The organism is Candidatus Methanoperedens sp. (assembly GCA_027460525.1).
Lineage (GTDB): Archaea > Halobacteriota > Methanosarcinia > Methanosarcinales > Methanoperedenaceae > Methanoperedens.
This window is the reverse complement of the sequence record JAPZAS010000015.1, coordinates 1-112,728: the sequence shown is the minus strand read 5'-3', so window position 1 is coordinate 112,728 and position 112,728 is coordinate 1. Positions and strand designations below refer to the sequence as shown.

122 protein-coding genes and 3 tRNA genes (1 of these 125 only partly in view) are annotated in these 112,728 nt (G+C 44.1%); 58 read left to right on the top strand and 67 right to left on the bottom strand.

The features are described from left to right. The 7 genes from argJ to O8C68_05050 all read left to right on the top strand — a co-directional run. A protein-coding gene (gene argJ / locus O8C68_05080) for a bifunctional ornithine acetyltransferase/N-acetylglutamate synthase (protein ID MCZ7395176.1) crosses the window boundary here: on the top strand, window positions 1–450 show its end. It extends 726 nt beyond the left edge of the window; the window shows 450 of its 1,176 coding nt (coding positions 727–1,176); its start codon lies beyond the left edge, outside the window; its stop codon occupies window positions 448–450. A 44-nt stretch (window positions 451–494) separates the two neighbouring features. After that, the gene (locus O8C68_05075) at window positions 495–1,679 is read left to right on the top strand and encodes a PLP-dependent aspartate aminotransferase family protein (protein ID MCZ7395175.1); all 1,185 of its coding nucleotides are present in this window, start codon (window positions 495–497) and stop codon (window positions 1,677–1,679) included. 173 nt (window positions 1,680–1,852) lie between these two features. After that, complete coding sequence (locus O8C68_05070; GenBank protein MCZ7395174.1) at window positions 1,853–2,290, top strand: helix-turn-helix transcriptional regulator; 438 nt, start codon at window positions 1,853–1,855, stop codon at window positions 2,288–2,290. Further along, the gene (gene ppsA, locus O8C68_05065) at window positions 2,287–4,560 is read left to right on the top strand and encodes a phosphoenolpyruvate synthase (protein MCZ7395173.1); all 2,274 of its coding nucleotides are present in this window, start codon (window positions 2,287–2,289) and stop codon (window positions 4,558–4,560) included. Before O8C68_05070 ends, ppsA begins: the two co-directional genes overlap by 4 nt. Window positions 4,561–4,594: 34 nt before the next feature. Beyond that, window positions 4,595–4,837 (top strand): DUF2281 domain-containing protein, encoded by a 243-nt coding sequence (locus tag O8C68_05060; protein MCZ7395172.1) that lies wholly within the window; start codon window positions 4,595–4,597, stop codon window positions 4,835–4,837. Further along, window positions 4,837–5,226, top strand: coding sequence for a PIN domain-containing protein (locus tag O8C68_05055; protein ID MCZ7395171.1), 390 nt, complete (start codon window positions 4,837–4,839; stop codon window positions 5,224–5,226). The genes O8C68_05060 and O8C68_05055 overlap by 1 nt, the downstream gene beginning before the upstream one ends. Before the next feature lie 17 nt (window positions 5,227–5,243). Beyond that, window positions 5,244–5,555 (top strand): hypothetical protein, encoded by a 312-nt coding sequence (locus O8C68_05050; GenBank protein ID MCZ7395170.1) that lies wholly within the window; start codon window positions 5,244–5,246, stop codon window positions 5,553–5,555. Between the two features lie 89 nt (window positions 5,556–5,644). On the opposite strand, the gene O8C68_05045 is transcribed toward O8C68_05050, so the two are convergent. The 7 genes from O8C68_05045 to O8C68_05015 all read right to left on the bottom strand — a co-directional run bounded on the left by O8C68_05045 (window position 5,645) and on the right by O8C68_05015 (window position 10,690). Continuing rightward, on the bottom strand, window positions 5,645–6,844 hold the full coding sequence (locus tag O8C68_05045) for a methionine adenosyltransferase (protein MCZ7395169.1): 1,200 nt from the start codon (window positions 6,842–6,844) through the stop codon (window positions 5,645–5,647). Window position 6,845: 1 nt separating this feature from the next. Then, on the bottom strand, window positions 6,846–7,358 hold the full coding sequence (locus O8C68_05040; GenBank protein ID MCZ7395168.1) for a gamma carbonic anhydrase family protein: 513 nt from the start codon (window positions 7,356–7,358) through the stop codon (window positions 6,846–6,848). A gap of 131 nt (window positions 7,359–7,489) precedes the next feature. Next, window positions 7,490–8,545, bottom strand: coding sequence for a signal recognition particle-docking protein FtsY (gene ftsY / locus O8C68_05035; GenBank protein ID MCZ7395167.1), 1,056 nt, complete (start codon window positions 8,543–8,545; stop codon window positions 7,490–7,492). A 2-nt stretch (window positions 8,546–8,547) separates the two neighbouring features. Next, window positions 8,548–9,006, bottom strand: a complete 459-nt coding sequence (gene pfdA / locus O8C68_05030) for a prefoldin subunit alpha (GenBank protein ID MCZ7395166.1) — start codon at window positions 9,004–9,006, stop codon at window positions 8,548–8,550. After that, window positions 9,003–9,248 (bottom strand): 50S ribosomal protein L18Ae, encoded by a 246-nt coding sequence (rpl18a, locus tag O8C68_05025; GenBank protein MCZ7395165.1) that lies wholly within the window; start codon window positions 9,246–9,248, stop codon window positions 9,003–9,005. Before rpl18a ends, pfdA begins: the two co-directional genes overlap by 4 nt. Continuing rightward, on the bottom strand, window positions 9,245–10,537 hold the full coding sequence (locus O8C68_05020; GenBank protein MCZ7395164.1) for an ArsB/NhaD family transporter: 1,293 nt from the start codon (window positions 10,535–10,537) through the stop codon (window positions 9,245–9,247). The genes rpl18a and O8C68_05020 overlap by 4 nt, the downstream gene beginning before the upstream one ends. 6 nt (window positions 10,538–10,543) lie before the next feature. Beyond that, complete coding sequence (locus tag O8C68_05015; GenBank protein MCZ7395163.1) at window positions 10,544–10,690, bottom strand: hypothetical protein; 147 nt, start codon at window positions 10,688–10,690, stop codon at window positions 10,544–10,546. Between the two features lie 204 nt (window positions 10,691–10,894). Between O8C68_05015 and O8C68_05010 the strand changes: the two genes are divergently transcribed. Beyond that, the gene (locus O8C68_05010; protein MCZ7395162.1) at window positions 10,895–13,417 is read left to right on the top strand and encodes a hypothetical protein; all 2,523 of its coding nucleotides are present in this window, start codon (window positions 10,895–10,897) and stop codon (window positions 13,415–13,417) included. 6 nt (window positions 13,418–13,423) lie between these two features. Here O8C68_05010 and O8C68_05005 read toward each other — a convergent pair whose 3' ends face one another. From O8C68_05005 to O8C68_04995, 3 genes are all read right to left on the bottom strand, one after another. After that, window positions 13,424–15,505 (bottom strand): thioredoxin domain-containing protein, encoded by a 2,082-nt coding sequence (locus tag O8C68_05005; GenBank protein ID MCZ7395161.1) that lies wholly within the window; start codon window positions 15,503–15,505, stop codon window positions 13,424–13,426. A 26-nt stretch (window positions 15,506–15,531) separates the two neighbouring features. After that, the gene (locus O8C68_05000) at window positions 15,532–15,831 is read right to left on the bottom strand and encodes a ribonuclease P (GenBank protein MCZ7395160.1); all 300 of its coding nucleotides are present in this window, start codon (window positions 15,829–15,831) and stop codon (window positions 15,532–15,534) included. Window positions 15,832–16,289: 458 nt separating this feature from the next. Next, on the bottom strand, window positions 16,290–17,075 hold the full coding sequence (locus tag O8C68_04995) for a C1 family peptidase (GenBank protein ID MCZ7395159.1): 786 nt from the start codon (window positions 17,073–17,075) through the stop codon (window positions 16,290–16,292). A 694-nt stretch (window positions 17,076–17,769) separates the two neighbouring features. Here O8C68_04995 and O8C68_04990 point away from each other — a divergent pair. Beyond that, window positions 17,770–18,459, top strand: coding sequence for a hypothetical protein (locus O8C68_04990; GenBank protein MCZ7395158.1), 690 nt, complete (start codon window positions 17,770–17,772; stop codon window positions 18,457–18,459). Window positions 18,460–18,498: 39 nt separating this feature from the next. Then, window positions 18,499–19,557, top strand: coding sequence for a radical SAM protein (locus O8C68_04985; GenBank protein ID MCZ7395157.1), 1,059 nt, complete (start codon window positions 18,499–18,501; stop codon window positions 19,555–19,557). Between the two features lie 119 nt (window positions 19,558–19,676). Here the strand turns inward: O8C68_04985 and O8C68_04980 are convergent, their stop codons facing one another. The 3 genes from O8C68_04980 to ubiA form a co-directional block, all read right to left on the bottom strand. After that, entirely contained in the window at window positions 19,677–20,105 is a 429-nt protein-coding gene (locus O8C68_04980; GenBank protein ID MCZ7395156.1) for a HEPN domain-containing protein, read from the bottom strand. After that, window positions 20,089–20,643, bottom strand: a complete 555-nt coding sequence (locus O8C68_04975; protein ID MCZ7395155.1) for a nucleotidyltransferase domain-containing protein — start codon at window positions 20,641–20,643, stop codon at window positions 20,089–20,091. Before O8C68_04975 ends, O8C68_04980 begins: the two co-directional genes overlap by 17 nt. Before the next feature lie 111 nt (window positions 20,644–20,754). Next, window positions 20,755–21,648, bottom strand: coding sequence for a putative 4-hydroxybenzoate polyprenyltransferase (gene ubiA, locus O8C68_04970; protein ID MCZ7395154.1), 894 nt, complete (start codon window positions 21,646–21,648; stop codon window positions 20,755–20,757). A gap of 44 nt (window positions 21,649–21,692) precedes the next feature. On the opposite strand from ubiA, the gene O8C68_04965 reads away from it, so the two are divergent. Both O8C68_04965 and O8C68_04960 read left to right on the top strand, forming a co-directional pair. After that, complete coding sequence (locus O8C68_04965; protein MCZ7395153.1) at window positions 21,693–22,457, top strand: ATP/GTP-binding protein; 765 nt, start codon at window positions 21,693–21,695, stop codon at window positions 22,455–22,457. 38 nt (window positions 22,458–22,495) lie between these two features. Further along, window positions 22,496–22,714, top strand: a complete 219-nt coding sequence (locus O8C68_04960) for a hypothetical protein (GenBank protein ID MCZ7395152.1) — start codon at window positions 22,496–22,498, stop codon at window positions 22,712–22,714. Here the strand turns inward: O8C68_04960 and O8C68_04955 are convergent. The 3 genes from O8C68_04955 to O8C68_04945 all read right to left on the bottom strand — a co-directional run bounded on the left by O8C68_04955 (window position 22,711) and on the right by O8C68_04945 (window position 24,854). Next, a complete protein-coding gene (locus O8C68_04955) occupies window positions 22,711–24,156 on the bottom strand; it encodes a menaquinone biosynthesis decarboxylase (protein MCZ7395151.1) in 1,446 nt (481 codons plus the stop codon). The genes O8C68_04960 and O8C68_04955 overlap by 4 nt on opposite strands. A gap of 6 nt (window positions 24,157–24,162) precedes the next feature. Then, entirely contained in the window at window positions 24,163–24,363 is a 201-nt protein-coding gene (locus O8C68_04950; GenBank protein ID MCZ7395150.1) for a hypothetical protein, read from the bottom strand. A gap of 227 nt (window positions 24,364–24,590) precedes the next feature. Then, entirely contained in the window at window positions 24,591–24,854 is a 264-nt protein-coding gene (locus O8C68_04945; GenBank protein MCZ7395149.1) for a hypothetical protein, read from the bottom strand. A gap of 229 nt (window positions 24,855–25,083) precedes the next feature. On the opposite strand from O8C68_04945, the gene O8C68_04940 reads away from it, so the two are divergent. Next, entirely contained in the window at window positions 25,084–25,284 is a 201-nt protein-coding gene (locus O8C68_04940; GenBank protein MCZ7395148.1) for a YwbE family protein, read from the top strand. A gap of 18 nt (window positions 25,285–25,302) precedes the next feature. On the opposite strand, the gene O8C68_04935 is transcribed toward O8C68_04940, so the two are convergent. The 3 genes from O8C68_04935 to O8C68_04925 form a co-directional block, all read right to left on the bottom strand. Next, window positions 25,303–26,067: a 50S ribosome-binding GTPase gene (locus O8C68_04935; GenBank protein MCZ7395147.1), complete on the bottom strand. Its 765-nt coding sequence runs from the start codon at window positions 26,065–26,067 to the stop codon at window positions 25,303–25,305. Window positions 26,068–26,244: 177 nt separating this feature from the next. Continuing rightward, window positions 26,245–27,081, bottom strand: a complete 837-nt coding sequence (locus O8C68_04930; GenBank protein ID MCZ7395146.1) for a tyrosine-type recombinase/integrase — start codon at window positions 27,079–27,081, stop codon at window positions 26,245–26,247. Window positions 27,082–27,394: 313 nt separating this feature from the next. Then, complete coding sequence (locus tag O8C68_04925; GenBank protein MCZ7395145.1) at window positions 27,395–27,733, bottom strand: DUF3147 family protein; 339 nt, start codon at window positions 27,731–27,733, stop codon at window positions 27,395–27,397. A gap of 174 nt (window positions 27,734–27,907) precedes the next feature. On the opposite strand from O8C68_04925, the gene O8C68_04920 reads away from it, so the two are divergent. Then, a complete protein-coding gene (locus tag O8C68_04920) occupies window positions 27,908–28,420 on the top strand; it encodes a deoxyuridine 5'-triphosphate nucleotidohydrolase (protein ID MCZ7395144.1) in 513 nt (170 codons plus the stop codon). 8 nt (window positions 28,421–28,428) lie between these two features. Here the strand turns inward: O8C68_04920 and O8C68_04915 are convergent. From O8C68_04915 to kdpA, 8 genes are all read right to left on the bottom strand, one after another. Continuing rightward, window positions 28,429–28,513 (bottom strand) — tRNA-Leu (locus O8C68_04915). Between the two features lie 84 nt (window positions 28,514–28,597). Beyond that, complete coding sequence (locus O8C68_04910) at window positions 28,598–29,383, bottom strand: DNA-directed RNA polymerase subunit D (GenBank protein MCZ7395143.1); 786 nt, start codon at window positions 29,381–29,383, stop codon at window positions 28,598–28,600. A 1-nt stretch (window position 29,384) separates the two neighbouring features. Further along, the gene (locus tag O8C68_04905) at window positions 29,385–29,765 is read right to left on the bottom strand and encodes a 30S ribosomal protein S11 (GenBank protein MCZ7395142.1); all 381 of its coding nucleotides are present in this window, start codon (window positions 29,763–29,765) and stop codon (window positions 29,385–29,387) included. A 2-nt stretch (window positions 29,766–29,767) separates the two neighbouring features. Next, window positions 29,768–30,370, bottom strand: a complete 603-nt coding sequence (locus tag O8C68_04900) for a 30S ribosomal protein S4 (GenBank protein ID MCZ7395141.1) — start codon at window positions 30,368–30,370, stop codon at window positions 29,768–29,770. Continuing rightward, window positions 30,370–30,885, bottom strand: coding sequence for a 30S ribosomal protein S13 (locus O8C68_04895; protein ID MCZ7395140.1), 516 nt, complete (start codon window positions 30,883–30,885; stop codon window positions 30,370–30,372). The genes O8C68_04900 and O8C68_04895 overlap by 1 nt, the downstream gene beginning before the upstream one ends. Window positions 30,886–31,281: 396 nt before the next feature. After that, entirely contained in the window at window positions 31,282–31,848 is a 567-nt protein-coding gene (kdpC, locus tag O8C68_04890) for a potassium-transporting ATPase subunit KdpC (protein ID MCZ7395139.1), read from the bottom strand. Between the two features lie 12 nt (window positions 31,849–31,860). After that, window positions 31,861–33,924, bottom strand: coding sequence for a potassium-transporting ATPase subunit KdpB (gene kdpB / locus O8C68_04885; GenBank protein ID MCZ7395138.1), 2,064 nt, complete (start codon window positions 33,922–33,924; stop codon window positions 31,861–31,863). Window position 33,925: 1 nt separating this feature from the next. After that, the gene (gene kdpA, locus O8C68_04880) at window positions 33,926–35,659 is read right to left on the bottom strand and encodes a potassium-transporting ATPase subunit KdpA (GenBank protein ID MCZ7395137.1); all 1,734 of its coding nucleotides are present in this window, start codon (window positions 35,657–35,659) and stop codon (window positions 33,926–33,928) included. A 247-nt stretch (window positions 35,660–35,906) separates the two neighbouring features. On the opposite strand from kdpA, the gene O8C68_04875 reads away from it, so the two are divergent. Then, window positions 35,907–36,386, top strand: a complete 480-nt coding sequence (locus O8C68_04875; protein MCZ7395136.1) for a serine protease — start codon at window positions 35,907–35,909, stop codon at window positions 36,384–36,386. 72 nt (window positions 36,387–36,458) lie between these two features. On the opposite strand, the gene gltA is transcribed toward O8C68_04875, so the two are convergent. The 4 genes from gltA to O8C68_04855 all read right to left on the bottom strand — a co-directional run bounded on the left by gltA (window position 36,459) and on the right by O8C68_04855 (window position 39,448). Further along, window positions 36,459–37,832 carry an NADPH-dependent glutamate synthase gene (gene gltA, locus O8C68_04870; protein ID MCZ7395135.1) on the bottom strand — a complete coding sequence of 458 codons (1,374 nt, stop codon included), beginning with the start codon at window positions 37,830–37,832 and terminating at the stop codon, window positions 36,459–36,461. After that, complete coding sequence (locus tag O8C68_04865; GenBank protein ID MCZ7395134.1) at window positions 37,826–38,671, bottom strand: sulfide/dihydroorotate dehydrogenase-like FAD/NAD-binding protein; 846 nt, start codon at window positions 38,669–38,671, stop codon at window positions 37,826–37,828. Before O8C68_04865 ends, gltA begins: the two co-directional genes overlap by 7 nt. A 139-nt stretch (window positions 38,672–38,810) precedes the next feature. Next, window positions 38,811–39,290, bottom strand: a complete 480-nt coding sequence (locus O8C68_04860; GenBank protein MCZ7395133.1) for a pyridoxamine 5'-phosphate oxidase family protein — start codon at window positions 39,288–39,290, stop codon at window positions 38,811–38,813. 52 nt (window positions 39,291–39,342) lie between these two features. Then, window positions 39,343–39,448, bottom strand: a tRNA-Glu gene (locus tag O8C68_04855). A gap of 181 nt (window positions 39,449–39,629) precedes the next feature. On the opposite strand from O8C68_04855, the gene O8C68_04850 reads away from it, so the two are divergent. The 4 genes from O8C68_04850 (at window position 39,630) to O8C68_04835 (ending at window position 43,250) form a co-directional block, all read left to right on the top strand. Next, window positions 39,630–40,073 (top strand): 30S ribosomal protein S6e, encoded by a 444-nt coding sequence (locus O8C68_04850; protein MCZ7395132.1) that lies wholly within the window; start codon window positions 39,630–39,632, stop codon window positions 40,071–40,073. Between the two features lie 146 nt (window positions 40,074–40,219). After that, complete coding sequence (locus tag O8C68_04845; GenBank protein MCZ7395131.1) at window positions 40,220–41,677, top strand: phenylalanine--tRNA ligase subunit alpha; 1,458 nt, start codon at window positions 40,220–40,222, stop codon at window positions 41,675–41,677. A 248-nt stretch (window positions 41,678–41,925) separates the two neighbouring features. Continuing rightward, the gene (locus O8C68_04840; protein ID MCZ7395130.1) at window positions 41,926–42,732 is read left to right on the top strand and encodes a hypothetical protein; all 807 of its coding nucleotides are present in this window, start codon (window positions 41,926–41,928) and stop codon (window positions 42,730–42,732) included. 152 nt (window positions 42,733–42,884) lie between these two features. Next, window positions 42,885–43,250 (top strand): hypothetical protein, encoded by a 366-nt coding sequence (locus O8C68_04835; protein MCZ7395129.1) that lies wholly within the window; start codon window positions 42,885–42,887, stop codon window positions 43,248–43,250. 132 nt (window positions 43,251–43,382) lie between these two features. On the opposite strand, the gene O8C68_04830 is transcribed toward O8C68_04835, so the two are convergent. The 4 genes from O8C68_04830 to hdrC form a co-directional block, all read right to left on the bottom strand. Further along, entirely contained in the window at window positions 43,383–45,092 is a 1,710-nt protein-coding gene (locus O8C68_04830; protein MCZ7395128.1) for an aldehyde ferredoxin oxidoreductase family protein, read from the bottom strand. Window positions 45,093–45,118: 26 nt separating this feature from the next. Beyond that, window positions 45,119–46,087, bottom strand: a complete 969-nt coding sequence (locus O8C68_04825; protein ID MCZ7395127.1) for a tRNA-dihydrouridine synthase family protein — start codon at window positions 46,085–46,087, stop codon at window positions 45,119–45,121. A 156-nt stretch (window positions 46,088–46,243) separates the two neighbouring features. After that, on the bottom strand, window positions 46,244–47,149 hold the full coding sequence (hdrB, locus tag O8C68_04820) for a CoB--CoM heterodisulfide reductase subunit B (protein ID MCZ7395126.1): 906 nt from the start codon (window positions 47,147–47,149) through the stop codon (window positions 46,244–46,246). Continuing rightward, the gene (gene hdrC / locus O8C68_04815; protein MCZ7395125.1) at window positions 47,146–47,589 is read right to left on the bottom strand and encodes a CoB--CoM heterodisulfide reductase subunit C; all 444 of its coding nucleotides are present in this window, start codon (window positions 47,587–47,589) and stop codon (window positions 47,146–47,148) included. Before hdrC ends, hdrB begins: the two co-directional genes overlap by 4 nt. 67 nt (window positions 47,590–47,656) lie before the next feature. Between hdrC and O8C68_04810 the strand changes: the two genes are divergently transcribed. Further along, a complete protein-coding gene (locus O8C68_04810; protein MCZ7395124.1) occupies window positions 47,657–48,163 on the top strand; it encodes a DUF367 family protein in 507 nt (168 codons plus the stop codon). A 24-nt stretch (window positions 48,164–48,187) separates the two neighbouring features. On the opposite strand, the gene O8C68_04805 is transcribed toward O8C68_04810, so the two are convergent. Beyond that, window positions 48,188–48,481 (bottom strand): Dabb family protein, encoded by a 294-nt coding sequence (locus tag O8C68_04805; protein MCZ7395123.1) that lies wholly within the window; start codon window positions 48,479–48,481, stop codon window positions 48,188–48,190. Then, the gene (locus O8C68_04800) at window positions 48,478–49,437 is read right to left on the bottom strand and encodes a tyrosine--tRNA ligase (protein ID MCZ7395122.1); all 960 of its coding nucleotides are present in this window, start codon (window positions 49,435–49,437) and stop codon (window positions 48,478–48,480) included. Before O8C68_04800 ends, O8C68_04805 begins: the two co-directional genes overlap by 4 nt. A 251-nt stretch (window positions 49,438–49,688) precedes the next feature. Here O8C68_04800 and O8C68_04795 point away from each other — a divergent pair, with 251 nt between their 5' ends. From O8C68_04795 to O8C68_04780, 4 genes are all read left to right on the top strand, one after another. Next, window positions 49,689–50,816 carry a hypothetical protein gene (locus O8C68_04795; GenBank protein ID MCZ7395121.1) on the top strand — a complete coding sequence of 376 codons (1,128 nt, stop codon included), beginning with the start codon at window positions 49,689–49,691 and terminating at the stop codon, window positions 50,814–50,816. A gap of 166 nt (window positions 50,817–50,982) precedes the next feature. Then, on the top strand, window positions 50,983–51,285 hold the full coding sequence (locus O8C68_04790) for a hypothetical protein (protein MCZ7395120.1): 303 nt from the start codon (window positions 50,983–50,985) through the stop codon (window positions 51,283–51,285). 223 nt (window positions 51,286–51,508) lie between these two features. Further along, entirely contained in the window at window positions 51,509–52,966 is a 1,458-nt protein-coding gene (locus O8C68_04785) for a saccharopine dehydrogenase NADP-binding domain-containing protein (protein ID MCZ7395119.1), read from the top strand. Window positions 52,967–52,999: 33 nt separating this feature from the next. After that, on the top strand, window positions 53,000–54,178 hold the full coding sequence (locus tag O8C68_04780) for a type III PLP-dependent enzyme (GenBank protein MCZ7395118.1): 1,179 nt from the start codon (window positions 53,000–53,002) through the stop codon (window positions 54,176–54,178). A gap of 214 nt (window positions 54,179–54,392) precedes the next feature. Here the strand turns inward: O8C68_04780 and O8C68_04775 are convergent, their stop codons facing one another. Together O8C68_04775 and O8C68_04770 are read right to left on the bottom strand one after the other, a co-directional pair. Beyond that, entirely contained in the window at window positions 54,393–55,580 is a 1,188-nt protein-coding gene (locus O8C68_04775) for an ABC transporter permease (protein ID MCZ7395117.1), read from the bottom strand. Continuing rightward, window positions 55,577–56,458 (bottom strand): ATP-binding cassette domain-containing protein, encoded by an 882-nt coding sequence (locus tag O8C68_04770; protein MCZ7395116.1) that lies wholly within the window; start codon window positions 56,456–56,458, stop codon window positions 55,577–55,579. The genes O8C68_04775 and O8C68_04770 overlap by 4 nt, the downstream gene beginning before the upstream one ends. 241 nt (window positions 56,459–56,699) lie before the next feature. Here O8C68_04770 and O8C68_04765 point away from each other — a divergent pair, with 241 nt between their 5' ends. Further along, a complete protein-coding gene (locus O8C68_04765) occupies window positions 56,700–59,150 on the top strand; it encodes a DEAD/DEAH box helicase (protein MCZ7395115.1) in 2,451 nt (816 codons plus the stop codon). 71 nt (window positions 59,151–59,221) lie between these two features. Here O8C68_04765 and O8C68_04760 read toward each other — a convergent pair whose 3' ends face one another. Together O8C68_04760 and O8C68_04755 are read right to left on the bottom strand one after the other, a co-directional pair. Then, window positions 59,222–60,490, bottom strand: coding sequence for a TraB/GumN family protein (locus O8C68_04760; protein ID MCZ7395114.1), 1,269 nt, complete (start codon window positions 60,488–60,490; stop codon window positions 59,222–59,224). Then, window positions 60,483–61,619: a CBS domain-containing protein gene (locus tag O8C68_04755; protein MCZ7395113.1), complete on the bottom strand. Its 1,137-nt coding sequence runs from the start codon at window positions 61,617–61,619 to the stop codon at window positions 60,483–60,485. The genes O8C68_04760 and O8C68_04755 overlap by 8 nt, the downstream gene beginning before the upstream one ends. Window positions 61,620–61,789: 170 nt before the next feature. Between O8C68_04755 and lonB the strand changes: the two genes are divergently transcribed. From lonB to O8C68_04730, 5 genes are all read left to right on the top strand, one after another. Further along, on the top strand, window positions 61,790–63,703 hold the full coding sequence (gene lonB / locus O8C68_04750; protein ID MCZ7395112.1) for an ATP-dependent protease LonB: 1,914 nt from the start codon (window positions 61,790–61,792) through the stop codon (window positions 63,701–63,703). Between the two features lie 7 nt (window positions 63,704–63,710). Beyond that, on the top strand, window positions 63,711–65,036 hold the full coding sequence (locus tag O8C68_04745) for a TldD/PmbA family protein (GenBank protein ID MCZ7395111.1): 1,326 nt from the start codon (window positions 63,711–63,713) through the stop codon (window positions 65,034–65,036). A gap of 60 nt (window positions 65,037–65,096) precedes the next feature. After that, complete coding sequence (locus O8C68_04740; protein ID MCZ7395110.1) at window positions 65,097–65,369, top strand: AbrB/MazE/SpoVT family DNA-binding domain-containing protein; 273 nt, start codon at window positions 65,097–65,099, stop codon at window positions 65,367–65,369. A gap of 2 nt (window positions 65,370–65,371) precedes the next feature. Beyond that, window positions 65,372–65,776, top strand: coding sequence for a putative toxin-antitoxin system toxin component, PIN family (locus tag O8C68_04735; protein ID MCZ7395109.1), 405 nt, complete (start codon window positions 65,372–65,374; stop codon window positions 65,774–65,776). A 193-nt stretch (window positions 65,777–65,969) separates the two neighbouring features. Next, entirely contained in the window at window positions 65,970–66,161 is a 192-nt protein-coding gene (locus tag O8C68_04730) for a hypothetical protein (protein ID MCZ7395108.1), read from the top strand. Here O8C68_04730 and O8C68_04725 read toward each other — a convergent pair. The 3 genes from O8C68_04725 to O8C68_04715 all read right to left on the bottom strand — a co-directional run bounded on the left by O8C68_04725 (window position 66,158) and on the right by O8C68_04715 (window position 68,975). Continuing rightward, on the bottom strand, window positions 66,158–66,412 hold the full coding sequence (locus tag O8C68_04725) for a type II toxin-antitoxin system RelE/ParE family toxin (protein ID MCZ7395107.1): 255 nt from the start codon (window positions 66,410–66,412) through the stop codon (window positions 66,158–66,160). The two genes, O8C68_04730 and O8C68_04725, sit on opposite strands and share 4 nt — an antisense overlap. Window positions 66,413–66,607: 195 nt before the next feature. Next, complete coding sequence (locus tag O8C68_04720; GenBank protein MCZ7395106.1) at window positions 66,608–68,392, bottom strand: AIPR family protein; 1,785 nt, start codon at window positions 68,390–68,392, stop codon at window positions 66,608–66,610. 94 nt (window positions 68,393–68,486) lie between these two features. Continuing rightward, window positions 68,487–68,975: a nucleotidyltransferase domain-containing protein gene (locus tag O8C68_04715; GenBank protein ID MCZ7395105.1), complete on the bottom strand. Its 489-nt coding sequence runs from the start codon at window positions 68,973–68,975 to the stop codon at window positions 68,487–68,489. An 87-nt stretch (window positions 68,976–69,062) separates the two neighbouring features. On the opposite strand from O8C68_04715, the gene O8C68_04710 reads away from it, so the two are divergent. Together O8C68_04710 and O8C68_04705 are read left to right on the top strand one after the other, a co-directional pair. Further along, window positions 69,063–69,254, top strand: coding sequence for a hypothetical protein (locus tag O8C68_04710; protein ID MCZ7395104.1), 192 nt, complete (start codon window positions 69,063–69,065; stop codon window positions 69,252–69,254). Between the two features lie 34 nt (window positions 69,255–69,288). Further along, entirely contained in the window at window positions 69,289–69,648 is a 360-nt protein-coding gene (locus O8C68_04705; GenBank protein ID MCZ7395103.1) for a hypothetical protein, read from the top strand. Between the two features lie 417 nt (window positions 69,649–70,065). Here the strand turns inward: O8C68_04705 and O8C68_04700 are convergent, their stop codons facing one another. Together O8C68_04700 and O8C68_04695 are read right to left on the bottom strand one after the other, a co-directional pair. Further along, complete coding sequence (locus O8C68_04700) at window positions 70,066–70,455, bottom strand: DUF473 domain-containing protein (GenBank protein MCZ7395102.1); 390 nt, start codon at window positions 70,453–70,455, stop codon at window positions 70,066–70,068. 4 nt (window positions 70,456–70,459) lie between these two features. Next, a complete protein-coding gene (locus tag O8C68_04695) occupies window positions 70,460–71,203 on the bottom strand; it encodes a proteasome assembly chaperone family protein (protein MCZ7395101.1) in 744 nt (247 codons plus the stop codon). Window positions 71,204–71,215: 12 nt separating this feature from the next. Here O8C68_04695 and O8C68_04690 point away from each other — a divergent pair, with 12 nt between their 5' ends. Next, the gene (locus O8C68_04690; protein MCZ7395100.1) at window positions 71,216–72,766 is read left to right on the top strand and encodes a DNA-directed DNA polymerase II small subunit; all 1,551 of its coding nucleotides are present in this window, start codon (window positions 71,216–71,218) and stop codon (window positions 72,764–72,766) included. After that, window positions 72,756–73,508, top strand: coding sequence for a ribonuclease H-like domain-containing protein (locus O8C68_04685; GenBank protein ID MCZ7395099.1), 753 nt, complete (start codon window positions 72,756–72,758; stop codon window positions 73,506–73,508). Before O8C68_04690 ends, O8C68_04685 begins: the two co-directional genes overlap by 11 nt. Before the next feature lie 24 nt (window positions 73,509–73,532). Here the strand turns inward: O8C68_04685 and O8C68_04680 are convergent, their stop codons facing one another. Then, window positions 73,533–75,299 (bottom strand): hypothetical protein, encoded by a 1,767-nt coding sequence (locus O8C68_04680; GenBank protein ID MCZ7395098.1) that lies wholly within the window; start codon window positions 75,297–75,299, stop codon window positions 73,533–73,535. A gap of 354 nt (window positions 75,300–75,653) precedes the next feature. Further along, a complete protein-coding gene (locus O8C68_04675; GenBank protein MCZ7395097.1) occupies window positions 75,654–76,400 on the bottom strand; it encodes a sulfite exporter TauE/SafE family protein in 747 nt (248 codons plus the stop codon). Window positions 76,401–76,487: 87 nt separating this feature from the next. Between O8C68_04675 and O8C68_04670 the strand changes: the two genes are divergently transcribed. The 4 genes from O8C68_04670 (at window position 76,488) to O8C68_04655 (ending at window position 81,652) form a co-directional block, all read left to right on the top strand. Beyond that, entirely contained in the window at window positions 76,488–76,919 is a 432-nt protein-coding gene (locus tag O8C68_04670) for a cytochrome c maturation protein CcmE (protein ID MCZ7395096.1), read from the top strand. Window positions 76,920–77,122: 203 nt separating this feature from the next. Then, entirely contained in the window at window positions 77,123–78,406 is a 1,284-nt protein-coding gene (locus tag O8C68_04665; GenBank protein ID MCZ7395095.1) for an amino acid permease, read from the top strand. A 172-nt stretch (window positions 78,407–78,578) separates the two neighbouring features. After that, window positions 78,579–81,188 carry a DNA mismatch repair protein MutS gene (gene mutS, locus O8C68_04660; protein ID MCZ7395094.1) on the top strand — a complete coding sequence of 870 codons (2,610 nt, stop codon included), beginning with the start codon at window positions 78,579–78,581 and terminating at the stop codon, window positions 81,186–81,188. After that, window positions 81,185–81,652 carry a hypothetical protein gene (locus O8C68_04655; GenBank protein MCZ7395093.1) on the top strand — a complete coding sequence of 156 codons (468 nt, stop codon included), beginning with the start codon at window positions 81,185–81,187 and terminating at the stop codon, window positions 81,650–81,652. The genes mutS and O8C68_04655 overlap by 4 nt, the downstream gene beginning before the upstream one ends. A gap of 34 nt (window positions 81,653–81,686) precedes the next feature. On the opposite strand, the gene O8C68_04650 is transcribed toward O8C68_04655, so the two are convergent. From O8C68_04650 to O8C68_04635, 4 genes are all read right to left on the bottom strand, one after another. Continuing rightward, window positions 81,687–82,109 (bottom strand): type II toxin-antitoxin system VapC family toxin, encoded by a 423-nt coding sequence (locus O8C68_04650; protein MCZ7395092.1) that lies wholly within the window; start codon window positions 82,107–82,109, stop codon window positions 81,687–81,689. Continuing rightward, window positions 82,090–82,326, bottom strand: a complete 237-nt coding sequence (locus tag O8C68_04645) for a hypothetical protein (GenBank protein ID MCZ7395091.1) — start codon at window positions 82,324–82,326, stop codon at window positions 82,090–82,092. Before O8C68_04645 ends, O8C68_04650 begins: the two co-directional genes overlap by 20 nt. A gap of 104 nt (window positions 82,327–82,430) precedes the next feature. Then, window positions 82,431–82,832 (bottom strand): cbb3-type cytochrome c oxidase subunit I, encoded by a 402-nt coding sequence (locus O8C68_04640; protein ID MCZ7395090.1) that lies wholly within the window; start codon window positions 82,830–82,832, stop codon window positions 82,431–82,433. Window positions 82,833–82,856: 24 nt separating this feature from the next. Further along, window positions 82,857–83,060, bottom strand: coding sequence for a DUF1858 domain-containing protein (locus tag O8C68_04635; protein ID MCZ7395089.1), 204 nt, complete (start codon window positions 83,058–83,060; stop codon window positions 82,857–82,859). Between the two features lie 86 nt (window positions 83,061–83,146). Here O8C68_04635 and O8C68_04630 point away from each other — a divergent pair, with 86 nt between their 5' ends. The 5 genes from O8C68_04630 to O8C68_04610 all read left to right on the top strand — a co-directional run bounded on the left by O8C68_04630 (window position 83,147) and on the right by O8C68_04610 (window position 87,556). Next, window positions 83,147–83,665, top strand: coding sequence for a helix-turn-helix domain-containing protein (locus O8C68_04630; protein ID MCZ7395088.1), 519 nt, complete (start codon window positions 83,147–83,149; stop codon window positions 83,663–83,665). Window positions 83,666–83,802: 137 nt separating this feature from the next. Then, window positions 83,803–85,068, top strand: coding sequence for a glutamate-1-semialdehyde 2,1-aminomutase (gene hemL / locus O8C68_04625; protein ID MCZ7395087.1), 1,266 nt, complete (start codon window positions 83,803–83,805; stop codon window positions 85,066–85,068). Beyond that, the gene (gene hemC / locus O8C68_04620; GenBank protein MCZ7395086.1) at window positions 85,065–86,021 is read left to right on the top strand and encodes a hydroxymethylbilane synthase; all 957 of its coding nucleotides are present in this window, start codon (window positions 85,065–85,067) and stop codon (window positions 86,019–86,021) included. The genes hemL and hemC overlap by 4 nt, the downstream gene beginning before the upstream one ends. Next, window positions 86,014–86,775, top strand: a complete 762-nt coding sequence (gene cobA, locus O8C68_04615; protein MCZ7395085.1) for a uroporphyrinogen-III C-methyltransferase — start codon at window positions 86,014–86,016, stop codon at window positions 86,773–86,775. Before hemC ends, cobA begins: the two co-directional genes overlap by 8 nt. Before the next feature lie 10 nt (window positions 86,776–86,785). After that, window positions 86,786–87,556 carry a uroporphyrinogen-III synthase gene (locus O8C68_04610; GenBank protein ID MCZ7395084.1) on the top strand — a complete coding sequence of 257 codons (771 nt, stop codon included), beginning with the start codon at window positions 86,786–86,788 and terminating at the stop codon, window positions 87,554–87,556. 57 nt (window positions 87,557–87,613) lie between these two features. Here O8C68_04610 and O8C68_04605 read toward each other — a convergent pair whose 3' ends face one another. Beyond that, on the bottom strand, window positions 87,614–88,099 hold the full coding sequence (locus O8C68_04605; protein MCZ7395083.1) for a BatD family protein: 486 nt from the start codon (window positions 88,097–88,099) through the stop codon (window positions 87,614–87,616). Window positions 88,100–88,653: 554 nt separating this feature from the next. Between O8C68_04605 and O8C68_04600 the strand changes: the two genes are divergently transcribed. The 7 genes from O8C68_04600 (at window position 88,654) to O8C68_04570 (ending at window position 93,656) form a co-directional block, all read left to right on the top strand. Next, window positions 88,654–88,971, top strand: a complete 318-nt coding sequence (locus tag O8C68_04600; GenBank protein MCZ7395082.1) for a hypothetical protein — start codon at window positions 88,654–88,656, stop codon at window positions 88,969–88,971. Between the two features lie 153 nt (window positions 88,972–89,124). Then, window positions 89,125–89,343: a hypothetical protein gene (locus O8C68_04595; protein MCZ7395081.1), complete on the top strand. Its 219-nt coding sequence runs from the start codon at window positions 89,125–89,127 to the stop codon at window positions 89,341–89,343. After that, complete coding sequence (locus tag O8C68_04590) at window positions 89,340–89,564, top strand: type II toxin-antitoxin system HicB family antitoxin (protein MCZ7395080.1); 225 nt, start codon at window positions 89,340–89,342, stop codon at window positions 89,562–89,564. Before O8C68_04595 ends, O8C68_04590 begins: the two co-directional genes overlap by 4 nt. A 142-nt stretch (window positions 89,565–89,706) precedes the next feature. Beyond that, window positions 89,707–91,026: a pentapeptide repeat-containing protein gene (locus tag O8C68_04585; GenBank protein ID MCZ7395079.1), complete on the top strand. Its 1,320-nt coding sequence runs from the start codon at window positions 89,707–89,709 to the stop codon at window positions 91,024–91,026. A gap of 106 nt (window positions 91,027–91,132) precedes the next feature. Then, the gene (locus O8C68_04580) at window positions 91,133–92,923 is read left to right on the top strand and encodes a YgiQ family radical SAM protein (protein ID MCZ7395078.1); all 1,791 of its coding nucleotides are present in this window, start codon (window positions 91,133–91,135) and stop codon (window positions 92,921–92,923) included. A gap of 81 nt (window positions 92,924–93,004) precedes the next feature. Beyond that, window positions 93,005–93,310, top strand: coding sequence for a hypothetical protein (locus O8C68_04575; GenBank protein ID MCZ7395077.1), 306 nt, complete (start codon window positions 93,005–93,007; stop codon window positions 93,308–93,310). Further along, window positions 93,285–93,656: a DUF6516 family protein gene (locus tag O8C68_04570; GenBank protein ID MCZ7395076.1), complete on the top strand. Its 372-nt coding sequence runs from the start codon at window positions 93,285–93,287 to the stop codon at window positions 93,654–93,656. The genes O8C68_04575 and O8C68_04570 overlap by 26 nt, the downstream gene beginning before the upstream one ends. Window positions 93,657–93,740: 84 nt before the next feature. Here O8C68_04570 and xseB read toward each other — a convergent pair whose 3' ends face one another. From xseB to O8C68_04555, 3 genes are all read right to left on the bottom strand, one after another. Further along, entirely contained in the window at window positions 93,741–93,962 is a 222-nt protein-coding gene (xseB, locus tag O8C68_04565; GenBank protein MCZ7395075.1) for an exodeoxyribonuclease VII small subunit, read from the bottom strand. Beyond that, a complete protein-coding gene (gene xseA, locus O8C68_04560) occupies window positions 93,953–95,170 on the bottom strand; it encodes an exodeoxyribonuclease VII large subunit (GenBank protein ID MCZ7395074.1) in 1,218 nt (405 codons plus the stop codon). The genes xseB and xseA overlap by 10 nt, the downstream gene beginning before the upstream one ends. Window positions 95,171–95,255: 85 nt before the next feature. Then, on the bottom strand, window positions 95,256–95,708 hold the full coding sequence (locus O8C68_04555) for a bifunctional nuclease family protein (GenBank protein MCZ7395073.1): 453 nt from the start codon (window positions 95,706–95,708) through the stop codon (window positions 95,256–95,258). Between the two features lie 92 nt (window positions 95,709–95,800). Between O8C68_04555 and O8C68_04550 the strand changes: the two genes are divergently transcribed. After that, window positions 95,801–96,049 carry a hypothetical protein gene (locus O8C68_04550; protein MCZ7395072.1) on the top strand — a complete coding sequence of 83 codons (249 nt, stop codon included), beginning with the start codon at window positions 95,801–95,803 and terminating at the stop codon, window positions 96,047–96,049. A 54-nt stretch (window positions 96,050–96,103) separates the two neighbouring features. Here O8C68_04550 and rnhB read toward each other — a convergent pair whose 3' ends face one another. The 8 genes from rnhB to O8C68_04510 form a co-directional block, all read right to left on the bottom strand. Then, complete coding sequence (rnhB, locus tag O8C68_04545) at window positions 96,104–96,760, bottom strand: ribonuclease HII (protein ID MCZ7395071.1); 657 nt, start codon at window positions 96,758–96,760, stop codon at window positions 96,104–96,106. 10 nt (window positions 96,761–96,770) lie between these two features. Then, window positions 96,771–97,298, bottom strand: a complete 528-nt coding sequence (locus O8C68_04540) for a cysteine hydrolase (protein MCZ7395070.1) — start codon at window positions 97,296–97,298, stop codon at window positions 96,771–96,773. 64 nt (window positions 97,299–97,362) lie between these two features. Continuing rightward, window positions 97,363–99,915 (bottom strand): VWA domain-containing protein, encoded by a 2,553-nt coding sequence (locus O8C68_04535; protein ID MCZ7395069.1) that lies wholly within the window; start codon window positions 99,913–99,915, stop codon window positions 97,363–97,365. After that, a complete protein-coding gene (locus O8C68_04530) occupies window positions 99,915–101,801 on the bottom strand; it encodes a BatA domain-containing protein (protein MCZ7395068.1) in 1,887 nt (628 codons plus the stop codon). The genes O8C68_04535 and O8C68_04530 overlap by 1 nt, the downstream gene beginning before the upstream one ends. Window positions 101,802–101,804: 3 nt before the next feature. Further along, window positions 101,805–102,674 carry a DUF58 domain-containing protein gene (locus O8C68_04525; protein ID MCZ7395067.1) on the bottom strand — a complete coding sequence of 290 codons (870 nt, stop codon included), beginning with the start codon at window positions 102,672–102,674 and terminating at the stop codon, window positions 101,805–101,807. Window positions 102,675–102,767: 93 nt separating this feature from the next. Continuing rightward, window positions 102,768–103,337 carry a hypothetical protein gene (locus O8C68_04520; GenBank protein MCZ7395066.1) on the bottom strand — a complete coding sequence of 190 codons (570 nt, stop codon included), beginning with the start codon at window positions 103,335–103,337 and terminating at the stop codon, window positions 102,768–102,770. Between the two features lie 36 nt (window positions 103,338–103,373). Continuing rightward, the gene (locus O8C68_04515; protein ID MCZ7395065.1) at window positions 103,374–104,321 is read right to left on the bottom strand and encodes a MoxR family ATPase; all 948 of its coding nucleotides are present in this window, start codon (window positions 104,319–104,321) and stop codon (window positions 103,374–103,376) included. Window positions 104,322–104,333: 12 nt separating this feature from the next. Further along, a complete protein-coding gene (locus O8C68_04510; GenBank protein MCZ7395064.1) occupies window positions 104,334–105,227 on the bottom strand; it encodes a hypothetical protein in 894 nt (297 codons plus the stop codon). Window positions 105,228–105,401: 174 nt separating this feature from the next. Here O8C68_04510 and O8C68_04505 point away from each other — a divergent pair. Further along, window positions 105,402–105,475 (top strand) — tRNA-Phe (locus O8C68_04505). A gap of 14 nt (window positions 105,476–105,489) precedes the next feature. On the opposite strand, the gene O8C68_04500 is transcribed toward O8C68_04505, so the two are convergent. Both O8C68_04500 and O8C68_04495 read right to left on the bottom strand, forming a co-directional pair. Continuing rightward, window positions 105,490–106,263, bottom strand: coding sequence for a Hint domain-containing protein (locus O8C68_04500; GenBank protein ID MCZ7395063.1), 774 nt, complete (start codon window positions 106,261–106,263; stop codon window positions 105,490–105,492). A 58-nt stretch (window positions 106,264–106,321) separates the two neighbouring features. After that, window positions 106,322–107,248, bottom strand: coding sequence for a hypothetical protein (locus O8C68_04495; protein MCZ7395062.1), 927 nt, complete (start codon window positions 107,246–107,248; stop codon window positions 106,322–106,324). Window positions 107,249–107,432: 184 nt separating this feature from the next. Between O8C68_04495 and O8C68_04490 the strand changes: the two genes are divergently transcribed. Genes O8C68_04490 through O8C68_04465 form a run of 6 tightly spaced genes read left to right on the top strand, consistent with a single transcriptional unit; the run spans window position 107,433 to window position 111,277 of the window. Next, window positions 107,433–107,879, top strand: a complete 447-nt coding sequence (locus O8C68_04490; protein MCZ7395061.1) for a hypothetical protein — start codon at window positions 107,433–107,435, stop codon at window positions 107,877–107,879. Between the two features lie 2 nt (window positions 107,880–107,881). Beyond that, window positions 107,882–108,607, top strand: coding sequence for a hypothetical protein (locus O8C68_04485; GenBank protein ID MCZ7395060.1), 726 nt, complete (start codon window positions 107,882–107,884; stop codon window positions 108,605–108,607). A gap of 1 nt (window position 108,608) precedes the next feature. Then, window positions 108,609–109,343: a DUF1673 family protein gene (locus tag O8C68_04480; GenBank protein MCZ7395059.1), complete on the top strand. Its 735-nt coding sequence runs from the start codon at window positions 108,609–108,611 to the stop codon at window positions 109,341–109,343. Beyond that, on the top strand, window positions 109,340–110,068 hold the full coding sequence (locus tag O8C68_04475) for a hypothetical protein (GenBank protein ID MCZ7395058.1): 729 nt from the start codon (window positions 109,340–109,342) through the stop codon (window positions 110,066–110,068). Before O8C68_04480 ends, O8C68_04475 begins: the two co-directional genes overlap by 4 nt. A gap of 10 nt (window positions 110,069–110,078) precedes the next feature. Further along, a complete protein-coding gene (locus O8C68_04470; protein ID MCZ7395057.1) occupies window positions 110,079–110,678 on the top strand; it encodes a hypothetical protein in 600 nt (199 codons plus the stop codon). Beyond that, a complete protein-coding gene (locus O8C68_04465; GenBank protein ID MCZ7395056.1) occupies window positions 110,675–111,277 on the top strand; it encodes a DUF1673 family protein in 603 nt (200 codons plus the stop codon). Before O8C68_04470 ends, O8C68_04465 begins: the two co-directional genes overlap by 4 nt. Before the next feature lie 261 nt (window positions 111,278–111,538). Here O8C68_04465 and O8C68_04460 read toward each other — a convergent pair whose 3' ends face one another. After that, a complete protein-coding gene (locus tag O8C68_04460) occupies window positions 111,539–112,717 on the bottom strand; it encodes a molybdopterin molybdotransferase MoeA (protein MCZ7395055.1) in 1,179 nt (392 codons plus the stop codon). Window positions 112,718–112,728: the final 11 nt, after the last annotated feature.

The window sequence follows — 112,728 nt, the reverse complement described above, 5'->3', positions numbered from 1 at the left end:
GGGCTTGACTTTGTATGTATCAGTCTTGCAAAAATGATAGCAAAGGATGGCGAGGGCGCAACCAGATTGATTGAAGCAAGAGTAAAGGGCGCGCTATCCGAAGATGATGCACGGAAGGCTGCCAGGGCGATTGTGCGCTCGCCGCTTGTGAAGACCGCAATATTCGGAAAAGACCCGAACTGGGGGAGGGTTGTGGCTGCCGTGGGTTATTCAGGCGCCGAGGTTGAGCAGGAGAGGATTTCCCTGAAGTTCTCGGATAATAAAAATGAGGTTGCACTTGTAACTTCTGGCAGGATTGTGGTGGGAAAGCTTGAGGCGTTGAAGAGTATCATGGAGAGTAAGGAGATTGTTATCGAGGTAGCTCTTGGTTTGGGTGATTATGAGGCAATTGCATGGGGATGCGATTTGACGTATGATTATGTGAAGATTAATGCGATGTATACGACTTGAAAATATACTATCATTTAAGTCCTTGAAAAGAAGAGATAGTTTAAATGATCATCATGAACCCCAAAAAACCCGGCTTTTCCACCCGTGCCATCCATGCAGGCGAGAAAGAGAACGAAACAGGCGCAGTAAGTGCGCCAATTTACCAGACAGCGCCATTCGAATTCAAGAGCGCAGCCCATGCAGCAAACGTAATGGCTGGGAAGGAAAAGGGTTACGTGTACTCACGGGGCTTGAATCCCACCACAGAAGTGCTTGAAGAAAAAATAGCAAATCTCGAGGAAGGCGAGGCAGCGTTGGCGCAGGCATCGGGAATGGCGGCAATCACCACAGCAGTTTTCACGGAAATATCGGCAGGCGACCATGTGATTGCCGATGAAGTGATATACGGTAGCACATACGACCTTTTTGTGGAGCTACAGAAGTTCAACATAAAGGTGAGTTTTGCTGATACTTCGGATGTCAGGAATGTCGAAGCTGCCTTCCGCCAGAATACAAAACTTGTTTTTTTTGAGACACCCGCCAATCCTACGATGAAACTTACCGATATAAAAGCTGTATCTGAAATGGCGCATGAAAGAGGCGCAAGCGTAATGGTGGACAACACCTTCATGACCCCTTATTTCCAGCAGCCCCTGTTACTTGGCGCCGATGTGGTTGTGCACAGCGCCACAAAATACCTAAACGGTCACGGGGACACACTCGGCGGGATTATTGTGGGCTCTTCTGAGTTTATAAAAGCAGCAAGGCACACAGCAAAGAACATGGGAGGGGCAATGAGCCCTCTCTCGGCATGGCTCATCATCCGGGGGATGAAAACGCTCTCGGTACGAATGGACAGGCATAATGAGAATGCAATGGCTGTGGCAGGATTCTTGCACGGGCATGAAAAAGTAGCTAAAGTCATTTATCCAGGGCTAAAAGACCATCCCCAGTACAAGCTTGCAAGAAAACAGATGAGTGGCGCAGGCGGGATGATTTCATTTTTGCTGAAAAATGCAAAAGAAGTGCCTGTATTTCTCGATGCACTTTCGATGTGCACACTTGCTGTGAGCCTTGGCGATGCCGAGACGCTGATCCAGCATCCTGCAACTATGACCCATGCTGTGGTCCCTCAGGAGAAGAGGATTCAATACGGGATTGGCGATGAGCTTGTGCGCCTGTCTGTGGGGCTTGAGGACGTTGAGGATATTATATGGGACATGGGGCAGGCGCTGGATAGTATCGGTTGAGTTGAAGGAGCCTTATTATTTTGGATTGAAATATTCGTACACAAAATCGAATATGTGACATGATAAATCATGTTATTTTGACAATTGTTAGAAAACTATAAATATCGACACCATCACATCTTAGACATCAATAAATGTGACATAATATCCAACATTTATTTAGGAGGAATTGCTTGAACATAAATTCAAAGCCCTTGCTGTACACGCCTGACTGGCTTGTTTCTTTTGAAAAGGAAGCTGCTGGAGAGATTGTTCTGAGTCAGGATCATGGGGGAGTGATATGCGATTACAGGAAGAGATACGGCATGACCCAGGAAGAACTCGGGGAACTGATGGAACTTCGACGCGAATCCATATCCCGCATCGAGAATGGAAGTGTAACTCCCACGTTTGAATTTGTGAAAAAATTCATCAATGCAATGGCTTTGATTGAAGCAATCCGTGTCGAGAGGGCACAGCATAAGGAAATTGACCTTTATTTTCTTGAAAATCTCGCAAAAGAACTTGGTTTTTCTCGTGAAAAACTCATGGTTATGCTGAAAGTTGCAGTGGAAAGTTATGATAAAAAACTCGTTAAAATTCAAAAATCTTTAAAGGAGAAAAAATTATGACAGAGGATTCCGTTATCTGGCTTGAAGAGGTTGGAAAAGAAGATATAGCAATAGTTGGCGGGAAAGGAGCAAGTCTGGGCGAGATGCTCAGGGCTGAACTGCCTGTTCCGACCGGGTTTGCTGTGACAGCGCAGGCTTTCCGAAGGTTCATAGATGAGAATGGGATAAGTGATGAGCTTTTCAGCTCCCTTGAAGTGGATGTTGATGACGCAAATGAATTGAGAGAGGCGGAGAAAAAGGCAAAAAAAATTATCATGGGGGCAAAAATACCTGAGGATATTGAAAAGAGCATAAGGTCAAAATATAAAGAGCTGTGCAAAAGAGAGGGAAATCAGGCTTTCGTGGCTGTGCGTTCAAGCGCCACTGCCGAGGATTTGCCAGACGCAAGTTTTGCAGGCCAGCAGGATACCTTCCTTAACATCAAAGGAGAGCAAAATGTAATCGAAGCTGTGAAAAAATGCTGGGCATCCCTTTACGGCGCTCGGGCTATCTATTACCGTGTAAAACAGGGATTTGACCACAGCAAGGTCAACCTCTGTGCCGTAGTGCAGATAATGGTGGATGCGGAAAAAGCCGGTGTTCTGTTCTCATCCCATCCCTCGACAGGAGAGCCGCTCACCATCATCGAAGGTGCATGGGGGCTTGGTGAAACCGTTGTTTCCGGGGCAGTTTCCCCTGACTATTACGTGGTTGACAAACTGACAAAAAAGATAACCGAGAGAAAGGTTGCCATTAAAAACGTGATGCATGCCAAAGACCCCAGGACCGGGAAAACCATTGAGATTCCTGTGCCTGAGGATAAGAAAAACGCCAAGGTTCTGGATGATGATGAGATTTTAAAACTGGTTGAGCTCGGGGAAGTGGTGGAAGAGCTCTACGGCACGCCCCAGGATGTGGAATGGGCGATAAAGAACAAAGAAATATTCATGCTCCAATCAAGACCCATAACTACGATAAAGAAGAAAAAAGAAACAAAGGAAAAAGTAGCAACTTCCGCCATACTGGAAGGGCTGGGAGCCTCGCCGGGTATCGCATACGGCGAAGCAAAGCTCGTTTCTGATGCCAGTGAACTTGGAAAAGTCAAGAACGGCGATATACTTGTGGCGGTCATGACCACGCCTGATATGGTTCCTGCCATGAAACGCGCCGCAGCCATCGTGACTGATGAGGGTGGTCTGACGTGCCATGCTGCCATCGTGTCGCGTGAGCTTGGCTGCCCTGCAGTGGTGGGAACGCGAAAAGCCACGCAATTACTGACAGACGGCATGAAAATAACAGTGGACGGCGAGAAGGGGCTTGTGTTCGAAGGGAAAAAGGAGGTTGCAGCGCCTGCTGTGCAGCCTGAGAAGCCTTCTTTTGCAAAGTCAAAACCTGTGACCGCAACCGAAATAAAGGTGAACATCTCGATTCCTGAAGCCACTGCGCGCGCTGTTGAGACGCAGGCAGACGGCGTTGGGCTTCTCAGGATTGAACATATTATACTGGGTCTTCCGAAACATCCCAGGCAGTACGTCAAGGAAGGAAAGGCGGATGAGTACGTTAATGAACTTGTTTCACGTATTCAAACTGTGGTGGATGCTTTTTATCCAAAGCCTGTGTGGGTCAGGACGCTGGATGCGCCCACCGATGAATTCAGGGCGATGGAAGGGGGGGAGGGTGAGCCCATCGAACCGAACCCGATGCTTGGATACCGGGGCATCAGGCGCGACCTGATGGATACGGAACACTTCGAACTTGAGGTAAAGGCATTCAAGGAGCTAATAAAGCGCGGCTATAATAACATGGGCATCATGATCCCGCTTGTGCAGCATCCTTCGGAGCTACGCCGCGCTAAGGAGTTCATGCGCGAAAAGGGTCTGGATATCGATAAAATAGATATCGGGATAATGGTTGAGATACCTGCTGCTGCTCTTATAATAGACCAGTTCATAGCCGAAGGATTGGATTTCGTGAGTTTCGGCACCAACGACCTGACGCAGTACACGCTTGCCGTTGACAGGAATAACGAGCATGTGGCGCATCTGTATAATGAGATGCATCCTGCCATAATGAAGCTCATCGAGTACGTGATTACCGAGTGCAATAAGGCTGGTGTGAAAACGAGCATATGCGGGCAGGCGGGTAGCAATCCGAAGGTGGCGAAGAGGTTGGTGGAGCTTGGGATAACGAGCATCTCTGCGAATATTGATGCTGTGGAGGCTGTGAGGGAGATGGTGGCGAGGACTGAGCTGCAGTTGATGCTGAGGGCAGCGAGGGAGAAAAAAGGATAGCGTTATATAAACTAAGATTATTTAATATACTGTAATGGAAACAATTCAGGGGAATACAGTAAAAATGGAAATCCAAGTAATCAAATCCAAATTGGAAGAACTGCCTGAGGATTTAAAAAGAGAGGTTTACGATTTCATAGATTTTTTATTACAAAAACATGGGGCAGGTGGAGTTAAAAAAGGAAAATTCAGATTTGATTGGGAAGGAGGGTTATCAAATTTGAAAAAGAAATACACCTCCGTAGAACTTCAACATAAAGCATTGGAGTGGAGGTAATGTACCTCATCGATACTAATGTCTTTTTAGAGGTGCTACTAACCCAGAAAAAAAGAGAAAACTGCAAGAAGTTTCTCGATGACAACATCGGAAATCTCTACATTTCAGATTTTTCTTTACACTCGATTGGAGTAATTCTATTCAGAAACAGTAGAGAAGATGTTTTCCAAAAATTCGTAAGCGATATCTTTCCTAACGTAGAAATTGTCACCCTATCGAAATGGTCATATGAGGGCTTGGTTGATATTAAGAGAAAATTAGGATTGGATTTTGATGATGCATACCAGTACAAGATTGCCAAAGAGCATGATTTGAAGATAGTGACAATGGACACTGACTTTGAAAGGATAACCGATTTAAGTGTCATATTTTTGCAGAACATTTCCTAAAATATCTGAAAGTCATCATGAGAACCCTCACCGACCTTGACAAAAAGCTCCTCGCAAAACTCGCGCCAGAGCTTGAAGGCGCCACGGGTCCTGCGCCGGGGCATGACTATAAATTCATCCTGCTTCCGGTATCGCATAAATTCTCGGAATCCCCGGAAGATTTCGCAAACAGGGTTAATAAATTGACCGACGAGGAGTTAAATTACCTTGTTGAGCTGATTTTAAAAGGCGAAGAGGATGTTCGCTCGCTGGCTGAAGGGGATTTCGATGCCATGTTTGAAGTAATAGAGAAGAGGTTGCCTGGAAAAGCTAAAGAGCTTAATAAATAAATCACCGCGAAGACGCAAAGAGCGCAGAGCGTGGCACAGATAAATCTTTTGCGTACTCTGCGCCTTTGCGGTGCGACTTATCCTCGAACCTAACACACCGGTATTTTCCCATACGCCAGCTCCATGCAGAACTCCTGTATGTTCGCAAGCTCGCTATCAATAACCTCATTTACCTCTGTTTCCACATCCTCAAAAGACCCGCGCTCCATAATCACCTGCGCCGCCGCTATCTTGGGCTGGTCTATGGGTTCCCCTATCTGGCTCAAAAGCCACACATAAACTTCCTTGATGTCCGGGACATTAACATAAATCTCATTCGCAATCCTGTGGCTGAGCACGTTGTATATCTTCCCAACATGGCTCACCGGGTTTTTCCCCGCGGCGGCTTCGCTGCTCACCGGGCGGTTCAGCGGAATGATGCCGTTCACCCGGTTACCCCTGCCAACCTGCCCAGAATCCGCATCCTCAGCAGAAGTGCCTGTGACAGTGAGATATATCCCGCCCATGCCTCTTCCTTCCCTGTCCAGCGTATTCAAATAAACTGAAGTTTCAAGCTCTGTTCTTTCTGCCGCATAGTTTTTTATCTCCTCAAGAAGTTCATCCTTTTTCCTGAAATAGGTGCTTTCAGATTCGATGAACCTGTCCACAAGGGGGTCAGCGATGGTTAAATGAAGCTCGCTCTTCTCACGCAGGCCCATGACTTTAATATCCTCGCCCGATTCGGGAAACCTTTTCTTAAAATCAGGGGAATTCAGGTACCGCTCGGTCTCAAGCACCAATGTTTCTGTGGGCGTCATTGGAGCATATCCAACCGCAGCCGAGGTATCATTTGCTCCTAGTATCGCGTCCTTTCTTTTGAAGATATCGGTGAGTTCTGCCGAACCTTTTGCAAGTTCGACCTGGTACTGGATTGAATCCGCATTCACGAACCGCAGGTTATCCTTTATCCATTGCTTTGCAGCATCTATTGCGATATTATTAACATCGATGAATTCCCCTTCCACTTCAAACGTAGCCCTATCCCCGAAAATAAGGCGCATGGGCTTGAGGATTACCCCGCCCCCGAATTTTGTTTTTACCTCCCCTGCCACAAGCATCCCCTTATCTATATTGTGGTGCATGATGGCGCCGAATCTGTTCATGTATTCCTTGCAGAGTTCCACCGAGACCTGGTTCATTATGGAATCGCATATATAGTCGGGATGCCCGAGTCCTTTCCTTTCAACTACTTCCACTTTGCGCTCGGTTATCGGGGTGGCGCCAAGTTCTTCCAGTTCTATATTCCGCATTTTATTTGCCTTTCAGTTTCAGGTATCTTGCAGTCAAATCCTCATAATTCTTTAAGGTATTGTTAATGAGTTCTATATCCTTGTCTGTTGTTGTCCTTGCGTGTTTGCAGGGTATTCCGAAAACCAGGCTGTTCGCGGGGATTTTATGACCGGGCGGCACCAAAGCTCCTGCTCCGACTATAGAAAATTCCCCGATTTCGGCGCCGTGCAGTACCGTGGCATTCATACCTATGAGTGCATTATTTTTTACAATGCAGCCGTGCATAACGCTTCCATGCCCTATGGTAACTTTATCGCCGATTTCAACATCCCTCTCGTCCGAATGTACGACCACATTGTCCTGGATGTTGCAGCCCTTACCTATACTGATTTTTGCCCTGTCGCCGCGGATGACAGAATTAAACCAGACGCTTGATCGCTCGCCGATTGTTACATTTCCGATGATGCATGCAGTATCTGCTATGAAAGCATTTTTCGCTATAAGTGGTTTTTTGTCTTCAAAGGTGTATATCATATTTTCACCTGCGGCTTTTTGCCTTATCCGCTGACTCCCACTATTCAGATTGACCTGTTCGCATAAATAAGTTATTCAACTCAGACGATGGGGTTATGTGCATGCTAAAACTGGGTTTTCATATAGACAGCTTATTCAAACAACCTTGCCAGCAGCCATTGAGGCTCGAACTTCACAAGGTCTTTATAACTTTGCCCCACACCGAGAAAAAGTATGGGCTTGCCTGTTGTGTAGGATATGGAGATAGCAGCGCCGCCTTTTGCATCGGCATCAGCCTTTGTCAGAATGCTGCCGTTAAAAGGCACTGCGCTGTTGAAGAGCTTGGCGCGCTCCACGGCGTCGTTTCCAGCCACAGCCTCGTCCACGAAGATAACAAGGTCGGGCTTGTTTACCCTGCACACCTTCCTTAACTGATCCATCAGGTTGATATTGGTGTGCATTCTCCCAGCAGTATCAGCCAGCACAATATCTTTGTGTTTTGCCCTTGCAAACTGTATCGCATCGTATATGACAGCAGCCGGGTCAGCGCCTTCCTGATGTTTTATGAGCTTTATTCCCAGGGCTTCGGCATGTTTGTCGATCTGCTCGATAGCCCCTGCGCGGAAAGTATCGCCTGCCGCAATTACCACGGAATAACCCTTGAACTTAAAGCGCTCAGCCATTTTCGCTATTGTAGTGGTCTTTCCTGTCCCGTTCACACCCACGAAAACAATACTTACAGGTTTACTTGCTTTCTTAACAAACTCATCAAAATCAAAAGAATCAACCGAAATTACTTTCGAGATTGCATTTTTTATTGCTGTTTCTACAATCTTCCCGGTATCAGAGCCGATTTTTCTCCGCGTGCCCACAAGCTCGTTCTTCACGGATTCTACTATTTTTTCAGCAACAGGCAGCGCTACATCGCTCTCAAGGAGCGCCATTTCAAGCTCCCAGAGATGGTCTTGCAGGCTTTTCTCCTCGATTATGAACTCCTGTTCAAGAACAGCAGCTTTTATTTTGCCGAATATACCGATTTTTTCAGGCGCTTTTTGTATTGCTGCAAGTTCGGGGGCTGCAGGTGCCTCTTCCTTAACAGCTTCTGTTTTTACGGGGAGCGTTTTTATGGCTTCTTTCTCTTTTTCCTCTATCGCCCCGCCAAGTACTGCTTTAAAACTGCCAAGCTTTTCTTTAAGTTTTTCAAACATACTTACTGGGCGCGCATGGGCTGTCTGGATTGCTGGGATTGCAGTGATTGCTGATGTTTTTGCACAATTTTCTGGATATTCTGCAGCTCCTGGGCAAGTTTTGCAATGGAATGATTCAGTTGTTCATGATACTTGGTGAGTTCATCTTTGCGTTTTTCAAGGAATGCTGTTGCATAATCTATTTTCTTTTCCACACTCACCCCGGCGCCGATTCCCACCACTATCTTTTCGGTATCAACAAGTGTGGCTTTGGCGAAAGAACCAAATCCGAGGGGTACAAGCGTCTCTCTTCCAACTGGCTCATCTTTTAAGGCTGTTATTGTGATAAGCGCTGTTTCCACGTCTTTAATGGTAAGTTGTACCATATTCATCTGCTGGGCTAATGCCTCCGCCTGATACTGGTAAACCTGATGTTTTTCTGATAATTCAGCAAGCTGCTGCTGCGTCAATACATCGTTCATTCTTTCGCCTCTTCTATGGATTCAATTTTTATCAGGCTGCGCCTTAAGCCGTGTTCACTTCCGATCAAGGAATATGTTTTCTCGGTTGCATTATTTTTAGTAGGGCTCGTTATTTTTTTTGTAAACCGTTCCCATTTTTGTCCGGCTTTGAAGGTTCCTGTCACGATAAAATTCATCATATCACCTGGATGAGGGTTTGTGTTGTACTCAATCGGATATATATCTACTGTTAATCGACTCATAGAAGCCACATCTCAAGCGCCAGCATGATACTTGCACCTAGGATTGCTATGGGAGTGACGAACAGCCCTATTTTCAAAAGGTCGGTCATTGTCGTGCTCCAGCCGTATCTTTTTGCGCTTTCAAGCCAGAGAATACCTGCAAGCGCGCCAAAGGTAGTGAAATTGGCACCGAGATTGGAGCCTATGACCAGTGCGTACCCCATTGCTGTATTCATCTGCTGCGCAAGCGAAGCATGGTGGATTATGGAGAGCATCATGGCTGTCATGGGTATATTATTCACAAGATTGCACATGAACGCAGACAAGAGCGAAACTGAAAACATGGCAACCGTCAGATTACCGCTTATATGTGAAAACATAATCTCGCCTGCTGCGCCTGCCACGCCGCTCACTTCGAGTCCCTTTACCACGATAAAAAGCCCGATCACAAAAAGTACGACATTCCATGAGACTCTTTTAAGCCTGTGAACTATTCGCCGCTCGAATATCATAAGGATTACAGCACCCCCCAACGTTACCACAGAGAGAGGTATTTTCATATAGTTTGCTGCGCCGCCAAGCACAATTACCCCGAGCAGAACCGCAAGCCCAAGAGCTACAAGAGATTTATTCCTTATGGGAATCCTGCCATTATCATGCGAGCCGAAGCTCTCTGGTATCTGCTTCCTGAAGATGTATTTCAATAAATGATAGTTTACAAGAGCGGCTGCAAGGGTGGGAAGAAGCATGTATTTTGTGAAACCGAAATAGTCAAGGCGCAGGCTATCGCCAATCAGTATGTTGGTGAGATTCCCGATATACAGAGGCATCGAAAAAGTGTTGGCAGCAAAAAAAGATGCGAACATGTAGGGTTTTGGGTTTATCTTTGCATTCCTGCAGAAAATCAGGATAATGGGAGTCGTGGTAAGAATAACCACATCGTTCCCTGCAAAAAGGGATATGGCTGAAACCACAAGGTACGTGTATAAAAAAAGCCTCATACCGCTGTTTCTTGAAGCATGTACAGCCCTTGTTGCGCAGTACTCAAAGAACCCGTAGTCATCGAGGAGACTTGATATAACCATCAGGGTTGCAAGAATTACAACAACATTCCATGTAGTTACAAGAGGCAGGGGATTTTCAGGGGTCGAAATACCGAGCGCCTCAAGCACATTATCGGGCTTTAGCAAAAAAACAATGGTGAGTGCAGCGCCGATTAAAGCCGCATGTGCTTCGTTGATTCTTTTCGGCTTCAGGACTATGAGTGCGTAGGTGAATACAAAAACAGCAATAGCCAGAATCTGACTCAATTGTGCCTAGATTCGTTCTTCTGTGAATTCCTTGCAGCCGAGATTGGTTTCATACACGTTTTTCTTGAAAAGCGTGCATGAACCGTCGTACTGTTCTCTATTGCTACCTTTTACCTTTGTTGTGAAGTATCTGCAGTCGACACAATACTTCAAGTTTCATCCTCCAGGCTGTTATAAAAAAATATCATAAAAGTTTTTAGTATTTAATGTCTATACATTCCATCAAATCTAATGTTAGTCGTTATAACCTATACAAATCCTTCACTATAAACCTGATATAAACGAACTCATTAATAAATCTTACTCAGAATTCAAAATTTATAGCTCCAATAATATGCTTATAATATAAGAGCCCTTATGCAAAGAGAATCGTTAAATTCTTTTAGTTTTCATAATGGAATAAAATACGGCGATATACTATCTACACTCAACATGGCGGACTATACAGAATTCGTATCGAAAAACCTCAATCGACTGGAAGGTTTTCGCGCATACTTTCCGCGAAACAACCCCACTTTTGAAAATCCAAAGTTTGAAGACGCAAAACTGCGGGTGCTTATAATCAGGCTCTCACCTTTGCAAAATATGCGTGAATCCATAACGCATCATTTCCTGTTCCAGGAAGTCAGACGGTCTCTTGCTTCCGCATACATCGATTATGCGTTTTTCCCGAACCCAAAGAACATCCCGCTTTTTATAATCAACAAAATACCGTTTTTCATAGGTATCCAATCACTTCGCTCGATATCTGATTTTGATCTTGTGCTGGTATCCAATTCTTTCACTCTTGAGCTAATCAACCTGCCCTACCTTTTTTTAAATACAGGAATTCCAGCCCTGAAATCAGAAAGGCATTCAAGCAAGCCTATCGTGATCATGGGAGGCTCAAATGCGCTCATGGCTCAGTGCGCCGTATCGCCTGAAGGCGACTCGTTTATCGATGCTCTCTTTTTTGGGGAAGGTGAAAGTGCAGTGGGTGATATTGTTTCTATTGTGCATCAGAATAAAAATCTTGAAAAATCAAAAGTTCTCAGGAGCCTTGAGAATGAGGTAAAGGGTTTCTTTGATATCAGGATGCCAATCCCGGATAGCGTATGCATTTCCCCTCCGAAAGCGCCGCTAGCTTCGTATATATTAACCGATTATCCGATACTGAACACTGACATCGAGAACACGGCGAAACTCCAGATTACGCAGGGCTGCTCTTGCTTCTGCTCTTTCTGCTTTGAAGGGTATACAAGAAAACCTTTCAGGGAATGTTCTCCGCAGGATATAATGGAAAAGGCGCATCTTGTGAAATTGAAGCATGCCCCGGTGGAACTTGATTTCCTGAGTTTTAATTTCAACATGCACAGCGGCATATCAAAAATAATCGCAGATCTAAACGATATAGTGAAGTTTGTGAATTTCAAGAGCCAGCGAGCCGATATAATCTCGCTGCGCCCTGAGCTTGTTGACCTCGAGATTCTTTCAGGCAAACGCAGCTACACCATCGGCGTGGAAGGAATCAGCGACAGGATGAGGCGCTATCTGCATAAGAGCCTGACCGAGCAGGAACTCATTTCATCTCTTGAACACATATATGCAAAAAAACCCAGACAGTTAAAATTATTCTTTATAATAACAGGCATCGAAAACGAGGCGGATCTGGGGGAATTCAGGGATTTCATAAAGAAACTCAAACAACTGAGGAGCAGGGCATCGCCCGGCGCCAGAACAATCATGAGTTTCAGCCCTCTTGTTAACCTTCCTTTTACCCCGATGCAGTTCAGTTCCCCTATAAAAGACCCTGCAAGCATAAAAAAGATCAAGGGCGACCTGAAAAGGGATTGCGAAACCAACGGCTTTGAATTCAGGATGGCGCAGGAAATGGAAGAATTCCTTATTTCGCAGCACATCGCGCTTGCCGGTTTTGAATGTTTTGATGTTATTTCCGGTTTTGCAAAAAATGGAGGATACTTTGACGGGGAATACATAATCGGGGATAAAAATGTGCTTATTTCATCACTGAGAGGGGCATCTGGCGATGGATTATATGGTCATAAAGACGAAAATTATGCTTTTCCGCTCGAGACTGTAAAAGGAACCCCTGAAAAATCTTTTCTGTGGAGGATGTATAATGAAGCCAGGAATTTCCAGGACAGCGGATATTGCTTTGAAGGAAAGGGAGGATGCATTGGATGCCAGGGATGCGATGACCGTAGGCTCTCAAATCTGCCTGAGGTTTCCCAGGAAGATATAAAAAAACTCAAGAAGACCGTGGAGAGAAAGAAAAAGCCCCAGGTCGTACAGGCTGTTGTGACAATAAAAGAAGACGGCAGGTTCCTCACTCCTGAAGCAAAGTGCGCCTTCACAGGCAGGGCTATTCTCGGGCAAATACCATCCCTGGTTAAGGATTATCTCTCCTGCAGGCAGGTGCAGAACATGCCCGCCTCGAAAGGATACGGGTTCCTTTTCGGGCGCTTCGTGTACGATTTTGAATTCCAGGGCAGCTCGGAGGTCTTTCTGGAGTTTCTAAAAGAAAACAGGATAGATACTCAGCTTTTGAGTATTTCAAGCGTTTCCGAGAAAGAGATTGGAAACAATTTCCGTATAACATCGCAATGGAAGGATACATACAGGTACAGCTTCCAGAACAGGTTACAGGATTTCTTGCTTCTTAACGGAATGGGGTTTGAGATAAGGAAATCGAATGGATTTATTAAATTTGAAGTGGCTGCAAAGGATAGGAAGAAGAAGCTCCTGAACTATGCGGAGTTGAGTCAGGAGAATGGTGATATTTCCTTGGAGATAGAGACAGGTTCGAGATTCAGTATTATCGAGCTGCTGAAGCATCTTTTTGAAGAGCAATGGATGGATGCGAAGGTGGAATCGATATGATTATTCTTAATCAAGAGGCACCTTCAGTAACTTCAGCATTTCCCCGATATCGGTTGTCGGAAGCCTGCAGCTAAAATCCCGGCATACATAGGCAGTGGCTTTGCCTTCCATGCCTAGCATGTTTCTCGTATAACCTGCGAGATGTATAATCTCCGCTGCCTCGCCGAGGGGACGGAAAATCACCACCTTTTCAGGTATAAACTCCCTTCGCAAAGCGGCGAGCATATTCTTCGTATCCGCAGCCTCCATATCCCCGGCAACAACCACTTCGCTAGAAGGACCGATTGCAAAGTCAAGCGCCGCCATGAGCATTGTATATGCTGCCGGCGCCTGTGAAATGCTTTTTGAGAATGCCCTTCCAATCTGCACCCCCTTCTTTTCAAATTCGGGATTGGCTGTCATTTTACCCAGGCGAATCAGGTTCAGCATTGCCACCGAGTTGCCTGCGGGCAAAGCGCCGTCGTAGAGCTCTTTTCTGCGAACAAGTACCTTCTCAGCATCATCCGCAGTCAGATGAAACCCCCGGTTTTCTTCGTCCCAGAAATGCCTGATCATGTCATTGCAAAGTTCATGGACTTTTTTAAGATAACGTATCTCAAAAGTGGTTTCATAGAGTTCTATCAATCCCCAGATAAGAAATGCATAGTCATCCAGAAAACCCGGAACGGCAGCTTCGCCACCTCTATAGCGATGATAAAGCCTGCCTTCTTTATCGCTCATTTTTAAAAGAATAAAATCCAGAGCCTGCTTTGCGGCCCCTGCATATGCAGGCTCATCAAACACCGCCGCTCCCTTTGCCAGTGCAGCTATCATCAGCCCGTTCCAGTCTGTCAGTATCTTATCATCCTTACCCGGGTGGATGCGTTTTTCCCGTACATCGAAGAGCTTGCGCCGGGCAGTCACGATGCGATTCTGTAGCTCTTCCATAGAAAGCTTAAGAAAAGAGGCCTTCTCATAAAGGGATTTTGATAAGTAAAAGATATTTCTTCCTGTGCTTTTTCCCTCAGGGAAATTGCCTTCATGAGTAATATTGAATACTTTTTTTATAAGAAGAGCTTCCTCCCCTGAAAGAACCGAACGGATTTCATCCTCAGTCCACAAATAGAACTTTCCCTCCTCCCCTTCGCTGTCTGCATCTTCGCCTGAATAAAAACCGCCCTCAGGAGAGGTCATATCTCTTAGAACATAGGTAAAGATTTCACGACATGTTTTTCCATACTCCTCTTTCCCTGTTGCCTGATAAGCCTCCACATAGGCAAGAGCCAGCATCGCCTGGTCGTAGAGCATTTTTTCAAAGTGCGGGACAAGCCATCCTGAATCCACGGAGTAGCGGTGGAAGCCAAAGCCTATGTGGTCGTAGATACCGCCTTTGCGCATGGCATAGAGCGTCTTTTCCACCATGAAAAGAGCCATTGTATCCCCAGTGCGCCTCCAGTAACGAAGAAGGAACATGAAGTTGTGGGGAGTTGGGAACTTGGGCACATCGCCAAAACCCCCGTGCTGCTCATCAAACATCCCAAGAAGCTGCTCATAGGCTGCATGCAGAACGTCTTCATCCAGTTCCACTCCTGACGCGGATACTTCTTTGAGTGCAGAAAGGTTCTGCGCCGCAAGTTGTTCCACTTCGCTCCTCTGCAAGCTCCAGAGGTTTTTTATGCGCGGGATCATCTCCAGCATCCCTGCCCTCCCGAATTTGCTTTCCTTCGGGATGTATGTGGCTGCATAAAAGGGTTTTTTGTCGGGTGTTAGTATCATGTTAAGAGGCCAGCCCCCGCTGCCCGTCATTCTCTGGCAAATTTTCATATAGATGCTGTCTATATCCGGGCGCTCCTCCCGGTCAACCTTTATGCTCACAAAGGCCTCGTTCATCAGTGTTGCCACTGCATCGTCCTCGAAGGATTCCTTCTCCATCACATGGCACCAGTGGCAGGTGGAGTATCCGATGGACAGGAAAACGGGTTTGTCCTCCTTCTTCGCCTTCTCAAAGGCATCTTTCCCCCAGGGATACCAGTCCACAGGATTGTATGCATGCTGGAGCAGGTAGGGGCTTTTTTCAGAGATGAGACGGTTCGGGCGCTTTTTTGCCATCGATCATTATCTGGCGTTTTACTATATTAATACGGCAGCCTCATCTGTTTTCCGCATACAAGGCATGTCGTGGTTATATGCGTTCCCTGAAGCCTCGTGCGCGCGTTTGCCCCCTCTACAAGGTAAGCACAGCAGTGTTTGCATATCCGGCGCCTTAGCTCCTTTGGCATCCTTACGCGGTATCTCATGCTGAGGCGCCTTGCAAGCAGTACATAACGGTTGCTGCGTTCAGGGCAGGTCTTGAATTCGCTGCTTGCAAGCTCGAAGAGCCTCTGAATACGTTGAAACGCCATGTCCTTTGCCCAGTCTTTCTGCTTTTTGCGCATGAGGGTTTAATTGGCGAATGAATACAAATAGATTAAGGGAATTACCCGATGCACAATGTCCAAGTTTCTGGTTGATGAGCACAACTGATACGGAAACTCTTTTGCCCGCGACTTCACCTGTGAAGTTGCTCAACTCTTAACAAAGATTTCAAGAACATGTTCCTTCACAGGTGGTTTGTCTTTTTCCCATGACCGCCGCTGTGCAAAGTGAATGGTTGCATGACCCGGTTCCCGAGCCTGTACAGTAATCAACACATCCAGGCTATAACCGGGAGGAAGCGGTCCAGTCTTTTTCCCATCATCTACAAATTCTGATGATATGGATACTACTTTCCCGGTTTCTTCAATATTGTACTCCCAATTGTAGCCTGCTGCACCTAATCCTTTTAGTCGGAATGTGTACTTTTCTCCGACCTTGAGTTTAATCTTATCCGGAACTTCAACGGATTCAATAGATTCTATATATTTCCTCCCCGCCGGATTGTCCAGAAATCGTCGGATAGATTTCTGTTCCCAAGATAGTCGTAGGGTATTGTGAAATAACCTTTCATACCCCAACCATCGCCCCATGAATTGCGCACGGTAAATCTTTTCTGGGAATCGTCATAACCCACTCCGACCACGGCATGACCGCCTAACTGCTTCTCGCCGGGCTGCGGCATCGGAACTACTCCAGTCTGTGCAACTTGTTGGGACTCGAAACTCTCATACACCGAAAAACCAAATACGAACGGATATCCTTCGGCAAGACAGGTTCTCATATCATCAACTGTCTGGATGCGCTGGTACGATGTTATTTTATGGGTTGCTGCTTCTTTGTAACAGGGTGCAGGTGGCTTTACAGTAAACTTCGAGATGTCATAAGGCCAGCATTTTTCTGAGCACACTCCCTTTTTGGCAAGAGTTTTGATTCCGTCACGGATCTGGGCTCCTGAATCCGACGCTACTGTATGTTCAAAGTCGCGTTCATCGTAATATATAAACAATCTGCTCAAATCGATATATGTAACTTTGTCCTTCATTTCCAGGAATTCCAGTGCACCCGCGAGGGCATTGCCCGTACAACTGCCAAGTTGTCCCTGGTCTTCTACTTTTGAGCACATGGGACGCAAATCGACAGCAGATGGCAATTTAGCAGGCTTACGCACTGCGCTGTACACAAAGTCCCGATGGTCGGGCAAATCTGGAATCCAGCCGTAACCGGATTTTTTCTTTGTTGAGGTAACTTTCTTTGGTTCTGGCATATACATTTTCTCCTTTTAATTTTTTAACGGATATATTCACTCGTTGCCGGTTGAACGAATAATCGCTGCCAAGTGCCAGCAACGTCACTTAATCAGGACACTCCATCGGTCTCGTTTTTGTGACATCCTAAGTAACCCATGTCTTGGTGAATTTTAGCATGTCTGTGAAAGCTGCTGGACCCACGAGCATCCCATAGATTAGTACTGTTTTTTATTATTTATATATGTTGGGTTCACTTTGGAATTGGATCCTGTTGATATAGACTTGCCAGTGCTATTTGAATTTGAGGATTTCATGCGCATTGAAATTTGATATGTTCGCTATTAGCCTGATGGCTTGAAAATCCGATTGGTGCGCTGCGCCATGTCCTTTGCCCAGTCTTTCTATTTTTTGCGCGTGGGGGTTTAATGAATGTGGAATTACAAATAGATACGGGTGAAATTAAGGTCTTAGATGCCCAAATTTTCATTGGATAGAATTGCTTGAGATTGAAGCATGAGGGACTTGTGGCTTTTGTATAATAGCAATGAAATAAAAATTTCTAATAATAATATAATATATTACCGAAAGATATTTACATGCTCATGACAATTTATAGTTGAGCGGGATTTAAAGTCCATTATATGGTGGTAATGTCAAGAATAATCACCAATGGCAAGGTGAAAGAATCCCGATGAGAGAGGAGTGATAAGTATGGATAAACAAAAAAGGATCAGCATAACCATCCCTGTGCGATCTATTGGATTGAAGCGCTTTGTTGAAAAGGCAATTAAAAATGATGAATTTTTCTTGTTTGCCCTTGAGAACCCTCTTGGAGCCATGAAGGAATGCGGCGTTAAACTTGATGTTTTATCATTTGTTCCTGAAGACTTTGCTGCTTTCTTTGGGGCTTTATCAGGAGTTAAGGAAATGGTCAAGAAGAAAAATATAAAGAACTTAACCTTCGAAGGCGTATTCGGTCAGGCAGCGGAGATACGTGGGACATATCTGGTGGCTGAGACGACAAGGGGATTTTATAAAGATTGGGATATAAATGCGTATTCTCAAAAACAGGTTCTTTCAACCAGTGATAAATATTTCGAGATTGATAGAAACCGCATAGGTATAAAGGGCATCTTACAGCAACAGGAAGCAGAATTGATGATAGAAATTATAGGAAATACATTTGCAGATCCCAGTAAAGAGACAAGTTCGGGTTCGGATAAGCAATGGGACAAACAGGATGCTATCAGAAACAGAGAAAGTACTAATGGCTGGAACAAGAATTTTGACAAAGCTGGCTTGGGAGATATTTTTGGAGGTCCTCTGATCAATCCCGGAGACCTGGCAGCCCTTGCTGCAAGAATAGAGACTTTTACGGAAATTGCCGAAGAAGTTGAATAATGATTACAGGTATTAAAAAGATGTTCAGTGGGAGATGATATGCTTTCAAGCCTTGTCTTTTCCACTACATACCAGTGTCCGATAAGCTGCCGGTACTGCGGGGCAGAGTGCGGTCCAGAGCATACAGAACGTCTTTCTCTAAAGGATATGATCGAAATAGTTGATGAGGTATATTCTTTTGGAAAACTGGAACTGGTCGTCTTTACTGGAGGCGAGCCTTTTCTTCTTGGGGACGATCTTCTCAATAGTGTAGAATATTGTGCCAAAAAGGGACTCTTAACAAGAATCGTAACAAATGCGTTTTGGGCAAGAACTGCTGAAGTAGCAAGAGACACCATGAAGGCATACAAAGAAGCAGGGCTAAAGGAAATAAACCTCAGCTGTGACGATTATCATCAGGAGTTTATCCCTCTTGAAAGGATAAAATATGCAAATGATGCCTGCATAGAAGTTGGGCTTCCCTGCCTTATCGGGCATAAGATTATGAAAAACTGCACTATTTCGCTTGAACATCTTGAAAAATTTTTGGGATACAAGCTTTCTCGTTTCGATCCCAAGAAGAAAAATCCAGACAACAATCTGGTCGATACAGGATATACAGTACCTATAGCCGAGAACATGCACCTGATTCCCGACGAGGAAATACTCTATCCTCCATGCGAGAATCACTGGAAAGCTCCGTGTTCGTCCATCCTTAAACGAATTGTAATAACTCCGCGCAAAGAACTTTCTATTTGTTGTGGAATGGTTCCGAGAAAAGTTGAGGAGATTGTTTTTGGCACCCTTGATGAATATAAATTAGAAGAACTGATAATCATGGCGCATAAAGACCTTATCGTTAACTGGCTTGCGCTTGAGGGGCCTTATGGGCTTATGAAATTTATTCTCAAGAAAAACCCAGATATCCCTTTTCGAAAACAGTATGTTAACAATTGCCACTTATGCAGCGAAATCCTTACGAGAGAAGATTGCAGGGCAGTACTTTCAGAATTTGGTCATGAAAAAGCCATAGAAATCTCGCTGGAAAGATGCCTTTACGACCATATGAGGACCTCGGAAGAAATTAAGGCTCTTAATGCAGAAACAGTGCTTACATAGCATGGAATCCCGGAAAATGGCGCTGAAGCAGCAGCAGAAATACGTTGGGGCATATTGAGAGACTGTTAGAGGCATGAATTGAGGCGCTAATACAAGTTTGAGAAACGTAAGAGGCTTTACTACTGTTTCAGCAGCTCTTTGGAGTTTTCATAGATTTTGCTTGTGGAGTTTACAAGTTCCAGTGCAGTTTCCGCGCTATAAATATGCCCGTAATCAGCCCCTTCACGCATTTTCATTGCATAGTCAAAATCCTGTAGAAGTTGATTATCCAGCAATCCGTTATCCACAAAAAGAGATTCGATTGCGTATTTTAAGCAGATGTGGCTTTTTTCTCTAAAGCCTTTGCTGAATATAAGTGCCCTGAAAGAATGGAACATGGAATAGTATGCCTGTATGATAGCCCATTTGAAATTGCTCTCTTTCAATGATTTCTCACATGCGCCAAGGTCATTTCCTGCCTCTCGCGTCTCTTTTGAAATGAGGTCAGGGTCGATATTTATTTTTACGATTTTTCCCTTGCTTATGCATTGTTCAAATTGATATCTCATGCGCCTCAAAGATTATTTTTCCCATGTTAATCCTTTCGTATAGCGGTTTGTCCTTTGTTTTGAGTTGTTCGAACTCAAAAGGACTCATGATAATCGGCGAGAGCTTTCGTTCGATTTTTTTCTGGTTATTTTCGATCAAATCTAAAGTCATCTTTTTGTCCTGAGTCTCTATGAAAATATCAATATCGCTGTCTGTTGTATCTTCTCCTGTGGCGCAGCTTCCGAACAGGATTATTCTTGAAGAAGTATCTTTCAGGCGCTGGATTAGAGTGTTTATTTCCATCAGTGTGAGAAGCACCTTGAACTCCCTGAGCAGTCGATTTTCCATGTTTGCCCTGTATATTACAAGCCTGCCCTTCTTTTCTTTTACAATAAGTCCTGCATTTTCAAGAGCTCTAAGGCTCTGGCTTGCGGTTCCCAGACCTATGCCGAGATTTCTTGAGAGTTCGCGAACATAGTAACCCTCGCGGTATCTCCTGCCGAGATACTGGAGTATCTGTAAGGCGGGTTTTGAGAATATGTTCATTATTTCGAACATATGTTCATTTATGTGAACAGATGTATTTAAGGTTTAGGACATTCCATCATTATCCAAATATGAAACTAAAACGAATGAATAGATTTAATCTTTTTTTATTACGCATTTTGTTTAGTAAGACACTGATATCAGCACATCCGCCACCGTAAAAGCCAGCAAGCACAGACTCACCGCCGCATTCACATTAAAGAAAGCCACAGGAATATTCGTAAAATTATCAGCCTTCACAAGCGTATGCTCATACCCTATCTGCAGCGCAATTATCACCAGCCCCAGCTTAAAAATAACCCCAAGCCCCAGCACAAGCATCAAACCGGCCAGCAGCGCCAGCATCAAAACATGCGCTGCAAAAGAGAAAACAAGCGCCGCCCTGACACCAAACACAGTCGGAACTGAATAGAGTCCGTTCTCCCGGTCAAAATCAAGGTCCTGCAGCGAATATATCATATCAAACCCCGCAACCCAGAAAGTGACCGCAAACAACAGCAGCAGCATCGCAATCTCAGGCGTGCCGAATGGGATATTGAAGGCGCGAGTTACCGCAAGCCAGCCTCCAACAGGCGCAAAGGCAAGGTTGAGCCCGAGAACGAAATGCGATACAGGTGTGAGCCTCTTAAGATAGGGATAGATGATTGACGTTAGCGGAATAATGGGCGCAAGTTTCAGCAGCAGCAGGTTGAGTGGGTCTAATTTGTAAGCGGAATAGAACAACAGGAAATACGAAACCAGTATAATTCCCCATACTTCGGATAATGTTATCCTCCCCGATGGCAGTTCCCGGCTGGCGGTCCTGGGATTTTTGGCGTCGATATCCCTATCAACAAGATTATTAAGCGCCATTGCCGCACTCCTTGCCCCGAGGAAAGCAAGCCCTACCCAGAACAGGATACGGAGTTCAGGCATACCCCTGCTTGCAAGAAAAGCGCCAAGGTAAGCGAACGGGATGGCGAAGAGGCTATGTTTGAGCACCACAAAATCCGTGTATAATTTTAGTTTAGAGAGCATCACAAATCTTTTCTCCAATCACCGATATTAACCCCCTGATAGAAATGATTAACCTTTATTTTATCGGCTCGGCAGGAAGCGGCAAGTCCTCTCTCACAGGCGCGTTTGCCGGATGGATGCAGCATCGTGGATACGATTCAATAACTGTGAACCTCGATCCGGGTATTGAAAACGCCCCTTATGTTCCTGACGTGGATATTCGTGATTGGATAAAATTGCGTGATGTGATGGAAGAGTACGGCGTGGGTCCAAATGGTGCGCAGATTATTGCAGCAGATATGCTTGCCCTGAATATTAATGAGATGAAAGAGACAATCCAGAGCTTTGAAACCGAATACGTTATTTTCGATACGCCCGGGCAAATGGAGTTATTCGTCCTGCGGCAGTCCGGGAAATTCCTAATCGATGCTTTCGGCGCCGGGCAGTCCATAATCGGTTTCCTTTACGACCCGGTAATTTCAAGAACTCCCTCAGGCTTTATTACATTGATGCTGCAGGCTGCATCGGTGCAGGTCAGGTTCAATATTCCTTTTCTAAGTATTCTTGCCAAGTCCGATCTCCTTGCAGACGATGAACGTGAAAAAATATTAAACTGGAGCAGGGATTTGATGGAACTTGACGAGGCTATTAATAGCGAGATTCCCACCTTGCGAAGCCAGTTAAGTATCGAGTTCTTATTGGCGCTAAAATCATTTGGCGCAAGTCAAAATATTGTTCCGGTCTCATCAACCTACGGCTCTGGCATGGAGGACATTTATACTATCGCACAGCAGGTTTTCCATGGTGGAGAAGACCTGAGCAGGGGTTGAGGTTAACATTACAATAGCTTATAGTGAACTATTTAAACATGGAAAGCAAATTAATTTTGATGTCAGTAAACTATGAGCTTTTAAGGAATATGTATCCAGAGTGGGAACCCAAGACCCATCCTCTCCTGCCGTTATTAGAAATATTTCTGGCGATTGCGCTCTTTCTTGTCATCCCTTATATTTACATAAAGTTTGTTGAGGGCAGGCTTGGAACATTGAGAGGAAAAATCCTGCAAAGATTAAGGGCTGAGGTCTAATCCAGTCCAAGCTCTTTCCATATCCTGTCTATCCGCGCTTTTACTCCGCTGTCCATTCTTAAAACATCAGGCCATTCTCTCTTGAACCCCTCGTCAGGTCCTTTTCGTGTGGCATCGATCCCCATCTTGGAGCCAAGATTGGGCAGGGGCGAGGCATGGTCGAGCGTATCGGTCGGAGTTTTGTCGATTATTATGACATCACTTGCCGGGTCCATGCGGGTGGTGGTTGCCCACAGCACTTCCCTCATATCCTGAACATTCACGTCATCGTCAAGCACGATTATCGTTTTCGCAAACATCATCTGCCCCATGCCCCAGAGAGCGAACATGACCTTCCTGGCATGCCCAGGATATCGTTTTTTTATGGAAACGATGCACAGGTTATGGAAAACAGCTTCAACTGGCAGGTTGATATCCTCAATCTCAGGCAGCTGGGTCTTCATGAGTGGAAGGAAAATCCTTTCTGTGGCTTTTCCAAGATAGGCATCTTCCATAGGGGGAATACCCACAACGGTAGCATGGTATATCGGGTTTTTGCGATGGGTGATGCAGGTGATGTGGAACACAGGGAATTCGTCTGCCAGTGAATAATATCCCGTATGGTCTCCGAAAGGTCCTTCGAGGCGGCGCTCCTTTGCATCCACATACCCTTCAAGTATGATCTCGGCATGCGCAGGCACGGAAAGGTCAACGGTCTCGCATTTGACAAGCTCAACGTTCTTTTTGCGCAGGAACCCTGCGAACATCATCTCATCGATATTATCGGGAAGCGGCGCAGTCGCAGAATAAACAACGGCAGGGTCAGCACCTATTGCCACTGCAACTTCTATTTTTCCGCTGTCGCTCGCATCGGCATAATCCCGTGCGCCGTGCTTATGGATGTGCCAGTGCATGCCAGTCGTCTTTCCATCAAAGACCTGCATCCTGTACATCCCCACGTTCTGCTTCCCGGTCTCCGGGTTTTTTGTGAATACAAGGGGTAGGGTTATGAAGCGCCCGGCATCTGCTGGCCAGCATTTGAGTATAGGGAATTCGGTAAGCGTAAAGCCCTGTTTGAGCATGATCTCCTTGCACGGGCCTGTGCTTACGTGTTTCGGGGCGAAGGACGTGAGTTCACCGAGCCTGGGGAGCATCTTGATCCCTTCCCATAAGCTGGACGGCGCTTCAAGTTCAAGGAGCTTCTGGATTCGCATCCCGATTTCATCAAGGGAATTGACGCCCAGGGCAAGACACATGCGCTCCATTGTCCCGAAGGCATTGGCGAATACAGGGAGCTTATAGCCTTTAACGTTTTCAAATAACAGTGCAGGTCCTCCGCTTTTCACTACTCTGTCCAGGATTTCAGTGATTTCAAGCTCGGCGCTGACCTCTGTTTTTACCCGCCGCAGCATCCCTTTTTTTTCAAGAACTTCGATAAATTCCCGTAAATCTTTATATGCCATAAAACCTTATTTTAGCTTAGCTTTTTCAAGGCAGTCCCTGTGAATATATCCAAGCTGTTTCTTCTTCCAGTTTTTGGACTCGTTGCTCATGCCTTCTACAGGCTCGTAAACAATAAGCATGTTTTTGGCATCCTCGGGGAACATCAGTTTAACGAAATCGTCGCAGAGCAGGCATTTTTTCCAGCGGGTGTATTTTCTTTCGGTCATGAGCTGTATTGCGTTAAGGGAACATATAAAGATTCCGTTACGGAAAATCTGGAGAAGGATTCCGTTACGCAAATTACGATTATAGTTAAAAATTAAACGTTTTAAACCTATCTTTGCGACCTTTTCGCTCTCTGCGGTGAATAAAACCAAACACCGCAAAGCACACCAAGAACCAAAGTATTCTAGAATTTGTATCGAAAATTAGGTTCTTGACTATAAAGCATTATTTAAGTATTAAGATGGCTCACGATTTCAGATTTGTCCGCCCATGTAAAAAACCGCTTTAGCTTGACTTTGCAAATTTCAACTGTTCCGATTAAACATTCGTTATGCTTTTCCATAATGTACCTATTCACATCGACTTTATCCCACTTTTCAAGCGACTTAAGCCTATTGATGTTCTTTAAAAATTTACTATAATCCGTGATAGTTTTCTCTGCCGTGCCATTAATTTTGAGTTCCTGAAGGAATTGATCGATTATTCTAATCATATTACTATATATGTAATTACTAAGCAATAAAGCCATTATCTAAAACAAATCCCCATAATGTCGTTTTTTAAAATAAAAATAATTTATACGTATATTATTACAAAATATTAGTTTATAAGCAATTAAACACCAAATTGTCTTTAATAAGCTTTTGAAACTCTAACTTTTGCACTTGAATTTTTTAAGAATGTATATGTTTATATAATAAAATATGAATTTACATTTTAATATGAACATAGGTACTTCCAGAGAAAATATTAAACAGGGATTAAGTGTAGGGATTGTTTTAAAGCAAGATCAGAGGAGCGGGAAAATAACCCAGGGTATTGTAAAGAAAATTTTAACTAATTCTTCATTTCATCCACATGGAATAAAGGTTCAATTAGAAGATGGCAGGGTTGGAAGAGTTAAGGAAATTTATTCAAAATAAAGCCATAGACTTTTACACCTAAATCATAAGCAGCCCTTTTTGCCAGTCATTGATTATCCTGACAGCCGCCCTCGTATCATCCACCTCACCCTTCTTCTTCAGGCAGTTGCTCTCCCTGCCTATGAGTAGAAGCGCATCATAAGAATCCTGTCCCTCTATTGTGACATGATAGAAAGATTCCAGGGCAGTTTTGTTTTCAGCGCAAAATCTCTCTATTATCTTCATGGCAACACCGACCGGGTCCTTAAGGTGTGTTGCATCCTTCACTGAGAGAATGCCCTGTATATACTCGTCGTTCTCGCCAAACGGAATTACACCGGGTGTATCCAGGAACAAAATGCGCGAACCCGCATTCACAAGCTGCACTCCTTTTGTGTGACCGGATATTGATGATGTGCTGGCTTTGTGCCTCCCGGCCACGCCATTGATCACCGACGATTTGCCTGTGTTGGGATAGCCAAGAGAGCCGACCAGTATATCGCGGCCTTTTATGCCTGCGGTTACAAGAATCATGTGTCTTAACATCGTTGTCCCGAACCTGGTCTTACTGGAAACAAAGACCGTGGGAGCAATTTTTGACAGGCGGGATTTGGTTTTCTCAAGGATTTCCTTTGATACAAGATCGCATTTGTTAAGGACTATTATGAACGGCTTCTTTGAACGCGCCACATCACGCTCAACCTCGCTGTTCCGGGTCTCATCCGGAAACCGTGCATCGATTACCTCAAGAAGGATATCAGCTTTTTTTATGACATCCTTCACCATCATCTGGTAGCTTGCCATGCTCTGCGCTATGGTTCATAAAGATATAAGGATGTGTTATGATACTTGCGCCTTTCATAGTCAAAAACAGTTCCAGGTTGAGGCGTGTATGCTGAGTTTCGCTGCGATTTACCGTTACGGTAACCAGCATTCAAAAACCCGTTACGGAAATATATATCGAGATTCCCGTTACGTAATTTACAGCGCATCCAGCGGGCTTTTAATCTTCTTAATCTCCTCAGATGAAACCTGCGTGTATATCTGCGTGGTCTGCAAATTCGAATGACCCAGCAGCTTCTGGATTTTCCTGATATCCACGCCGTTCTCAAGAAGATGCGTGGCGAACGAATGCCGCAAGGTGTGCACATGCACGTCCTTCTCAATACCGGCGCGCTCGGCTGAGACTTTTATAGCGTGCTGGATGCCGCGCGGCGACATTTTCCTGCCGTTAACCGAAAAAATGAGCCCTTTGCCATCGGCGCCTGTCTTTTCAATATATTCAAGAAGGTCTTTCCTGAACATCTCGGAAACTATGAATATCCTGTCCTTTGCGCCTTTGCCCAGGCGCACCCACCCGATGCCGTCGTTCAGATCCATGTCCGAGTATTTCAGGTTGATGCATTCTGAAAGTCTCAAGCCCGTTGAGTAGAGTAATTCGACCATCAGCCTGTGCTTTAAGTTCTGCGTATTGTCCAGAATATCCTTAATCTCTTTGCGGCTGAGCACAACAGGTAACTTTTTTGATGCTTTCGGAGTCTTTATCAGCGACAGGTTTTTTCCAAGCATGTCGGTGTAGAAAAATTTTAGTGATGCTTTTATCAGGGCTATCGATGTATTTGACAGCGCATGATCTGACATCTTATGGGCAAGGAACTCCTTAATGTCATCATCTGTGACATCTTCGGGAGATTTCTTAATGTATCCAAGGAACTTGGTGTTATAGAAAAGGTACATTTTGGAGGTTTGCCTGGAAAAACCTCGAAGTTTTAATTCTGTCTCGAGTTTTTTTAAAGACGATGCATTTTCAGTTTTCATAATCCCATCTTTTAATTGCATCCTGGGGTATATAAAAACTGCGTATAATGTATCTTATACGCAGTTTTTGTGGGTTTTGACCTATGAACCAGGAAAAAAGCCAGTTTTTACTTAAAATTCAGGAAATCTGGGATATGTGAAGTAAGGACAGGTAAAGAAGATGCGCTATAAATTAAAATAAGAGGTTTGAATAAAAATGCTATTTACGTTACGGAATCAATTTCCTTAAACTGCGTAACGGTATTGTTGCAACGATATACCGTAACGGGTTTTATTATGTTTAGTCCCGTTACGGAATACATTACATCATAGTTTAAATCAGATGTGAAAGTCTGGATGCTACAGGCACAAGCAAAAACCATATTAACAACCCAACTGCAAGACTCTTTGCAAGGCCGATTCGCTGCGTGAGCAGGATCACTGCAAAAATATAGGCAAACCATGGAATGTTTCCCAGAACAATCCCTTTGGCAAAGTCAATAGCCGCCTTCTCACCAACGGCATTGCCAACAATGAGAAGACTTACTATGGTTGCAGAAGGAAGGGTTGCAATTATTCCTCCAAGTTTAGGGTCGAAAAATTCTGCTATCCATGTTGTTCCTGCGATAACCGCACCGCCTATCCCAAATCTGATTAAGATATCGTAGTACATGTATGAATTATTAGAAATACAGGGTAATAAATTCGATGAATTTTAATGTAGCTTCTCCGTAACGGAGTTATTATCGTATAATTGCGTAACGGGATATATGGAATTATATTACGTTACGGAATCTGGATTCGAATTGTGATAAGATTTATACTGTTATCTTCTAATTGTGAACCTATGTCCATGCTTTCCCATGACGAATTGATTTTTCTCATCAATAAAAAACCGCCGCTCGTCGACCAAATGATAGACCCCAAAATACAGGTCCAGCCAAACGGTATCGAATTAACGCTCCATCGCATCGAAATTCATGAAAGCTCAGGCTCGATAGCCTTTGATAACTCGGAAAGAAAGCTCCCGCAAACGAAAAACCTGGATTTCGACGGCGATGGATGGATTCACTTACCTAAAGGCAGTTACAAAATAGTTTTCAACGAAATCGTGAACATCCCAAAGAATATTGCCGCAATAGCAAAACCACGCTCAAGCCTGCTGCGGTGCGGCGCGACAATCGAAACCGCTGTATGGGATGCGGGTTACAGCGGCAGGAGTGAAAGCCTTCTTGTTGTATACAATGAAAACGGTTTTAAAGTCCAAAAAAATGCGCGCATTCTTCAGCTCTTGTTTTTCAGGCTTTCTGAAGAAGTCAAGAAAGGCTATTCAGGAATTTATCAGAAAGAAAATGTTTGAAATAGTAATGCGGAGGATGGGATTTGAACCCACGAATTCCTACGAAACCAGCCCCTCAAGCTGGCGCCTTTGACCGGTCTGGGCAACCTCCGCAAAACGCATTCGGTTATTCGAATGTGTACTTCTTAATATTAGAGCCCTGTGATATATTTTTGTGATAAAAGAGTTTGTCTTTTATCAAAGCGCACCGATTATCTCACTTAATTTGTCTGCTCTTTTCTTGATACTGTCTGCAGCCAGAAGTGCAAGTTCAGAAGCCGCAAGCGCTCCTGTTGTTTCAAAGGTCATCACAAAGGATTCTGGGTCTGAACTCACCTTGATAGAATCCATTTCGCAGGCTTCCTCGCATAACCTGCACATCGAACATTCGATTACGTCCTTAACCTTTACTTTGCTCCCGTTCAATTTCAGGATTTCTCTGGGGCAAACTTCCACGCATTTGCCGCACTCATCGCAGTTCCCGATTGTCACGACAGGCATGTTCTTGTAGCCGCTTGCCACTCCTGCCTGCCATCTGCTGTGGTTTCTGCCTGTCCCGAGCCTGGCGATTGCCTCAACCACAACCTTATGCTTCTCCTTGAGTTCCACGATGGGTACAGTTGCATCTGCCGGCACGACTTTCGGATCCGTGGGCACCATATCACCTGAATATACAACCCTCGGACCTTCGGCGCTCAGGGTCAATGAGACCTGGCATGAAGGACATCCCGCACCATTGCAGGTGCATTCAAGAGGAAGGTTGAACGATTTAATATCTGTTTTCAGCGGAATCATTCCCAGTCTCAGAGCAAGCTGTTCATCAAAAAGAACAGAGGTATTTTCATAGATATTAACATCATCAATAGCAAGTACAGGCACCTCTGCGAGAATACTTCTCCTTAATGCATTGGCAAATGATGCGGAAACGCCTGATAAAACAAATCTGGCTTTACGCTCTGATAATTCGATTATGTCTATATCCATTTTACACGCGCCTGCCTTTCTTGGGCTTGGTGCCGTCATGAGGTATTGGCGTCACGTCTTCGATTCGTCCTATCTTTATACCTGCACGGGCGAATGCACGAATAGCCGCCTGCGCTCCTGGTCCAGGGCTTCGCTGCATATTACCTCCAGGTGCCCTTACTTTTATATGGATGCCGGTCACACCTTTATCCCTTATCTTGTCTGCAAGCTGGGTAGCCATCTGCATTGCGGTATAGGGGGAACTCTCCTCCCTGTCGGCTTTTGTAACCATACCCCCGCTTATCTTCGCTATAGTCTCAGCCCCTGTTAAATCAGTAACGGTTATCAGGGTATTGTTGAACGAGGAATATATATGGGCTACGCCCCATTTCTCAGTTGCCATTGTTAAGCCTCCACTGGTTCATTTTTTGCTTCAGTTTCTATAGGTTTTACTGTTCCTGCCATCATGCCTTTGGCAACCTGGGCTGGTCTTGAGACATGGGATTCGCTTGATAATGCGGAACCGCCGTAATAGCCCAGGGACAATTCCTCATTTGCTGGAACCAGATAACCTGGTATTGTGACCTTCTTACCAGCCACAGCGATGTGCCCATGCACAATGAACTGCCTCGCCTGTCTTACCGTGTTGGCAAGCCCCTGTTTGTGAACCTGGGTCTGAAGCCTTCTCTCAAGGAAATTATTCACGTCCAGAGACAGGATATCGTCAAGCCCTGCTTCTGTTTTCAAAAGACCGTATCGTTTCAATCTGTTAAGGATATTGTCGGCATCCGTTTTCACATGACCGGAAAGCTTTCCTTTTGTGCTCTCTGCAAGCAGTTTTCTTGCAAGCTCCCTGTATTTTTTAAGTGCGCTGTGGGCTTTCCAGACCTCCCTTTTGTTCCTCAGACCATATCTCTTTACAAGTTCGACCTCGGGTTCCATCCTGGCTGCCTGCCAGGGATGCTTTGGAGTATCGTACGATTTTCTATTTTTTCCAGGATATCCCATTATTTAACAACCCCTTTCGGCTCAGCCGCTTTTGGTTCTGCTTTCTTTTCCCCTTCCTTTTTAGCCTCTTTTTGTTTTGCTGCAATAAGAGCCCGTGTAACACCGACAGTCCTGCCTTTCCTGCCCGTCGAACGCGTGCGCTGACCACGCACCCTGAGACCGCGCTCATGCCTTATGCCTTTGTATGAACGCATCTTCTTCATCAGGTTCAGGTCTTCGTTGAGTCCCAGTAATACATCCGTTCCGATGAGATGCCTGTCTTCGCCTGACATTATATCGTTTTGTTTGTTCGCCATCCATGAAGGAATAATCATGGTTATGCTATCTACAGATGATTGTAATTTCTCTATCTCCGCATCCTTGAGATACCCCAGCGTTGCATATGGGTCAAGTCCTGCATTGACTGAAAGGATTTTTGCGATGCGTCGGCTGATGCCTTTTATTGCTGTGAGCGCATAGGATACGCTTTTTTTGCCTTCAAGGTCTGTGCCTGCGATGCGTACGATGTGCCTTATCTCAGGTTCGCCCTCTTTGGGCTTGGGAGCTTCTTTTTTTGCCTCTTTTGGAGCGCCTTTTCGCTCTTTCTTGGGATGCTCTTTCCCCTCCTCTTTCCACTCATGCCTTTCGTGTTTCTTTTCTTCTTTTTTCTCTTTCTTTGCTTCTTTAGGCTCTTCTTTGGGTACTTCCTTCTTGGGAGCCTCTTTCTTGGTTTCTTTTACTTCTTTTGGTTCTTCTTTTTTTGCCATCTTATACCTCCAATGGCTTTAGCCCCGGATTTTCCGGCGCAGCCCTCGCATGTGGGCAGGGTAAATAGTGGGGCATAGCATTTATATTTTATGTATGTGTTTAGCATGTTCATGCCATAAGAGATCTGGTTCCGGTCTTCTTTCTCCTGTATCTGTCATTAAAATCTACTTCATACCGTCCAGAGCAAGATTCAATTCTAAGACATTAATACGTTGCTCACCCAAAAACCCGAACTGCCTTTCCTCAACGTGTTCAAGCACCAGTTTATTTAACGTATCTTCGCTGAGATTACGTGCCCTGGCAACACGGGGTATTTGTACGAGGGCGGATTGCATACTGATGTGAGGATCTAAACCGCTTGCTGAAGCCTCTACAAGGTCTGATGGTACAGGAGTCTGGATACCGGATGACTTCAGTAGCTCTGTTCTATTGGAAATTTGGTCTATCAAATCCTTATTTGTGGGTCCGAGATTTGAGCCTCCGGAAGCCATGGGATTATATGGATAACCTGAAGTGGCTGAAGGACGCGACCAGAAGTATTTCGGGTCTGAAAAAGGCTGCCCGATCAGGGCTGAACCTGTGAGATTGCCGTCAGGATCATAGAGGAGGCTTCCACCTGCTTCTTTTGGGAAAAATAACTGCGCAAGTACGGTTACTGCAACGGGGTAGATAACACCGACAAGCACCATCAGGATTGCAAAGAGTTTTAGCGTGGTCTTCATGTTTTTCATTACCTGTCCTCTTTAGCGCATAAACGCGCTTATTACAATATCAATAATTTTTATCCCTATAAACGGCGCTATTATTCCGCCGAGCCCATAGATGAGAAGGTTGTACATTAATAGTTTTTCAGCAGGCATCGGGCGGTATTTTACGCCTTTCAGTGCAAGGGGTATCAGCAGAGGGATGATGATGGCATTAAAAATAACAGCCGACAGGATTGCGCTGTACGGGTTCGCGAGATGCATGATATTGAGAATATCCAGTTGGGGATAGATGGAGACCATTGCTGCAGGTATGATGGCAAAATATTTTGCAATGTCGTTGGCAATGCTGAAGGTCGTCAGGGTTCCCCGTGTTATGAGTATTTGCTTTCCGATCTCGACTATATCCATTAACTTGGTCGGGTTACTGTCCAGGTCTATTATATTTGCCGCTTCCCTCGCAGGCTGGGTTCCCGTGTTCATTGCTACAGCCACATCCGCCTGCGCCAGTGCGGGCGCATCGTTCGTGCCGTCCCCTGTCATGGCTACCATGTGGCCCTGTTGCTGATTTTCGCGAATCAGGCGAAGCTTATCTTCAGGTTTTGCTTCTGAAAGAAAGTCATCCACGCCTGCTTCTGCTGCAATTGCCGTTGCTGTAAGATGGTTATCGCCAGTTATCATAACAGTCTTGATACCCATTTTCCGCAACTGCGCAAATCGTTCACGGATGCCGCCTTTTAAGATATCCTTGAGATGTATCACGCCCAGGATTTGCGCATTATGACATACAACAAGAGGTGTTCCACCTGATTTTGCGATACTTTCCACCTTCGGTTCAAGCTCGGAGGGTACATTTCCTCCTTTGCTTTTAACATACTCCGTGATCGCATCGGATGCGCCTTTTCGATATGATTGCCCGTCAATATCAACTCCGCTCATGCGTGTCTGGGCTGTAAATGGAATTGATTTCGAAGTGTGGGGTAATTCTCTTAGTCGCATCTGGTATTTCTTTTTTGCAAGTACAACTACGCTCCTTCCTTCGGGCGTCTCATCAGTCAGGGATGCAAATAGTGCTGCATTGGCAACATCCTGCTCGGAACGTCCCGTCAGCGGAATAAATTCCACTGCCTGCCTGTCACCCAGTGTAATTGTTCCTGTCTTATCGAGGAGAAGGATATCTACATCTCCGGACGCCTCGATTGCCCTCCCCGAAAGGGCTATCACGTTTTTCGCAAAGAGCCTGTCCATGCCCGCGATCCCGATAGCAGGCAGGAGCGCTGCAATCGTTGTCGGCGCCAGACAAACAAAAAGTGCTATAAGCACGGTAATCGAAACCTGAGTACCATGTCCAGCAGCCCGGACGCTGTATATGGATAAGGAACTGAAATTGATAACCACAAGCAGGAAGACCGCTGTTAACGATATCAGCAGTACTTCCAGCGCAATCTCGTTCGGGGTTTTACGGCGCTTTGCACCTTCCACCATGGCAATCATCCTGTCCAGGAATGCCTCTCCCGGATTCGCTGTTATGCGCACGATGATCTGGTTGGAAATGACCTTTGTCCCGCCTGTTACAGCGCTCCGGTCTCCGCCTGATTCCCGCACGACCGGGGCTGACTCGCCGGTGACAGACGATTCGTTCACGAGGGCTGCACCTTCAACCACTTCACCATCGCCTGGGATTATCTCCCCTGCTTCCACGAGTATATAATCCCCTTTATGGAGATTTCCAGAAGGGACAAGCTCGTATTTTTCCTTTGACCCCGGATCGCCGAGCCTTTTTGCCATTACTTCTGTGCGTGTTTTACGAAGCGATTCGGCACGGGCTTTTCCCCGCCCTTCTGCAAGCGATTCTGCAAAGGTTGAAAAGATCACTGTCAGCCAGAGCCATAAGGATACAGTTCCGATAAACCAGGAAGGTTCGCCAGATTTAAAAAATAAGCCTGCAAAGAAACTTATAGTTGTAATGATGCTTCCGATCTCCACGAGGAACATGACAGGGTTTCGCCAGAGGCTGAGGGGGTTAAGTTTTTTTAACGAATCCAGCAATGCCTGACGTAAGAGTTCGGGTTCGAAGATTGTTATATTTTTTGTCTCAGTCATATTATTGACCTGCATGCATGATCATATGCTCCACGATCGGTCCCAGCGACAGGGCAGGAAAGAACGTCAGGGCTCCGACAATCAGAATAACAGCGGCAAGCCATAAGACGAATGAAACCTGATGTGTCGGGAGCGTGCCGATGCTCGGCGGGATATATTTTTTCCTTGCAAGAGACCCTGCCATGGCAAGTGCTGCTATAGCCGGAACAAACCTGCCGATAAGCATTGCAATGGCTGTCGACAGATTATAAAAAAGAGTATTGGCATTAAGTCCTGCAAATGCGCTGCCATTGTTATTGGATACAGAAGCAAAAGCATAGAGCACTTCACTTAAACCGTGGGGACCTGGGTTAAAAATCGAGGAAACTCCCGCATATGTTACCAGTGCAACAGAAACAAAAATTAGCACAAGAATACCCGAGGTAAGGACAATCAACACCGATGTCCACATCTCAAAGACCTCTATTTTTTTGCCAAGATATTCCGGCGTTCTGCCTATCATGAGACCTGCAATGAAAACCGCTATGATTGCAAAGGCAAGGATAGTGTAAAGCCCTGACCCTACCCCGCCGGGAATATCTTCACTTAACAGTATAAGCAGCATCGGGACCATTCCACCTATGGGCGTTAATGAGTCATGCATTGCGTTCACAGCGCCGGTGGAGGTGGCTGTTGTACTGACGGCAAAGAGAACCGTGCCGCCGATCCCGAACCTGACCTCTTTGCCTTCCATATACGAACCGTTGACACCGGGCTGCACAAGCGGATTGCCACTATACTCAGACCAGTACATCACTCCAAGGAATAATATGAACAGTATCATTATCGCAGCATATAAAGCCCATCCCTGTCTGGTATTGCCTGCAAAGCGCCCGAATGTGTAAGTAAGAGCAAAAGGGATAAGAAGGATAAGAAATATTTCCAAAAAATTGGTTAACGGATTAGGATTCTCAAAAGGATGTGCGGAGTTGGCATTGAAAGGACCACCGCCGTTTGTCCCCAGTTCTTTTATCGCTTCCTGGGATGCAATCGGTCCCATGGGGAGCATCTGATTGCTAATGTTCTGTCCGTCCGGTGTTTGGAAGGATTGGACAAGCGTACTATTTGCATAAGGATCAAAATTCTGAATAACGCCCTGGGAGACCAGTAGCAGGGCTGCAATGATTGCAATGGGCAGGAGAATGTATAATACACTTTTAGTCATATCCTGCCAGAAATTTCCAATGGTCTGGGATGTATGTCTGGTAAAGCCGCGAATCAAGGCGAGCGCTATACACAAACCTGTAGCAGCCGAAAGAAAGTTCTGTACTGCAAGGCCAGACATCTGGGTGAGGTAACTTGCTGCCGACTCACCGCTATATGCCTGCCAGTTGGTATTTGTAACAAAACTGACGGCTGTATTGAGTGCAAGATCAAGGGAAAAGCCCGGGAACCCCTGGGGATTGAGAGGAAGCATGCCCTGTAACAGCAGTATCAGGAACAGAACGATTATTCCAAGACCGTTAAATAAGAGCATTGCCTTTGCATAATCTTTCCAGTCCATCTCTTCGTCGTGCTTTACACCTGCCGCTTTGTAGATCAGATTCTCAAGAGGCGCCAGGACGGGACTTAAAAAAGTCCGCTTGCCCTGGAATACGTTCGTCATATACGTCCCTACAGGCTTAACAAGCAGTGTCAACACTATCAGGAAAAATAACATCCCACCGATATCAAAAAAGATTTCCATATCTGTCATAATGCACTCGTTTAATGTTAATTTAATAACTCCAACTTAGTACTACTATGTCACTTTGAGTCTCTAACGTAGGGATATGTGATATATAAGCTTTGTGAGGGAAATAACATAAAATTAATCTCTCGATATCGATTAATCATTTAGAATTGACGTAGTGCCCAGCACAAACCATGCTATATAATTAACATAAATACCAGAAATACCATAAAACAGGTCTAAGTGAAATCAGCGGATTGATGAAAAGTTTATGATAAAATCAGGCGGTTCTTTTTTCTATAAGGGAAAACGCTGTATTATCGGCGCTGTTATCTCATTAAAAGGATTGCCTTACATAGTCGCAGCTTCCCATATATTTCATGGGGCAGGAGACCATGTGAAAGTGGATGGAATGGGAGTCGTTGTTACGAGCATTTTGAAAGATTTTGATTTAGCCCTGATAGAGCTTCCTCCTGACTGCATGGTTGAATTCACCGAATTTGGAAGCGCAGCTGTATTGGAAGATGCTGTGCTTGCCAATGATATGCATGTTATCACATGCAGGGTGGTTAGTGCTGGAGCTTCATTGCTTTATCTGGGCTTCCCCTGCTTTGATATGCCGCAACCCGGGGATAGCGGTTCCCCTATCCTGCAAGCAGGGAAGGTAATAGGGCTTATTTCCTCGGTGATGCTGAGCAATTGCATGGGAACTGCGATCTCATCTGATATTCTCCGCAGCCTGGGAGGATAACGAAGATGAAAGAAGCAAAGCTCTTTTAAAATTCCCCGATAATCTGCAGCACGATTTTTCTTGATTGGCAGATCATTTCAATCGTAAATACCAGTCTATCGCCCGCGCAGCCTTTTTCCCTGCGCCCATAGCACTTATTACAGTAGCTGAGCCAGTAACTGCATCGCCGCCGGCATATACGCCTTTTTTGGTAGTGGCGCCATCCTCTTTTGCGATGATCGTGCCGTGTTTTGTGATATCAAGTCCCTGGGTTGTGCGCGGCACAAGCGGATTCGGGGATGTTCCGACAGCAATTATCACCACGTCTGCTTCGATCTTATGCTCTGTTCCCGCAAGAGGCATGGGCTTGCATCTGCCAGACTCGTCAGGCTCGCACAGGTACATGTTGATACATTCGATATGGGTGACCCAGTTCTTCCCATCGCCGATTATTCTCACGGGGTTCGTGAGAAGCCGGAATATAATGCCCTCCTCTTTTGCATGCTCAATCTCCTCGGCTCTTGCCGGCATCTCCTCTTCCCCGCGCCTGTAAACAATCGTAACCTCCAGAGCGCCGAGGCGGAGGGCACACCTAGCCGAGTCCATTGCTACATTGCCTCCCCCGACGACAACCACACGTTTTCCTTTCTTGATGGGCGTATCGTAATCAGGGAATTTATAGGATTTCATGAGGTTCACACGGGTCAAAAACTCATTCGCAGAATAAACCCCGTTTAAGTTTTCACCATCGATATCCAGGAAAGAAGGCAGTCCTGCACCCGTTCCGAGGAAAACTGCGTCAAATTCGTGAAGTAGCCCATCCACGGTCTCAAGCTTGCCAATCACAGAATCAAGAAGAATGGTTACGCCTAGTTTCTCTACATACTCGACCTCGGCGCGGACGACCTCCTTGGGAAGCCGGAATTCCGGAATGCCGTAGGTCAGAACGCCCCCGGCTTCGTGAAGCGCTTCAAAAATCGTAACAGAATGGCCCATTTTCGCAAGGTCTGAGGCGGCTGTAAGCCCGGCGGGTCCCGAACCTACGACAGCAATTTTCTTTCCCGTATTCTGGGGGGGCGGTGGAACTTCCACGCCTTTACTGCGTTCGTAATCTGAAACGAAGCGCTCAAGGTAGCCTATCGAAACCGATGCTCCTTTTTTGCTCAATATGCAGCATTCCTCGCACTGCGTCTCCTGAGGGCATACCCGTCCGCAGATGGCGGGAAGCGCGTTGCTCGTCTTTATTTCCTTTATCGCATTATCAAAATCCCCTTCTGAAATGTACTTCAGGAAATCCGGTATCTTTACTTCAACAGGACAGCCCGTGATGCACTTCGGCTTCTTGCACTGAAGGCATCTCTTTGCCTCCTCGATTGCCTGCTGTTTCTCAAGACCCAGCGCGACCTCGTTAAAATTTGTGATGCGGTTTTTTGCGTCCTGTTTTTGCATCTTCTGGCGTTCTAACATGAGCAGCCCTCCCTCTCGCATTTGTACTTTTCAAGCGCGACCTTTTCCTCGGGCTGGTACATGGACAGACGATTCATCAGCAGGGTGAAATCTACAAGGTGGGCATCGAATTCAGGACCGTCGACGCAGGCGAACTTTGTCTCGTTGCCCACAAGCACCCTGCACGCCCCGCACATTCCTGTGCCGTCCACCATGATGGAATTCAGGCTGACTATGGTTTTAACATTAAAAGGCCTTGTTACGCCTGCAACAGCCCTCATCATCACAGGCGGGCCTATTGCAACAACCCTGTCCACCTTTGTCCCGCTTTCAAGGAGCTTTTTCACAATATCTGTCACGAAACCATGGTGCCCTTTTGTCCCGTCGTCCGTGGTGATATGAAGTTCATCGCTTACCCCCCGCATCCTGTCTTCCCAGAGCAGAAGATCAGAGCTGCGCGCCCCTATAATAGAGATCACATTGTTTCCTGCTTCCCTGAAAGCACGTGCCTGCGGGTAAACAGGAGCCACGCCCACGCCGCCCCCGACCAGTACCACGGTTCCTACTTTTTCGATGTGTGCAGGATTCCCGAGCGGTCCGATAAAATCCAGGAGTTGGTCTCCTGCTTTAAGGTATGATAGCTGCATCGTTGTCTTCCCGGCTACCTGGAAAATCATCGTGATTGTACCTTTTTCCCTGTCAAAGTCCGCGATGGTCAGCGGTATCCTTTCCCCTCTGTCGTCTATCCTGAGCATTGCAAATTGTCCAGGCATTGCTTTTTTAGCTATATGCGGCGCGCTGATCTCCATTAAATGGATCGTGGGGACAAGCTCCTTTTTTTCTAAAATCTTAAACGGCATAGTATATCTCAGGCCCTTAAATGAAGTGTGACATAAAAAAGATATTGTCTTTGAAACATGCAGCGCCTTTCTCAGAACCGCTCAAGCTCCCATTCATTCCAGAAAGATAACAAACAAAATAGCGTTTAACAAATGCCTGTCAAGTTCCATTTTTAAAACCTATGATGTCTTTGACGTCAATGAGCTTCCATATAAGCGTCCTCTCTTCGCTGACGATGGTTTCAAGCGGTTCTTCAGGTAAGTACCCGAGGGCGATCATGATATTTTTCGAAAGATTTTTGTCCCTAATTGTACGAACAAACTTTTCCCGAATAGCTTTTTTCTTGATGGCATCCTTCACTTCCACAAGGCGCCCTGTGAGGGTTACAAAGACGTAATTCGAAAGGTCACGGCTATATTTTTCCACCTCTACGGAAATATATGGGTTTTGCTGGAAGTATTTGATTTTTTTACCGTATTTTGTCGGGAGAAAATACATGAAATTTCCATCAAAAACATATAAAAATGGCGCAATATATGGATATTTTTCGCCTTTAAAGACAACTCGAGCGATGTATTCTTCCCCGATTAATCGATCGTATTCCTTTTTCTCCATTTTAGGAATCTTTATTATTTCCATAAACGCCCTGCAGATGTAAGTGAAGGTAGTAAGATTCGTACTGATTACAAAATGCTCCGATCGGGATTTGAACCCGAGTCTCTGGCTGTCTTTATTTTAGCTTTGTTGTGCTTAAAATTTGAAAGGCCAGAATGATTGGCCTGCTACACTATCGGAGCGCAGTAGGCTTAATATCACACAACCATATTTAATGGTTTGGTAAGCTACTTTCTCCAACTTATTCGTGACCGTTTCAATTCCTGTTGATTTACAATATATTTAAGTATATTAACTGCAAGTAAAGTCAAGAGTTCTGGTTTACAGATAGATAATTATTATTAATAAAGGAGAATGTAAAGAATGGCAGATTTCAGAGTAGTGGTTTCGGACAGCAAGAGTACACAGGCTTATCAGGCAGTGGTAACAGGCGCAGCGGTCAACAAATTAATAGGCAAGAATATCGGCGACACGGTGAGCGGAGATGTGGTAGGGCTGGCAGGGTATACCCTGAAGATAACAGGCGGGACAGACAAAGATGGTTTTGCCATGAGGAGTGATCTGCCCGGACCTGTGAGAAGGAAAATATTGGTTGCCGGCGGGGTGGGTTACAGACCAAAGGCTGATGGTGTCAAGAGAAGAAAATCCATGCGTGGGCGTGAAATTTCATCCGATATCGCCCAGATCAATACCGTTATTGTTGAATACGGTCAGAAGCCTCTGGGTGAAATCTTCCCCAAGAGAGAGGAGAAGGGCGAGGAAGCAAAAGCTGAGGGTAAGAAAGAAAGACCAAAGGCTAAAAAATAAGATACGGGATCGGTAAACAAGTATTTCTTGCCCTTAATGCCGCTGTGTTTTTAGGGCGTTAAGCTGCTGCAATTTAGGATTACAATAGCTGCTGTGGTGCTGAGGCGCAAATCATTAAATATTGTGCTGTACATTGTAATGGCGTTATGGCGCTATCGATTGACCTCACAAATAACGAGAAGCGAGTTTTACAGATACTTGTAAGAAAAGATAATTTTTCTCCTGAAGAACTGGCAGCCACATCTGGACTGAGCATCGAAGCTGCAATGCAGTCCGCTTTCCTTCTCGCAGAAAAAGGTTTCTGTGAGATTAAAGAGACGCTGACGGATATATTCACTCTCACAAAAGAAGGCGAAGAATACGCACAAAAAGGTTTGCCTGAGCGCCAGGTAATCAACTCAATCACGGCGACTATCTCGATTTCCGAGTTTAAGAAAAAATTCCCGCCCCAGATGGCAGGAATCGCCCTCGGATGGCTGCGCAGGAAAAACTGGGCAAGGATAGAAGGGGAAATGCTCATTCCGGAAGGTGCAGCAGAGACGGGGGACGATGAGAATATACTTGCAAAACTCAAAAAAGCTCCATCTTCGGAGATTGGAGACGAAGTCAGAGAGCTAATAAAAAGAAATCTGGTGGGAAAAACAGAGAAAAAAACCCGCATCGTAGCAATCACAGAGAAAGGAAAAGCTCTGGCAGCCGCAGGCTTGATCATAGAAGAGGAAATAGCCCAGCTCACTCCGACCATTATTACAACCGGCGCATGGAAGACCGCTAAGATTCGCCAGTACAACATCCGCACCCCCGTAAAACCAGTGTACGGCGCAAAGCTCCATCCATACCAGCGCCTCATCAACGAGATGCGCTCAATCTTCCTCGAGATGGGTTTCACAGAGATTAAAGGCGATATAGTACAGAGCTCGTTCTGGAATTTCGATGCCCTCTTCCAGCCGCAGGACCACCCTGCGCGGGAGATGCAGGACACTTTCCACCTTGCTACCGAATGCGACATACCGGAAGAATACATAGCGCCTGTAAAAGAAATGCATGAAAAAGGCGGCGGAATATCAAGGGGCTGGGGCGGTGAGTGGAGCGAGGATGTGGCGCGAAAGCAAGTGCTGAGGACTCATACCACTGCAGTCACGATAAAATATCTCGCAGACCATCCCGAGCCGCCTGTTAAAGCCTTCTGCATAGACAGAGCATACAGGCGAGAAGCAATCGACCCCACACATACACCTGAGTTCGAACAGCTTGAAGGCGTGGTGATGGATAAAGGCGTGAGTTTCAAGAACCTTCTTGGCTGTCTCACCGAGTTCTATCACAGGATGGGTTTTGATGAAGTGCGCTTCAGGCCAGGGTATTTCCCATATACAGAGCCGAGCGTGGAACCTGAGGTGTATATCGAAAGCATGGGCAGGTGGGTTGAGCTTGGCGGCGCCGGGGTGTTTCGGAAAGAGGTCACGCTGCCGCTTGGAATCAAGTATCCTGTGCTGGCATGGGGGCTTGGCGTGAGCAGGGTGGCAATGCTGCGCCTTGGATTAAAGGATTTGCGGGAGCTTTACCAGAGCGATATCGACTGGCTGAGGAAGAGTACGGTGCTTTAAATGGATTTTTTAATACTTGTTCTGCCTTATTGCTCAATGTAAGTATATAGGTAGGATAAAAAAGTCCACTGGATTTTATATTAAATCCAGAGTAAAAGAAAAATGAATGAAGTTCAGGCAAAAGGTGGCATAGACGATATAAATGCGAGACATAATACCAAAATGGAAGGATTTATGACACGGATGTCGTATATGGAGAAGTTGTTCGAAATTGGTTGGTGCAGTGGGAAACGAGAAGGAAGTAAATAATGTGCCCCAGTAAAGATATAAAATCGGATGAATCAGAGAAATGTATTGAATGTCATCCAATCATGAAGAAACAAGGGTACGTAGCAGTAATTGATGTATTGGGTTTTTCAGAATTATCTTTGAAAGAAGATCGGATAATTGACTTTATAACACGATTTTATAATCTACTTGTGGAAGTTAACAATAAATATAAAAAAAATCTTCAATTTATACTTGCATCCGATACTATATTTATCGCTACTGATGATGATTCCGAAGAAAGTTTTAGAGATATTACTTATGCGTGTTCATATTTATTATTTAAGTATATTAGATGGGAATTTCCGATAAAAGGTTGCATTTCATATGGTGATTATATAATTTATAATGGATTATTCCATAATGAAGTTGTACCAACTACGATATATGGGCCGCCAATTATAGATGCTCATAATTACGAAAACGATTTAAATTGGATAGGTATTATGATATCACCATTAGCAATTGAACGAAATTTTGGTATTTTTAATATTGAATTCGGATTAGAAAAAAATATACGTATAAAGAGATGCCATAAAATCCCATTCAAAGATGGAACTTTTCTTGATGGTTTAGCTTTGTTGCCTTTAGGTGGTCATAGTGAAGCAGGCGCTGTGATATTACTTACTATTGATGAGAGCATTAAAAATCTAACTGGCCTAAAACTGATTTCAAAGAAACAGAAAGACCAACAGAAATATGAAAATTCAATTCTATGGTTACAAGATGTAAAAAATCAAATTGTCTCACAACTTCCACCGCAAACTCCTCCAAGGAGGAAGAAATAATACACCAACAACTCTCCGCTCGTTGTCGCTCGCTTCGATGGTACCGCACTCGGATAACAGCGGCTATGTTCGCTTCGCACCTGGCAGCAGTCGTGTATGAATGGGATTATAGGCGAAACATTGTAAATCTGTGAACGTTATATTCAATTGAATTGTGGGCTAGAAAACAAAACATCAACCAATTAAATAATATCATGTCAAGAATATTTACCAAGCCAGTTACTTTTGGTGGCCCAACTAAAGAAGGAAGCCCTTATTGGAAGTTTAAGAACGACATAAAAGAATCTTTCAAAGATTATCAGAAAATAAATTCAGAGTTTGGGATTGAAATTAAATTATTTCTAGAGAAATCAAGAGTTGGGAAAGACAAGAACGATTTAGATAATTTCTTAAAGCCGATAATTGACTCATTAGATGAAATATCAATTATTGAAGAATATAAAATGAGATCTATTAAGATAGAAAGATTATTGGTTAATACTTCCAATGATGAAGGCGTTGATATAAAATTTATTTAAGCCCACAATTCAACTCTTCGCAAAATCCCTTGCACTTGGCTCGGTCTCCTATGTTCCGACTAATATAACACGCAGTTTCGGTCGGTAGCGCCTCACTTCACCCAAATCCGCCTTCGGTGGACTTTGCGATTTTTAGAGAAGACCCAATTCTTTCAGCTTCTCCCTCGTCGGCACCCCGTTCTCATCCCATCCCCTGAGAGCATAATACTCATCCAGCGCCTTCTCAAACTCAGCCTTATTAATCCCGCCGCTCCCGAAGAACCTCTCAGGCAGAGTATCATCCTTTCGCGAGAATCCTGCCCCGATATTAAACAGCCGCTCAAGGTTCCAGATTCTCTCGCCGACTTTGCGGAACTCCTCAGTCGAATAATCCATACCTGTCGCCGCGCTCAGCATGTTCGCAAACTCCACTTCCGATATCGCAAACGAAGAGAAAATGCACAGCACAAGCGAATCAAGGGCTGCCGTCGCATTCTGGAATATGCTGACAAGCTCTGCCTTTCCTGAAAATGTCTTTGGCTCAACCTTCATGGGCTTTCCCAGAATCTCAGGCGCAATCATGTAGGCGCGCAGATGACATCCCCCGCGGTTCGAGGTTGCATAGGCAAGCGCCATCCCGAAGGCGCCGCGCGGGTCATAGCCAGGAAGCTCAAGCCCCTTGACCTGCATCGCAGCATCTTTTCCTCGCAATTTTGAAAGAGCCTTTGACCCCTTACCGAGCTCTTCCCCAATTCCCTCCTTTTCGCCTATCTTCTCAACATTCCCTGCCAATTCTTTTATGTCTTCGCCAATTATTTCAGCATAAGCCGCAATTGTAGAACCTGAAGAGATTGTGTCTAAACCGTAGTCATTGCAGAGGCGGTTGACCTTGATAATGGCATCCATATCCGCATTGTTATTGTCTGGTCCGTACGCCCACAAGGTCTCATATTCCGGGACTTCATGCCCCTCAAATGCGCCGCTTTTAATGACGTGCTTGCATGCGATGGTGCAGTTATAGCAGGCATGACCTCTGATGTCGTAATGCTCCTTGATGAATTCACCAGAGACTTTATCCATACCTGCAAACCCGCTTTTCCTGAAGTTCTGTGCAGGCAGGAGCTTCATATAGTTCATCAGGTTTGCCATTGCTGAAGTCCCGTACATTGAAAGTCCTTTTGATGCGTCATTTTTTGCGAGGTTCAGCGCATCCAGGAGCGCTTTCCCAAATGCCTCCTCATCCGCAATCTCAGGTTTCCTCTCTCCTTTTACCACAACCGCTTTCAGCTTCTTTGACCCCATGACCGCGCCAAGCCCTCCCCGCCCGCAGGCATGGAAATAGTCGTTCATGACATTGGCTATCGGAACAAGCTTCTCGCCCGCGCGACCTATGCACGCCACGCGCCCACTTGATGACAGTTTCTGGGTGCATGCCCTGACGTTTTCCCCCCATAACTCATCTGCTCTTCGTATTTCGATTTCATCGTTTTTGACAGCGATGTAAACTGGTTCTTCAGCTTTGCCTTTTATTACCAATGCATCGATTCCTGCGAACTTTAGCTCTTTCCCGAAAAACCCGCCACTGCTTGAATCAAATATCGTGCCTGTAAGGGGGGATTTGGATACCATGACATGCCTGCCTGACATCGGGGCTGCTGTCCCCGTAAGCGGACCTGTTGCGAAGATGAGAATATTGTCAGGCGTTAGCGGCCCGATATTCGGGTCTATGGCATCGTAATATAATTTTATTCCAAGCCCCCTTCCCCCGATAAAGGAACGAAGATTATTGGAATTGCTCTTTGAATCCTTTATTTCGCTGTCAGTCAAATCAATGGTTACGGTTTTACCTGTCCAGCCGTGCATGGGATTTAGAATAAGGGTTTTTTGTATTAAAGGGTATGGTTAATATTGGTAACCTTCAATCCATGCATGATTTCCAGTAACGACCCAATATCCTTTGTTTGATTTATTTCCATGCGCGTTGGCTTGATATTTTTCATGCCTTTGGTGAACCACATAGCTTTTACATTCAAATCCCTGAACGAGAACAAACCATACCTGCGGCACGTAGCCTCGTATTCAAAAAAGTCATCCAGTCGCTCCTCAGTCGTCTGCTGCGATAAAAGTTCTCCATGATCCATGTAATGCTTGAGTCTGCGGAAAATATAAGGGTTGCCGATGGCAGCCCGTCCTATCATTAGCCCGTCACACTGCGTATATTCAAGCACATGCTTCGCAGTTTTTTCATCAACGATGTCCCCGTTTGCAATTACTGGAATTGACAGCTCACTTTTGATACCTTTAATGACCTCAAGATTAGATTTTCCTGAATACCCCTGCTTTTGCGTCCTTCCATGAACTGTAATCGCATCTGCGCCAGCGTTCTCAATAATCCTCGCGATTTTAAGGGTTTCCTCAAACCTGTTCAGTATCCTGATTTTCGCGGTGAGCGGCACATTCAAGGAATCACGAAGTTGTTTTATGATTTCCCTGATTAATTCGTGTTTTTCCAGGAGCGCTGACCCAAACCCATTTTTAATAACGCTCTGTGCAGGGCATCCGAGGTTCATGTCAAAAACATCGGGATTGAATATTTCTTGCAATATAAGTGCTGAGTTAACCAGAATAACCGGATCCGAACCCAATAACTGTATTCCCGAGGGTCTCTCATCCTTGCATATAAAACATCTTGCTGTGCTTTTTTGGTTTTGCCGCACAATTGCCTCAGAACATTTCATCTCTGAATAAACCAACGATGCCCCGTATTTTTTGCAAAGCAGCCTGAATGGCAGGTTTGTAACATCAGACATGGGGGCTAATATGAGATTCCCATCCAATCGCAACTTTCCGATGTTCATACGTTTTTAATCCGCCAACGAAGGATTTGCACAATTTTTTTCTTTATATTTAAAGGCACATGCGTAAACTATAAATATTATGTTCGCATATATACGAATTATAGTGGGCAGAAAAATAAACTTTTTTACCACCACCATCAAACCCCCATCTGCCCACTAATCCCTGTTATTTCTTTTTTGTATCTGTGCTATTTTTTCTTCAAAATCAGGGTTTATAATTGCATTCAGGCGCAGTCCTACCTCCTCTGGCGTATACCCAAATACAAGCCCGAGCAACTGGCTGTAGTGAACCACAGGCAGGCTATAGATTTTTCCGGCTTTCGCAAGTTCTACCTGTCCTGCATCGTATTGCAGATGGCAGAAGGGACAGGCATTCACTATACAGTCAACGCCTGCTTTTTTCATCCGTTCAAGTTTGTATTCTGTCATCTTTAAGGAAGTCTCAGGCATTGCAGACCGCACACCTCCGCCAGCACCGCAGCAGCTTGTTTTGCCTTCGTATGGCACGCTCACAGCACCCGTAGCCTCAACAAGCTCATCAAAAAACACGGGGCATTGTGCCGTCCCAAGCTTTCTGTCCTTTGTGGGTTTCAGTAAATGGCATCCGTAATGCACAGCAGCCCTGACCTCAAGAGGTTTCTCTATAAACTTGCCCAGATTCTTCGCGCCGATATCTCTGTAGAGGAATTCTATTATGTGCCTGACCTCTATGGTACCGAGGTATTCCCTGCCTATTTTTTTAAGGTGCGTGTTCACTTCATTCCTGAGAATACTATCGTTTTTCAGGGTATTATTGGCATCCATCAGCGAGCTGAAACAACCGTTGCAGATCGTGAGCAAATCCGTGTTCTTATCCTCTGCAAGCGCAAGATTCCTTGATGCGATAGCAAGCCAGGTTGTTCTGTCAAATGAACGGAATACTCCCGGTGCGGGACAGCATGAAGCCTCTTTCAGTTCGCTCCATTTAATATCAAGCCTGTCAAGAACGAGTCTTGTGGCTTTTTCAATACCAGGATAGCGGTTAGGGATGAGGCATCCCAGAAAAAGAGACAGTTCCTTCATTTTTTTATCAGCTCATCGAATCCGGTAGATTTGAGGAGAGTTTTTACTTCCTTCCGGGCTTTTGGATACTTATGGACAGTTTCTGGCTCAGCAAGCCCTATTTGTTTCCTGATGGATATGTGCATTTCATCGATCGGTATGGCATGCCCTGTTTCGATAAGATATCTGCATACAGCTCTGTGCGCCGGGAGCACTTTTCCTTTTTTCACGGCTTCGCTTCGGAGTTTGAGTATCTCGTCGGTTATTTTTATTCCGCGCGGGCATCTTTCCTGGCAGTTGTAGCAGGTGGTGCACATCCAGAGGTCAAGTTCATCTGAGATGTCTTTCTGTAGGGAATCTTTGATAATCCTCCTGACGTTCAGGCTTGTGTACCTGCCTGAGGGGCAGCTTCCCGTGCATGTGCCGCACTGGAAACAGGTGAGTATCTCGGAGCTTTTCATTGAGTGAATAATGTGGAAACTTGTATTTAAGGATATAATAATAAAGCCGCAATATCAATTAAAGTGTATGATTCCCCTCCACCTCTACCATGCCCGCCAGTGCGACCCCAAAAAGTGCACAGGGAAAAAACTTGCCAGGTTCAATCTGGCAACGCTGCATGATTCCCCAAAAGACCTTCCCCGCGAAGCGCTATTCCTTGACCCATTTTCCGAGCAGGCGCTTTCTCCTGCTGATGATGCAGGCAGGGGCATCGTGGTGCTTGACTGCTCATGGGAGGAGGTTGAGCGAGTGTTCCCGGTACTGCAGAAACTCAGGCTCAGGCACCGCGCCCTGCCGTACCTGCTTGCCGCCAACGCTGTGAACTACGGAAAGCCTTTCAAGCTGAGCACGGTTGAGGCTTTTGCTGCGGCGCTCTACATACTTGGGGAGAAAGAGCAGGCGGCGCTTATATTGAACAAGTTCAAGTGGGGACCGATATTTTTGGAACTAAACCAAGAGCCTCTGGAAAGGTACTCCAATGCAAAGGACAGCACCGAAGTTGTGAGGATACAGGGAGATTATCTGGGATTATAAAAACCGCAATAAACGCAGATGTCATTACTTTTTCGATTCATAATCCACTGTAGGCGCTGCTTCTCTCACCGAAGTCATGTACTTTGCCACTTCAACATGCAGCGGATGCGCCTGATATGCCTGCAAGTCATCCATCGAATCAAATTTCGTCACAAGAGCAATGTCATACGAACGCTCGGAATGAAGAACATCTGTCCCCACCTCAAAATGACGCAACTGAGGTATTTTGCCTTTCATACCCAGCAGAACATCTCTTGCCTTCTCAACACTTCGCGGGCTTCGGTCTTTCAATTTAAAGAAAACTATGTGCGTAATCATATCTCCACCATCAACTTCCTCACAGGTTCAAGTATCATATTCATATACTCAGCAGCCGCTGCTTTCAAATCCATCGGGTGAAGCGCCTTTTCTGCAAAATCGGATTCAAGCGCTTCGTAACTGTTGTAATGCAAGTCTCCGCCGTATTTTTCAGGGCGCTTGATGGTTATTTCAGGATAGTGCGGCATGATGTGGAATTTGAAAAGGCAAAGAACGGGATTATCCCTCACCTCGCCCTCAATGCAGAACGCCCCTTTCAGTTTCTTTTTTATATCCTCAGGCGTGTCATCCACAGAGATGTAATTCCCCTTGCTTGAGGACATCTTCTTGCCATCAAGCCCGAGAAGGATAGGTGTATGGATGCATATCGGCGCCCTGTATCCGAACTCGGGCAGTCCTTCCCGCGCCAGCATATGAATCTTTCTCTGGTCGATGCCTCCCACAGCCACGTCAACTCCCAGATGAGCGATATCCAGCGCCTGCATCAGTGGGTAAATCATCTGGGAGACCTTGGGGTTCTCTGCATCCCTGCTCACCTCGTCCATGCTGCGGCGTGCGCGGTTCAGCGTGGTGGTGCGCGCCAGTTTGAGCACATCCAGCATGTAATCAGGCTCCAACTGGTACGAAGAGCCGAGCACGAAATTGGTATTTTTCTCATCAAGACCGAGCGCTATGAAACATCTCTTGTTGTAGTCGGCAATCTTTTTCACTTCATCCATGGTTCCCTTTTCGTTGAGATAGGCATGGATATCCGCAAGCAGCACGGTGATTTTGAAGCCTGCCTGCTGGAGGTCGAGGAGCTTGTTAACGGTGAGCACATGACCCATGTGGATCTTGCCGCTGGGTTCGTAGCCCACGTAAGCGGAACATTGTTTGTCTGAATTGACAAGTGCTTCAAGTTCCTCTTTTGTAACTACCTCTTCGGTATTTCTGGTGATAAGCGCTAATTTGTCCATAATGGAAGACTCCTGTTGCCTCAAAACCAGCGGTTCTATGTCAGGTAAGCACATAAACTCTGCGCAACGAAACATTTAAATTTATAATTGATATTATTATAGACTGCTGTCTTGTCATAATAAACGGGAGATGAGGGATTACGGTGAAAAATCAGCAAAATGTATTCCTGCTATTCATCTTATTTTAACATCTCAGAACAAAGATACAGCCAATTGGCCTGAAAAATAAAATATAAAGAGGAGTCTAAAACATGAACAAGAGAACAATCAATTTGCTTTGCGTAATAGCATTAACATGCGCCGGATTTCTATCTGTTGCATCGCCTGTAATTGCTGAATATGGAACAGGAGCTGCAATGGAAAGTGGAAGCCTTAAAAATAAATTATCTGAAATAGACGCTTTCCATCCCCCAACCAGAGGCTATCCAGGGGTCCTCATGTATAAAGAATGGCACTATTTCAATATCCTTGATGATGAGCAAAACCTTTCATTCATAACAACATTGACCCTGAATGGAAATGTTTCAGACCCGGGGATGAGCGCTGCCGTAGTCCTTATGAGTTACTTCACCCTAGTCAAGGAGAATCTTACCGCGGATGTATATCCTGTTACCCTTGCAGAATGGTCGGACATGACGCCTGACATGAGGATAGCTGGAAGTAGTGTAAGACTGACCAAAGAAGGATATCACCTGCATGTTGTATCTGCAGATACCCGGTCGGTTTTTGATGCGATATTCAAACCAGAGGCTGAGCATGCCCCTGTTTTCAGTGTTCCTCTTGGGGAAGGCAGGATAATCAACTGGCTTTCAGCATCGCCAAAGATGAAAGTGAACGGTAAATTCACCGTCAATAGAGGGACTGCAGAGGAAAAGACATACACATTTAAAAACGTAAGAGGGTATCATGACCACAACTGGGGTTACTGGCTCTGGCAGGATGACCTGGGATGGGACTGGGGGCAGGCAACCCAGGTGAAAGGTGGAGACGAGACCGGGACATACACATTCTCCTTTGGCAACATCACCAATATGAACCACACAGGATCAAAGAGTACAGTCCTTGAATTCTGGAAGAACAAAAAAATAATAGCCGGGTTTAAAGATAACGAAATACAGATCCGACATGAAATAATGAATACTGTACCAATACTGCCAGATGCCCCTTTCCCGTTAGTTACTGTTCTGAACGCAAATTCCGGAGAAAACAAGTTGAACATGGTTTTCACCACAGGACACATGACCCCGATCCCGATAGGCCTTGAAGGTGGTGGCTATCGGATCATCTGGGAATTAACAGGAGTGTATGAAGTCAGTGGTTACGTAAATGGAAAGCCGGTTTCCTATATAACTACGGGATACTTGGAATACGTGGCTTGAATTCGGTTGATCAAAGGGCTAAATCAAAGGTTTGAGTGGATTTTGACCCTTTGACAACTCTTTATTTTGTATGTATCGATCTTGGGCGGAAATGCTGCGGCCTAAAGAGGCTGCTATGGAAAATCCAAATAAGGTTTAAAATATTAAATGATATTGAATGGGAACAATGTTTGAATTGAAAAAGACTCGAACCGATCTTGATATGATTACGAATTTATATTCAAGACTTTTTGATAGGCTGATTCCGGGAGAAGAACTGGAAGCTCAAGACCTTAAAGCAATACGTAATAAGGATAAAATAGATTCGACTATTAAAGGTATTTCAGGAATGACCTCTGGAAATAAATATCAAAGGCGCGAGTACACAGTCAGCTGCAGGCATAGCTGGAGGCTTGTGCTGCAAGGGGGCGGTTCACGGCAAAATGAATCGGTCTGTATATCATCTTTTTCTGAGATTAACTTACGTTAAAACATTTCCAGTTCTTCAAACCATCAAAGTGGTCTTTATTGAAAGTGAATAATTTGAAACCCGGTCGTCAGGTGGTATTCAATACGAAGAATTATATCTTTGTGTTACGTTTACGTCGCGAGCAAAGAAAGAAATGGATATATCAATTATGCTGAAGGAGCAATGATTTTTTCGATTAAGGAAAAATTTAAAAACTATGAATAATTATTAGACCTCCTGCGGAATGGAAAAAATGAAAAAAAAATTTAACAATGAAATCCTTATTATCGGTTATGGCTCAGTTTCACAATGCACCCTTCCTGTTTTATTGGACAAGCTCGATGTTCCGTTAGAAAACATTACCTTAATTGATTTTGAAGACAAATCAAAAGCTCTGAAAAAATATACTGATCGGGGAATAAAGTATTTTCACGAAAAAATTACCCCGGAAAATCTAGATCAAGTTTTGTCAAAATATGTGGATAATGAAGGTTTGCTCATTGATTTAGCGTGGAATATAGGCGCCAATGATATTATTAAGTGGTGCCATGAACACAATGTATTGTACGTTAATACTTCGATTGAACTCTGGGATCCTTCTGAGGGAATTTATACGAAGAGCCCGTTTGAAAAATCGCTTTATTGGCGGCAAATGCAGTTGCGGGATCTTTCCCGTGATTGGAAACATGCGCCGACGGCTGTTGTTGACCATGGCGCTAATCCCGGCCTCATTTCTCACTTCGTCAAGCAAGGCCTATTGGATATTGCTGCTCGTATCTGTGCTGATAAGAAAGTTTCTCAGGGAGATGAAGAAGAAATTGCCCATCTTGCAAAAAACAGGGATTTTGCCCAACTATCGGAAAAATTAGGAATTAAGGTAATCCATTGTAGTGAGCGAGATACTCAAATTACCAACAAGCCAAAATTAGTTAACGAATTTGTAGGGACGTGGAGCATTGAAGGATTGAGGGAAGAAGGGACGGCGCCGGCTGAAATGGGCTGGGGCACGCATGAGAGGAAGCTGCCTTCTTTGGCCAATATACCTCCGTGCGGACCTAAAAATCAAATTTTTTTGCCTCAAATGGGCATCAATACATGGGTCAGATCGTGGATACCGGATGAAGAAATTGTCGGTATGATGATCCGCCACGGTGAAGCATTCGGCCTTTCAGACCGGTTGACTGTTTGGGAAAATGGTAAGGCGATCTACCGGCCTACCGTAAATTATGCTTATATGCCCTGCCATGAAACGCTTTCTTCGCTTCACGAATTGCGCTGCCGGAATTACGAACTCCAGCCAAAGATCAGAATTATGACAGATGAAATTACATCTGGCGATGACACTTTGGGAGCGCTCTTAATGGGGCATTATTATAATTCCTGGTGGACGGGCAGCTCTTTAAGCATTGACGAAGCCAGATCTCTCGTTCCGGGCCAAAACGCTACCACCCTTCAAGTAGCTGCGGGTATTGTTGCTGCCGTACTCTGGATGCTTGAAAATCCACGGGAAGGTATTAAATTGCCCGACGACCTGCCTCATGATTTTATTCTGGATATTGCTAAACCGTATCTCGGAAAATTTATTTCTACTCCGTCGGACTGGACGCCGCTCAAAAATCGCAAAATATTTTTTAAAGAAAATCCGGCAGCGAAATCCAATCCTGATCCCTGGCAATTTGAAAATTTTCTTTTTATAGATTAATAAGAATAATTGTTAATAATATCGGATACAATAATGATCGAAAAACAACATAAAATTCTAGAAAAAATTGCCCGGGAACACAGTACGCCGGTTTTTATCATAGATCATGAAAAAATCAGGGAGAATTATCGTGAATTCAGGGAAAAATTGCCTGATGTGCAGGCATATTTTGCTGTTAAAGCCAATTCCAATCCTGAAATTATCAAAACTATGTATGATATGGGTGCAAGTTTTGACGTGGCTTCTTTCCCTGAATTTATGCTGGTCCATGATAATATCAAGCATTTGCCAGAAAAAGAACGGCAGGATTTTATCTGGGATAAGATTATTTATGCTAATACCATCAAGCCTGCCGAAGTCCTGGCTAAGTTAAATGAATATAAAATATTAGTTACTTTTGACAATGTTGAAGAATTGAGAAAGATAAAAAAACATGCCCCGGATGTTGGTCTTGTTTTAAGGATCCGCGTACCTAATACCGGTTCTATGGTTGAGCTTTCTTCAAAATTTGGAGCCCATCCTGGAGAAGCGGTTGATCTTATCGCCGAAGCTGTGAATTTAGGGCTTGGGGTTGAAGGCATTAGTTTCCACGTAGGCAGCCAGTGCAATAATTTTGATAACTATTCGCAAGCTTTGAATTTCGCCTCCTCGATTTTCAAGGAAGCAGAATTGAGAAACTATCAAATTGGGTTTGTTGACAGAGAAGGTAAAAAAAGAAAGGTTTTGGATATCGGTGGCGGCTTTCCGGTAAAGTATACGCCGGACGTAAAATCTTTTTCCGCCCTGTCTGAAATTTTGAATTCGGAAATAAGGCGTTTGTTCCCCAATGATGATATTCAGGTAATTGCCGAACCGGGGAGATTTATGGTGGCAACGGCCTGTACCTTGATCACGAAAATTATTGGTAAGGCTGTTCGTGATGGAAAAACATGCTATTATCTGAACGACGGTGTTTATCATACTTTTTCCGGACAGGTTTTTGATCATCAGCACTATCCACTGCATTCCTTCAAGGGGGGAGAGAAAAAAGTTTGCGCTACGTTTGGCCCCACCTGCGACGCTTTCGACACTATTTCACTGGCCGATGAGCTGCCGGAAGATCTGCAAATTGACGATTTGCTTTATGCTGAAAATATTGGTGCCTATACGATCGCTTCAACCACTTATTTTAATGGTTTCCCGCCTCCAAAAGTTGTGCATTTGAATAAATAACGTTCATCAATGATAATTTTATATGCCCTCCATAGTTTAACATGCGTTAACCTCTTCCGAAAGGCAACCCTTTCATGTTGGGCGCACCGCACTTGATCGCGATACGTTCTCTGCACCTGTCCTAGCTCCGTTCATGCAGTATGTCTAAAAAAACAGAAAAAGTGTTGACATTGCGTTTATATGGATGAAAACAAAAAGTTAATCAAAATCCTCCTTAGTTTTCTCGTACATACTTTATCACCTCTTTGAGGGTTGGTTTTTTTCCATACATCAGCAAGGTGGCTCTGAAAATCCTGCTTGACAATTCAATAATTCCGATCACAGCAGCAATAAGAATGATTAGACTTATGACAATATCGCTAACCGGCACTTCGGAAATGGAAAGGCGGAGGATCATGGTCACAGACGATGTAAGCGGAAAGAAACTCAGGAACCTTGAAAAAAGATTGTTAGGAGTGTCAACTATGAACATCAGAAAGAATATTGGTATCATACCAGTGATAGAAAATATCCCTGCCAGTTGCTGCCCTTCCTGTGAGGATGTCGATATCGCGCCCACACCAGCCATTATGCTTGCAAATACCAGATAACCCAAAATAAAGTATATGGGCGCAAGGACAACGACCATAAGGGATAGTTTAATGCCGCCCAGGAAACCTGCGATAAACGGCAAGGAAGCCGAGAGGAGCGCGATACCGCACAAAAGCCATATGAGCAACTGCGAAAGCCCCAGGGCGCCAAGACCAAGGATTTTACCGATGAAAAGATCTCTGTGGGAAACAGAGGAAAGGAGTATCTCTATTACCCTGTTCTCTTTTTCTTCGACTATGCCCTGGAGAAGGAAACCCGAAGAAGAGAATATCGCTATAATAAAAAGCAAAGCAAAGCCTAAAGGAATTATAAATGTGCCGAATCCTTCTTTGCTTTCTTCGTTCTTATCTATTGTAAAAATTTCGCTATTTATCGGCTGCTTTACTCGCTGAATAATATTCTCAGGTTGTCCCTTTAACAGATTATCTATCAAGAAATCCCTGATTTTTTCTTCCACCTTTGTCGTGGATGCAGGGGATGTTTTTTTTGTCGAATAGATGTAAATCTTTCCGGTATTGAGGTAATCAGCCGGAATAATAAAAAAATGAGTTATAGCCCCGTTCTCAAGAGCCAATTTCGCAGAGCTTTCATCCTGATATTCTGTAAAATTAGATGACTGGAAGGTACTGATCTTATTTATATAGCCGACCTTGACTTCCTCGCCTTTGAGTCCTTCGATACCAAAAAAAAGTACAGGAATAGTAGATATAATAAGGATGAAAAGCGGTATCCCGAGGGTCATCAGAATGAATTCTTTTCTTTTTATCTGAGTCATGAACTCATGTTTGGCAATGAGCATGTATTTTTTCATATTCCCTCTGCCAGTTCAATGAATATCTCGTTGAGCGATGGGGCTGCTATCTCGAATTTGTTGACCCTGACCTCATCCAGTAAGGTCCTTAATACCTGCCGGGCATCAGCGCCTTCATCGAGAACCATTTCGGCATACTTTCCGGAATCATTGATTTTTTTAATCCCCTGTATTCTTTTCAGTTCTCCCTCATACTCAAGGAATATTGTGTTTTTCCTATATCTGGCTTTTATTTCTTCCATGCTGCCGTACAGTACCATTGCCCCCCTGTGTATCATGAATATCCTATCGCACATATGCTCTACCTTATCCATCATGTGAGTGCTTATGAGTATGGTTTTCCCTTCTTTCTTTAGATCAAGCATCATGTCTTGCACAAGCTTCATGTTAACAGGGTCAAGCCCTGAGAAAGGCTCATCAAGGATTATTATATCAGGATCGTGTATAATCGCCGCAATGATCTGGATTTTCTGCTGCATACCCTTACTCAGCTCAGAAATTTTCTTATCCTTATGTGACAACATGCCCATAATCTCGAGGAGTTCTTCGGCCCTTTCTTTATTCGGTTTATTTTTCAATGCACTAAGGTACATGAGAGTGTCCATGACTGTTAGCTTTCGATACAAACCCCGTTCTTCAGGAAGATAGCCTATCTTATCTTTCATTTCTTCAGATAGCTTGCTATCCCGCATTCTTATCATCCCCGAATCCGGTCTCATTATATCAAGAAGCATGCGTATAATTGTAGTTTTCCCGGAACCATTTGGTCCTATTAAACCGAATATCTCGCCAGGTAAGATATCAAAAGATATTTCGTTAACTACAAATTTACCATTAAATGATTTCGATATTCGCGAAACTTCAACTGTATTTTCCATTTCAATTTTTCCATCCTTCAGTTTTATGATTCGATCGCAGTTCTACGCCAGCTCCTTATCATGTAATACAATAATAATAGTCTTTCCTTCATTAATTAATTCTTTAAATAATCTGCATTATTCGAGTGAGGTTTGTAGCATAGATGTGATTAAGCCCTTTTTATCAACAACAATAAGTAAACTACTCAGGCCTAAAGCTACGCCAAAATTAATAACATGAGGCGTATATTCAGTATTGTAAATGCTTTCTCTCATAATCCATCCGCAGGAATCAAAAATCCTCGTTCTACCAATTAAAAATAATGATATAGAGCCCATTTTTCAAGGGATTCTGATATTAAAAAATACTTCAAAAGGAGCACGCGCTGGTAAATTCAGGATAAAACAGGGAGAAAAAGAAGAGTTCAGGGCGCCGGATGAACTCATCGAACTTCTGAGGCTTGCAGATAAGATACTTATCGCTGAAGGAAATGAGGTCTCTGAGGCAGGATTCAAGGAACTGCTCAGTGCATATCAACTCGATTATGGGTATACAACCACATGCCGCCTGTGTCTTCTGGCAGGAAAATATACCACAGTGAATAATAACTCTATCCGCTTTAACAACGAATCGATTTGCGAAGAGTGCGCAAAAAAAGAACTGACGAGAGAGGCTAAATCTTTGAAAATAGGCGCTCATGGACAGGAAAGGCTTGTCCATATATTACTTAAAGCAAGAAATCTCGATAGGGTGCTTGCCATGCTCAGTCCAGAAAAACTGGATTCGGGATTGACAAGATTCGATACAATAGAAGCCAGCAGGGTTGAGCGCTCGATAAAAGTAAAAGACCTGGCTGTGCATTCAGAACTCAAAAAGATACTACTTAACCAGCTTGAAGAACTGATGCCTGTCCAGGCACTTTCAGTAGAGGCAGGACTCCTCGAGGGAAAAAACCAGTTAATCGTTTCGGCTACTGCCACAGGCAAGACGCTGGTGGGCGAGCTTGCAGGCATCCAGAACATCCTGAACAAAAAAGGGAAGATGTTATTCCTTGTGCCACTTGTAGCGCTTGCTAACCAGAAATATGGACAATTCAACAAGCGCTATTCTTCCATGGCAACGACCTCCCTGCGGGTGGGTACGAGCCGCATAATAAAAGGCACAAAAGGTATGCGGACCTCGCTTTCCTCGGATATAATCGTTGGGACCTACGAAGGCATCGACTTTGTCATCAGGTCAGGCAGTACAAAATCGCTCGGCAACATAGGGACGGTAGTTATTGACGAGGTGCACATGCTCGAAGACACAGAGAGGGGGCACAGGCTTGATGGTCTTATCGCACGCTTGAAATTCATTGCACCTGATGCGCAGTATATATACCTCTCGGCTACCGTGGGAAAACCGCAATGGCTTGCTCGTAAACTTGGTGCAGAATTAATCGAGTTCGAGGAGCGCCCGGTTCCAATTGAAAGGCATCTTATTTTTGCGCCCGAATATGAGAAGAAGAGATTGATCGAGCGGCTTGCCTGGCAGGAATACAATATGAAGTCCTCAAAGGGGTTTCGCGGTCAGACCATTGTATTTACCAACTCGCGCCGGAACTGCCATTTGCTTGCTGATGGTCTTTCTATAAAAGCGATGCCTTACCATGCAGGACTTTCTTATAGCGAACGGAAAAAAGTGGAAGAGAAATTCGGGAAAGGAGAGCTGCCCGTAATTGTGACAACGGCGGCGCTTGCAGCAGGTGTGGATTTCCCTGCATCGCAGGTGATTTTTGAATCACTTGCAATGGGCATCGAATGGTTAAACGTGAGGGAGTTCCAGCAGATGCTTGGGCGCGCCGGGAGGCCGGATTACCATGACCGCGGCGTGGTTGTGCTTCTGGCTGACCCTGAGCGGAGATTCGGGAAAGGGGATTCAGAGGATGAGATCGCTTTTCGGCTTCTGAGAGGCGAACTGGAGCATTTTGGCGTGGACTATGGAGACGATGAAATGCTTGAAGAGACTCTTTCCGACATCGTGGTAGCTCATAAACTTCAGGACATAAGGAAGATAAATGGATTGCTGCTTGGCGAGGGCGACCTTGATTACCTGCTTGGCAAACTCGCAGAATACAAATTTATTGAGAAAACAAATGCGGGCTTTTATCCCACGGGACTTGGAAGCATTGTGGCTTCGCATTTCCTGAGCGTGGAGCAGACCTTTTTGATTAAGAACGCCGTCGTTTCCGGGCGCGAGCCGATGGATATAGTTACGGAGCTTGAGACCATGGATGCCGTGTATTTCAGGTTTGCTTCGCAGTTGTCGGATGCCCTTGGAACCGACATCCCGACAAGAGTTTTCGGCGCCGGGCTTGATATCGTTTTTTCGGCTGACGGCTTCGCAAAGCTGAAAGAGAACCTGCGCCGCACCATGCTTGAGCTTGCGCGGGAGTTCATGACATGCACATGCAGGGACTCACCGTACTGCGGCTGCGCCGAGAGGAAGTTCTCGGCAAGGGTGATTGAGCTTTGCGCTGAGGGACTCTCGCCTGATGGGATTATTGCGGAGCTTGAGAAGCAGTACGGGGTTTATGCTTATGCCGGGGATGTGCTTGGCTACCTTGACGGGGCTGCGAGAACTCTTGAGGCTGTGGAGTTGATTGCAGGGATTTATGGGAAGAAGGAGCTGGGTGAGAAGGCGAGGGGGTTGAGGGAGAGAATGGAGGGGTAATGTCCAATTCTTCTCATCGCATTAATCCGCAAGTTCTATTTCAAAAACTGCTCTTGCAATGAACCCGAATTTTAAATCAATCCTCTCAGTGTATGGAATCCTGTCGCCAGTGCGGTCTTAAGAATATCAAGCGGATTGGTGATACCAAGATAATGAACCATAAAAGGAATTGCAACAAACGTCCCGACCATGCTGCCGAGATTCGCCAGTCCTGCAACAAGTATTATGCGGAACAACCTATTCTGCATCAATTCCTTCATTGTTTCAATTTTCATTATTATCATGAAATCCTCCGTGGTCGGCGGGCGAAAATGCGCTTCAACAACCCCCACAAGCCAGCCAATGGCTAGGAAGGGATGCAGGAATGCGAACCAGGCAAGACTAAAGGCAGTCAATGCTGAAAGGGGATGTCCTCTTGCGATAATGACCCCAACGGCAGAAAGTATGCCCTGTGCCACAAAAAGGTATAGCATTGCTGTAAGAAGCTTCTCAAGGGGATATCCACCTAAAACCAGAAGAGCCAGCATTCCCACGACCATTGCTATGAAGGCTATAGTTGCAGCTTTAAACCAGCTAAAACCCTTTTTTGAGAGCGTTGTCAATTCCTCTATCGGAGGGATGGTTTCGGGAGCGTCAAGATATCTCTGGATTCCTTCCCTGTGACCTGCGCCCACAACTGCCACAACACTTCCTTCCTTCGATATTTCAAGAAGGTTCTTAGCCATGAATGCATCTCTCTCATCTATCAGGACAGATGCGGCGCTCGGAGCCATCTTCCGCAATTCAGCCACCAACTGCGTTACAACATCCTCATCTGTAACCGTCTCCATATCGATTTCCTTTCCCCCAAAACCGACGGTTGCGCCGATTAAAGAGACAAAAAGCTTCAGTTTCTCAAAAAAGGACATTTTGTTCCAGAAGCGCCCCAGCGTGAGCTGGATATCCCTGTCTATAAGTGCCACCCGCGCGCCTGTTTTTTCAGCTTTTTCAATGGCAGAAAGCATCTCTGCCCCTGGCTTGACACCTGTATCCGCACCTATTTTTTTCTGGATGTAGGCAAGAAGCCACTGCAGTAAAAAGTAGTAAAACTTGCCCCCGCTGAGCATCTCTTTGACATTGATTTCATGAACTTCCTCTTCCCCTTTTAATGCCTGATATCGTGCCTTATCGAGTTCAACAGCAACAATGTCAGGTTTTTCTCTTTCAATTACCTCGTTGACAAGGGCTACGCTTTTATCAGAAACATGGGCAGTCCCGACAAGGATAATTTTAGAGCCAGAGGGTGCCGCAGGATTCCTGTAATTGAAATTGCAGCTTACAGTGTAAGTACCGTTATTCATGCTGTTCTAATAATTGCACAGATCGCAAAAGGTCGGTTCTTGATACAATGCCTACCATCTTTTTATCTTTTGTAATAATAATTCGTCCGATGTTATTGATTGTCATGAGTTTTATGGCGTTTACGGCATCTTCATCCTCAGGTAGGCTGATAATCTCTTTGGTCATTATCTGCGAGATTTTAACGTTTTTTCTTTCTCCCCTATGGACTTTTTGAACGTCTGTAAAAGTTACTATGCCTTCCAGACGCCCATCATCCACAACGGGATATCCCATGTGTTTGAACTTGAACATATGTTCCACAAGCCCTTCAGCAGACATTCCTGACGGTACGCTGTGAATATCTGTTGACATAATGTCTTTTATTTTCACGCCTTCGAGTACGACGCTCACCTCTGTGGCTTTTTCTTCCTCTGATGCGCCGATGTATATAAAGAACGCAATGAGGAGGAGCCAGAAACCACCAAACGCTATGTTCAAAAATCCAAAAATACCCATGAAGATTGCAAACATCTTGCCTATATTTGCAGCAGCGTGCGTAGCCCTGATATATGACATCCTGCCGGCAAGCCATGCTCTCAGCACCCTGCCTCCGTCCATGGGGAATGCTGGAATGAGATTGAAGATACCGAGAATTATGTTAATGTACCCCACCAGCCACACAAGGCGAAGATAAGGATTTTTACTTATATCTAGAAATAAATAAGAAAAGTAGGATAAATCACTAGGTTTAGTAAGCGAATAGGCTAGTGCGAGCACTAGACCGATTAAAAAGCTGACACCCGGACCTGTCGCAGCCATCTTGAACTCTACTTTTGGGTTTCTCGGAATCTCTTCAAGGGAAGAAACGCCTCCGAAGAGGAAAAGTGTTATACTCTGTATATTAGTCCCATGTCTTTTAGCCACATACGAATGTCCGAGCTCGTGCAGTAGTACCCCGATGAAAAGGAAGAGCGCAGCAGACATCCCCAGAGCATATTGAAGTGCTGTGGGTATCCCGGGGTCATTGAAACCGAAAGGTGGCGGATTATTTGCAAAAATCCATCCAAAAACCGGTAATATAAGAAGAAATGTTATATGTAATCTAATCGGGATACCCATTATTTTGCCTATCTGGATTGAAGCTGCCATGAAATTCCTCGCATATTATGATACTGCTTAATAGGAGTTAAATCGTATAGACTTTGTGGATGCCGCGAAAAATCAGCGAAAAAGATATAAGAGGACATTTTTATAGGTATTAGCTCCCTTAACGTACGATAATGTTAAGGTGAATAACATATTATTTATTAAGGTACTATATGGAAAATACTGAAAATGATTTAAAGAACCAAGATCTTCTCGGCGGTATAGAGATAACATCCACAAAGGATATCGAGGTTCCTAAAAAGCTAATTGAACAGGTTATAGGTCAGGAACATGCAGTAGAAGTAGTAAGAAAAGCAGCCAACCAGCGAAGGCATGTGATGATGCTGGGTACTCCAGGCACGGGTAAATCGATGCTTGCAAAAGCAATGGCTGAATTGCTTCCGAAAGAAGAATTGCAGGATGTACTGGTGTACAACAATCCTGACGACCCGAATAACCCCAAGATACGCATCGTTCCAGCAGGTAAAGGTAAGGAGATAACCGATGCCCACAAGCTCGAGGCACAAAAAAGAATGCAGGCACGGAACATGTTCATCATGCTCCTTGTCCTGGGTATAGTGGGATATTCATTTTTTATAAGAGAGTACCTCCTGGGAATAATAGCAGCCGTATTGATTGCCATAATGATGCGCCAGTTCATGCCTAAGGAAATGGCTTTAATACCGAAACTCCTTGTTTCAAATACCGGCAAGGAGACAGCGTCTTATATCGATGCAACAGGGGCGCATGCCGGAGCGCTTCTTGGCGATGTCCGCCACGACCCCTTCCAGTCAGGAGGGCTTGAAACACCTGCCCATGACCGCGTTGAGAGCGGGGCGATACATAAAGCTCATAAAGGAGTGCTGTTTATCGACGAGATCAATACACTCAGGATCGAATCGCAGCAGAATCTTCTGACTGCACTGCAGGAAAAGGAATTCGCAATTACAGGACAGTCTGAGCGTTCAAGCGGGGCTATGGTAAAAACAGACCCCGTGCCCTGCGATTTTATCATGGTTGCTGCGGGAAACCTTGATGCTATCAAGGGCATGCATCCGGCTCTTCGCTCGCGTATCAAAGGATACGGGTATGAAGTGTATATGAGTGACACCATTCCAGATACCCCTGAAAACAGGCAGAAGCTTGTCCGCTTTGTTGCCCAGGAAGTGGTGAGGGACGGCAAGATACCGCATTTTGACCGCGGCGCGGTTGAAGAAATTATCCGTGAGGCAAGGCGCAGAGCAGGCAGAAAGGGACATCTCACACTTAAGCTCAGGGACCTCGGTGGTCTTGTGCGCGTGGCGGGTGACATAGCGCACGGGGAAAATGCACCGCTTACCACTGCCCAGCATGTATTAAAAGCCAAGAGCATTGCAAGATCGGTTGAACAGCAGCTCGCCAACCAGTATCTTGAGCGCAGGAAGGATTACAAGCTTTATGTGAAGGAAGGTGCGCAGATAGGCAGGGTCAACGGTCTTGCAGTGATGGGGGAGGATTCTGGCATTGTGCTTCCCATAATAGCAGAGGTCACACCCACGCAGTCCATGTCCGAGGGGCATATCATAGCCACAGGCATGCTGAAAAATATTGCAAAGGAAGCCGTGCAGAACGTGTCAGCGCTTATTAAAAAGACCACAGGCAAGGATATATCAGGCATGGACGTGCACATCCAGTTCGTAGGAACGTATGAAGGCGTGGAAGGGGACTCTGCCAGTATCTCTATCGCTACTGCCGTTCTCTCCGCAATCCAAAGCATTCCTGTTGACCAGAGCGTTGCAATGACCGGCTCGCTTTCGGTAAGGGGCGATGTGCTGCCCGTTGGAGGCGTCACATACAAGATTGAAGCCGCCGCAAGGGCTGGTATAAAGACCGTGATAATTCCAAAATCAAATCTTGGGGATGTGTTGATCGAGGATGAATTCAAGGACATTATCAAGATAATCCCGGTGACTGATATCGAAGAGGTGCTGGAGTACAGTCTTGTTGGAAGAGAGAAGGAAGGGCTTATCGCCACGCTGAAAAAACTCGCCTCCAGAACTAAATTCAATATACCCCTGCCCGAACCCACGCCTGTAACTATTCTGTGAGCAATGCATGGATTATTATGATACCCGTATTATAAAGAGTGTAAGTACGGCTGTCATTCTGGATAACGGCGAAATTAGGGAGATTTCAAATAATTTTTCAAGCGGCGCAGCCGTAAGAGTTCTGAGCTCTGGCTCGTGGGGATTCGTATCGCAGGACAATCCTGAAAATCTGGATGGTGCGCTTCACTCTGCAGAAAGGCTTGCAGAGGCTGCACGAAACAGGTGCCCACGAAGTCCTATTAAACTCGCCCCGATAGAAAAGCCGGGTTTGCAGAATCTTCCCAGGGTGAGGGAGAATCCTTTGGATATTCCTGTTGATGATAAAGTAAAATTGCTTGCAGACATCGAAAAAAATGCCCGCATGGAGGGGATAAAAAGCACGAATGCTGTTTATTCAGAATCTTTTATAAATGTCAGGTATTCAAGTTCAGAGGGGCTTGATTGCGAATATACCCTGAACAGGATTGGTTTTTCCATAAGTGCAATTGCGCACGACGAGGGCACTTATCAGATTGGAAGGGAGAGCAGGTTCGGTGTGTCTGGTTTTGAGTTTTTTAAAAAGCATGATGCATTTGCGCTTGCGAGAAAAGCAGCTTCTACTGCACTTCAATTGCTCTCGGCAAAGGCGCCAAAGGCTGGGACATATCCTGTGATACTTGACCAGGAGCTGGCCGGGGTCTTCATTCATGAAGCCGTGGGGCATGCGGTGGAAGCTGACCATGTGATTGAGGGAAATTCCATCCTTGCAGGTAAAATAGGCGAGGAGATAGCGTCGCCCCTTATCACGGTATATGATGACCCGTCGCTTCATGAGTTCGGTTACTACCCTTTTGATGATGAAGGTGCTGAATCAAAGAGGACGACCGTAATACAGGACGGGGTTCTGAAGGCGTTTCTCCATTCAAGGGAGACGGCAGGTTTGTTAGGTGGAACGAGCAGGAATTCCCGCGCCCAGGGATATACCCGACCCGTGATCAGGATGAGCAATACCTTCATAGCTCCAGACGGAATGAAATTCGAGGAGATGCTGGGTGAATTAAAGAACGGCATATATCTCATAGGCTCGCGCGGGGGGCAGGTGAACCCGGGCGAGGGTGTGTTCCAGTTCAATGCCGAGCGCGGGTTCATGGTGGAGAATGGGGAGATTACCACGCCGCTGCGGGATGTTTCTCTATCCGGGAATACGCTTGAAATCCTGAATAACGTGGCTGCGGTGGGGAACGACCTTGAGATGAACTCTGGAAGGTGCGGGAAAGCAGGGCAACTGGTGCCTGTGAGCGATGGCGCGCCGCATGTGATGGTGAGGAAGGCAATGGTGGGAGGGGCGGGGTGAGATTGAGGGAATAAATTTAACCCAAAAGTTTTATGTCTTACAAACAAGATATATCTTACTATGCATGCAACAATCGATATGGTTACTATCTCGTCTAAAGGGCAGATAGTGATACCAAAAAAAATAATGAAAATGCTCGGGCTGAAAGAACAGGATAAGCTACTCGTTTTCAGTGTGGGAGAAAACATACTTTTTAAGAAAGTTAAACCCGAGATTTACGAGAAAAGTGTAAGGGATATACTGATGCCACTGCGAGAAAAAGCAGAAACCAGAGGTCTCACGGATGAAGACGTGGAAAAAGAGCTAAAAGCCCACAGAGCGCAAAAAAGGTAATAATGCTGAATTTTGTATTCGATACAAACGTACTGGTTTCAGCTTTAATATCGACTATGGGCAATCCTGCCTTATTGCTGGATAAGGCTGGAAAAAATTATACGCTTTTCATTTCAAAGGACATACTTACTGAATTAGAGGCTGTAATTTCAAGAGATAAATTTGGATTTAAAGAAGAGGAAGTAAATACAATCATCGAAGCAATTATATCCTTCTCTGAGGTCATAAATCCTGAAATTAAATTGGACGTTATAAAATCAGATCCTGATGATAACAAAATACTGGAATGCGCAGTCGCATGCGGCGCATCTTATATTGTTTCAGGAGACAGGCATCTTCTCGAGTTAAAAAAATATGGCAAAATTAAAATCATTACACCGAAAGTAGCCCTTGGTCTTATAAGATAAACTAAAAATGCCCCAATTTACTGAAAAATCAATTGGTGAAGATAATTTTGTAGAAAAACTTCAAGAGCAGGGCAACTGGTGCCTGTGAGTGACGGGGCGCCGCATGTGATGGTGAGGAAGGCTGTGGTGGGGGGAGCGGATAAAATCCTATCTTAAGTTTTAAATAGATGCTACTCCAATGAAGATTGATCAAATGGCTAGCGCAGCAACAACTGGAAAACATCAAGCAGGCTGGATTACAATATCAACAGACGAATACGAATCAATGAAGGACACTATAGATGTTCTATCTGATATTGATATAATGGAACAGCTTGACGAAGGCAAGAAAAAAGGTGTTAAAGTTAGGGACTTTGAAGAGTTAGCTAAAGAACTTGGGATTTAGAACTCGTCTTTGTGTTTTATAGCTTCGATCGTGACGGTTTGTTCGTTATAATCAATCGTATATAGTATTCTAAATTTATTCTCAAAATATAACTCCCAAGTTCCATGAAGCACTCCCCTTAGAGGTTTGCCGTGCAGGTCAGGATGCTCCTGTAATTTTCGGATTTTGATGGCGAAGCGTCTCTGAATCTCCTTGTTGTATTTTCGGAGCTTTTTTTCTGCGGGTTCTCTGATTTTAATCGTGAAGGTCATATTTAGTACACTCTATGTTTGGTTTTATACCAGATTGGTTACTACAGCATAGAAGTACATTTCAAGGGTTATAATAGTTTTTCAAACCATATTTGAATACAACATAATTGATTGTGTTACCACATTATTTGCCAATTATTTACCAATTGATTGGTAAATGATGACAACTAAAGCCCTGCGATGATCATTCGGAGCTTATTCAAATATATTTATAAAATTAAATTTTTTATTAAATAGGGTTCTGATAAGACCAATACTCTTTTCATTTTTAAAGAATTTATTATGGTAATAACCTGGTTGTTTTTTTAACTCATTAATGCACTCTGCAAATTCATTTTTAATGGTAAGATAATCATTCCGTATTTGCTCATTCTTACTATCAATTTTAGAAATTATTTTCAATAGATCATCTTTATTACCATTTATATCAATTTTTTTATCATCAAAATTTTTATTTTGTAGGAAATCTCTAAAAATGTTCAATATGAAATATTCGCTATGCAGTAGAAAATCATAATTATAAATCTCAATCCTCTCACTCACTGATATAACTTCAGCCTCTGCTTCTCTATATTTCTTTTTGTATTCATTTTTTTCCATTTCAATGTAATTTAATAATTTCCAAGACATTAAAATTTTTTCGGCAAGCGTGTCGTCTTTTTTATTAAAAATCTCATCATAAAACCCACCGTCTTTCATGAAAATTCTTCCTTTCTCACTTTTTGCTTGGGCAGGTTTGTTTAAATACATTGCTAAGAATGATTGCGCAGCGCTCTCATTACTAATTACCTTATTTTTGTAGTTGTCCCCCAACAGTTTTCTTTTTGCTTCAAGCGTCGGGTATAATGAATCAAATTCTCCCCTTTTTCTTTCATAGAAGTATTGGTAAGAATCTATTATTTTTTGTATTTTAAGTTGGATTTCATCATTGGAGCATAAATCTCTCAATCTTATTGCATTTTGTGAGTTTGTATATAATGTAACGCTTTCTATAAAATTCCTGTCATCAGTTTCTATCGCCTTGATTAGAACCTCTACGTTGTCCTTTAACTGCCCATTCTTATACGCTTCATGCAATGCATAAGTTGTTTGCGCCCCATTTATTATTTGAGCATAATCAAGATTAATCACTTTTCCTGATGTGGTTTCACTTATTTTCTTACAGACTATTGTAATACCATTATTAAAATACCAAAAAGAAGTACTTGTTTCATCATCAATAGCCGTCTCCAAAATTTGTCTATTGATGCTTTTTGACCTGACTCCTAAGGAATATCTTACATTTTGTTGGAATATTCTTTCTCTATAATCGTTATATATTTTAGCGAGCTCCTTGCCTTTACATGTGAAGACTCTTGATTTATTGGGCGTATCTTTGAAAAGAAGATTGGTTAATACCTCAAAAGAAATTCTTTCGGGTGCTGAAGCTCTTATATTTAAATATTTGTTTACATAAAAATCAAATAACGCGTCAAAATCGTAAAAAATAACGTTAATCTCTCTAAATTCTTGGTTGAAACTCGTTATGAATTTATCGTCAATTGGTTTCTTTTTTAAAGTTACAAATAAAATTTCAGTTTTATAATTGCCAGTTTTATCCAATTCGTGATACTCGTCAACTAAGTTTTCTAATTCAGGAGTTATTTTTCCTTTGTAATCGCCTTTTATAAGAAACCTAATACCATCTAAGGTAGATTTTACATCAATCTCTGAAAAATTATTTTTTGTATTATCAAAGGTTTCTACGGTTTTTGCTTGGATAAAGAGCAACTTGTAATTTATTTGGTCAGTCAAAACAGAGTCGACTCCCTCAGCATGTTTATCATTTATGATTCGTTCAGCTATTTCAGTTGGATCGTGAGTTAAAAAATTCTCTCCAAACCACATAATTAGTGCATCGTGGATTGTATCTAATTCATATCTCTTTTTAATATTTTCAAGTAATCCTTTTAACCTATCAAAAAAATCCTTTTCATCCATATTTTAGCCAGCGTCTCATTTCATTTCAACTAATTCTTTATTTATACTATATTTGGTTAAATATTTTATGATTCCATATTCAGATAGCTTATTATCAACTTTTCGTATGTACTTTTTTGTTCTCTTCCAAAAACCCCCTCTTCATCCTCATCGACACCCACCGCTTCGGTTCCTTCACAAGCTCGTACCTCTTTTTAACATCTTCAAACTTATTCTTGGCAACTTCCCAGAAGCCGTCATCCACAATGACCTTCCCCTCCACAAGCGCATCCAGAGCGATAGGATTTCTTTGCTCAATCATTTTAAGGAACTCGTTCCTTGTATATCCCTTAACCTCAATAGGCGTGTCTGTGAGCGAGTAAAGAAACTCAAGCCTTTCAAGAGGATTCTCTGGAAGCTTATCAGAAATCACGAGAAAATCGATATCGCTCCACACATTATAGTCTCCCCTTGCCATTGAGCCGTAAAGCACACCTGTGAATTTACCAAGCTTGGAAGATACAGCCTTTGAATATTCCATCAAAATATCAAAAACCTGCTCCATATTCTTTCCCTTTGTTTTTGGAATTAAAAGCCTTTCCACAAATCGCCACCATAACCTTATATATCCCTTTCAAAAAAGGTAATAGGAGGGATTATCATTAATTCAAGCGCCGACCGCTACAAGTACATGTCCATAAGGCAGTTGCAGGACATTACAGAAGAACTGAAGAAAGAAGCAAAGCACGACCCTGCGCGTGATAAAGAGTATCATGTGGCTTACAAAGCCCTGCAGGACAAAATAAGGGAAAGGGACAAGAATAGACCAAAGTGCATCCCCCAGCGCTTCGAACACGAGCTTGATGTAGCAGAAGAGTTCTAACACGATCTAAACACGACCTTCTTGAAGTATCATAATGCCTCCGGATTCCATCGACCCCGAGATTGTCAGGCTTTTCCCGTCTGTTAAAAGCGGCGCAGTCGAGCGCGGACTGTGGAGGATTCCTCTCTTCTTCGACAAAAGTTTCAAAAAAAATAGAGGCTGCATCCGCCTGCGCCGCTATATCGTTCACATGGCAGAGATGGGCGAAACAAAAGAGGCGATGATGGATAAAACCGATGAAATATACAAGGAGTTCTTAGCACTTATTGATAAATATCCCGTAGATGAGAAGACCCTCGAAAAAAGAAAGCATCAACTGGATAAATACATGATGGAATTCGTAGAAGAAGTAGCCGGGCTTATAGCAGAAGGGGATTCCACGCGTATGTATTGATAACATCGAAGATGAGGAAATTATTGTGATACCAAAAGAAAAAATCAAGAACTTATTTTTAATATTCCTTATAATATTTGCAGTAATTTTATTATTCGCTTTTGTGGACTTTTTGCTCCATTCCCTGAGCGAGACATACGCCGTGCCTCCAAGATATTTCCCGAACAAGATAATTTATGGAACAATTTATGGATTTTTTATCTTTTTACTTGTCAGGAAACAGAATCCTTTCATGAAATCCTTCCTTTTTTCCCTTATAGTTGATGTTTCGTTACAAACCCGGTATTTCCTTGAAGGGTACCCTTTTAATTTTGTTTTCTTATTTTTAATACTCCACTTTATGATTCTATTCCCTGTTTCCTGGATATTTTTTAAACTAATAAAGGATAAGAATCTTGACTCATTTTAGCCAGCAGCTCATCGTCCTTCAAAAAACTGCACTTCGTCAGCCTCGACCACGGTTGCTTCCCCCAGCGCACTGCATTCCGCTCGCCTGACCCTTGCATGTCCTTTTATCTCAAGCTGGAGGCGCGCCATCTGCACCTCTGCCTCCTCGTAAAACATCTCTGTTCTTTGAATTACCCTGTGCATTGAAATCTGTTTTTCACGTATCTTTGCAATAATGCCCGTGGTGCCGGGTCTTACATCTCCCAGGCTTGTTGATGTAAGAAAGATTACATCCCCAACATCGGTTTCAAGCGCAGAGAGAAAATTATGGGGGCTTCTGATCTCGATGGTCTTAATCTTCTCAAGCTCTAGTTCCTTTAAGGCCTGAGGTGCAATTCCGCTCAACACTACATGGCGCATAAAATCACCCGTACATCGGGAATTCTTTTTTGGGGAGCGATTGCGTTTCTGTGGTCCTGACCTGCTCCGCAAGTTTGGAAAGTTCAAGTTCGATCTGCTCAGCCTGACTTGACAATTTAGTGGTATCTATGGATAAGCCGAATATGTTATTGAGAACATTTATTACCTCGACTGCAGCTTTCGGATCAGGATTGGGTCCGGGCGTCTCGCCCAGCAGGCTTACAGCTGGCATGCCGCGGAGATAACACTCTGTCATGATACTGCCCGAAATGCCTGAAATAGTCCCCACCTGGAATATTTCGGTTTTATCCTTAATCTTTTCCAGCAACTCCTGGCTTGTTGCACCCCCAAAGACACGGCGCTCTCCTGTCGTTGTCGCTATCCCTGCAATTGAAACAATATTCTTGGCGTTGATGGACTGCATCCAGTCTGCCAGCACCTTGCTGATATCGTACGATGCAGTGGGATGTATGGGTATATCTGAAATTACTATAACAACCTCCTTATCCGGCGCCTCATAGATGCGCACTGGCAGATATACCATACCATTAAAAAGCACTGCAAGCGGCGGGAAGTACCTCGAATCGATAGAACCCCTGTATATCATTCCCAATTCCTCAATGATGTGCTGGCACGTTATGTTCCCCACAAGACCGATGCCAGGAAACCCTACAATAACCAATGGATTCTTTGATTTCAGAGGTTTATTTATGATTTTCACGAAATGTTCTTCTAATTCCGCTGCCATATTTCCACCAGATTGTTAATTAGGGCAAAAGTAAATAAAAGCATCGATATAAGAATCGAGGAAAAATCTTATCCCAATACAGTGATATATGTTCAGGAGATGGAGACGAGCGAGATAATCCAGATTTTTGCCGAGTCTGGATTCCAGATTGATCCTCAGGCGCTTGATCTGATTAAGACAGGCCCGCCTGAGTTAATAAACCGTGTTTTAAAATCAATCGATGACTCGGTGATGGTTGTGGGAATAGAGCATATAAAACCTCTTGCCCAGAACTTAACACTTAAAGCCAGGGTTTTTCCCGGCCAGATGCAGCATACTAAAGAGCCGCAAAAGGCAGTTCCAGAAAACAAAATTCAAAGTCCAGTTACCGTATTAAAAGACATAACAAACCAATCCACATGCATCGGGGAATACACCGAGTTTGTGCAGTATTTCAAAGATCGCTACGATTCGCTTGCTGAGATGCTCCGGAAAAGAATAAGCGCAAGACCGATTGAGAGCATAAAGAAAAGAAATCTGGATACACGAGAGCCTCTTTCCATAATAGGCATGGTGCTGGATATAAGGGCAACCGCCAATGGGCACAAACTCATCGAGGTAGAGGATAAAACAGGAACGATGCCTGTTTTAATCCACAAAGAAAAAGATAAAGAGCTCTTCGACTCTGCAAGGAAGGTTCTTCTGGATGAGGTAATAGGGATTACTGGCACACTTTCTCCTGACGGTAATCTTATGTTTGCCAATAGAATAACCTGGCCAGATATTCCCAATGTACAGAAAAACACCCTGAACGGAAGAAAAGCTGCAGGAAAAGCGGTATTTATTTCTGATATACATGTGGGGAGCAAGACTTTTCTTGAGGATGCCTGGCTTAAGTTTTCAGAATGGCTCGGGGATGAGATCAATTACCTTGTTATTGCGGGTGATGTGGTTGACGGCATTGGTGTGTTCCCCAACCAGGACAAGGAACTTGCGATTTCTGATATCTACGAGCAGTATGAAAAAGCCGCGGAGTACATAAACGCAGTGCCAAAACATATTAAAATTATAATCTCGCCAGGAAACCATGATGCAGTGAGGCAGGCTGAACCCCAGCCGCGCTTTCCAGAGAGAATAACCAGGATGTTCAGGAGCGATATTACCTTTGTGGGAAACCCTGCCATGGTGGATATCGGAGCCAAGGTCTTGATCTACCACGGCAGGTCGATGGATGACATTATTACAAGCATACCTGGATTTTCTTATGCAGACCCTGTAAAACCCATGGTTGAAATGCTGAAACTTCGCCACCTTTCACCCATATATGGAGGCCGCGTATCCATCGCGCCCGAACAAAAGGATCATTTCGTGATCGACCAGATACCTGATATATTGCACTGCGGGCATGTGCACACAGTGGGCGTATCGCGCTACAAGGATGTGCTGACCGTTAACAGTGGCACATGGCAGAGCCAGACGGAATTCCAGAAAAGAATGAACCTCATGCCCAACCCGGCTAAAGCTACACTTGTTGACCTCGCAAGTATGGAATACAGAATTGTGGAGTTTGATTATGCTGGATAATACCTACATCCACATATCAGGGATTGGCTCTACAATAGAACAGAGGATATGGAGATGCGGCATAAGAAACTGGGAAGAGCTGCTCGAAAACCACAGTATGATAAAAATGGTTAAAAACAGGAAGCGCCTATTGCTGTCGGGGGTTGTGGAGTCGATTGAACGGTTAGCCAGCGGGAGCCACATTTATTTCGCAAAGCGGCTCGCACCCAGCCACCAGTGGAGGGCGTATCGGCATTTCAGGGATAAAACAGCCTATGTCGATATTGAGACCACAGGGCTGTCACCCAGCTACTCCAAAATAACAGTTATCGGCATATACAACGGAAAAGAGACGAAAACATACATCCGGGGCATCAATCTTCAGGAAGCGCCTGCAGAGCTGGCAAAGTACAAACAGCTTGTAACCTTCAATGGCGCGAGGTTTGACCTGCCCTTCATCGAGCATGAATTCCCGGGATTTTTCAATCACCTTCATATAGACCTTATGTACCCTCTGAAAAAACTTGGCTTTTGCGGGGGTCTTAAAAATATCGAGCGCTCACTTGGATTGGAGAGGAGCGAGGAAACGGCAGGAATAACAGGTCTTGATGCTGTGAGATTATGGAAGAGGCATGAGCGCGGAAATGATGAAGCGCTGGAAGTACTGATCAAGTACAACAGGGAGGATGTGGAAAATCTCGAGAAGCTCATCGGGATGACGTACCCGAAGATGATAGAACGGGAGATGAAAGGCTACCATTGAAGGATATATGCAATATAAATAAATTTAAAAAATATTTTTCCTTCTTAAAATTACCAAATATGCAATGGATAACCCTGTTAAAGCAAATATCGTTTCAAATGAAGGGATTGGGGATGCAGGTTTAATTTCTCCAGACAACGAATTAGCTTTGTCAAGTTCTATGAGCGCACCCTTCAAAGAAATTACTGCATCAGAATATTTATTATTATCGGCGTATGATTTTGCTTGAGCCATTAAGTTAGATGCATTATCTAAACTTTTCTTTGCGTTATCTAATTTTTCTTTTTCTGCAACATAAACGTCACCAGTTATTTTTGTTTTTGAATCTTCCAGCGTTTTTACTGCAACATCATAATTATTGCTGATAGAAGAATATTTATTAGCAATTTTATCAATAGCAGCGGATGCCATCTTGTTTTGTGTATCCTTTAAAATGGTAATATCTTTCTCAGTTATATCTAATGATTTCTCAGAATAAGATTTGCTCTCGCTGAGTTCTTTGTTTTCATATCTGGTGTTTGCCTGATCTAATTCTGCTTTTGCATCGACGAGTGTTGAAGAAACTGTTTCTAATTCTTTAGTAAACTCTGTGGTTTCAACACCAATATTTGAGAGTGCAGTTATTGCCTCTTTAGTTTTATCTGCTGTATCGACTACGTTATTATAAGTTGATTGTGCTGTATCTAACTTTGATTTTGTTTGTCCGCCTTCGGCGGCATAATCTTCTTTAGCTTTGTTAGCAGTTGACTTGGCATTACCAGCATTTGTAAGAGCATCATTGGCGTAAGATTCAGCTTGATTTGCACTTGTCTTTGCGTCATTCCATTTTAAGTTAGTAAAATATGAGTTAGCTTCGGTATATTTTGTATTTGCTGAATCTAATTTAGAAATAGCAGTATCTAAAAATGTCTGGGCTGAACCTACATCGGCACCAATATTTTTTGCATCATTTACTGTATTCTGCGCATCTGCTTTGGTAGTACTGGCTGAATTTATAACATTTTTAGCACTTGTTATAGCAGCCTGTGCACTATCTTTTGCAGCCTGCGCTGTTTCCTTTGCTTGAATGGCTATAGAATATACAGTATCAGCATCGGTCTTCGCTGAATCTGCATAGGGTTTAACGTCATTAGCGGTATTAGTTGCTTGGTTATAGTTTGAGGAGGAATAAAACGAATTTGCAGAGGACTGTTTACTTTGTACAGTTTGCATAGAATTAAGGGCACTGGATAACTTACTCTCTGCAAGGCTAACATCTGCACCCAGATTTTTTGCATCAGTAATCGCATTTTGAGCGTTGTTTATGCTGGTTTGTGCTGAGTTAATAGAACTCTGCGCCGAGTTTATTGCTTGATTTGCAATGTATTTTGGATTTTCAGTATAGGTTAGAGTAAAAGAAGTACTTTTATAAATTTTTGCAGGGTCACTCGTATCGTAGCAATAAGAATTAACTGTGTGTTGTGCGCTTCCTGCACCATTTCCCCAAGGTGGAGCATATACAGTTGCAGAGAAACTTACTGCCGCTCCTGATTTGACTACGTATTCGGTTGACCAAGAGCCAGAATCCACCATAACAGCGCACACACCATTATACCAAAGATTATTATTTGTAACTGAAAATGAAACAGTAGTGCTATCTCCAGTGTATATTGAAGAAGGATTTGGTATTGTGCTTAGAGTATAAGATATAGCTGCAAGCGCAGTTCCAGATAATGTTAAAATAGTTATTAGAGCCAATAATGTTTTTCTCAGAGTAATCATTTTTACCACCATCATCATTACTATGCGCATTAACTCTTATAAATCTTTCTTATCCCATTTTATTTTTCATTGTGTTAAAAAGACTTCCCAAGTCTGCATGTATTTATTAGGATAAAAAATTCCTTATCGATATAATAATAGCCTTAAAAGACGAGCGTCTTGCGTTTAATGAAATTCAAAACAAACTTAAAATTTACTCAGATACGCCATCAAGAAGGATTAAAGAATTTGATTTTGGCGTTATTGAAGCCTCAATTACAGAAGAGGAAAAAGAAAAAGAGTAAGATACAAGCTTACTGGAAAGGGAAATAAAATGGCTACCCTGCTTATTGAAGCAATAAAAGCGTTAGAGGCAGCCGAAGAATTATTATAAACATATTAAAATTACATCAACCCGTACAAAAGTTTGCCCACCATAAACAATAACACCACCGCGAACATCCTTTCGATCGTCCTGGGAGAGGTGCGCTTGAATATTCTTGAACCCGCCTGCGCACCCACAAACGCCGCCGCACCTGCATAGAGCAATAATCTCATATCCAGTTGCTGCTGCCCGAAATTCAAATGCCCGATAAATCCTGACAGGGACATAAACGTGATTATAAATGCCGAAGTCGCAACGGCATTTTTAGTTTTAAAACCGAGGACAAGGAGCAGCGGGACGATAAAAGTGCCTCCGCCTATGCCCACGAGCGAGGATATAATACCGATAAAAAGCCCTGCGCCTGCTCCAATTGCTAATTTTTTCCTGTCAATTCTTCCAGCCGAAAAGCCAAGGCTGTTAAAAAAAAGTATCCTTATGCTTGCCAGAAAAAGGATTAGCGAAAGCAAAAGAATTATGATTTTGGTGTCCATCCTGGGCGCAAGATACGAGCCTGTAAGTGCGCCGAGGACGGAAGTCAGGATTATGGGAAAAGCAACTCTTCTATCCACCAAACGCTGCTTCAGATAAGTCATGGAGGCTGAGGCTGTGGTTATGGTATTCAGCAAAAGCGCCATCGGGATAGCAGCAAGGAGAGGAACGCCAAGCCAGAAAAAAAGTGGGGTATAGATAATCGCTCCTCCAAGCCCGAGCATCGAGAAAAGAGCGGAAACCAGGAATGCGATGAATGTTATGGGCAATAACTCCATAGCTGCATCTTAATACATAGAAGGATTAATAATGCTATGGAGAAACATTTAAGGATAAGCGCTCCATTATAGTTCGTAGGGATACAAATGAATAAGAAGAACAGGTTGTTGTTGGGAGTTTCCATTATTGCTGTATTATTAGGATATCTGGTGCTTTCATCAGGAGTGGCAACGAACCAGTACGAGGTCGGTGAAGCGGCTGCAGCCCAGGATACACTGACCGGGAAGATCATTATAGTCAATGGAAGCATGGTGCCGGGTACAGACCATTGGGATGCTCTCAACCGAACGCTCGCCTTTAAACTGACCGATGGCAAGGCAACAATAGATGTAGTTTATACAGGCGAGAAGCCCAACCTTCCGCCAGAGGCTACAAACATCCAGGCAGTGGTGACAGGGCAGTTCAACAACAATGTGTTCGAAGCCTTCAGGATGCTGACAAAATGCCCCTCCAAATACGAAAGTGGAGATTCGGTATATGCGACAGCGACTGCCACTTCCGGTACGCAGGGTAAATGATATTTCCTCAAACCGAACGAAACCGAAGAATTTATAAATCAAAAGATTAACTTTAATCGGATAGGTTTGAGGAACCAAAAAAAAGATTTTGTGGATAGGATAGGAATCTCGGTTCCTCTGACCATACATTGGATTGGCTATTTAAATCTATTTTCCAAGATTATACCCAAATTTATACCTATTTTGGGCAATACAGGTGCGGCATGAAAAAGGTAGCATTGAAACGCGAACTTGGACTCCTTGAGGTTACGCTCTCAGGCGTGGGGATTATTCTCGGGGCGGGTATATACGCCCTTATAGGAAAGGCGGCTGGGCTCGCCGGGAACTCTATCTGGCTCTCATTTGCCCTCTCGGCTCTCGTAGCCGTTTTTACAGGATTGAGTTATGCAGAACTCTCTTCCATGTTCCCAAGAGCGAGCGCCGAGTATGAATATACTTCAAATGCTTTTGGGAAAAGGCTGGCGTTCATTATCGGCTGGTTGATTATCCTGAGCGCCGTAATCGGCGCATCAACTGTAGCCCTGGGTTTCGGGGGTTATTTCAAAGCGCTTTCCGGAGTGCCTATCATAACTTCCGCCCTCCTTCTTATAATCGCCCTCTCCATCCTACTTTTCCGGGGAATAAAAGAGTCTGTATGGTTTGCGATAATATCCACCCTCATAGAAAGCGCAGGTCTTATTCTGATAATTTTCATCGGGCTTCCCTATCTTGGAAAAGTGGATTATTTTGAGATGCCGCAGGGTTTGACGGGAGTTTTCCAGGCTTCCGCGCTTGTATTTTTTGCATATACCGGGTTTGAAAGTATTGTAAAGCTCTCGGAAGAGACCAAAAACCCTGAAAAAACAATTCCGAAAGGATTGATGCTGGCGATCTTAATCAGTATTGTCCTTTACATTTCAGTAGCAATCTCCGCAGTCAGTGTAACAGGATGGGAAAAACTTGCGGCATCGGATGCCCCCTTTGCAGACCTTGCATTCAGCGCTTTTGGAGGCGATGCGTTCATTCTATTAGCCGTCATAGCTCTTTTTGCAACTGCAAATACTGTTCTTATGATGCTGCTTGGTGCATCGAGGATAATCTATGGCATGGCGGATTCTTTCACTCTTCCGGGTATCCTCGGAAGTGTGCATATTACGAGAAGAACACCATGGGTTGCCATATTCGCTGCGATGCTGCTGTCAATGCTTTTCGTTTTTGCCGGTGATATCGCTTTTGTGGCTAATGTGGATAACTTCACGCTTTTTGTGACCTTTTTTGTGATAAATGGTGCCCTGATACTGTTAAGATACAGGGAACCGCAAATGAGAAGGTCTTTTAAAGTCCCTCTTGCGATAGGAAAATTCCCGGTACTGCCGTTATTCGGTATTGTATTTTGCGTGTTTATGCTTTTTCAGCTTGAGTGGAAGGTTCTGCTTGTGGGCGCGGTGCTTGTGGTTATTGGCCTGGTTTTATCTTTTGTGGATATGGATAAAAAAAACCGCAGATGATTAGATAAATCCATCGCAAAGCAGAGAATAATGTCTTTGCGAACTTTGCGTCTCTGCGGTGTGCGCCCAAACCCATGCCGCTATAAATTTACATTAAGTCAACACCGCCAACAAATGCATGCAAAAGCAAAAATAGGAATAAACAAATATCTTCTCCAGCGGAGAAACCTGAATGGACAAGATGACACCTGCGATGCGCCAGTACTATGAGGCAAAAGAAAAGCACAGCGACGCACTGATCTTCTTCAGGATGGGCGATTTCTACGAGTCATTCGGAGATGATGCAAAAATAATCGCAAAGGAGCTTGATATAACGCTCACTTCAAGAGGCAGGGATAAGGAGGGCGGTGATATGCCTCTTGCGGGAATTCCCTACCATGCAGTGGATTCGTACCTTCCCCGTCTCATAAAAAAGGGCTACAAAGTGGCTATCTGCGAGCAGCTGGAAGACCCAAAAAGCGCTAAAGGCGTTGTTAAAAGGGGCGTTGTAAGGGTTATCACTCCCGGGACAGTTATCGATTCGTCCATGGTTCAGGATCAATCCAATAATTACCTCATGTCGGTTTCGGGGGAAGGCCTGGAGTTCGGATCATCATTCCTGGATGTGAGCACTGGCGAATTCCTGACCACGCAGTTTACAGACAATCATTCGTACGACAGGATAATAAGCGAAGCAGCGCGGATGAAACCTGTCGAGTGCATACTTCCACCTTCTCTTTTTGAAAACAAAAAACTCACAGAACGCCTGAAAAACATCGGTATTGCGCTCAATAAATTCGACGCTGTTGCGTTTGACCAGAAGACTGCACGAGATACCCTGCTAAAACATTTTGGTGTCCTAACGCTTGAAGGCATGGGATGTGAAAAACTCGGATTTGCCATCCTGGCATCAGGCGCCGCACTTGAATATGCGAAAACTACCCAGATGAGGGATTTAAAACACATCCAGACGATGACGACGTATTTCGAGAGCGAGTTCATGGTGCTTGATTCAATCACACTCAGAAACCTTGAGATAGTACAGGGCATCAGAGGCGAGGCAGCGGGTTCTCTTTTATCGATTATTGACCGGACAAAGACCCCTATGGGCGGGCGTTTGATCAGGAAATGGCTGCTTGCACCCTTAATCTCTGTTAATAAAATAGCAGAAAGGCTTGATGCTGTGGATGAGATTGTGAAAAAGACATTGCTGCGTTATGACCTGCGGCAGCAGTTCTCCGGCATCCGGGACATCGAGCGCCTTATCGGGCGCATCGTGTACGGCAATTCAAATGCAAGAGACCTTATTGCCCTGAAATTATCCCTGGCTGCGATACCTGAAATAGCAAAATCCCTTAAAGAAAGCGAGATTAAGTCAGGGCTTTTATCAGGAATGATGGCGAAGCTGGGAGATTATACCGATATTTCTGCACTACTCTCGCGCGCCCTCGTGGAAGACCCGCCTGTAAGCGTTCGCGAAGGCGGGATGATTAAAGAGGGTTATAACGAAAAGCTGGATGAGCTCAAGAAACTGGCACTTCACGGCAAGGACTGGATAGCACAGATGCAGCAGAAGGAAAGGGAGCGCACGGGCATAAAATCCCTGAAGATTGGTTATAATTCTGTTTTCGGATATTACATAGAGGTCACAAAGGCAAACATTTCGCAGGTACCTGCGGATTATATAAGAAAGCAGACAACAACGAACGGGGAGCGCTTCTACACTCCAGAGCTTAAGGAAAAAGAAGTGATGATTCTTTCTGCGGATGAAAAAAGGATGGCGCTTGAATTCGAACTCTTCACAGAAATTAACTCACTCATTGCAGCCAGATCAAAGGAATTACAAACCACTGCCCAGGCTATGGCAGAACTTGACGTGATTGTTAACCTTGCTGAGATTGCTGTAAACAACAGGTATGTAAGACCTGAAATAAATGATAGCTGCAATATCCTCATTCGAGACGGAAGGCATCCGGTCGTTGAGCATTCTATCCCGGGAGGTTTTGTTCCCAACGATACACACATGGACTGCCAGGAGCACCAGTTCCTGCTTCTGACAGGTCCTAACATGGCGGGAAAATCAACCTACATGAGACAGACCGCTTTGATAATTATAATGGCGCAGATGGGGGGTTTCGTGCCGGCTTCCTACACCTCAGTTGGAATCGTGGACAGGATATTCACACGCGTAGGGGCTTTTGACGACCTTGCAAGCGGACAGAGCACGTTCATGATAGAAATGGTTGAACTGGCGAACATCCTGAACAATGCAACCCCGAAGAGCCTTGTGCTGCTGGATGAAATCGGAAGGGGCACGAGCACATACGACGGGTACAGCATCGCCAAGGCTGTTGTCGAGTTCATCCACAACAAAGACCGCGTGGGTGTGAGGTCGCTTTTTGCCACGCATTATCATCAGCTTACGGCTCTTGAAGGGACTCTGAAGCGCATGAAGAATTATCATATCGCTGTGAAAGAAGAAGGAAATGATCTTGTTTTCCTTCGCAAAATCATTCCGGGCGCCACGGATAAGAGCTACGGCATCCACGTTGCAAGGCTCGCTGGCGTGCCTCTGAAGGTGACGCAGAGGGCGAAGGAGATATTGAAGGAGGTGGAAAACGGCAGCGCTATCAGGGGAATGGGGAGCGCAAGATATACGCAGCTTGTGCTTTTCGAGCCGGAAGCCCAGAAGGATTCGCCGCTGATCGAGGAGTTAAAAAAGCTCAATGTGGATGCAATGACGCCGCTTGAGGCGCTGAATGCCCTGGCGGAGTTGAGGAGGAAAGCGGGTGATAATAAATGAAAACAGTAGAAAAAATTACCATTGATGGCAGTATAATTAAGAAAGTGAACTTAGCTATTGAAGCTGAACTGGCATATGAAGCTCAAACCCATGGTAAGCGAAAACTTGGCATTACTGGAGAAGTTGGTGAGATATTAGTTTGCGGCCGTCTTGGGCTTCAACTAGTGCTGGATTCTCGTTCTGAAGGATATGATGCTATCGACAAAGACGGTTTAAAAGTACAAATCAAAACCCGTCGAAGTGAATCTCAAGAATTACCTCGAAACAGTGGTCGTACTGGTCGTTTTTCTAAACATCCATTTGATTATGCACTTCTTGTCTTACTCGATCCAGCTTACCAACTCCACGAGGTCTGGCGCGCTGATTATGCTAAATTGAATCCAAAAATAGAAAAGCAAGAACGGCGTGACCTATCGATTTCATATTTCAAACGTGTTGGAAGAAAGATTTACCCTTTGCAGTGAGTCATTGTAGCACTTTTCTTTTTCTGCTTATATTTCAAATCAGCCTTATAGCCCACTTCTTATTCAGTTTCTCATGTAATTTCCCATCTGTTGTCAATAGAGGCACTTTTTCCATCTCCGAAGCAGCCACGAAAAGCGAATCATAAATAGTAATCTTCTCAGAAACAGCGATTTTAAAAGCATCATCCAGCAGTTCCTTTGAAGCGAGAACATCACATGCGCCAGTAATAAAATCAGAACTGTTCTTAAGAGCCTTCAGCATGAGTTCCGTCGACTCCTTGAAAATCGCAACCCTCTTCCATGCAACATTCGCAACTTCAATATATGCAAGGTCAAGAGTTATCAGGCTATGAGTCTCTGCCGCCCTCTCAGCCCTCTCGGATGCTGCTTCCTTGAAGAATATCGCCGCAATAACACCCGAATCCAGTATTACTTTATCACGCTCTTGCCCTGGCATCCCTATCCTCTCTTATCAAAATGGAAGCACTCGTTTCAGCTTTCATCTCTTTCCTTAGCGCCTTTGCCTTAGCAAGCAATCTCTCTTTTCTCTTATTTTGGACAAATTCTTCCAGCAAGCACCGTATCTCTTCCTGCCAATTTATCTCTGCCATCTCCTGCATTATCTTGCGCAATTCCGCAGGTATTCTAATACTGTAAACAGTTTTTGTGGACATAACATGTTTACATTATGATGCATGCACATATAAACATTGCTGAATACTAACCTCCTTACCCACTTTGCGCCCTTCGCGCCTCTGCAGTGAATTCTCCAGTGAATTCAGCCCTTCTTTACTTCCTTCGGCGGTATGATCGACCTTGCCACATTATAAACAAAGATGTAAATACCCAGAAGCGAAATCGCCCCGAACAGAATAGTCCCGAGCCTGTAGTCGCTGCCTGCGTACCTGTACGGCATGGTGAAAGCAAGCCCCACAATGCCGATGTTCTGGAGCCAGAACTGTACCTCCGCAAGGCGGGGGCTGTACAAGTCTGTACCTGCAAACACCGGCAGCAGGTGGTAGCCCACGCCGAATATCATCATGGAGACGAAGCCAATCAAAAGCACGTGTGCATGCGCGGGCGTAAGCGGCATTGAATTAAGCACCATAACAAATCCCAATGTGCTCCCTATGAGCAGGTAAATCAGGCTTGCCCATGCAAACTTAAGGGGAATTTCCATACATCCTCATCTGCGGTTCCTTTTTTATGCCAGCCCGGCAGCCTTGTTCAGCTCATCAAGCAACTGGTTCATGTCCACCCTGTGCATCCTGCAGAAAAACTCCAGAGTCTCGGAAGGCAGCCTGCCCACATATTTTGGCATGCCGTGCTTGATGAACACATCCCTTGTCGCCGGGTACTTTGTTATTACTTCGTTCAGTTTATTGTCCCTGGTTATTTTCTCTGACATAATCCTCACAGTCATCTTATTTTATCTGTATATAGGTTCTTCCAAACGTATTAATAACCACTGATATATATACAATCGTGATAAAGATGACCTCAGATGAACTGATAAGGGCAGCATTGGAATCGGATGAAGCATTCATCAAAGCCTTTTCAAGGATACTTAAAGAAGAACTGCACATTAGCGCAGCAGAATTCAGCGAAAGCTCGCACATACCTGCAAGCACCATCTATAAGTTGCTCTCAGGTCACCGCGAGCCCAATATCAAAACACTCAGGCAGATAGTCTATGTCCTTCGTAAAATGGAGGGAACCGAAAAAACCGAGTTCATTGCTGTGATAGCAGCCCGCCCTGTGCTTGACTATATCACGGAGAAAAAACTGAAAGTAAAGGGTAAGCTTCTGACCATCAGGGAATACTCAGCCACCTCGATGGAAGAGGCAATCATCGCGGCAATCAGGGCTGAAAGGGACGGCGCCAAAGCAGTGGTGTGTGCCCCGATAGTGAGCACTACAATTGAAAAGGTGCTGCGCATCCCTGTTGCTACGATTATGCCAAAGAACAGCCTTATCGAGGCAATCGAACTTGCAGCGAAGAAAATGGGCTGATTTTATAACAAAATCACAAATTATATTACTTCATCTTCTAATTCCAGTATCCAATGAAAAACCTTTGAAAAAGGTTTTTCAAACGCCGGGGTATGCGAAGCATACCCCCAACACTACGCAAGCTGGAGTATCGGCTTATGGACACAGAGAAATCAAGGAAACTGTTCGAGGAAGCAAAAAAAGTCCTTCCGGGAGGCGTGAGCAGCCCGGTCCGAGCCATAAAACCTTATCCATTTTATGCGAAGCGCGCAAACGGCTCAAAAATAACAGATATTGACGGCAACGAGTACATCGATTATGTCATGGGTTATGGTCCCCTGCTGCTCGGGCACAACCACCCTGCAATCAAGGAAGCGGTAATCAGACAGCTATCGGATGGCTGGCTTTACGGCACACCAACCGAACTTGAGGTAATGCTCGCAAAAGAGATAATCAAACTCTACGCCAGCATAGACATGGTGCGATTTGTCTCCACAGGAACAGAAGCCACCATGGGGGCGCTTCGGGCGGCAAGAGGTTTCACAGGGAAGAACAAGTTCATCAAGATAGAAGGAGGGTTCCACGGCGCACACGATGCAGCACTGGTGAAAGCAGGTTCTGGAGCCACTACGCTCGGCACGCCAGACTCGGCGGGAGTACCGTCGGACTTCACGAAAAACACGTTGCAGGTACCGTATAACGATATTGAAGCAATGACCGAAGCGATAGAATCTTATAAAGAGGACGTTGCAGCGGTTATCATCGAACCTGTACTTGGGAATATCGGTCCCATCCTCCCCAAGAAAGGATACCTCGATGATGTCCGCGCTGTTACGAAAGAAAACGACGTGGTGCTGATTTTCGATGAGGTGATTACAGGTTTCCGTCTTGCCATGGGCGGGGCGCAGGAGTATTACGAAGTTACACCCGACATGACCACGCTTGGCAAGGTATTAGGCGGCGGCTTTCACATCGGCGTCATCGGAGGAAAGCGCGAGATCATGGAGAACATCTCACCGGCAGGAAAGGTTTATCAGGCAGGCACATTCAACGGCAGCCCGGTCTCAATGGCAGCAGGGCTTGCGGTCATCAACACGCTGAAGAAAGAAAAGCTGCACGAAAAAGTGAATAAAGCAGGCGACTCATTGCGAAGCGCACTTTCGGACGTCATCAGCGACCTCGGGCTGGATTACAGCGTGAGCGGCACAGGCAGCATGTTCAAGGTATTCTTCGGGGATATGCCTTATAATTACCAGGATGCGTTAAAATGCGACAAAGAGAAGTTCAATGTATTCTTCGGGAAAATGCTTTCAGAGGGCATATTTCTCCCGCCATCGCAATACGAAACCAACTTTCTGTCGCTGGCTCATTCAAAGGATGACATAGATAAAACAATCGAGGCTTATCAAAGGAACCTGAAATGAGCTCTGCGCGACTCTGGATAGGGACAAGGGGAAGCAAACTTGCCCTTACCCAGGCAAACCTTGTAAAAGACTTACTTTCAAAAAACGGCGTGAAAACCGAACTCAACATCATCAAGACAAGCGGGGATACCTTCACAGACAGACCGCTCTACCAGGTGCTCGGCATGGGAATGGGTGTCGGGGCTTTCGTGCGCGAGATTGATGAAAGGATGCAGGCTGGGGAGATTGATATAGGTGTTCACAGCATGAAGGACGTCCCGACCGAGCGACCCCCTGAACTTACAATCGCCGCCGTGATGAAACGCGATTCTCCTTATGATTTGCTTCTCACGCGCGACGAGACAAGATTAAAAGACCTGACAAAAGGGGCAGTTATAGGAACCACAAGTCTTCGGCGGTGTGCGCAGCTTTTGAGATTCAGGAACGACCTGGACATAAAAGACCTGCGAGGGAACATCGATACGCGTCTTCGGAAGCTCAAAGAGGGGCAGTACGACGGGATTCTCCTTGCCGAAGCCGGACTTGAGCGTATGAAATGGGACATAAAAGGTGAGCGCTTGAATCCAGATGATTTCGTGCCCTCGGCAAACCAGGGTACAATAGTTATTGTTACTAAAAAGAATTCCTATGCCGAGCAGGCGGTAAAAATACTGGACGATGAAAAAACAAGAATAGAGACAGGAATTGAACGCATTATCATCGCAATCCTTGGAGGAGGCTGCCTAGTGCCAGTCGGGGCTTTTGCGCAAACGCAGGGGAACAGGATACATGTGCGCGCGGAGGTGCTATCGGTGGATGGAAAACGCTGCGTTAAAATAGATGAATTTATAAACCCTGCCGAATATGAGCAGGAAGCAGCACGCATCGGGAACGAGCTGAAACAAAAAGGCGGAGGCGAGCTCGTTGACGAGGCAGTGAAAATATTCTCGGCAAAAAGAAGAAATCATGGTTAATTTGAAAATCCAACCGAAAGGCAAAGTCTATCTTGTGGGCTCAGGTCCTGGCGACCCCGAACTATTGACAATAAAAGCCAGGCGCCTTATAGAGAGCGCAGATGTTATCCTTTACGACCAGCTTCCAGGAGAGGCGATTCTCAGCATGCTGCCGGAGCAGACAGAAAAAATAGATGTGGGGAAGTACGCAGGGAATCACAAGCTTTCCCAGTGGCAGATCAATGAATTGCTTGTCAAGCGTGCAAAGGAAGGGAAAATCGTGGTGCGCCTCAAGGGCGGAGACCCTTATCTTTTCGGGCGCGGTGGAGAGGAAGCCCAGGCACTTGCAGGGGAAGGCATCGAAGTGGAGATTGTACCGGGAATCACTTCAGCCATTGCAGTTCCTGCTTATGCAGGAATCCCGATCACGCATCGCGACTACGCTTCCATGGTGACCTTTATCACGGGGCATGAGGACCCTACTAAAGAGGATACTGCTCTTGACTGGGAACTTCTTGCGCGGTTTCCCGGCACGCTTGTTATCCTGATGGGTGCGAGCATGCTTGAGCGGAATGTAAAGGAGTTAATAAATCATGGAAAATCCATCGACACTCCAGTGGCTGTTATCGAGAGAGGCACGCGTCCTGACCAGCGGGTCACTATCGGGACACTGGCGGATATAGTCGGGCTGTGCAAACAGCGCAAAGTCAAAGCCCCGGCGATTACAGTTATAGGCGACGTGGTAAAACTCCACTGGGAATTGTCAAGGGATTAAAAAGATAATAATGAAAGTAATAGCTATAATGCGACCTGCAGGCTATCTTGCCGAGTCGGTTAAACTTGCAAATTCCATGGGGTTCGATGCGATTACTGCGCCCATGATTGATGTTGTAGACAAGACCGATGCCAATTTTAAGGGGTTCGTGGAGCGCGTCATGGAAGGGGAGGTGGATTATGTGATATTCACAAGTGCAAATGGTGTTGAGTTCACGTTATTAAAGCTAAATGAGCCTGAGTTGTTTATTGAGCAGCTGAATAAATGCAGGGTGGTTGCAATTGGTCCGAAGACGAAAAACGCCCTTTTGAAAATGGGAATAAATGTGAGTATTGTGCCAGAATCCTACAGTTCGCAGGGGCTGGTGGAAGGCATTAGCGAGATAACCGGAGCTGTTATCGAGATAGCACGGAGCAGCCACGGGTCGCCCGAGCTGGTAGAAGGACTCAAGAAAAAAGGGGCTTTTGTGCATGAAACGCAGGTGTACCATCTAATAAATCCGAGGGATGAAAGGCATGCTGCGCTTGTAAATCGGGCGCTTGCAGGGGAAGTGGATATATTTGCATTCACAAGCTCGATGATGGTCAGGAATTTCATGGCGCTTGCGGATGAAATGGGGGTGAAGGACGAACTGATAAGGATAATGAATGAAAAGACAGTTGCCGCTATCGGAAAGCCTACGGCTGATATTTTATCTGAATTCGGGGTCAGGGTTAAGGTTATGCCGAAGCAATATACTTTTGAGGAACTGCTTCTGGAATGCAAGAAGCATGATTGTTAGATCTTTACTATGATGGAAGCAGGCTGTTATTTTAAAAATTTTTCAAAATGTCCTGCATCATCTAAATCTTCTTAGCTTCAGAATCAGCAGAACTGAAATTAGGCTCACCAAAGCTGTTATGCCTTCAAAGGCTGGTGTTTTTGGCTGAATCTGTACCGTGATATTCACCTTGTTGGAATATCCTGTATAGGGAATGCCTTTATCGTCCTCATATGTCTCTTTTGCTGGATCTATTACAAACTGACCTGCACTTGTTGCTTTCATTGTGTACTGGAATATTCTCGATTCTGTTGTCTTTAGTGTACTATATTCCTGAGAGGTTGAGCCGCTAACAAGATTAAAGCCTTCCGGAATTGTATCAGTAATTTTTACAGATTTGACATCACTGCCTGTGTTCTCAACTCTAATTATTATAGTGGTGGTATCGTCCATAGTTATGTTGGACGGAGAGACAGATTTGTTAAGGACAAGCTTTGGAGAACTATTGATGTTATTTCCGCTATCACTTAAAGCAGTTCCCATAAGCGTCAGTACTGCAACCATACATATCGCAATGGCGCGCGCTGTTAACGAAAAATATCCATTTATCATCATAATTAAATTCGCTCATTAATTTACATACACATAAAAGTTTCTACAGCGTTTGTCAATTCTTAAGGGTCACGAAAAATAACTTATCCAATTTTATTCATAATCCCCGACAACAAATCTGCGTTCATCTGCGGTTTGATTTCCAAAATACTGCTATCTTATTTTTTGGTAAACCCTTAGGCTGATTGCGACGTCAAATTCCGGTTGATTTCTATTATTTCTCAAAAAACTATAAACGGAAGTGATTCATATGGGTAATGAAATTAAAATCGAATCTTTAAATGATAATAAATAACAAGAACTTAAGAGCAATATGAATCTTTTTGTTAAATTAAGCAGAACGTTTTTTAGGCTATTTAGTCTTCAAACATTAGCTATTTTTTTAATACTTTCTATGGGTTCATTTATGATTCTATGGAATTTTTTCCCAAGAATTGAAGATAAATTATATAGTTCAATTATTATTAGCTTTATTTTAACATATACAGTAAAATATTTTGAATATTATGACTAATATCGAACTGAATAATGGATTGCAATTTTTCGTAATGATATTATTCCTTATTGTCAGTAGCATATTATTCTTTAGACGCAAAAAGAAATTGGATTATAGTTACATTCCAATAGTTATAGTCTCATTATTAAGCGGAAGTGTATTTTATGCGGGGCTATTATGGATTCTTAGACCCTTAAATATCATAGTTGATAATAGGATTTTTGATGACCCGTCGTATTCATTTATAATTGGTTTTGTGTTGATTTTATTCACAATAATTTCTTTGAAAGAATTTATCGAAAAAGCAAATATTGAAAAAGAAAAATAATACATTTTAATTTTGAAAGCGAATCGGTTGTAACTATTTTAATTATATCATCTGCCACCGATTTTTGACAGGTTAGTTAATCAACCGTAGACTTGACAGTACCTTAAAAGCCACGATAAAGTTTAGATAGTATCATTAACAATTCCATTACTAATGCAGAAGCAAAGATTTAAAGATGATATGGATACTCTGGATATTGTAAAAAAAAGGCTTGAGATTATGTTCGGCGCCAGGGTTAGAGATGAGGATCGAATGTTGCATGCAATTGAGGTACAGGACAAATTGCGGAGCAAATCCGGAGGTTGGAAGGGTACAGTTGAGATTAGAAAGTGGCGAAACAATAGCTATAAGCAAAAAGCGCATTTAGTGTGATTAAAGAAATAAATATGCAAAAGATAATCAAAGCCGAAATTTATTTTGATGGAGAATACTACTGTGCCAGAACACTTGATATTGATGTTTTTACTCAGGGTAAAACCCTGGATGAAGCTGTGAAAAATCTAAAGGAAGCAGTAGCTTTGTATCTGGAAGATGAGGTTGATTATGGTTTGCAAGATTCATCTATCCTTGCTATGATGGAAGTGGCTGTTTGAGGCAATAGGTGAAATATAAGAATATTGCGCCTCCTCATTGTTCAGTATAACAAAGACACTTGGGGTATGGTAATTTATAAGTCATAACATTATATATTCTGAAGTGATTACCTTGATTGCCGATGAAATATGCCAAGTCCTGATGAGTAATGGAAAACCGTGTGGAAGGCGGAAATATAAAGATAATAAAAAATGTATTCTTCACCTCGAAAATAAATCAGATGAAGAAGCCAAGATATTTGAAATAGTATTCTGGGAAGAATTGAATAAGATGGAAAAGGATAATGATATCAAAGAATTAGATTTTAAAGATTTTATCTTTAATAACTCAATAAATTTTGATGGTCATTTCTTTGAAAAATCTGTAATATTCGAAGGGGCTCAATTCAATAATAAAGTCTCTTTCATTCATGCTAAATTCAATAATGACGCAGCTTTTTCTTCTGCTAAATTCGATAATGAGGTCTCCTTCTGGGGTACTCAGTTCAATAATATAGTCTATTTCCTTGATACCAAATTCAATAATGTAACGTCTTTCGTGGGGGCTCAATTCAATAATGAAGCTGATTTCCTACATGCTGAATTCAATAATAGAGCTGATTTCCTACGTGCTCAATTCAATAATAAAGTCTGTTTCGATATCGCTAAATTCAATAATGAAGCAGTTTTTCAGTCTACAAAATTCAATAATAAAGCATATTTCTCAGGAACTGAATTCAATAATATTGCATCATTTGAATTATCGGAATTTCAAGATGAGGTTTTTTTTTATTGTATAAAATTTTCTTCAAGTGGTAAAGGTATCATTTACTTAAATAATGTCAAATTTCTCGATCCAAAGCATACAATATTTCAGAATATCGACTTAAGTAATGTTTCTTTCTTAAACACAGACGTAACAGAAGTTGAATTCTTGGATGAGAAATGGGCAAGAAAAAATGGACGACTTGCAGTTGTGGATGAAACTAATATCGGAAGATATGGTTCAACAACTTATGGTGCGGTGGCTCAATTATATCGCAGGCTCAGACGGAATTATGAAATCAATTACAGATTTGCCGAAGCAGGAGAGTTTTTCATCGGTGAGATGGAGATGCGTAGGCGTGATGTTAATACAAGTGTCAAGAGTGAAAGAATAAGGAATATTGTTTTACGGTTAAAGAGGAATTTTTCTCTTTTAGGTCTCTATAAACTTCTGAGCCTTTACGGTGAAAGTTATAAACTTCCTATTATTTGGGCTTTTATTGTTATTGTTTCCTATCCAATATTAATGAACTGGTTATTCAATGTTTCTTTGCCTCAATCTGATGATTTCTTATACACATATCTAAGAACAAGTGCCTCTTCTTTTTTCCAGATGGATAGCACATATAGCGCATATATCGGAGAAAGAATACTTGGCTTTCTGATAATCGGCTTACTTTTCATTGCTTTAAAGAGGAAGTTTGAAAGGAAAAAATGATTTTCGATATTATATCCAAGTATTGCCACCTGATTGTGATGATTTCTTTCTTGAAATGCTTAAAGAAATCTAAATTCATTTTTCAGTATCGATTTTATAGTACTATATGAAACCCCAACCCCGTTTTCTCCCGATGTCCCTGCGCGAAGCAAAAGAGCTGGGAATTCAGGAATTCGATATAATCCTCGTAACAGGCGATGCCTATGTTGACCATCCCTCATTCGGCGCAGCGATAATAGGACGTGTGCTGTGGGATGCAGGCTACAGCGTGGGCGTCATAGCCCAGCCCGACTGGAAAAACGAGGATGACTTTAAGAAACTCGGAAAACCCGGATTATTCTTTGGCGTTACCTCAGGGAATGTGGATTCCATGGTGAATAATTATACTGCCAACCTGAAAATCCGAAGCGGCGATGTTTATTCACCCGGCGGGATTCCACAGCGACCTAATCGCGCAACGATAGTATATGCTGATAAACTTCATTCGATTTTTCCAGATACTCCCATAGTGCTTGGAGGCATCGAGGCAAGTCTCAGGCGGTTTGCTCATTATGATTACTGGCAGGACTCCGTGCGCCAGTCCATTCTTGCGGATGCGCCTGCCGATATGCTTGTGTTCGGGATGGGGGAGCGGCAGGTGACAGAGATTGCTGCACGTCTTTCAAAAGGCGAGGACATTAATAACATCACCGATATTCCCGGCACTGCAATCAAACTGGAAATAAGCAGGTGGCGTTCGGCATGCCACGAAGATTATGTTGAAATACCCGGATTTACAGAAGTCTCCCGGGATAAAAGACATTACGCCGAGGCGTTCAAGCTCCATTATCAGGAGCAAGACCCTGTTCGAGGAAGACCAGTGGCACAGGCGCATCCGAAAACCATAATCATCCAGAACAAGCCAGCCATGCCTTTAAATTCTAAAGAATTGGACCGTGTGTATGAACTGCCATATACAAGGATGCCTCATCCTTCTTATAAAAAACCCATACCCGCGCTTGTTCCTGTTAAGTTCTCAATCGTAAGCCACCGCGGATGCTTCGCCTCCTGTTCTTTCTGCGCCCTGACGCATCATCAGGGCAGGATTGTGCAGAGCCGAAGCATAGAATCCATGGTGCGGGAAGTAAAAAGAATGACGAAGATGCCTGATTTTAAGGGCATCGTGCAGGACGTGGGAGGACCTACAGCCAATATGTATTCCTTGCACTGCGAACGATGGGATACGCAGGGCGCATGTCCGGATAAGATATGCACACATCCATTATGCAGGAGCCTTGAAGTATCGCATCAAAAACAGGTTGAACTTCTACAACGCTTGCTCGGGATACCTGGCGTGAAAAAGGTGTTCATAGGCTCAGGAATACGTTACGACCTCGTGCTTGCTGATTCATCGGATTATCTTTTGCAGATTTGTGAGCATCATGTCAGCGGTCAGCTCAAAGTTGCACCAGAACATATAGCAAAGCATGTTACTGATATTATGCATAAGCCATCAAAGGAAGTTTTTGAGGAATTCAAAAAGAGATTCAGCGCTCTAAATAAAGAACTTGGGAAAAAACAGTATCTCCTTCCCTATTTCATGTCAGGTCATCCCGGCAGCACAGTCGAGGACATGATCGAACTTGCCGAGTTCATTCGTGATAATAACCTGTATACCGAACAGGTGCAGGATTTCACGCCCACGCCGATGACAGCCTCTACGTGCATGTATTACACAGGAATCAATCCTTTCACCATGAAAGAGGTGCATGTGGCGAAAGGCAGGGAGAAAAGGATACAGCGCGCCTTGCTACGGTATAGGGACAGCAGGAATTATGGGCTGGTGTATGAAGGGCTGAAGACGGCTGGAAGAACTGATTTGATTGGGAATGAATGGAAGTGCCTTCTAAAGAGATGACGGAGAAACCTGTATATCGAAATGCAACAACCTTAAATACCTGACAAAAGAATTTTAGAATATCATTAGAAGGAATTTTCCATGGGCAGCTCTATTGAAGCAGTTAAGCATCTCTCAAAAGACCTTGGAATAAACGAAGACGTTCTCATACGTGAAGGCATCATCGAATTTATAAAATCCAGAATCAAAGGTTGTATGAGGGATAGGCTGGAAATTATATCCAGATATAAGATATCCTCTCTGGATGAATTTGAAAAAAAAGTGCGGGAAGGCAGCATTCCTGAACATCCAGGTTGGGAAGATTTGATCATTCTTGAAAATCTTGAAAATACCATCAAGAAACTGAAAAAGGAACTCTCGCATGTTGGAAACATATCTTTTTCTTGAATCAATCGCGAGACAATTCAGAGAAGTTGTTCTGGAAACAAAAATAATTAAACTTCCCTCCGGCGAACCTGCTAAATTGAGAATCGAGCTGATTGATGGCAGCTTTGCAGATGTCTGGGTTTCGATTTCTGGAAAATATTCATATCATTGGGACAGGTCTGAAGTTGATGGAACAATATATCGTTACGATAATGCCCCTCATAAGGTCTGGGCACGTTTGACTACATTTCCGCACCATTTTCATGATAAATATGAAAAAACTGTGATTGAAAGCGACTTGCCTTCAAAGCCTGAAATGCAGATGAAAAAGTTCATGGATTTTATACGTAAAACATTGGTGCCATAATCACGTTGAAAAACCGTTTTACTTAAAGCGGGGAATGTGCAGCGCGTGGGGCACAATCACAAGATATTCTTTTGGCATTTAGGATTATTCCTGCACCTCAAACTTCTCCGTCCTCAGCTCATCATTCTCCTCAATTAATTTCTCCACTTTCTGCTGGGAGCTCTTCAGCTTATCGTTGCATTCCCTCACAAGCTTTATCCCCTTCTCGAAAAGCAGAAGGCTCTCATCAAGTGAAATCTGTCCTTTTTCAAGTTTATCCACAATATTCTCAAGCTCAGCAATTGCTTCCTCAAAACTCATTTCCATTTGCATACCTCTTTATCAGTTACACCGCATTTGATTTTTCCATCGTTCACCGTTATCGAAAGCTCATCCTCTTTTTCAACGTCTGCTACACTTCGAACGAGTGTCTTATCCGATAATTTCATTGCAATGCTATAACCCCGCAAAAGCGTACCAAGCGGGCTGACGGCATCAAGTTTGCCTGCATGTGCATTAAGCAAAGACGATTTAACCTCCAGGAGCCTCTGTACACTCTGCGCCTGCCGCTGTGTCAGCTCGTCAATAAATTGCATATAATCAGCCAATCTCTCCAGGAATAGGCGCGGCTCGACACCTTGTCTTAATTCAGAAATATGGGACATCATGTCACTGATACTACGCCTCTGGTTCTCGGTTAATCGATCGCCCAGCCGGCTTATATGATTGACAAGCTCCAGCCTGTCGGGAACCGCAATCTCCGCAGCAGCCGAAGGCGTGGGGGCTCGAACATCAGCCACAAAATCGGCAATCGTGTAGTCGGTTTCATGCCCCACAGCCGAAATAATCGGGATTCTTGAATTAAAAATCGCCCGGGCAACAGGCTCTTCATTGAAAGCCCAGAGGTCCTCTATCGAACCACCTCCCCTTCCGAGAATTATCAGATCAACCTCCGTCTTATTCAGAGCTTCAATTGAGCTGATAATGCTATGCGCCGCGTATTCGCCCTGCACCACCGTGGGGATAAAGAGTATGTCAACAGGATAGCGGCGTTTTATAACAGTCAATATGTCATGAAGAACCGCTCCTGTTTCGGATGTCGCCACGCCTATTTTCTTCGGGAATCTGGGCAGCGGTTTTTTGCGCTCGGGGGAGAACAAACCTTCCAATGCCAGTTTGTTTTTTAATAACTCGTACGCTTTATAGAGTTCTCCTATGCCGTCGGGTCGAATCGCCCTGACCTTTAACTGGTAAACCCCTTTTTGCTCATAAACATCCAGATCCCCCAGAACCAGCACCTTCATACCGTGTTCGGGTTCAAACCTCAGGTTCTTGCCGTACCATTTAAACATGACGCACTGCAATGAGCTGTTTTTGTCCTTCAGCGTAAAATAGCGGTGACCTGAGCTGTGGTTTGTGAGGTTTGAGAGCTCCCCCCTTATCCAGACATCATTAAATTGACCTGCGGTGAGAATACTCTTTACAGCAAGTGTGAACTCGCGCACGGTATAGATGCCTTTCTCTTCAAAAACCATACTTCTTGATTATATCCTGATATGTATCTGCTTTGCGGAAGCGATGTGAAAGTAATATTAATCCCCGTATTTAAATACGGGGTCTTTAGAAATAGTTATCAAGAGGCAGGATATTTTCAAGCTCTCCTTTATTGATTACCGCTTCTGAAAGCACGCTTTCCCTTACATGAATGGGCGCGCCGCAGCGCAGAGCAATTGCTATGCAGTCGCTCGGTCTTGCATCCAGTTCAAAATGCTTTCCATCCATCGAAACAGACATCCTCGCATAATAAACCCCCTCATTCAGCTCGTCTATCAGGATGCTGTCTATTCTTGAACTCACACGCTCAAGCAATGATATGAAAAGGTCATGGGTCATCGGTCTTGGCGGGATTTCACGATTTAACGCTGCATTTATGGATATTGCTTCTGATAGTCCGATGTATATGGGCATTATGCGTTTTGTATCATCTTCCAGAAGCACGAGCGGTATCGGACCTCCGGTTTTCTCAAGTAAGAATACTCCTTTTATTGTAACCTGCAGGATTGTGCCGTTCATTACAGTACTATTAATGAGTAGGGTAATAAGTTTTCCGATAGTTGGATAAAAAAACTTAATATAGGGTAAAAGAATTAAGCACGGGTGATAATATGTCTTCGGCAAGTAATATATTAAAGATGTTAGTAGGTATAGTGATTTTAATTATCGGTGTCGTATGGTACACAGGATTGTCAGGCTATCTTGGGTATTGGAGTGAGCTCCTTAGTTTATTGAAAGCAACAATCGGTCTTATCCTTCTGTTTGTAGGATTGATCGTCGCTTGGATGGGCTACGACGACTACAAGATGGACAGAGAGATGGCAAAGGAAGAGAAAAAAGAAGAGCCTAAGAAAGAATAGGTGACTCGCGAACCGAGAACCAATTTTTTCCTTTTATTTAAATTTATTTCATTATCAATAATCGGTGAGAACTTTCTGGTTTTTGTTAAATTTTTCAAGCAGCCTCCTTGCGGTTTCCCATGAGCTTCGGGCAAAATCCGGGAGCGACCCATGCCCCTGAATCCAGTTTTCAAGGAATTTGATGGTCTTTGGGTCTGATGGATAACCGCTTCCGATTTCAACGCCCACGTTTTCTTCCAATGTTTTTACAAGCGCGTCCCTTTGCACTTTGGCGAGAATGGAGGCTGCCGAAACAATGGGATATTTTTCATCGGCGTTGTGCTCAGAGGTAATTTCTATTTCTCCTGCATATTTTTTCTTGATATTCTCACCAAAACGGTATGCGATCACATCTGCAGCATCCACAAAGGCATGGTGAGGTTTTAGTTCTTCAAGGACTTTTGCATAGCATGTCACCATTATTTCATTCATGGTCATTATTTTCCGAAGCTCATCTATCTGGAAAGGGCTGACCTCAAGGATATAATATTCATCAACCACCTCCTTTATCTCGACTGCAAGAACATCCCGCCGTTTTGCAGTCAATTGTTTGGAGTCCTTTACCCCCATCTGCGAAAGAGCATCAAGTTTTTCCTCGTCGAGAAGCACACCTGCAACGCACATGGGACCAAGCACAGGACCTTTCCCTGCTTCGTCTATTCCGGAGATCATAAAAATTATTCTATAAAACTTTATCCGATGTTGTTATTTCCGTGCCGTAGATTTTTTTCATGTACTTAAGGGCGTATTCATGGGCTTCTTCTTCGATTGAGGCTGTACAGTCGCTGAGTACAATGGTATCATATCCAGAAAAATAGGCAAGAGATACATCATTCTGGACACAGATATCAGTACTGACACCTGTATAAATCAGGGTATCGATTCCCATTTTTTTTAAAATTTCCGGTAAATCGGTATTTGTAAACCCTCCGTACCATTTCTTCTCGATTACAATATCATTTTTTTCTGGTTTAAGCTCAGGTATTATCTCTGAAGCTTCTGTACCTTTCATAGCATGTTCTCCCCATAAGTCCATCTCCCTGTCGGTTGGAGAGTGGGCATCTTGTAGATAAATAATTGGAATGCCCTGTTTTCTTGCTTTTTCCAGAAGGTTTTTTATTTTAGGCACTATCTTCCGGGCGCGAACGCTGCCCAGTCTTCCTGTGACGAATTCATTTAACATATCTGCAACGATGATCGCTTTTTTCATACCAGCACCATGATTAATGTTCGCAAGCGGTTTATTTAAGGCTTTGGGAAGGCTAAAATTAGTTCTACTCAGCAGCCACAGGTTCAGCCACAGGAGTCGCAGTCGCCACTCTCGTAGGATTATCCTCAATTACTGGTCTCTCCTTCCTGTAATCTTTCAGCCTCCTGGCTATCACCTCGGCTAAAAACAATCCAAGGGCTGCAAGAAGGAAGGGCTCAGTCTGGCTTATCGGCTGGGTTACAGTCCTGACTGCCTTTGCTTTTATATCAAGGAGCAGCAGACCTTCTACTTCACTCTCTTCATAAACGCGCCCTCCGTTTGATTCTATAATTGAGGTGAGTTGATCATTGAAACCCACATCCCGGTATTCAAGCGGATAATTGACCGCTATCCCGTAGCCTGAGAGGTCGTGGAAACACTTGTCTCCCGCGCATCCTGCCTTCTCCAGATTTATGGTGGCTTCGTAAGTTGTGGGTCCAGTCCTTGAAAGGTCAAACGGCGCGCCGTCAAGTTTGACCTGCGGCAGCGTATTTGAAGTAACAACAACCTTCCCGGGAGTCCCCTCCCAGATATCCTCAGCCTGTATCACCACGCCTCCGGTGGGACGGGGGTCTCCGATTGCCCAGTTTATCATAGAGGATATGAGGCGCGAGTTCTCGCCGCTGTAAACCTCCGAAGCCCAGGGTCTGGATGGGTCGCTGTTGGACGGATTGCCATTGTCGGTTGTGAAAGCGACAACCCTTCCGAGCCCGAAACCCCATGTGGTGAGGATAGGTTTTCCGCCTGTTGTTGCGACAAGCTCATCCGAACCGAGTTTTGGCGTTATATCGTTGTATCCTGTCACAGAGGCGGTCAGGTTGAGATATTGTGTAATGAAATTGGTGGTGTCTATAGCCACGAGAGGATATTCATGGCTGATTTCAGGAGTGGTTGTTGGGGTTGGCGTGGCAGAAGCAGAAGGTTGTTCTAAAATTTGATCCACACCGGTATAACCTATTGGAGCAGCTATAATTCTACCTCCCACAGAACCGGCTAATGTCTTGTAATCTGTAATTAATTCATTTTCGTTACTGCGAACTTGAATGAATGTCATTGTAACTCCATTTTCCGCAAGTGTTTTCGCAGCATTTATTATATCGTTTAGCGTACCCCCTCCGCCTTCTTCGTTTCCCGTTATTTTACCATCAGACAACACTATTACCTCTTTTGAGCCTGTAACTTTTTTCACCTCATCATCGGCTGCTTTTAGCGCATCGATCAAATTTGTGGGATTTCCACCGCTAGGAGTGAAACTTAAAATGTCCTTTTTCATTGTATCTTTATTTGCAGCGGTCATTTGCTTGAAAGGCAGGGTCTTTACTTTTCCGCCAAACCCAATAACGCCTATATTACTATCAGGTGTCATTGCACCTGCTATATTTGCAGCAATATTGTCCTCCTGTTCAATAGCCGTATTTGTAATTTCACCAGTTACAGCATTCACATCTCCAGCAATTGTACTTCCAGAGACATCTATAACAATCATAATGTTCCTTCCACCTTTGAACTCGGCAGCCCTCGATATTATTGGCAATATTGCCTCAACAGGCGTGTTATTGTAATTTCCCTTGTCATACGAGGCATCCCCGCCCACCACCACAAGACCCCCGCCGCTCCCGACGTATTTTCTCAAAGAATCTGCGTTCAACTGCGCCGTGCCCTTATTGTCAATAATCACAGCCTTGTAAGCTGCAAGGTCATCAGGCACTTCGCCTGAGGTTGTACCCTGGTACAGGCTGCTTGCGACTGTATAAAGCGGCGAAGTGGTATCATCCGTCACCGCAAGCACCTGCGGCTTCGGAACCACGAACACCGACCTGTAGAAGACATTGTTGAGCGGGTTCCAGTCCTCGCTGCCCGGCGTTATGGTGGCGGTTACCTTGTGCGTTCCAAGTGAAGTGAAGGTATAAGAAACCGGAATGACCTGGGTGCGCTCTGTTTGTGTGATTGTATCGCTTTTCACAGGCGTCCCGTCTATCTGGACATCGAGCCTGTAAGACGTCTCATTTCCCGCCTGCCTCACCACGATATTAAAAGTGTTCTCATTTCCGATTATAAGGTTCTTGGCGCTTTGTATCTCCACGCTGGCATCGTTATGTATGGGCGCCTGCCTCACAGCAAACACATTTGTTCCTGTATTGTTGACAAAGGTGATGGCATCGGACAGGTCTTTGCCGTAATTGTTGTTCCCGTCGCTCACAAGCACGATGTTGTTGTTCCCTTCAGCATCCTGGATAACCTCATCCCCTATAGGAGATTTAATCCCTGCAAACTGCTTGTATGTGGTTGGGGTTTTTGATTTTATGGCTTCGAAGAGCTTCTGCCCGGTGTCCTTATTGAATAAATCCATGCTCATTGTCTGGTCGTCGACCAGTGTAATCCTCGGCGCCTGATCCGTTATTGTGCTTGTGCCAAGCGTAAAAGGCGAAGCCAGCGCGATTATAAGAAGGCTCAGGATTATAATACGCGAGATCATAAGCATCCTCGGGATTCCTTTCCTGACGGCATACCATCCTGCAAGGACAACAGGGCTGATGAGCAGGAGCATCAGGGGATTCGCAAGCTGGGGGAAATCCATTACAGTTCACCCCTCCAGCGCAGGTAGTACAGTTCAAGGAAAACAAGGAACATTCCCGCGATTATTAAATAAACATCGAGGTATTCCGGCTTCCGGATGGTCTGGACATTGTAAGGTATCGCGTTTGCGCTTGTCAGGTTTGCAGCCGGGGTAAGACCCGCAGGTGCGAGGTTTGATTCTGTTTCATCGTAAAGATTTACTGCCACGTTCTTATCTGGCAGTCCATAAATCCCCACTTCATCCAGCAGCAAAAGGTCTGTGGTAACAGTATCGGTGGGTGTTTTTACGGTCTGCGTGGCAGGGAGTTTGATAAACTGCCCCGTATTTGCGTTGTATTCGCTTACATCCAGGCTTCCGCTTATCCATTCCAGCATCTGCTTCCAGAAGAGCGGATAACTCGGATGAGAATGGAAGTCGTTCCATATATTCTCATTAAGCGGGTCGTAGATATTATCACCCATCGGGTCTGCAAGCCCGGAATAAATCACCATTCCCTTCCCGAACTTCCAGTAAACCAGCATCACGGATTTATTCCCTCCTTCAACAAGCGATACTGCGCCGCGTTTCGCTTGTGCCTTGAAATGTTTCTTTATCCCTATTTTATCAATGTCTATGCCGGTGGTTATCATGCTGGGCTGGACTATATCCAGCGATGTCCCGTTCGAAAGGGAATCAAGTGTCACCGGCAAGAGATCCATGTCCTTCAGGTCGGGTGAGGCGATTATCACTGCATTCCCACCTCCGTTGACATAATCGGACAGGCTCTTTATTGCATCCGATGGTAAGGGGGAGCTTACAAATACAATCGAATAATCCGACATTGAGGGGATGCTTTTGGTATCTGTTTTTTTAACCGTGGTAAAAGGGGTAAGACCGAGAGCCACGACCGAAGGCGATTTTGCATTGTCGGTTATGTAAAGGAGGGCATGTTTTACCGAGCTTGGTATTATCACATAGGCATTGTTATCAAGAGGAAGGGCATCATCGGCGCCGAGTGAGATTTTCGTTATTCCTGGTGCCAGGCTGCTGATTGCAAAGTTCTGGCTTGACTGCCCTTTCAGGTTAAGCGTACTTGAAAGCACGTTCTGGTTATCAGTGGTAACATCAATTTTTACATCCTGTACTTGCGTGTTGAAGTTTTTAATTACAATCGTATAATCACCATTGGATTCGAACCATCCGTTCACAATGCCAATGTTATCCGTCCTTCCGCTTATTGTAACGAAATCTACGTTGATGCCGTTGGCTTGCGCAAGTGCCTTCGCAACCGAAGGGTCATCGCCGATCCAGCTCGTAAAATCAGAAAGTACAACGATCCTGCCTCCTTCTGGAAGCACCCTTCTGCCAAGTAGGATGGCACTTGACAGGTCGGTACTCGTGGCTTTTGCCTTCAATTTTTTAAGCGCATCCGATGCGCTGCTTGAAGGTGCGTCCTGCATCACCATCAAAGGCACGCTTTCAGCAAGAATAATGGTGTTCTTTGCCGAGAGGAATTTTTGCGCCTCATCAACCGCACTTTCAAACTTGGTATTGCCTGAAGCGGTTTTAGCCTGCATGCTCCCCGAAGCATCGAGGATAATCACGGTTGAACCGCCTCCTGCTTCCTCGTTCGCCATAATGAAAGGCGCAGCAACCGCAAGCGAGACAAGAATAAGCACAAGCAGCTGGATGAGGAAAAGAGGATCTTTGAGGAATTTCCTGAAGATATTGAGCCTTTTCTTCTTTTCAAGGTCAAAAAGGAACATGAGCGAGGGTATTTTCAATTTCTTTGGTCTTGGTCTTAAGAGGTAGATTATTATAAGCGGTATTATGGAAAGAAGGGCGTAGAGCCCGACCTCATTGGCGAACTGTACGGGATTGGTGTATAATACATCCAGGAGACTCATTTTCTACCTCTTTCGTACCTTCTTTACCTGTCTCTGGTTTACGACCTCGAATATGGCATCGAATACGGGTCTATCGGTGGTTATGGTATGGAAATCCGCCCCCACAGCGATGCAGGTCTCTTTTATGCCGGCGATGTGATCGCCAAGCAGCTTTTCGTATTCTGCGCGAAGGCGGGGGCTTGTATATATATCCATTTTTCTGTCTGTCTCAAGGTCGATTAGTTTTGCCTCGCCTCCGAGGTTAAGGTTTTTCTCGACAGGATCTAGCACCTGGATTAGAACAAGCTCATTGTCCCCGAGCCTGAATATCGCGCTCTTGATAGCATTGATATCAGCCATGAAATCAGAAATGATGAAAACAAGCGACCTGGACTTTATAATCGCGGCGTACTTTTCCATGCAGTAATCAAACCGCGTTTTCCCAAGAAGCGAAGTAGAATTGAGAAGGTCGATTGTCTGGGAGAGATACTTCCTTCCTCGTTTTGGTTTTGTGATATTGATTTCTTCTGCGAAGGTGGACACCCCGAACTTCTCGTTATCCTTGGTTACAAGATAGGCAAACCCCAGAGCCAGCATCGCAGCGTACTCGAACTTGTTGCGAAAATCCATGCTCTTGCTTGTATCAAGCAGTATATGCGTTGTCAGGCTCTTTTCTTCCTCGAATTCCTTGACATAGAGCTTCTCGGTGCGCCCGTACACCTTCCAGTCAATTATCTTAAAATCGTCCCCCTGTGTGTATTCACGGTAGCTCACAGGCTCCATGCCGCGGCCTTTCAGGATGGAACGCCTGCTCCCGCTGTATGCGGTGGAAACGCGCTTGCGCACCATGAACGAGAAGCGGTCAAGCTCCTTGAAAAACGAAGTATCGATCATATTAACCGTGGATTAACTCTGATAAACGCTGATACGCGATGAACAAATCTGCGTTCATCTGCGTTTATCTGCGGTTTGTTATAATTTTTAGCCTTAACAACTATTCGCATACTCTAATTCCTTGTCAAACTTTTCCAAATAATCCGTAAGCTTCTTATATTCAATGTCGTCCCTCTCAACCTTACCAATGTAATCCTCAAACGATTTACTTATTTTTTTTAACAGAATATCTGGATTAACTACCATTGCTCCTTTTAACATCTCAACTAATTTTGTGTATTTATATGAAAACTGTGCACCATTTTTAATACGTCCTTCATGGACGAGCCCGTTACGAAAATCATCGTAAAAACGTGAAGCAAGATTATATTGATTGAGTTCAGCAATATTATTTTGTGTCCACTGTGTAAATCTATCTCCCACCCTATTTGGAGATATTGAAATCATCGCCAGGCAATCAATAGTTGATACACATAATACACCTGCTGCAAACGCATAAAATTTATTCAGTTGGCACAATTTTTGTGCTGGTCCTAAATAGAACCCACAAATTCTATCTTTGAATGCATCTATCAAAGTAGACTTTTCATTACCCTTTAAAGCAATCTCAATTTGTTTAAAAGTATATTTTGGGGAAAAATGAAGTTCTCCTTTTATATCCATTAATAATCACCCTCTACCTTTCAAATAGACACGCATCTATTTCACGGTTTTCAGGATATCCGAAATCACCTGGTCTGTGGTCATGCCCTTGCGCTCTGACTCAAACGTGAGAATTACACGATGACGAAGCACAGGATAAGCCATGGCGTCGATATCTTCAGCGCTTACGTAATTCCGTCCCCTCATAAGCGCCCTGGCTTTTGCGGCTAGGATTATTCCGATTGAGGCTCGCGGTGAGGCGCCGTATTCGATATGCTCGCTCTTGGCGCGCGTTGCGAACACGATTTTGATGGCGCGGTTCTTGATATCATCTGCTATCGGGACGTCGCGCGTGAGTTTCTGGAGCTCAAGCACCTCGCTCTTTGGAACAATCTGTCTTACCGAGGGCATGATATTTTTCGTATATCTGTTAACAATCTCGCTCTCATCCTCAATCGTGGGATAGTCCATTAAAATCTTGAGAAGGAACCTGTCAAGCTGCGCTTCTGGCAATGGATAAGTACCCTCCATTTCAATAGGATTCTGGGTGGCAAGGATAAAAAATGGTTTATCCAGTGGATAAGTTTTATTGCCGATTGTTACCTGTTTTTCCTGCATTGCCTCAAGGAGCGCGCTCTGCGTTTTGGGCGACGCCCTGTTTATCTCATCTGCAAGCACGATGTTTGAAAAAACAGGTCCGGCTTCAAAACGGTACTGTTTCTTCCCACCAACATCCTCTATTATGTTTGTGCCTGTGATGTCCGAAGGCATAAGGTCGGGAGTACATTGTATCCTGTTGAATTTCAGGTCAAGTGCTTTTGATATGGTGCTTATGGTAAGGGTTTTTGCAAGCCCGGGGTTACTCTCAACAAGCGCATGGCTGTTGCAGAGAATAGCTATCAATATATGTTCAATCGCCTCATGCTGACCTACAATTACCTTCCCGATCTCATCAAGAAGATCTTTGAAAACGCCTTTTGAGCCTTTAAATGTCTCATCACTCATGTTTTACCTCTTTCATATCTTACTCCGTTCAACCGCATAATCCTGGATTAATTTCTTCTCAGCTTCTGTTTTTTGCATCAGGATGCCGTATCCTCCATCTGAAACATTGGAACCCAGAACATCCACAGGGTACGTTCCCGACCTTATAAACTGGTTCTGTTGCTGGCTTGCGGCACTCGGCACAAAACCTGTGCTAATGCCTGAAATAAGGGAAAGGTCTATATTCTTGCCCTGGAGGGATGCAATCTTGGGCTTGCCGATGATGTCTCCGCTGCCCTGGGTTCCTATATTCTGGATGTTTTGAATGGGGCCCACGGCCGTAATCGTTTCGTTCACTCCTCCTGTGCTGCCAGTTATGGTTTTGGATATATTGGTATAAGTATTAGTCAAAGTTTCCGGTGAGAATCTGCAGTCCTGACAAAATGGAATAACAGCTGCGGTAGATACAAATATGATCACTATTCCAATTCTAGTTACTACAATACTCGTTGCTATAAGTCTTGAAGATGAAACAACAGTCAGTCCACTCAAAACAAGGCTTTTTAATGCTTCAACAATAACATTGGTTTCATTTCTGTTATCGTAAGCGGTTCTGAGTTTTTCATTGAGTTCAGGATACTTCTTTTCAATCAATAAATTAACATTTATTTTATGATCGTTCCTGTGCAGCAAGAAAGCGCCGATTACGGCAATAATAAATGCCAAAACCGGGGGCGTGATTTCAATAATAGAACTCGGTATAAATGATAATGAAGAAGAATGCCCTAAGAAAAAGTCAACTGAAAAGATAATAAAAATTGCATAGAAAATGCTAAAAACAGAGATCAAGTCCAGAATAAAGAGAAACTGCCTGCGTCTAAAATAATCTGACTGGATTTTTAAGAGCTTGTCCATGAATTCGTCCATTCAGCCACCTTCTACGCTTTATTGGTATTGATTATATTAAGTCTTGGGGATAAGACTTCACTATGCGAAAAGTTTTCTATCCTCAATCATATTTCTTCCAATCCAATCAAGAGGTGGTTGCTGACATTTGCGAAGGATAGATATACGAGGTCAGCAATTATTAGCTCCCTGTGTGCCCAGATAGCTCAGCCTGGGAGAGCGCTGCGCTGAAGACGCAGATGTCCCCGGTTCAAGTCCGGGTCTGGGCATGGTTCTTTTTGATTCACTTTGATGCAGCAAGAGAACTTCTGACAGGAATGCCATTTGCCCAGTATGACCCCGTATCTCCGGATGGCAAAATATCATACGTGTATGTTCCCTCGTAAGGAATACGCCTGGCAATTACCACGATATGATCATCCATAATATCGCCTTCTTTGATGCTGCCAAGAACTCTGCCATCCGCTAACGGATGCCCGGGTGACGCAAAAAGTCCGCGCCCATCGTCAAGCGCAAGATAAACCAACTGAAAATCTTTTGGTACTTCTGCTTTTGAAGTCCTGAGAATTATGGCAGCATGCCTGGAACCAGACTTATCGGATGTCCAGACCCCCATGCCCTCCTGCAAATCTTTAACATAGACGCTTCCGTTTGGGGTATCGATGTAGGTATTTCCTGAAAGACATATCGGACATGGCCTGTTTGATACCACTTTCTTTGAAAATTTAGCCATCGTATTCTCTATCCCTATCAGGGTAAGGGTTATGGTGCAGCCGTTGCTTGCAGCCTGTCCGATGCTCAGATTTATCGGGGTTCCTTTATTCGTTGCAATCGGATATTCTCTGAAATTTAAACCCTCTATATGGTCGGAATAAATTTTCTGAACAAGTAGAGGACCATCCCTCTCTCCTTCTGCAAGGAATACTATGGATTCGTTAGTTATGGATTTATTAAATTTTTCAAATTCGCTTATCTTTTTTTCCTGAACCAGCACAACCGTTATAGAAGATATGATGATCAGCAGTAATACAATAACCAAAAAAAGGATTTTCTTCATAATATTTTATTGGATGCATTAAATAAATATTTTTCGGTATAAAGCTCATTAGATGTTTTCAAAGGAATTCCCATAATAAAACAAACATTATTAATGCCAGTGCCACGGTGACGAACGGCATCATTTTATTCAATCTAATTCCCCGCTCCTCTTCTTGCCTGAAAAGATAAATCGATATTATGATAATAAAACCCTGTGTGATGTAATTGGTGACCATTATTGCATCGATCAGCGTCAGGTAGGGAGCAGGAGGTATTGTACCGCTCACAGCTAAATGGTGCTGGAATGAGCCGAGAACGACTGCAATGAGAAGACCAAGCCGTTCGAACAGGTCAGCCGGAGGTATGAGGAAGGCAAATAAACCTATTACCAGTAAAATCATAGCCGGCAGCACTGTTTTGAACAGGATGGAGATATATCTGGTTATAGTCATCTTATAGACAAGGCGCGTATAGGTTTCGTTAAAGGTTGGATAGAAATGGTCTGTAGTATAAATATCCCAGCCCTTGATTACCCAGCCCAGAACCTCCACACCTTTATCCAGTGAACTTTCGTTCGTGTCAGCGACATAAATCAGGTCGGAGTTATTCAGGTTTGAATTCTCTAATTCTATGGTCATTGTTTGCGTGTCCACAGGGTAATCTTTAAGATCAACCCGTTTGTTAAATGTTCCCGAAACCCCAAGCCATATATCTCCAGGAGCACTGGATATTGTTTTCTGGCTGTCAATGCGTCCATTCATAAGGTCAAATGAGGTTACTTGATCAGAGGTGTTCTTTGGTACCTCATCTGCATTCCATTTAAAGTGGATGTAGAAATCTACATCGTATGAACCTGTGGATACATCGAAACCGTGTATGTTATAGGCATAGATTGAGACGTTTATTCTGGATGGCACGGACTCTGCATAGCCTGGAGTTGATAGTAAAATCAAGGAGATCAGTATCCCCATCAATACAATGGATCTATTTAGACCGGTGAACATGAGAGTTCAGTGATACCGTGTCTTAAAATATACTTTTCGTTAATTTATTCGCAGTTATACTAACTATTAGAGACATTTCACGGGGGAAATATCAGGTAAGCGGGTCTGATAATTGAGATTTATGGAATTTGCTCACAATTTCAAAATCAAAAAATATAAATAGTCAACATGCATACGTTGACTCATGTTCCTGCCTGTAAATGATAAGCAGTTTGAGTTCTGGAGGCTAAGACGCAGCGGTCTTCCCAGCATAAACATTGCGCGCTCCTTCAATATATCCAAACAGGCAGTATCCAGGGCGCTCATCTCTATGGATGAGAAGATAGAAAAAACGCTGCTTGAGATGGCAGGGGCAAATCAGATAGAGGTAGAGAAAATGAACGCAGAGTGCGGTATCCTGTTCGGTCACTCGGCGCCGTTTAATGCCGGCGCCATTATTTTCGTATCTGCAAAGCATGGGATGCAGGTGTGGTACGAGCACGAAGGTGACTGCGGCGCTTGCGCGAGATATACGCAATGCATTGAACTGCTGTGGGATTTCGCTGATGAGATGAAAATTAAGCTTGAAAAGACAGATGACCCGACGAAGCTGGCGGATGAGCTTTTTGGGAAGCTGAGGAGTTTGGCATGACGATGAATGTAATGGAAACGGTACGAAAAATGATGGGCTGGTGCCCGAATGCAAATCCAGTGATACCTAAATATATCCGATCTGTCGATTTTGCAAACCTTTCACTGGAACCCCCTGGTAGACCAAATGTTGAAAAATTTCTATCTAAAAATGTAATGTTTTCTTCAAACACAATCTTGTTCACTCTTTGCTTTGCGATGAGCTTGAATCTGATATTGGCTTTTGCCCTAAATCTGGATTATGCAATCTTGATCCCAATTCTCGTTGGAATATATTCCTTACTTTATTTCATTGCGGCTAAAACGTTTAAGGCGCATATTTCAATTGATGAAAACGGTGTGCTTTTACGATATTTCGAGTTAAGAGACGTAATACTAAATTATAGAGACATTAAATCCATCACTATAAAAAAAGTCGTAAATCCTCCAATCGGACTAATTGCGATAGCGTTATTGATTCTTGTTGCAATGCTTGTTGCATTGCTTGCTGACTCAATAATGTCAGGAAAATGGAATTTGATTATATCAATTGCTCCACTATTCCCCTTATATTTACTAGCCAAACATAAGCAAGACAGGGCATATCATAATCTAAATACACAATTGTACATTCAGTATGAAGACAAAAACCGACGTTGGTATGAACTAACGTATTATTCAATCATAACAGACGAGACGACCGCATCTGGAATACAGGCTGCCATTGAACATTACAGGAGTGCAAATTGAAATGTTTTCTTTTGAATATGTCAGGAAAATGATGGGCTGGTGCCCACAAGAAGACTTTAATCTAATGCATGCGATGAAGGGAAATTGTGAAACGGTTTCAGTTACACCTTATAAAAATGATGATTTTTCAGAAAAGGGTACAAAGATAGTTATAGATTACAGATATTTGAGATTTGAGACAATAGCGATTATTTTATTCTCAGTTTTTTTTGGTCTCCTCATTTTAATTACAGCAGGTTTTGTTTTTCCAGAAATCGGAAATCTCGTTCCTTGGCTCCTTGTTTTGCTACTTCTTCTTGCCTCTCTAGTATTATTGTACCAAGATAGAACCCATGTCATATTTACTTCAAACGCGATAATTATTAAAAGACCGGTCCTTCACCCTATTGTTATATCGAAAGACAGTATCCTGAAAACAGAAGTTATAAAGAATATAAATCATACGATGCGTTTGATATTTCTGCCACCGATGATACTTGTGCAGGTATTTCTAATAATGGATGCTGTAAATACTGTATCCCGTTATATTGCGCAGAACGACCCCCTTGCAGTAATTATTTCATTTGTTTTGTTAGAGGTGACTACAATGATATTGTTTGTGGTTTTTTTCTATAAAGCCTATATCAGGTCCTACTACCCTGATGCGCTTAAAGTAACGGCACAGAATAACAAAGAAATCACTCTTTATGTTGATAATCCGCAGGACATGGAAAATAAGTTGGCTGGGGTTAAATGACTGCATTTATCGAAAATATCAGGAAAATGATGGGCTGGTGTCCGAACGCGGCATTAAATAAAAAAATCACCTTGCAAAAGGAGGAAGAGATTTTTGAAATGGGATCATATTCAAAACCATCGTTATTTATATCCATCCGACTGAAGAATGTCTATGCCGCTGGAATAACAAAAGTGACTATTATTTACATAACAATGGCATTGATTTTTGCAATCCTATGGTTTAGTCCATTTTTTAATTCATATTTACTTATTTTAATAATGCTTTCCGCATTGTTGCTCCAATTCACTCTTTCAAAAACAAGCGTTGAAATTACTGATAAGCGCATCAGATTAACCACAGTGCTTAACCCTCTTTTTGGAGCAACTACCCGTGCCATGTCTTCAGTGGATTCAGTAAAGGTACAAAAAAATAATGTTCCACGATTCCTTTATATTTTTTTATTTCTGATTGGGATTCTATGGCTTTTCCTGTTTTTTTTGTATTTCATCGAAGGGGCTTCTCAAGTAGATATTGCTCAAAGTCTGTTATGGACATTTTTCAGTTTTGGTGTTGGCCTTCAGTCGTATGAGGCATTCAGGTCAGTATCCAATATCCGGATCCGGTTTACTCCGTATCCTTTTGTCAATAAGATTACGATACACACTACTGAAGCAGGGCAAATAGCTGATTTGATAGAGAAGGTTAGACAAAAGAATCCAAGAGATAAAATATTGAACCGGTAAGGAAGTTGCTATGACAATAAACGTATTTAAGACTATTAAAAAAATAGAAGGCTTGTGCCCTATGTTGAGCATGAAAAACACAGTTGTGGGCAGAGGAATAGAATATGCTTACGCGCCGGCGATAAAAGGAGGTGGAGTGTTTGCAAACAAAACCACGGTCTATGAGGAAAAAGCGCCTTACAGCAATACGATAAAGCTGGTAATGGTGTCCGGCTTAGTCTCACTGGCTTTTTTGTGCTTCATAGCCGTCTTTGGAAAAGCTCCTGAACAGGCAGAATTCGTTTTACTTCTGACAGTATCAGTCTCTGCTCTGGTTACGTGGGGCTTTTTCAGCATCAAGTTCAGGATTACAAACGATGGCGTGGAGGCTGTAATGCCTCCTTTTAAATACAGCATCCCGTTTTCCGAAATCAAAGAGATGAAAACGATAGAAGACGTTCCCTGGTACGCCGGTTGGGGTCTGCGCCTGTGGGGAAGGAGACTTGCCTTTATCAGCATGCGTAAGAGCGCGGTGTTGATCGAAAAAAAGAGTGGTTTTTTCAGGAAACTTATACTGACCACCCAAAATCCTGAAGAATTTATTAAAAGGTTAGAAGAGGAAATGGGATGAATGCTTTTCAGAAATTAAGGTTATGGCTGGGCTGGTGCCCGAACGCGAGCACGATAGAAACAAGAAAATCCGTTCAGTTTGATGACATGATGGTAAATGCACCTGATAGCGGTGAGGAATTAAATCCTACTAATGCAAGATGGTGGAACAAATACCGCAACAGGATTCTATTGTACTCATTTATTTTAACGCTGTTAGCAATCAACTTTTTTACTTTAGGTGGTAAAGATAACACGGACCTTTTCTTGGCTGGCTTGATTGTGGGAGTTCTCTCCAGCATAGTAACTGGAATAGCCGAATGGCGCAGGCTCAATAAAGCTGCATCGGGAGAGTTCAAGGGGTTGCAAATTACCCGAAGAAAGAAGGTAATTAACTACCTAATAATAGGTGGATTTATAGCTGTAATTGCCTTTGTAACTGGCTTTTTGCTGGTAAAAACTGAGACACGCATCAGCGGGTATTACGCCTTTCTCTCAGGTTTATTTTTATTTGTCTGGACACAGTACCTTGAGGTGGCATACTGGGAGCGGAAAAACAGGAAGACGTTGATAGTGGAGAAAACATCTTTTTACGCAGTGGATACAGGTGGAAGCAAGTGATTCTAATTAAACAGGAATCCTGATGACAATTGCGGCGTTCACTTTTTCATCGCTTTTTAGCTACTTCATGGACGGGAAGATCAACTGGATATCATCTTTCGGAATTGCGAGCTGTTTTTTGCCTTGTTGAGGCATTACTGGTTGAGGAGTGCCTGCAAACAAGAGTCCTGCGATTGAATTGTTGGTAAATATAACCGAGAGAGTAAAGAAGCTAATGGGCTGGTGCCCGAATGCTAAGATCTTGGACAGAAAGAGGAAGTCTCATTCGATCAGCACCACTTCAACCTCTTCGCCTTTCCCGTACCCCTCAACATTCGGAGGTATAATAACAAAACCATCTGCTTTCGAAACAGAACTCAATATCCCAGCGCCAGATGTGGCAAGGGGATCAGCTTTACCGTTGCTCAACTTAACCCTGGCAAATGTTTTATACCCGATTCTCCCGGGTATTTTTTCAGACAATACTGCGCGAACAGTCCTGTCCTGCTCATCAGGTATGTGCCCGAGCTTTCGCAGTGCTGCTCTTGCAAAAAAGTAAAGCGCTACCATACCTGCGACTGGATAGCCTGGCATGCAAACCACGGGTTTGCCTTTTATCATACCCAGCGCCGTGGGCTTACCTGGACTGATGCCAACGCCATGGACAAGCAAATTTCCCGATGAGCCAATCACCTCAGGGACGTAATCCCTTTTACCCACCGATGTTCCCCCGCTGATGAGAATCATATCTGCATAGAGAGCATTCATAACAGCCTCTTTTATCTTTTCCGGGTCGTCGGTCACAATATCCAAAAGTTTTGCATTGCCTCCCCACTTCATTACATAAAGCGAAGCCATCAATCCATTGGTTTCATAGACCTCGCCTTCTTTTGTTTCCATTCCCCTCGGAACAAGTTCCTCGCCCGTGGGGATTACTGCCACGAGAGGCTTCCTGAAAACCGCTATATTTTTAATACCAAGCGAGGCGAGAACTGCAATGTCGCACGGACGAAGCCTGTGACCTTCCTTCAGAACAATCTCACCTTTCTGGATATCCTCCCCTATATCCCCCATGTTCTTGAAAGGATGGATCTGGGTAAATACCTCCACTTTCCCGCCGTGCAAAACCGTGTCTTCAATCATCACAACCGCATCCGCACCCTCAGGCATGGGCGAGCCTGTATGTACCTGCACGCAAGCACCTTTTTCAATGCGTTTCCCCAGTTTCAGAATCAGTGGCGAACCGGTGCCTGCGCCCATTGTATCCGAGGCACTGACCGCAAAACCGTCCATGGCTGCGCGGCGGTAATTGGGCACGTTAACGGCTGCAATTATATCCTCAGCAATAATCCTGCTGTCGCAATCTTCGATGGGCAAAATTTCGGTATACGAAAGAGGTTGGAAAGCATTTAAAAAAAATCCTCTTGCTTCATCTGCATTAATTCTTTTTTTAAACATCATCCACCTGACAC

Excerpts from the sequence above, each read along its gene's own strand:
- O8C68_05075 (MCZ7395175.1), top strand. The coding sequence starts at position 495 with ATGATCATCATGAACCCCAAAAAACCCGGCTTTTCCACCCGTGCCATC.
- ppsA (MCZ7395173.1), top strand. The coding sequence starts at position 2,287 with ATGACAGAGGATTCCGTTATCTGGCTTGAAGAGGTTGGAAAAGAAGAT.
- O8C68_05060 (MCZ7395172.1), top strand. The coding sequence starts at position 4,595 with ATGGAAACAATTCAGGGGAATACAGTAAAAATGGAAATCCAAGTAATC.
- O8C68_05055 (MCZ7395171.1), top strand. The coding sequence starts at position 4,837 with ATGTACCTCATCGATACTAATGTCTTTTTAGAGGTGCTACTAACCCAG.
- O8C68_05050 (MCZ7395170.1), top strand. The coding sequence starts at position 5,244 with ATGAGAACCCTCACCGACCTTGACAAAAAGCTCCTCGCAAAACTCGCG.
- O8C68_05045 (MCZ7395169.1), bottom strand. The coding sequence starts at position 6,844 with ATGCGGAATATAGAACTGGAAGAACTTGGCGCCACCCCGATAACCGAG.
- O8C68_05040 (MCZ7395168.1), bottom strand. The coding sequence starts at position 7,358 with ATGATATACACCTTTGAAGACAAAAAACCACTTATAGCGAAAAATGCT.
- ftsY (MCZ7395167.1), bottom strand. The coding sequence starts at position 8,545 with ATGTTTGAAAAACTTAAAGAAAAGCTTGGCAGTTTTAAAGCAGTACTT.
- pfdA (MCZ7395166.1), bottom strand. The coding sequence starts at position 9,006 with ATGAACGATGTATTGACGCAGCAGCAGCTTGCTGAATTATCAGAAAAA.
- rpl18a (MCZ7395165.1), bottom strand. The coding sequence starts at position 9,248 with ATGAGTCGATTAACAGTAGATATATATCCGATTGAGTACAACACAAAC.
- O8C68_05010 (MCZ7395162.1), top strand. The coding sequence starts at position 10,895 with ATGCAAAGAGAATCGTTAAATTCTTTTAGTTTTCATAATGGAATAAAA.
- O8C68_05005 (MCZ7395161.1), bottom strand. The coding sequence starts at position 15,505 with ATGGCAAAAAAGCGCCCGAACCGTCTCATCTCTGAAAAAAGCCCCTAC.
- O8C68_05000 (MCZ7395160.1), bottom strand. The coding sequence starts at position 15,831 with ATGCGCAAAAAGCAGAAAGACTGGGCAAAGGACATGGCGTTTCAACGT.
- O8C68_04995 (MCZ7395159.1), bottom strand. The coding sequence starts at position 17,075 with ATGCCAGAACCAAAGAAAGTTACCTCAACAAAGAAAAAATCCGGTTAC.
- O8C68_04990 (MCZ7395158.1), top strand. The coding sequence starts at position 17,770 with ATGGATAAACAAAAAAGGATCAGCATAACCATCCCTGTGCGATCTATT.
- O8C68_04985 (MCZ7395157.1), top strand. The coding sequence starts at position 18,499 with ATGCTTTCAAGCCTTGTCTTTTCCACTACATACCAGTGTCCGATAAGC.
- O8C68_04980 (MCZ7395156.1), bottom strand. The coding sequence starts at position 20,105 with ATGAGATATCAATTTGAACAATGCATAAGCAAGGGAAAAATCGTAAAA.
- O8C68_04975 (MCZ7395155.1), bottom strand. The coding sequence starts at position 20,643 with ATGTTCGAAATAATGAACATATTCTCAAAACCCGCCTTACAGATACTC.
- ubiA (MCZ7395154.1), bottom strand. The coding sequence starts at position 21,648 with ATGCTCTCTAAACTAAAATTATACACGGATTTTGTGGTGCTCAAACAT.
- O8C68_04965 (MCZ7395153.1), top strand. The coding sequence starts at position 21,693 with ATGATTAACCTTTATTTTATCGGCTCGGCAGGAAGCGGCAAGTCCTCT.
- O8C68_04960 (MCZ7395152.1), top strand. The coding sequence starts at position 22,496 with ATGGAAAGCAAATTAATTTTGATGTCAGTAAACTATGAGCTTTTAAGG.
- O8C68_04955 (MCZ7395151.1), bottom strand. The coding sequence starts at position 24,156 with ATGGCATATAAAGATTTACGGGAATTTATCGAAGTTCTTGAAAAAAAA.
- O8C68_04950 (MCZ7395150.1), bottom strand. The coding sequence starts at position 24,363 with ATGACCGAAAGAAAATACACCCGCTGGAAAAAATGCCTGCTCTGCGAC.
- O8C68_04945 (MCZ7395149.1), bottom strand. The coding sequence starts at position 24,854 with ATGATTAGAATAATCGATCAATTCCTTCAGGAACTCAAAATTAATGGC.
- O8C68_04940 (MCZ7395148.1), top strand. The coding sequence starts at position 25,084 with ATGAACATAGGTACTTCCAGAGAAAATATTAAACAGGGATTAAGTGTA.
- O8C68_04935 (MCZ7395147.1), bottom strand. The coding sequence starts at position 26,067 with ATGGCAAGCTACCAGATGATGGTGAAGGATGTCATAAAAAAAGCTGAT.
- O8C68_04930 (MCZ7395146.1), bottom strand. The coding sequence starts at position 27,081 with ATGAAAACTGAAAATGCATCGTCTTTAAAAAAACTCGAGACAGAATTA.
- O8C68_04925 (MCZ7395145.1), bottom strand. The coding sequence starts at position 27,733 with ATGTACTACGATATCTTAATCAGATTTGGGATAGGCGGTGCGGTTATC.
- O8C68_04920 (MCZ7395144.1), top strand. The coding sequence starts at position 27,908 with ATGTCCATGCTTTCCCATGACGAATTGATTTTTCTCATCAATAAAAAA.
- O8C68_04910 (MCZ7395143.1), bottom strand. The coding sequence starts at position 29,383 with ATGGATATAGACATAATCGAATTATCAGAGCGTAAAGCCAGATTTGTT.
- O8C68_04905 (MCZ7395142.1), bottom strand. The coding sequence starts at position 29,765 with ATGGCAACTGAGAAATGGGGCGTAGCCCATATATATTCCTCGTTCAAC.
- O8C68_04900 (MCZ7395141.1), bottom strand. The coding sequence starts at position 30,370 with ATGGGATATCCTGGAAAAAATAGAAAATCGTACGATACTCCAAAGCAT.
- kdpC (MCZ7395139.1), bottom strand. The coding sequence starts at position 31,848 with ATGAAAAACATGAAGACCACGCTAAAACTCTTTGCAATCCTGATGGTG.
- kdpB (MCZ7395138.1), bottom strand. The coding sequence starts at position 33,924 with ATGACTGAGACAAAAAATATAACAATCTTCGAACCCGAACTCTTACGT.
- kdpA (MCZ7395137.1), bottom strand. The coding sequence starts at position 35,659 with ATGACAGATATGGAAATCTTTTTTGATATCGGTGGGATGTTATTTTTC.
- O8C68_04875 (MCZ7395136.1), top strand. The coding sequence starts at position 35,907 with ATGATAAAATCAGGCGGTTCTTTTTTCTATAAGGGAAAACGCTGTATT.
- gltA (MCZ7395135.1), bottom strand. The coding sequence starts at position 37,832 with ATGTTAGAACGCCAGAAGATGCAAAAACAGGACGCAAAAAACCGCATC.
- O8C68_04865 (MCZ7395134.1), bottom strand. The coding sequence starts at position 38,671 with ATGCCGTTTAAGATTTTAGAAAAAAAGGAGCTTGTCCCCACGATCCAT.
- O8C68_04860 (MCZ7395133.1), bottom strand. The coding sequence starts at position 39,290 with ATGGAAATAATAAAGATTCCTAAAATGGAGAAAAAGGAATACGATCGA.
- O8C68_04850 (MCZ7395132.1), top strand. The coding sequence starts at position 39,630 with ATGGCAGATTTCAGAGTAGTGGTTTCGGACAGCAAGAGTACACAGGCT.
- O8C68_04845 (MCZ7395131.1), top strand. The coding sequence starts at position 40,220 with ATGGCGCTATCGATTGACCTCACAAATAACGAGAAGCGAGTTTTACAG.
- O8C68_04840 (MCZ7395130.1), top strand. The coding sequence starts at position 41,926 with ATGTGCCCCAGTAAAGATATAAAATCGGATGAATCAGAGAAATGTATT.
- O8C68_04830 (MCZ7395128.1), bottom strand. The coding sequence starts at position 45,092 with ATGCACGGCTGGACAGGTAAAACCGTAACCATTGATTTGACTGACAGC.
- O8C68_04825 (MCZ7395127.1), bottom strand. The coding sequence starts at position 46,087 with ATGAACATCGGAAAGTTGCGATTGGATGGGAATCTCATATTAGCCCCC.
- hdrB (MCZ7395126.1), bottom strand. The coding sequence starts at position 47,149 with ATGAAGGAACTGTCTCTTTTTCTGGGATGCCTCATCCCTAACCGCTAT.
- hdrC (MCZ7395125.1), bottom strand. The coding sequence starts at position 47,589 with ATGAAAAGCTCCGAGATACTCACCTGTTTCCAGTGCGGCACATGCACG.
- O8C68_04810 (MCZ7395124.1), top strand. The coding sequence starts at position 47,657 with ATGATTCCCCTCCACCTCTACCATGCCCGCCAGTGCGACCCCAAAAAG.
- O8C68_04805 (MCZ7395123.1), bottom strand. The coding sequence starts at position 48,481 with ATGATTACGCACATAGTTTTCTTTAAATTGAAAGACCGAAGCCCGCGA.
- O8C68_04800 (MCZ7395122.1), bottom strand. The coding sequence starts at position 49,437 with ATGGACAAATTAGCGCTTATCACCAGAAATACCGAAGAGGTAGTTACA.
- O8C68_04795 (MCZ7395121.1), top strand. The coding sequence starts at position 49,689 with ATGAACAAGAGAACAATCAATTTGCTTTGCGTAATAGCATTAACATGC.
- O8C68_04790 (MCZ7395120.1), top strand. The coding sequence starts at position 50,983 with ATGTTTGAATTGAAAAAGACTCGAACCGATCTTGATATGATTACGAAT.
- O8C68_04785 (MCZ7395119.1), top strand. The coding sequence starts at position 51,509 with ATGGAAAAAATGAAAAAAAAATTTAACAATGAAATCCTTATTATCGGT.
- O8C68_04780 (MCZ7395118.1), top strand. The coding sequence starts at position 53,000 with ATGATCGAAAAACAACATAAAATTCTAGAAAAAATTGCCCGGGAACAC.
- O8C68_04775 (MCZ7395117.1), bottom strand. The coding sequence starts at position 55,580 with ATGAAAAAATACATGCTCATTGCCAAACATGAGTTCATGACTCAGATA.
- O8C68_04770 (MCZ7395116.1), bottom strand. The coding sequence starts at position 56,458 with ATGGAAAATACAGTTGAAGTTTCGCGAATATCGAAATCATTTAATGGT.
- O8C68_04765 (MCZ7395115.1), top strand. The coding sequence starts at position 56,700 with ATGCTTTCTCTCATAATCCATCCGCAGGAATCAAAAATCCTCGTTCTA.
- O8C68_04760 (MCZ7395114.1), bottom strand. The coding sequence starts at position 60,490 with ATGAATAACGGTACTTACACTGTAAGCTGCAATTTCAATTACAGGAAT.
- O8C68_04755 (MCZ7395113.1), bottom strand. The coding sequence starts at position 61,619 with ATGGCAGCTTCAATCCAGATAGGCAAAATAATGGGTATCCCGATTAGA.
- lonB (MCZ7395112.1), top strand. The coding sequence starts at position 61,790 with ATGGAAAATACTGAAAATGATTTAAAGAACCAAGATCTTCTCGGCGGT.
- O8C68_04745 (MCZ7395111.1), top strand. The coding sequence starts at position 63,711 with ATGGATTATTATGATACCCGTATTATAAAGAGTGTAAGTACGGCTGTC.
- O8C68_04740 (MCZ7395110.1), top strand. The coding sequence starts at position 65,097 with ATGCATGCAACAATCGATATGGTTACTATCTCGTCTAAAGGGCAGATA.
- O8C68_04735 (MCZ7395109.1), top strand. The coding sequence starts at position 65,372 with ATGCTGAATTTTGTATTCGATACAAACGTACTGGTTTCAGCTTTAATA.
- O8C68_04730 (MCZ7395108.1), top strand. The coding sequence starts at position 65,970 with ATGGCTAGCGCAGCAACAACTGGAAAACATCAAGCAGGCTGGATTACA.
- O8C68_04725 (MCZ7395107.1), bottom strand. The coding sequence starts at position 66,412 with ATGACCTTCACGATTAAAATCAGAGAACCCGCAGAAAAAAAGCTCCGA.
- O8C68_04720 (MCZ7395106.1), bottom strand. The coding sequence starts at position 68,392 with ATGGATGAAAAGGATTTTTTTGATAGGTTAAAAGGATTACTTGAAAAT.
- O8C68_04710 (MCZ7395104.1), top strand. The coding sequence starts at position 69,063 with ATGTCCATAAGGCAGTTGCAGGACATTACAGAAGAACTGAAGAAAGAA.
- O8C68_04705 (MCZ7395103.1), top strand. The coding sequence starts at position 69,289 with ATGCCTCCGGATTCCATCGACCCCGAGATTGTCAGGCTTTTCCCGTCT.
- O8C68_04700 (MCZ7395102.1), bottom strand. The coding sequence starts at position 70,455 with ATGCGCCATGTAGTGTTGAGCGGAATTGCACCTCAGGCCTTAAAGGAA.
- O8C68_04695 (MCZ7395101.1), bottom strand. The coding sequence starts at position 71,203 with ATGGCAGCGGAATTAGAAGAACATTTCGTGAAAATCATAAATAAACCT.
- O8C68_04685 (MCZ7395099.1), top strand. The coding sequence starts at position 72,756 with ATGCTGGATAATACCTACATCCACATATCAGGGATTGGCTCTACAATA.
- O8C68_04680 (MCZ7395098.1), bottom strand. The coding sequence starts at position 75,299 with ATGCGCATAGTAATGATGATGGTGGTAAAAATGATTACTCTGAGAAAA.
- O8C68_04675 (MCZ7395097.1), bottom strand. The coding sequence starts at position 76,400 with ATGGAGTTATTGCCCATAACATTCATCGCATTCCTGGTTTCCGCTCTT.
- O8C68_04670 (MCZ7395096.1), top strand. The coding sequence starts at position 76,488 with ATGAATAAGAAGAACAGGTTGTTGTTGGGAGTTTCCATTATTGCTGTA.
- O8C68_04665 (MCZ7395095.1), top strand. The coding sequence starts at position 77,123 with ATGAAAAAGGTAGCATTGAAACGCGAACTTGGACTCCTTGAGGTTACG.
- mutS (MCZ7395094.1), top strand. The coding sequence starts at position 78,579 with ATGGACAAGATGACACCTGCGATGCGCCAGTACTATGAGGCAAAAGAA.
- O8C68_04655 (MCZ7395093.1), top strand. The coding sequence starts at position 81,185 with ATGAAAACAGTAGAAAAAATTACCATTGATGGCAGTATAATTAAGAAA.
- O8C68_04650 (MCZ7395092.1), bottom strand. The coding sequence starts at position 82,109 with ATGCCAGGGCAAGAGCGTGATAAAGTAATACTGGATTCGGGTGTTATT.
- O8C68_04645 (MCZ7395091.1), bottom strand. The coding sequence starts at position 82,326 with ATGTCCACAAAAACTGTTTACAGTATTAGAATACCTGCGGAATTGCGC.
- O8C68_04640 (MCZ7395090.1), bottom strand. The coding sequence starts at position 82,832 with ATGGAAATTCCCCTTAAGTTTGCATGGGCAAGCCTGATTTACCTGCTC.
- O8C68_04635 (MCZ7395089.1), bottom strand. The coding sequence starts at position 83,060 with ATGTCAGAGAAAATAACCAGGGACAATAAACTGAACGAAGTAATAACA.
- O8C68_04630 (MCZ7395088.1), top strand. The coding sequence starts at position 83,147 with ATGACCTCAGATGAACTGATAAGGGCAGCATTGGAATCGGATGAAGCA.
- hemL (MCZ7395087.1), top strand. The coding sequence starts at position 83,803 with ATGGACACAGAGAAATCAAGGAAACTGTTCGAGGAAGCAAAAAAAGTC.
- hemC (MCZ7395086.1), top strand. The coding sequence starts at position 85,065 with ATGAGCTCTGCGCGACTCTGGATAGGGACAAGGGGAAGCAAACTTGCC.
- cobA (MCZ7395085.1), top strand. The coding sequence starts at position 86,014 with ATGGTTAATTTGAAAATCCAACCGAAAGGCAAAGTCTATCTTGTGGGC.
- O8C68_04610 (MCZ7395084.1), top strand. The coding sequence starts at position 86,786 with ATGAAAGTAATAGCTATAATGCGACCTGCAGGCTATCTTGCCGAGTCG.
- O8C68_04605 (MCZ7395083.1), bottom strand. The coding sequence starts at position 88,099 with ATGGTTGCAGTACTGACGCTTATGGGAACTGCTTTAAGTGATAGCGGA.
- O8C68_04600 (MCZ7395082.1), top strand. The coding sequence starts at position 88,654 with ATGACTAATATCGAACTGAATAATGGATTGCAATTTTTCGTAATGATA.
- O8C68_04595 (MCZ7395081.1), top strand. The coding sequence starts at position 89,125 with ATGCAGAAGCAAAGATTTAAAGATGATATGGATACTCTGGATATTGTA.
- O8C68_04585 (MCZ7395079.1), top strand. The coding sequence starts at position 89,707 with ATGAGTAATGGAAAACCGTGTGGAAGGCGGAAATATAAAGATAATAAA.
- O8C68_04580 (MCZ7395078.1), top strand. The coding sequence starts at position 91,133 with ATGAAACCCCAACCCCGTTTTCTCCCGATGTCCCTGCGCGAAGCAAAA.
- O8C68_04575 (MCZ7395077.1), top strand. The coding sequence starts at position 93,005 with ATGGGCAGCTCTATTGAAGCAGTTAAGCATCTCTCAAAAGACCTTGGA.
- O8C68_04570 (MCZ7395076.1), top strand. The coding sequence starts at position 93,285 with ATGTTGGAAACATATCTTTTTCTTGAATCAATCGCGAGACAATTCAGA.
- xseB (MCZ7395075.1), bottom strand. The coding sequence starts at position 93,962 with ATGGAAATGAGTTTTGAGGAAGCAATTGCTGAGCTTGAGAATATTGTG.
- xseA (MCZ7395074.1), bottom strand. The coding sequence starts at position 95,170 with ATGGTTTTTGAAGAGAAAGGCATCTATACCGTGCGCGAGTTCACACTT.
- O8C68_04555 (MCZ7395073.1), bottom strand. The coding sequence starts at position 95,708 with ATGAACGGCACAATCCTGCAGGTTACAATAAAAGGAGTATTCTTACTT.
- O8C68_04550 (MCZ7395072.1), top strand. The coding sequence starts at position 95,801 with ATGTCTTCGGCAAGTAATATATTAAAGATGTTAGTAGGTATAGTGATT.
- rnhB (MCZ7395071.1), bottom strand. The coding sequence starts at position 96,760 with ATGATCTCCGGAATAGACGAAGCAGGGAAAGGTCCTGTGCTTGGTCCC.
- O8C68_04540 (MCZ7395070.1), bottom strand. The coding sequence starts at position 97,298 with ATGAAAAAAGCGATCATCGTTGCAGATATGTTAAATGAATTCGTCACA.
- O8C68_04535 (MCZ7395069.1), bottom strand. The coding sequence starts at position 99,915 with ATGGATTTCCCCCAGCTTGCGAATCCCCTGATGCTCCTGCTCATCAGC.
- O8C68_04530 (MCZ7395068.1), bottom strand. The coding sequence starts at position 101,801 with ATGAGTCTCCTGGATGTATTATACACCAATCCCGTACAGTTCGCCAAT.
- O8C68_04525 (MCZ7395067.1), bottom strand. The coding sequence starts at position 102,674 with ATGATCGATACTTCGTTTTTCAAGGAGCTTGACCGCTTCTCGTTCATG.
- O8C68_04520 (MCZ7395066.1), bottom strand. The coding sequence starts at position 103,337 with ATGGATATAAAAGGAGAACTTCATTTTTCCCCAAAATATACTTTTAAA.
- O8C68_04515 (MCZ7395065.1), bottom strand. The coding sequence starts at position 104,321 with ATGAGTGATGAGACATTTAAAGGCTCAAAAGGCGTTTTCAAAGATCTT.
- O8C68_04510 (MCZ7395064.1), bottom strand. The coding sequence starts at position 105,227 with ATGGACGAATTCATGGACAAGCTCTTAAAAATCCAGTCAGATTATTTT.
- O8C68_04500 (MCZ7395063.1), bottom strand. The coding sequence starts at position 106,263 with ATGAAGAAAATCCTTTTTTTGGTTATTGTATTACTGCTGATCATCATA.
- O8C68_04495 (MCZ7395062.1), bottom strand. The coding sequence starts at position 107,248 with ATGTTCACCGGTCTAAATAGATCCATTGTATTGATGGGGATACTGATC.
- O8C68_04490 (MCZ7395061.1), top strand. The coding sequence starts at position 107,433 with ATGTTCCTGCCTGTAAATGATAAGCAGTTTGAGTTCTGGAGGCTAAGA.
- O8C68_04485 (MCZ7395060.1), top strand. The coding sequence starts at position 107,882 with ATGAATGTAATGGAAACGGTACGAAAAATGATGGGCTGGTGCCCGAAT.
- O8C68_04480 (MCZ7395059.1), top strand. The coding sequence starts at position 108,609 with ATGTTTTCTTTTGAATATGTCAGGAAAATGATGGGCTGGTGCCCACAA.
- O8C68_04475 (MCZ7395058.1), top strand. The coding sequence starts at position 109,340 with ATGACTGCATTTATCGAAAATATCAGGAAAATGATGGGCTGGTGTCCG.
- O8C68_04470 (MCZ7395057.1), top strand. The coding sequence starts at position 110,079 with ATGACAATAAACGTATTTAAGACTATTAAAAAAATAGAAGGCTTGTGC.
- O8C68_04465 (MCZ7395056.1), top strand. The coding sequence starts at position 110,675 with ATGAATGCTTTTCAGAAATTAAGGTTATGGCTGGGCTGGTGCCCGAAC.
- O8C68_04460 (MCZ7395055.1), bottom strand. The coding sequence starts at position 112,717 with ATGATGTTTAAAAAAAGAATTAATGCAGATGAAGCAAGAGGATTTTTT.